We start from the raw sequence: 112150 nt of genomic DNA on the forward strand, positions 1-112150 counted from the left end.
ACGACGTCCATCCCTGCTCTCCTTCGGCTGGCCAACCCCGCAACCAGCTTGTCCCGGCATCATTACACTTCGGTACCGTCGGCAGTAACAATCACTCAGGCGCCCCCGTTCGCCTACAGGCGCAGCGTAACCGCGTTCCCAGATCCGGGGAGTCACACCCGCGTCGCCCGAACGGAGATTATGTTTCCAAGTAAGCAACGAAGCCGCCTCGGCAGGGGGTTCCCTGGCCGCCTAAGCGAATGTGCGCCGTCAGTAACCGTCCTCGATACCCGGGGGGAACCGTGAGCCAGAGCAGCGACGAGGCGCCTACCGGCCCCATCAGGGGCGTGCCGGCGCAGCAGACCGCTGCGGGGCCGCCCGTTGCCGGGGCGCCGGCCCGGCAACGCAACATCGTGGCCGACCTGACCGCCGCCGTCCTGCTGCTCGCCGCGCCGCTGCTGCCGTGGAACCTGTACTTCGGGATCGCGATCCCCGATAGCAGCACGACGGTGTTCGTGGTGCTGATCGCGGTGACGCTGCTTTCCCTGATCGCGATCGCTTTGCCGGGTTCGGGGCCGACGGTCAGCCGGACTCGGCTGGCGCTGAACGTTCCCTATTTGCTGCTGGTGCTCGCGTTCGTCGGGTTCGACGCGTTCGAAACGGTCCGCTTCGGCGGGACCGTGACGGTGCCCGGCGGTGTCGGACCCGGAGCCTGGCTGGGAGTCGCCGGCGCGTTGCTGAGCGCGCAGTCGGCCGGGCGCGTCGCCGCGGCCGACGACGACGCGTCGGACGGGCGGCGCCGGTCCGCCCAGATCATCGGATGCGTCGCGATGGTGGCCGCCACCCTGAGTTTCGGCTTCACCTTGTACTGGCGGGTGAAGTACGCGCTCGGCGACGCGGGTGACTTCGGCAAGCAGAACGTCGCGGTCATCGCGACGGCGACGGTGTACGGCCTGGTCGCGTTGATCGCCGTGCTCGTCGCCTCGAGGTGGCTAGTCAGTGGCACTAGGGCAGGTCGGCTGGCGACGATCGCGCTCGGCGCCTCAACGCTGGTCGCCGGGACCGCCATCTGGTTGCTACCGGTCGGCCGCGACATCGACGCGTTCCACGGGATCGCGCAGAACACGTCGACGGCCGGCGTCGGGTTCGAGGGTTATCTGGCATGGGCAGCGGCCGGGGCGATCTTCGTGCCGCGCACGCTGTTTGGCCGCGCCCGCACCGTGTCGTCGGAGGAGAGTGCCTGGCGCGCGGCGGCCCGAACCGGCCTGCTGCTCATCGTCGTGTGGTGCCTGGGATCGGTGGCGATGCGGATCACCGACCTGGCCGTCGCGGTCAGCCTGAACTACCCGTACTCGCGCTACGACAGCGTAGTGCTGGCCGCGTTCGACGTGGCGACCGCGGCGCTGGCGATCTGGCTGCGGATCAGCCTCGCCGACGCGTCCGCCTCTGCCCGGCTGATCACCTCGCTGTGCGGACTTGTTGCCACGCTGAGCATTTCGCGGGTCATCGTCGGCGTCGTGCTGGCGCCGCGCTTCCAGGAAGCGCCCAATGCGGTGCAAAACCCGGTCTACGGAAACAATCTCGCCCAGCAGATCACCAGCACCTTCGACGTGGCGCTGTCCGTGCTGGCCCTGTGCATCCTGGTGGCGGCGATCATCACCGGACACTTCAACCGGTTACGGCGCCGCCGCCGCGCCGCTCGCAGGCGTGCCGTCGCGCAGAACGCCGAGGCGCCGACGACCGTCATCCCGACCGGTGCTCCCCTGCCCTCGGCCGAGGCCACCGCGGTGATCCACACCGGCGAATCCCCCACCACCGCAATACCGCAACTGGCCGGCTCGCCGCGAATCTTCCGCGGCCCGCCGAACCAAGACTCGGCCACGCGCCAGATCCCGATCGCCAAGCCGCAGATCTACCGGCCGCCGTCGTAGCGCGGGTCAGCGCAGCGGCGCAAACGCGAACTCGCGCAAACCCTCCAGCGGATCGATTGCCGCGCGGAAACCCAGCGCCTGCGCCGCGCGCGAGGGGTCGGCGACGATGTGGCGCACGTCGCCACTGCGGTACTGCCCGGTGATCACCGGCGATACCGCCTCATTGCGCGCCGCGCAGATCGCGGTGGCCACCTGAAGGATCGAGATCGGCCGCCCCGAGCAGACGTTGACCGCGGTGAAGCCGTCGCGTTCGGCGGTGGCGGCCACGTTGGCGGCGGCCACGTCGTCGACATGGACGAAGTCACGCATCTGGCCGCCGTCTTCGAAAACCCTTGGCAGCTCGCCCTTTTCCAGCGCAGAACGAAAGATCGCCGCCACTCCCGAGTACGGGGTATCGCGCGGCATGCCGGGGCCATAGACGTTGTGATAGCGCAACGCCACCACCGCGCCTCCCGTCGACTCCGACCACGCCAGCGCGTAGTGCTCCTGGGCAGTCTTGCTGGCGGCGTACAGGCTGCGCGGCCGTAGCGCGGCATCCTCGTCGACCAGCCGCCAGGCCAGTTCCTCGCCGCCGAGCGGGCAGCGATGCTCGAAGGCCCCGGCGTCGAGGTCGGCGCGCCGGCGCGGCAGCGGGTCGACGGCCCCGTGTTGGGGGCAGTGATAGCGACCCTGTCCGTACACCACCATCGACGACGCCAGCACCAGGCGGCGCACCCCGGCGGCGAACATCTGGGCCAGCAGCACGGTGGTGCCGTAGTCGTTGTGGCCGCCGTAGGCCGGGGCGTCGGCCGCGTCGACGCCGGCACCGACCATCGCGGCCTGATGGCACACCAGATCCACCCCAGCCAACAGCGGGGCCAGCGCCTCGGCGTCCCGGATGTCGACCCGGTGACATCCGTTCGGCAGCAACGAGTTTGGGCCGTGCGCGGCAGGCAGCAGCATGTCGACGCCCACCACCTCGTGGCCGGCCGCGCGCAGCGCCGCGTCCACCCGCGTCCCGATGAAACCGGCGGCGCCGGTCAGCAACACTCTCACGGCAACTCGAACGGTAGGGTGACGCCGGTGTGCGACAGGCAGTGCGTGCAGTCGCGCTGGACAGCCACCCGGCCGATCGCGTCGCGCACCAGCGTCTTGAACGGCTCGATGTTCTTTTCGAATTCGACCATGACGTCCACCGTCTTCACGCCCTCACCATGGCTGATACCGGCGTCCAGATCAGTGACTAAAGCGATTGCCGCATAACATATTTCGAGCTCACGAGCGAGCACAGCCTCCGGGTATCCGGTCATGTTGACCAGCGTGAAGCCCGCCGAGGCGAACCACCGACTCTCGGCGCGGGTGGAAAACCGCGGACCTTGGATCACCACCATGGTGCCGCCGTCGACCACGTCGGGCAGGCCGGAGGCCGCCTCCCGCAGAGTTGGGCAATACGGGTCGGCGAAGTCGACGTGAATCGCGCCGGAGTCGAAGTAGGTGTCGGCGCGGCTGTTCGTGCGATCCACCAGCTGATCGGGCACCACGATCGAGCCCGGACCGTAGGCGGGGTTCAGGCTGCCCACCGCGCACGGCGCGAGCACCTGCCGCACCCCCAGCGCGCGCAGGGCCCACATGTTGGCGCGGTACGGCACGGTGTGCGCCGAATACTCGTGCCTGGCGCCGTGGCGGGGCAGGAAGGCGACCTCATGTTCGCCGACGGTGCCCACCGTCAGCGGCGCGCTGGGCCGGCCGTACGGCGTGTCGGGGTGGACGTGGCGAACATCGGAGTCGAAGAACGTGTAGAACCCGCTGCCGCCGATCACTCCGAGCATTCGCCCATTGTGGTGCATTAGGGCAGGATGCCCTGGTGGCCAGTTTTGCGCAGTGGATCTCGGGGGCTCGACCGCGGACGCTGCCCAACGCGATCGCGCCCGTCGTCGCGGGCACCGGCGCCGCGGCTTGGCTGCAGTCCGCGGTGTGGTGGAAAGCGCTGCTGGCGCTGGCCGTCGCGGTCGCGCTGACCATCGGCGTCAACTACGCCAACGACTACTCCGACGGCATCCGGGGCACCGACGACGTCCGGACCGGTCCGGCGCGGCTGGTGGGCTCGCGACTGGCGGCGCCGCGCGCGGTGCTGACCGCCGCACTGGCGTCGCTCGCGGTAGGCGCGGCGGCCGGCCTGGCGCTGGCGCTACTGTCCGCGCCGTGGCTGATCGCGGTCGGCGTCGTGTGCATCGCCGGAGCTTGGCTCTACACCGGCGGCTCGCGGCCCTACGGGTACGCGGGTTTCGGCGAGATCGCGGTGTTCGTGTTCTTCGGCCTGGTCGCCGTGCTGGGCACGCAGTACACCCAGGCGCTGCGGGTGGACTGGGTCGGACTGGTGCTGGCGGTGGCGACGGGCGCGCTGTCGTCGTCGGTACTGGTGGCCAACAACCTGCGGGATATCCCGACCGACGCGCAGGCGCAGAAGATCACCCTGGCGGTGCGCCTCGGCGATGCCCGCACCCGGGTGTTCTACCAGGGGCTGTTGGCGACCGCCGGGCTGCTGACCCTGGTGCTGATGCTGGCCACGCCGTGGTGCGCGGTGGGGCTGGTCGCCACCCCGCTGGCGCTGCGCGCCGCCGGCCCGGTGCGCTCCGGGCGCGGCGGCCCCGAGCTGATCCCGGTGCTGCGCGATACCGGGCTGACGATGCTGGTCTGGGCGGTCACGGTGGCCGCGGCGCTGGCGCTGGCCCACTGACGCGCCCAAGGCGTGTGCCCGGGTGTCGCCGCCCCGAGCGCACACCCGAAGCCCTCATCGCGCACCCGATGCCGGGATTCCTTTCCGAAGAGGTCTTCGGATTCCGCTAAGACCGGTTAGCGTCAACGTGACCGCTCTTACCCCGCCAGCCGGATGACACCCATCGAGGAGCGCAATGCAGCAGATCGCCGCGACCAGTGGGCCCAGGAACATCGGACTGCTCAGCGTCGGGTCCTACCGCCCCGAACGCGTGGTCACCAACGACGAGCTGTGTCAGAACATCGACTCGACCGACGAGTGGATCTACTCGCGCACCGGCATCAAGACACGCCGATTCGCCGCCGACGACGAATCCGTCACCTCCATGAGCGTCGAGGCCAGCCGGGAAGCCATCGCCAAAGCCGGACTACAGACGACCGACATCGACGGTGTCATCGTCGCCACCAGCAACCAGTTCTTGCAGACCCCGGCCAGCGCCCCGGCGGTCGCTTCGGCGTTGGGCGCAACGGGTGTGCCCGCATTCGACATCTCGGCCGGATGCGCCGGCTTCGGCTACGCGGTCGGTGTCGCGGCGGACATGATCCGCGGCGGCAGCGTCGCCAAGATGCTGGTCGTCGGTTCGGAGAAACTATCCCCCACCGTGGACATGCTCGACCGCAGCAACTGCTTCATCTTCGCCGACGGCGCCGCCGCCGTCGTGGTGGGCGAGACGCCCGATCAGGGCATCGGGCCGACCGTCTGGGGCAGCGACGGCGAGCAAGCCATGGCCATCCGTCAGGACATCGACTGGATCACCTACACCGAGAACCCGACCGGCCCGCGCCCGTTTCTTCGGCTGGAAGGCAGCGCGGTCTTCCGTTGGGCCGCATTCGAAATGGGCAAGGTCGGGCGGCAGGCGATGGACGCCGCGGGGGTGCGATCCGATCAGATCGACGTGTTCATCCCGCATCAGGCCAACGCCCGGATCAACGAGGTACTGGCCAAGAATCTGGACCTTCGGCCGGACGCGATCGTGGCCAATGACATCGAGCACACCGGCAACACGTCCGCCGCGTCGATTCCGCTGGCGATGGCAGAGCTGCTTGCTACCGGGGCTTCCAAGCCCGGCGATCTGGCGCTGCTGATCGGGTACGGCGCGGGCCTGAGCTACGCCGCCCAGGTCGTGCGGATGCCCAACTACTGACCGTCGGGTTCGTCGCTCGCCTCACCACGCAGCCGGGCCCGCAGCTGGTCGCGTTCGGCGCGTCGGCGTTCACCGGAAACGGCGAGCGCGGCCGTGGCGCGCCGGCGCAGCGGGGCGAACACCCAGATGCCCAACGGCATCGCGATGATCAACGCGAACAACGCCGCGACGACGACCGGGAACTGTTTGATACCGAGCGCGTGCGCCGCGAGATAGATCACTCCGGTGAGCACGACCGCCAGCAGCAGCCGCGCCACCGCGTAGAGCAAAACGTCGACAACCACGCGATCTCGAGTGCGCTGCTGCGCGCCGTCCGCCGGATTGTCCCCAGTGCTGTTGTCGCTCGGCCCTTCTGACACAGCTCGAGCCTACGGCGCGAGTATATTCGCGCACAGGAGGTGTGGAGTGCTCTACCTGGTGGTCGTCCTGCTTCTGGGGACGCTGATCTACATTGGCTGGCGCGCAGCGCGGTCGCAGGCGCACCGGCCGAAGTCGCGCGTCATCGGACCGGACGACGATCCAGACTTCATGCGGCGGTTGGGAAGAGGAGACGACGGCCCCCGCTGACCCATTCGTCCCACCTAGTTAACCCAGGCCCAGGTTGGGCTGATCTCCCGGAAACCCTTCGGCGACAACGGCAGCCAGGCTGGTGAGCGCTTCGCGCGTCTCGCGCCGCATCTGATCGAGATGGATCTCGGCGCCCTCGTCAAGGTGAGCGTCGTAAGGCACCAAACGCACCGCGCGGCAGCGCCGGGAGAAGTGCTCAATCACCTTGTTCATGTCGACCTTGCCGGTCCGCGGGCGCACCGCGTTGATGACCGCGATCGAATTGCGAACCAGCGCTTCGTGGCCGTGGGCGTCCAGCCAGTCCAGCGTCGCCGACGCGCTGCGCGCCCCGTCGATGGAACCAGAACTCACCACGATCAGAAGGTTGGCGTTCTCCAGCACCGACGACATCGCCGAGTGCAGCAGGCCGGGCCCGCAGTCGGTGATCACCAGGCCGTAGTAGCGCTCCAGGATTCCCAGGGTGCGGGTGTAGTCGTCGGCGTCGAATGCCTTCGACACCGCCGGATCGCTTTCCGACGCCAGCACTTCCAGCCCGCTCGGGCCCCGCGAGGTGTAACGGCGGACGTCGCTGTAGCGATCCACGGTCCCGGCATCCTGCAGCAGCTGACGCACCGTGCCCGCGGTCTCCAGCGGGACCTTTTGGCACAGCGTGCCGCGGTCGGGGTTGGCGTCGACGGCCACCACCCGGTCGCCGCGAATCTGGGCGAAGGTCGCACCCAGCGTGGCAGCGATCGTGGTTTTGCCGACGCCGCCCTTCAGCGAGATCACCGCGACCCGATAGGAGCCGCGCAACGGCCGGTTGACCTGCGCCACCAAGTTGTTCTGCCGGGCTGCCCGCCGACTCTCCCCCAGGTTGATCAGCTGGCCGGACAGCACGTAGACCAGGCGGCGCCAGCCCTCCGACGGCGGCGGCTTGATCGGGCGCAGCAGCATGCCGGTGGACAGTTCCGGATACGGCGTGTGCGGCAAGTGCTCGGGACGGTACGGCGCCGGAACTTCGGCGGGCGCCTCGGCCTGCCCGGTGTAATAGGCGCCGTAGGCGGTCGGGTCGACCCGCGGGATCCCGGTCACCGGGGTGGAATCGCAGCGCGGCATCCCGGGCGGCGGTGGGGCGGGCGGTGCTTCCCGGCGCTCGGTGGCGGGAGCCCGACGCTCGCGGAAGCCGGCGAAGGCCCGAGTCGGTGCCTCGGCGTTGGGATCCGCGGGCGTCTCGACAGCGGATTGCTGCTCCTGTTCGGCCAAGTCAGCCGTCGGATGTTCGGGCGCCCCCACGCCACTCGTTGACTGCTCAGTCACGTGCATTCCCCCTTGTTGCGGTGTGTTGCTTCCTAACTGTCAGCCCACGCCGGCATACGAATGCAGGCCTACGGTCACCAGGTTAACGAAGAACAAATTGAAGATCATGGCCACGAACCCGGCGACGTTGACCCAGGCGGCTTTCCTGTCCCGCCATCCCGCGGTTGACCTGGCATGCAGGTAGGCCGCGTAGATCACCCACGCGACGAACGACACCGTCTCCTTGGGATCCCAGCCCCAATACCGGCCCCAGGCTTCCTCGGCCCAGATCGCTCCGAAGATGACCCCGAAACCGAATACCGGGAACGCGAAGATCGTGGTTCGGTAGGCGATGCGGTCCAGGGTCTGCGCGTCGGGCAGCCGACGCACGATCCGTTGCAGCGCGCCCCCAGCGCGCTGCTCGGCGTCGGGACTCCCGTATCGCGAGGTGCGCAGCAAGAACAGGATGCTGGCGATGCCGGCGACCAGGAACACCCCCGAGCCCAGGCTGACCACGGACACGTGAATGGGCAGCCAGTAGGACTGCAAGGCCGGCATCACGGGGGCGGCATTGATGTAGAGCCAGCGGCCGGACACCGTGAGCAGGATCAGCACCGGCAGCAGCAGGAACACCCAGAGTGGGCGGAATTGCGGGCGGCGCAGCACGATCGCGCCGGCGATCAGCCCGCACAGGCAGGTGAGGTTGATGAACTCGTACATGTTGCCCCATGGCACCCGCATGGTGGCCAGGCCGCGCAGCACCAGGCAGGCCAGCAGCAGGGCGATGCCGAGGTAGACCACCGCGAGGCCGGCGCGCCCGGCGCGTTCGTCGAACGGCCGCCGGTCGGCATTCTCGACGATGCCGGGAGTGGAGCTATCGGCGGCCACGGCACCGGCCAACACCCGCTCGCGGCTGTCGGCGCGCCGGCTGCCGACGTAGGCGAGCTCGAGGGCCAGCAGCAGCAGCGCGACCACCAGGGCCAACACCGCCGAGGTGAACGCCCAGTCGGAATAGCGCGCCAGGCCGATATTGACGTGCAGGGTGTTCATGAGACGTCCACCTGCGAACTCCTTCTGGACGCTGAGGATTCGCCGAGGTCGGCGAGTAACCGCTCGGTGAGCCTTTCGAACTCGTCGCCCCAACCCGAGTTGTCGGTGCGAGCCAAGCCGCCCAGCTCGACGTTCACCGTACCGGGGGCCGAGTCGACCGGCATCAGACGAACCCAGACCCGGCGCCGGCGCACCAGCAGCGAGACGAGCAGCCCGGCCATCATCGTGATCGCGAAGACCAGCACCCAGACCTGGCCGGGGTCGTGGGAGACCTGCAGGTTGACGAACGGCACAGCGCCGTCGAAGCGGATCGTGGTGCCCGCCGCGGGCCCCTGGTCGATCCGGACGTCCTGGCCGGCGCGCAGGTTGACCCGTTTCTCCTTGGTCAGTCGGCCCTGCTCGATCAGCCGCGGATCCAGAGTGAACAACGACTGCGGGCGCCCGGTGTCAAGGCCGGTGTCGCCGCGGTAGATGTCGACGGCCACAGCCGGGGCGTCCAGGGCCGGGAACCGTGACGACAGCAGGGCGCCGTCGAGCTGTTCGGTGGGCGCCAAAAGGCCCTGGATCGCGATCTGGTGCTTGCGGCGCTCGGCGGCGCCGGCGTAGCTGCCGGCCGGCGGGTCGATGCGCATCACGCCCGACGAGAGCAGGGTCTGCGGGTTGTCGGGCCGCCACTGCACGGTCGAGGTCCGGGTCTGCCCGTCGGGGAAGGTCACCGTGAAGGTGGGCGCGTAGCCGTGACCCTGCAGGTACACCCGGTCGCCGCCGACGCGCAGCGGATGGTTGACCGCCAGCCGGTAGGGCCGCCAGCTGTTGGCCGCCAGGTCGCTGCCGTCCTGATAATCAATGTCGGCGGCGAACGACGTGGCCTGCCCGGACGGCAGGTAGTGCGCCTGAAAGTCGTTGACGCGCACACAGATTGGGTGCAGCGACGTGCCGTCGACAGTGTTGCCGGCCCGGAACGAGTCGAACGCGGCCGGTGAGGCCGAGCAGAAGCCGGGACCGCCGTCGGCGATCACGATGACGTTGCCCTCGTAGCCGAACAGCTTGCCGACGGCCACCGCGACCAGCAACCCCAGCAGCGAGAAGTGGAAGACGATATTGCCGAATTCGCGCAGGTAGCCCTTTTCGGCGGAGATCTCGACGGCGTCGTCTTCGTGGCGGATCGCGGTGCGCCAGCCGTGCAGCCGCCCGGCAATCGTGTTCGACACGGCGTTCAGGTCGGCCTCGTCGGCCAGCGTCAGCCGCGAGCTGGCGTACTTGGGCAGCCGGGCCAGGTTGCGCGGCGCGGCGACGGGTGTGGCGCGCAGGCTGCGGGCGTGCTCGATCATCCGCGGCGTCAGGCAGCCGACCAGCGAGACGAACAGCAGCACGTAGATGGCAGTGAACCAGAAGCTGGAGAACACGTCGAAGGCCTGCAGCCGATTCAGCCATGGGCCGATCGTCGGGTGGGCGGCCAGGTACTCGTCGACCTTGCCCGCATTCAGGCTGCGCTGCGGCAGCAGGGCTCCCGGTATCGCGCCGAGTGCGAGCAGACACAACAGCACCAGCGCGGTGCCCATCGACGTCAGCGCGCGCCAGGTGTTGCGTGTCTTGGAAACCAGCACTGCGAGAAGCTGTCTCAAATCGGCAGCCTCACGTCGCTGACGAAGGCGTCTCGCAGCCAGGAGATGAAGTCGTTCCACACACCGGTGACCAGCAGCACCCCGACCGCGATCAGCAGCGCACCGCCGAAGACCTGGATGGCTCGGCTGTGCCGGCGCAGCCAGCCCAGGCCCGCGACCGCCCGCGCGGAGCCAAATGCCAAGAGTACGAACGGGATTCCCAGGCCCAAGCAGTAGGCGATCACCAGCAGGATGCCGCGGGCAACGTTCGCGCCTTGGGTGGCCGACGCGACGGTGATCACGCCGGTCAGGGTCGGTCCCAGGCACGGCGTCCACCCGAGCGCGAACACCGCGCCCAGCACCGGCGCACCGGCGACCGTCGTCAGCTGTTGTGGGCTGAACCGGACCTGGCGCTGCAGAGCGGGAATGAGACCGACGAACACCAGCCCCATCACGATGGTCAGCACACCGCCGACCCGCTGCAGCACCAGCTGATTGGTGATCAGCGTCGTCGTCATCCCGAGCACAGCGACGGTGCCCAGGACGAACACCGTGGTGAATCCGGCGACGAACAGCGCCGCCGATCCCGCGACTCGCCACCGGGCCGCGGGCGGCGCCTTGACTATTCCCGAGCTCGAGCCCTGTGGCTCGTCCACTCCGACGACCGCGGCCAGATACGACAGATAGCCCGGCACCAGCGGCACCACGCAGGGCGAGGCGAACGACACCAGCCCGGCGAGCACGCAGGCACCCAGCGCCACCAGCAAGGGTCCGGCGGCGGCTGTTTGGGCGAAACCGGTCATCAAGACGAGCCCTGCTTGCCCGGTGTCTTCAGGTTCGGCGGCGCTTCCCGGGTCAGCTTCTGCACCACGGGCAGCAAGTCCGAAGCCAGCAGTTCACGCAGAAAAACCGCCGCGACCCGGTGCTGGCGATCCAGCACCAGCGTGGACGGGATCACGGTGGTCGGGTATTTGCCGCCGAATGCGATCAGGGTGCGCATCGCCGGGTCGTAGATCGACGGGTACGTCACGGCGCGATCGTTGACGAAGTCCAGGGCCGCCTGCCGGTTGTTGTCGCGCACATCGATACCGAGGAAGGACGCCCCGGATTCGCGGGTGGCGTCGTACGCCTGTTGCAGCTGGGTGACTTCGGCGCGGCACGGTCCACACCACTGGCCCCAGACGTTGATGACGACGACGTTGCCGGAGAAGATCGCGTCGTCCAGCGACAGTGTGTGCGCGGGGTCGGCCAGGTCCGGGCCGGAGAGCGGGCCGGGGCGGCTACGACTCGAGGGCGGGTCGTAGAAGATGTCGGTTTTGCCTCCGGGAGAGACGAATTCGAAGGTGCCGCCCTGCGCGACAGCGTCGTGACCGGCCGAGCAGCCGGTGAGCAATCCGGAGATTGCCACCACCGCCCCGGCGATCACCGTCCGACGCCAGATCATGGCGCCGCTCCTCCACATCGCTTCGTCCCCCTCGCCGCTGCGCGGCTTGGGGCACCCCCACTGCATCGTCGCCGCCGCATGGTCAAGCGCTGGCGGGTTGGGAATACTCGACGTCGACCAGCCGGTCGCCGTCGTAGACCAGGGTGGTCAGCGAGGCGAGGTCGCACTCGCGCCGCCGCGGGTCGTGCCAGAGGCGCTTGCCGGTCAGGTGCAGCCGCAGCGTCCACACCGGCAGCTGGTGGCTGACGCACACCACCTCGTGGCCCGCGCCGCGAACACGTGCCTTGTCCACCGCGGTCGACATGCGGTCGGCGATCTCGCGATACGGCTCACCCCACGACGGTGTGAACGGATTGCGCAGCTGCCACCAAAACCGTGGGTTCTGCCAGGCGCCGTCGCCCGGGCTCATGTTCTTGCCCTCGAAGAAGTTGGCCGATTCGATCAGGTCGGGGTCGGTGTCGATGGCCAGGTCGTGCTTGGCCGCGATGGGCGTGGCCGTCTCCTGTGCCCGCTGCAGCGGCGAGGCGATGACCGCGACGATGTCGCGGCCGGCCAGCGCCTCGGCGACCGCGGCCGCTTGCGCTTTCCCTCTGTCCGACAAGCGAAATCCTGGCAGCCGTCCGTACAGGATGCCGTCTGGGTTGTGCACCTCGCCGTGGCGCATCACATGCACCCGGGTTTGCTCGGCCATCAGGGCTTCCCCTCCCGGGTCGCGCTCGCGGCAGCGCGTGCGGCACTGGGTAGCGCGGCCGCGATTCTCTCGAACGCGGTGTCGTCGAGTGCCGCCGAAACGAACCATGCCTCGAAGGCGCTGCACGGCGGGTAAACACCCGCGTCCAGCAGGGCGTGAAAGAACGGCGGGTAGCGCCAGGTCTCGCTGTTGCGAGCGGACGCGAAGTCGGTGACCGGCGCGTCCGCGAAAAAAACGCTGAGCATGTTGCCGGCGCGCGGAATCCGATGTGGTACACCAGCGTTGGTGAGCGCCTCGCCGAACAGCCCGGCCAGCCGGTCGGCGTTGGCGTCCAGCGCGGCGTAGACGGTGTCGTCCGCGGCGCGTAGGGTGGCCAGCCCCGCGGCCATCGCCACCGGGTTACCCGACAGGGTGCCGGCCTGATACACCGGCCCCAGCGGCGCGAGGCGCTCCATCACCTCGGACCGCCCGCCGAACGCGGCGGCGGGCAGCCCGCCGCTCATCACCTTGCCGAAGGTGAACAGATCGGCGGCAACGGGATCGATTCCGTACCAACCACTTCGGCTGACACGGAAGCCGGTCATCACCTCGTCGACGATCAGCAGTGCGCCGTGCTCGGCGGTGATCGCGCGCAGCGCCGCGTTGTAACCGGCGGCCGGCGGCACGACGCCCATGTTGCCGGGGCTGGCCTCGGTGATCACCGCGGCGATCTGATCGCCGAACTGTGCGAACGTCTGCCGTACCGCACCAATGTCGTTGTATGGCAAAACAATTGTGTCGGCCGCGGCGGCGCCGGTGACTCCCGGCGAGGACGGCAGGCCCAGCGTCGCCACCCCGGACCCGGCGTCGGCGAGCAACGCATCGGCGTGGCCGTGATAGCAACCGGAGAGCTTGACGATCTTGGCCCGGCCGGTGAAGCCGCGGGCCAGCCGCACCGCGCTCATCGTAGCCTCGGTGCCGGAGTTCACCAGCCGGAGTCGCTCGACCGGCGCGACCCGGCCGACGATCTCCGTGGCCAGTTCGGTTTCGGCCGGAGTAGGCGCCCCGAACGACAGACCGTTGGCGGCGGCCTTGGCGACCGCGTCGACCACGGCGGGGTGCGCGTGGCCCAGAATCATCGGACCCCACGAGCAGACCAGGTCGACGTAGCGGTTGCCGTCGGCGTCGGTGAGCCAGCAGCCGTGTGCCTCGGTGATGAAGCGCGGCGTACCACCGACCGCCGTGAACGCGCGCACCGGCGAGTTCACCCCACCAGGGATGACGGCGCACGCGGCGTCGAACAGAGCCGCCGAGGAGGTCACCGCGGTAGCGGCCTGGTCAGTGCTGCTCATGACACCCAGTGTTCCAGCCTCGGCACCCTGATCAACTACAGGGTGTAAGACAACGCGGGTTGAGCGGGCCGCAACAGGAGCGTTGGATAAGACGCATGCGACTACCCCAAGGCTTGGCGCGTTTCAATCGGCACGTCACGAATCCCATTCAGCGGCTATGGGCCGGCTGGGCCCCGTCGTTTGCGATTATCGAGCACGTCGGGCGGAAGTCCGGCAAGCAATTCCGCACCCCGGTGAGCGCGTTCAACGCCACTGTCGATGGGAAGCCCGGCATCGCGGTCCTGCTGACTTACGGTCCGGACCGCGACTGGCTGAAGAACCTTAAAGCGGCCGGCGGTGGGCAGATGCGCCGCCACGGCAAAACGTTCGGTATCACCAACCCGCAGATCGTCACCCGCGACGAGGCGGCCGAGCATGTAACCGGTGGGACGCGGCGAGTTTTCGGCAGGCTCCCGTTCGAACAGGCGGTGCTGTTCAGTAAGACGGCCTAGCGTGCCCGGGCGTGGCGCATTCGGTTGGCGGCGTAGATCGCCAGCACCACCGCCCACGACAACAGGGACAGCCACAGCTGGCTGCGTGCCGCATGGTCGAACGCCATCTGCACCAGCACGGCGGTGATTCCGGCCAGCGTGAGGATCGACAGCACCGGGAAAAACCACATCTTCAGCGGCAGCTGATCGGTGGGGGTGCGGCGGCGCAGGACGATCTGCGAGAGCGCGATCAGCCAGTAGACGAACAGGATGATCGCGCCCGAGGAGTTGAGCAGGAAAAGAAAGACCGTGTGCGGCGCCAGCCAGGACATGATCACGCACAGGAAGCCGATCGCCGACGAGAACACGATCGCGACGTGCGGCACCCCGCGCCCGCTGAGTTTGACCAGCCGCAGCGGCGCGTGGTTGCGGGCCGCGAGCACGAACAGCATGCGCGACGACGTGTACAGCCCCGAGTTCAGCGACGACAGCACCGCGGCGATCACCACCGCGTTCATCGCCTGATCTGCCCCGGCCAGACCCATCTGCTTGAACGCCGCGACATATGGCGAAGTGCCGACATCCACCGAGTCCCAGGGCAGGATCACCACGAGCAGGAATACCGAGCCGACGAAGAAGATCGATATCCGCGCGACCACCGATCGCGTCGCCCGCTGGACCGCCACGGCCGGCTCGCGGCTCTCAGCCGCGGCGATCGTGACGATTTCGGCGCCCACCATCGAGAAGATCACCACCACGATCGCGGCGAAGACCGCCGCGATGCCCTTCGGGAAGAACCCGCCGTGCGCGGTCAGGTTGGCGAACCCGCCGTGGTGTCCCGGCCACAGGCCGATCACGAACACCGCACCGATGCCGAGGAAGACGACGATCGTCGCGACTTTGATTCCGGCGAACCAGAATTCGAACTCGCCGAACGACGACACCGAGAACAAGTTCGTCGCGGTCATCAACACCATCAGACACAGCGACAGGAGCCACAGCGGCGCGTGGAACCAGTAGGTGAGGACCTTGCCGCCGGCGACCGCCTCGAATCCGACGACGATCACCCAGAAGTACCAGTACAACCAGCCCACCGAAAACCCCGCCCAGCCGCCAAGCGCCTGGGCCGCGTAATCGGCGAACGAACCGGTGGACGGGTTGGCCGCGGCCATCTCACCCAGCATCCGCATCACCAGGACGATCAGCACACCGCAAAGCGCATACGTCAGGAACGCGGCGGGCCCGGTATCGCGGATCACCACGCCGGACCCGACGAACAACCCGGCGCCGATCACGCCGCCGAGCGCGATCATGCTCAGCTGCCGCTGCGAAAGCCCTTGGCGCAGTTAGGCATTGTTGCCATGTGCAGGCTCATTGGAGGCGCCGCACGCAGAGCCGGAGCCGTCCTGGCCTTGCGCGCGCCGCATGTCCGGACGCTAGCGGGCTTGACCGCTCTACAGCAACCGTTACGACTCCGCCACGGCCCCTGCCGGGGTGAGGTTGGTTTCACGTTCGCGGCCGACCGTGAAACTACGTTCACGCTCGATGAGTTCACGACCTACAGGTACAAGTCGCGCTCGCGGATCAGCGCCGTGGCGATCACGCTAATCACGGCCGTCGCAACGAGATACGCGCACGCCAGCCACGGCGTGCCCCCGGCGGCGGCGATCAGCGCGGTGAGGATCATCGGGGTCACCCCCGAGGCGTAGATGCCGGAGAACTGGTAGACGAACGACAATCCGGTGTAGCGGCTCTTGGTCGGATACAGCGACGAGAACAGCGTGCCCTGCGCGCCGTAGAACAGCGCGTGCACGACACCGAACACGATGACCATCGCCAGCCCGAACAACACCAGGCTTTTGGTGCCGAACAGGACGAAGACCGGGAAGGTCGCCAGGCCGTAACAGACCACGCCCGCCAGGTAGACGCGTCGCGCGCCGTAGCGGTCGGTCAGTACCCCCGAGACCGGCAGCAGCACCGCCATCACCAGGGCGGCGATGGTCACCACGATCAGCACCGGCACCTTGTGGAAGCCCAACGCGCCGGTCGCGTAGCTGATCGCGAACACACCCCAGGTGTTGAAGGCCGAACCCTCGGCCCAGCGCGCCAGCAGACCGAGGAACGTGTTGCGCCGCGCGCGAGCCCCGCGGAAGATGTCGCGGACCGGCACGGTGGACGACGCCTCGAGGTCGCGCAGCTCCTGAAACGCCGGCGTCTCGTCGACCCGCAACCGCACCAGGATGCCGACCGCGACCAGCACCAGGCTCAGCAGGAAGCCGATGCGCCAGCCGTAGGACAGGAACTGCGCCGAGCCCCAAAGCGACCTGCAGGTAAGCAAATATCCCGGTGCCGAGCGCCAGGCCCAACGCCAGGCCGATCTGGGGGATCGCTCCGTAGCGGCCGCGCCGGTCGCCGGGACTGTGTTCGACGGCCAGCAGCACCGCACCGCCCCACTCGCCGCCGAGCGCGAAACCCTGCAGTACGCGCAGCACCAGCAGCAGAATCGGCGCCCACACCCCGATCTCGGCGGCGCTCGGCAACACCCCGATCAGCGCCGTCGCGATGCCCATAATCAGCATCGTCAGCGCCAGGCTGCGTTTGCGGCCGATCCGGTCCCCGATGTGGCCGAAGACCAGGCCTCCGATGGGCCGCATGACGAACCCCACGGCGAACGTCGCGAACGCCAGCAGAGTGCCCACCAGTGAGCTGGCGTTGGGGAAGAACAGCTTGTTGAACACCAGCCCGGCGGCGGTGGCGTAGAGGAAGAAGTCGTACCACTCGACCGTCGTGCCGAGCAGGCTTGCGGCGACGACCGTGCGCAGCCGGCGACGCCGATCCGCGTCCGACTCGTCCAGGCCATCGGCCGCCGCGACCGGGGCCGGCAAGGTCGTCGCCATCGCTACTGCGCCGAGGCGGCCGCGAACGGCGTCGACGAGCGGGGCTGAGTCTTGCGGTTGGGGTGTTTCCACACGCCCTTGCGCTCGAGCAGCGGCAGCACGCCCTCGCCGAACCAGTACGCCTCTTCCAGATGCGGATAGCCCGACAAGATGAAGTGGTCGATGCCCAGGTCCGCGTATTCGGTCAGCCGTTGGGCGACCTCTTCGTGCGATCCGACCAGCGCGGTGCCGGCACCGCCGCGCACCAGGCCGACGCCGGCCCACAGGTTGGGCGCGATCAGCAGCTGATTGTCGTTGCCGCCGTGCAACTTCAGCATCCGGCGCTGTCCTTCGGATTCGCTGCGCGCCAGGCTGGCCTGCACGCGCTCGATGTCCGCCGGGTCGATCGCCTCCAGCAGCCGGTCGGCTTCGGCCCAGGCTTGCGCGGCGGTCGGGCGGCTGATCACGTGGATCCGCAACCCGAACTGCAGGGTCCGGCCGGCCTCGGCGGCGAGCCCGCGAATCCAGTCCAATTTCTCGGCGACGGCCGGCAGCGGTTCGCCCCAGGTGAGGTAGACGTCGGAGTACTTGGCGGCGACGGGTCCGGCCGACCCCGACGACCCACCGAAGAACACCGCGGGAATCGGGTCGGGCGGGTTGTTGAGTTGTGCACCCTCGATGCGGATGTGTTCCCCGGCGAACGTCACCGGTTCCTTCGAGGTCCACAGTTGGCGCACCACGTCCAGGAACTCGGCGGTGCGCGCATAGCGCGCCTGCTTGTCCAGGTAGTCACCGTAGGCCTGTTGTTCGTGCGGTTCGCCGCCGGTGACGACGTTGAGCAGCAGCCGTCCGTCGGAGTGCCGCTGGAAGGTGCCGGCCATTTGCGCGGCCAGCGTCGGGCTGAGCAGCCCCGGGCGGAAGGCGACCAGGAACTTCAGCGTCTCGGTGCGCTCGATCAACATCGCCGTCGTCAACCAGGCGTCCTCACACCACAATCCGGTCGGCGTCAGCACCGCCTCGAAACCGTTGTCTTCGGCGGCGGCGCAGATCTGGTGCAGATAGCGCAACGTCGCGGGCCGGTCGCCGTGCATCGACGTGCCATGCCCACCGGCGACGAGATTGCGGGAATCCCCGTACGTCGGCAGGAACCAGTGAAATGCCAGACTCATCCAATCCTCTTCCGCTCTTGATCAGCAGACTTTCGAAACCACGCACGAAAGCTCCAGCGTCGCGAAGCCCGCCGCCGCGCGCGAGGGTTGAAACCTGCCAGATTCCATCCGCCGGGACTGGGTGCGTCAGACGTCACTAGTCGATGACTGCGGCATCACAATGGCCTTGCAAAAGCCGCGACGGGGTCGGAAAACCCCCAGTGGGCGCGGCATTATGACGCTCGTGCCTGATCTGAACCGCCGCGCGGTGCTGCGAATGGGCGCCAGTGCCAGCGTTGCGGCGGCGGGCGCCTGGGCGTTGAGCGCCTGGCTGGATCCGCTCGAACCACAAGCGGCGCCAATGCCCGCCCCGTTCGAACCGTCGACTGCGAGCAGCACCCTGCCGAACCGCCTTACCGGTTCGTTCATCTCGAAGGCGCGCGGCGGGGTCAAGACCAATTGGGTGATCGCGCTACCGCCCGGCCAGAGCTCGCAGAGCGGGCCGCTACGCCCGGTGATCGCGCTGCACGGCAAGGACGGCGACGCCAACATGATGCTGGACTGCGGTGTCGAGGACGCGCTGGCCCGGCTGGTCAAGGAGGGCAAGCCGCCGTTCGCCGTGGTAGGGGTCGACGGTGGCAGCGACTCCTACTGGCACAAGCGGGCCGACGGCACTGACTCTGGTGCGATGGTCACCGACGAGCTGTTGCCGATGTTGGGCTCGATGGGGCTGGATACGTCGCGGGTGGGCTTCCTGGGCTGGTCGATGGGTGGATACGGGGCGCTGCACCTGGGCGCCAAACTGGGGCCGTCGCGGACCGCGGGGATCTGCGCAATCAGCCCGGCGCTCTACACGTCCTACGCCGACTGCGCACCCAAAGCGTTTGACAGCGAAGAGGACTGGATGACGAACAGCGTGATGGGCCTGCCGGCGCTATCACAGATTCCGCTGCGCGTCGACTGCGGGACATTCGACCGTTTCTATCCCGCGACACGCCAATTCGTGAGCCAGCTCAAAACGCCACCGGCGGTAAGCTTCACGGTCGGCGGCCATGATGTGACGTGGTGGCGTTTGCAATTACCCGGCGAGATTTCCTGGCTGGCAACCTAGCGAGGCATCCCGAAAAGGCATGGCAGTCCGGCAGGAAACCGCGACCAGCCCGCCCTCACCAGCGGGCGATAGCTCCACCCGACGAATAGCGCGACGAGGATTCCGCCCCGACATCGAAGGTCTGCGCGCGGTCGCGGCCGTCGCCGTCGTGCTCTACCACGCGGGCATCCCCGGTACCGCCGGCGGCTTCATCGGCGTCGACGTCTTCTTCGTCATCTCCGGCTTCCTGATCACCGGCCTGCTCTGGCGCGAGGTCAGCACGACGAAAACCGTTGCACTGGGTCCTTTTTACGGAGCGCGGGCCCGCCGATTGTTGCCGGCCGCGGCCACCGTCGCCGTCGTCACCGCGCTTGCGTCGGCCCTCGTGCTGCCGCCGTTGCAGGCCCGCAGCGTGTTCCTCGACGGCATCGCCAGCGCGCTGTACGTCGGCAACTACCGGTTCGCCCACCAGGGCACCGACTATCTGAACACGCAAGCGCCCTCGCCGTTTCAGCACTACTGGTCACTGGGCGTCGAGGAGCAGTTCTATCTGGTGTGGCCGCTGTTGATCATCGCAACCGCCTGGCTGGTCGGACGACTGCGGCGCGACGCCCAGCCCAATTCCAAGGCCGAGGCGGCGCCGTACGCGCTGGTGCTGTCCTTGGTCGCCGCGGCTTCGTTGACGGCCGCGGTGCTGTGGACCCGCAGCTCGCCGCCGTGGGCGTTCTTCTCGCTGCCCACCCGCGCCTGGGAGCTGGCCGTCGGCGGGCTGGTCGCACTGTCGATCGAGCAGTGGCGGCGGTTGCCGCCGCTGCCCGCGGCGATCGCCGGCTGGGGCGGCCTGGCGCTGATCTTGCTGACCTGCACGCAGCTGGGCCCCGCCACGCCCTACCCCGGCACCGCAGCGCTGCTGCCGGCGCTGGGCACCGCGCTGGTGATCGGGGGTGGCTGCGTCACCCGCAGCCTGGGAGTGGGCCGCCTGCTGTGCCGGCCGGCGATGCGCGCGATCGGGCGGGTGTCCTACTCCTGGTACCTCTGGCATTGGCCCGTGTTGCTGTTGCTGCCCCGACTGCTGGGCGACCCTTCGGGCCTGCCCGCCCGACTGGCCGCGACCGCGGTGTCCGCGGGGCTCGCCGTGATCACCTTCCATCTGGTGGAGAATCCCGGTCGGTTCGCCGCTGCCCTGCGCCGGTCGGCCAAGACCAGCCTGGCCGTCGCCGGGATCGCCACCGCCGTCACCGCATCCGCGTGCGTGCTGTTGCTGACGGTGATACCGGTTCCGGTCGGCCACGGACCGGCCGCGGCGAAGGCCAGCTTCATGGCGCTGCCCACCGCAGCCCGGGGCGCCGACCCGCAGCAGACGGCCGTCGAGCAGGCGCTGGCACAGGTGCGCGACGCCGTCGCGGTGGCCGCGGGCTTGCGGGCCGTCCCGTCGAATCTGAACCCGCCGCTCGCGCAGGCGCCGGCCGACAAAGCCGCGGTCTTCGTCAACGGCTGCGTGCGATCCTGGCGCGACATCGGGCAAAGCGAGTGCGCGGCAGGCGACATCGGCTCGCCGACGACCGTCGCGCTGATCGGTGACTCGCACGCGGCGATGTGGAGCCCGGCCTTCCAGCAGGTTGCCGAGCAGCGGCACTGGCGGCTGGAGACGATGGCCAAAGTGACCTGCCCGATCCAAGACCTACCGATCGACAGCCCGTATCTGGGCCGCGAGTACACCGAATGCGAGCAATGGCGCACCCAGGTCCTGGCCCGGGTGGCCACCGAGCATCCCCGCCTGGTCGTGCTGGATATGAGTCGGCGCTACGGCGGTGACTTCGGGTTTGTGTCCTACGACCCGGCGTGGATCGAAACGCTGGGTCGCACCGTCGCGCAGCTGCGTCGCACCGGTGCGACGGTCCTGGTTCTCGGCCCCGCCCCGGATCCGCAATCCCCGGTGCCCACCTGTCTATCCGGGCACCTGGACGACGCCACCGCCTGCGCGCCACGCCGTTCGGTCGCGGTCAACGACGCGGGTATTTCCGCGGAGCGAGCCGCGACCACCGGCAACGGAGGTCACTACGCCGATCTCACCGATCTGTTCTGCGCCCCGACCGTTGCCCGATGATCGTCGGTAACACCCTGGTGTTCCGCGACGACAACCACGTCACAACCGAATATGCGCAGTTGTTGGCACCAGTGATGGGCGCACTGGCAGACGGAGCCATAACGGACGGATGACGTTGCGATGACTTTCTTTGCGAATGAACCCCGGCACGAATCCGAACGTGTTAGGAATGAAGTGTTTTGGAGGTTTGAAATGTCCCCGCTGTTGTTGGTTTGCATCGCGGCTGCTACGCCGGTCGTCGGTATCGGCGTGATGCAGCTTCAAGCACGCCTGGAGCAGTGGGACTACGAGCGGCACGCAGAAGACTAAGCGCTTAATTGGCGTGTAAAGCCTTGCGCGGCTGGCATTTTGACGCAGTGCCAGTCGGCAGAAAATCTGAGTGCTTCGCTACCTGAACAGCTGCGTACGAATCAGCGGTGCAATCTTGTCCGCCATGTACCGATGCCCGGCATCGTTGGGGTGCACGCCATCTGGGCCGATCAGGTCGGGCCGGTCGACGAACCAATGCGCGCCGATCGGATCTACGAACGCCGCGCCCGCGGCGCGTGCCTCGGAATTGAGCACGTCGCGAATCTGCAGGATGTCCGCAGGCACATCGGCGGTCGGCCACGGCGGACCGATCACCAGAAACCGCGCCGACGGTGCCAGGATGCGTGCGACTTGGAAGGTGTCACGAGCCCGGCCGGCCAGTAGACCGGGGTCGGAGCCTTCGTCGTTGCGGGAGCCGAAGAACACCACCAGCACGTCGTCGGTCTTGACCGACCTGACGGTCAGGTCCTCGAAGATGCTGCCGTGATCGCCGGGCACCACGTAACCGGCCCTGCCCTCGGCGGCCACGTCGGCGTCGATCTGCAGCCCCCGCTTGGTGAGCGTCTGCCAGGTCAGGGCGGTCCACGCTTTCGGGCCCAGACCGCCCTCGTCGGTGCCGGTCGTGTACGAGTCGCCGACGACCGCGATGTGGGTCAGCCGACCATCGAGCGTCAACGGTTGGTAGGGCCGCTCGGGTGCCGGGTGTGTCACGACCTCACCGAACAAGCCGCCCAGCAGAGCGACGCTGACGACGAACGCGGCCAGACGACTCACTTGCAACCTCCCCTTGTGCATGGCGCTGCGGCGCACCCCGACCAATGGAATCGTACGAATTAACCGGCCCGAACGGGCCGTCAATGCGCTGCTGCGCATGTGTGATCCAGCACCGAGTCGATCAGCACGCCCCAAGCTACCAGTGTGGCGTGGCTACCGTTGGCCGAATTTGGGTCCGAGAGCTTTTGGGGCGCAGCATGATTCGCGGCTACTCAGGAAGCCGTGCGCTCGCTAGCCGGTTCAAGTCCGCCGTCGATCTGGCGGACCTTGGCGGGGGCCGACTCCCCGAGATCGGTGCGCTGCGCCGCGGGACGGATATCGACCATCCGACGCATCCAGCGACGCGCGGGCTCCTCCACGACGTGATACAGCAGGCTGGAAAGCGCCAGAGCGATCGCGAATAGGCCCAGCACGTTCCACTTCCAGGGGGAATCGGACTGCCACGGCGTCAGCTCGAATTGTTCGACCGCCCAGCCCCAGGTCGTGTGCACCAGCTCGTGCACCATGTACAGACAGAACGAGATCTGTCCGCCGTAGACCATGGCGCGGGTGGACAGCAGCCGGGGCAGGCTGCCCAGTCCGACCGCGAGCGTGATGACCAGGGGGACGAACAGCGCGTCGACCACCCCGCCGCTGTCGTTTTCCACGACTCCGCTGATCGGATGCGCGTTGAACCAATACAGGACGCCCACCACGGCGGCCAGCACTAGCAGCGAGAGGTATCCGGCGATGTGGCGGCCACGATCGGTCAGCCGCAACCGGCGCACGGCAGCGCAGGCCAGCGCCCCCGCGGTGAACTGTGTCACGATCCGCGGCAGCCAGCTCCACGGCGTGTAGAAGTGACCGCTGGCCAACAGCATCACCACCGGCGGCAGCGAGGCCGCTACGGCCAGCCACATCAGCGTCCGGGAGCGGGTGGCCAGCTTCATCCGGAAAACGACCAGGGCGAGCACGCCGAACAGCAGGTAAGCGAGCCATTCCGCGCTGATCGACCAGGCCGGTCCGTCCCAGCTGGTCCCGTCGAAGAACGGCTCGAACCACAACTGCACGAGCAAGACCTGCCGTATGTAGCTGATCGCGGTTAGGTCATTCGCCTCGGGCAGCGGCACGTGGCCGACGTGCAGTGACAGGATCACCAGCAGCGCGGCCAGATGCATCGTGACCAGGTAAACCGGCCATACCCGGGCCAGCCGCAGCCACAGGAAATGCAGGGTCTCGCGCGTCGACCAGGTACGGCCCATACGGTCGAGGTAGTTCCAGGTCAGCACGAACCCGCTGAGGATGAAGAACAGGTCGACGCCCTGCGCCCCGCAGTTGAGCACCGGCGCCAGGTTCTCGCGAAAATCGGGCGAGACATCGCTGAGCATCGGACGGAAATGAAACAGCACCACCCACACCGCGGCGACGATGCGCAGACCCGTCAGGGCTTTGATCTCACCCTTGATCTCTGCGGTGCGCACGACGCTCTTTCGCTCCGGACGTGTAGTTTCGTTGCCTTCTCACCCGGCTGACCGGGCATTTCGCCCTATCACAAGCCCCCGACTCGCAACCGGTAGCCAGAGCAGCCTAACAGCGCGACCGCCCGGATTTCGTGACGGCGACGGTGCGCCCGCCCGTATACCTCCGCTCGCCCCCAGGCGCATCAGCTTTTTAGCAAACAGTTAGACGCGACTGTCGGTCTCCTTAGGTTTGGCGGGCAACGTTGTAGCTAGCTTCGGTCGGCACCGCGTCGGCCTTCGCACCATCACCGAAATGAGGGCGTTCATGGCAATCGCGATGACCACAACGCGACAGGGCAGCCTCGACTGCGGTGGAGCCAAGGTTCGGGCGCAGTGCCGCCACCTCGCCACGGTGGTGACCGTCCGGGGAGAGATCGATGCCGTCAATGTCGATCGGGTCGGCGACTGCCTTCGCCGTTTCCTGCTCGGCGACCAACCCCTGGTGCTCGACATCACCGACGTGAGCCACTTCGCCGGTGCCGGCTTCGCGTTGCTGCAGACGTTCGATGAGGACTGCCGCCGGGCCGGGGTGGAGTGGACGCTGGTCGCCGGCGGCAACGTGATCGAGCAGCTGGTCGCCGGTGACGGTGACGCGGTGTTCCCGATGGCCGGCTCGGTGCCCGAGGCGTTCGGCGACCTCGCCGACGCGGTCGTCTACCGCCGCCGGCTGGCGCTGCCGCTGATCAAGAAGACGGCGTAACCGCGCTCCGAGCGCGCAGCAGCCTGGCGATCCCGAGGACGGCCAGCACTCCGGCGATCATCGCCAGCAGCATGGCGAGCAGCAGCACCTGAGGGTCGTAGACCAGTGACGTGGTCGACGGCTGGCCGTCGGTGATCGGTCCGACCGCCACGATGTGACGCCCGTGCAGCCAGCTCAGTCCGACGCCCACCAGCGCAGCGCAGGCCAGGACGATTTCGACCAGAGCCCGGAAGCGGGCCATCACTGCTCGGATCCGGAGTCGTCGTGACCGTCGATGTCGGTGGTGTCCGAATGAGCCGGCTCCACCCGTTCCTGAACCAGCGGAGTCAGCGCATCGCGAAGATGACGGTGGCGCTTCGCCCAGGCCTGCGCGGTACGGCCCTCGGTGAGTTTCAGACCGATGCCCGTCCGCCCGCGCGGCACGCCGAACAGTTCACCGAGCGCCCGCGCCGACTGCCACTTCGCCAGCTCCTTGTCGGAAATCGCCGCGTTGTCGGGCTCGGGATAGACCTTGACGATTTCGCGCACCAGGATGGTCTCGGTGCCCTGGCGCAACGCGTCCTCGGTCAGTTCGACGGAAACGTGGATCCGCGCCGCCTTCACCTGCAGCGAGATGAATGCCGACACCATCACCAGAAAGATCGCCGGAACCAACAGCGATATCGCTGCGCCACTCCACATTTCGATCAGAATCATCGACGCGGCCGCGGCCGGGCCGCTCAGCACCCATAGCCAGCTGGCACCGGATTCGTAGAACAACGGCCTGGGGTCGCCATTACTCGCTGTGGTCATTGGAGCCTCATCCCCTGTTTTCTACCGCCGATATGGCCGCTAGCAAAGCCAACCCGCCGCCTGCGCGGCCCAATAGGTCAGCACGATATCGGCGCCGGCACGGCGAATGCCGACCAGCGATTCCAGCGCCGCGGCGCGCCCGTCGATCCAATTGTTCGCTGCCGCAGCACAAATCATCGAGTATTCGCCGGACACCTGATAGGCGGCCACCGGCACCGGCGAGACGTCCGCCGCGGCGGCCAACACATCGAGGTAGCCCATCGCCGGCTTGACCATGATGATGTCGGCGCCCTCGTCGATGTCCAATTCGATCTCGCGCACCGCCTCTCGGACATTGCCGGGCTCCTGCTGGTAGGTTCGACGATCACCGGACAGGCTGGAACTCACCGCTTCGCGGAACGGGCCGTAGAACGCCGAGGCGAACTTCGCCGCATAGGCCAGGATCACCACGTCGGTGTGGCCTGCGGTGTCCAGGCCGTCGCGAATGGCACCCACCTGCCCGTCCATCATCCCGCTCGGACCCACCACGTGAGCCCCTGACTCTGCTTGCGCCACAGCCAATTTCACGTATTGACTCACGGTGGCGTCGTTGTCGACGCGGCCCCGCGCGTCGAGAACGCCGCAGTGACCATGATCGGTGAACTCGTCGAGACAGGTGTCGGCCATCAACGCGGTGGCGTCACCAAGATCCTTCGCCAGGTCGCGAAGCGCGACGTTGAGGATGCCGTCCGGGTCGGTGCCGGCCGAGCCGGTCGAGTCCTTGTCCTCGTCGCGCGGGACACCGAACAGCATCAGCCCGCCTACCCCGGCTGCCACCGCGTCGGCGGCTGCGCGGCGCAGTGATTCGCGGGTGTGCTGCACGACGTCAGGCATCGACGGGATCGGTCGCGGTTCGTCAATTCCGTCGGCGACGAACATCGGCAGCACCAAATGCCTTGGCTCCAAGGATGTTTGCGCCACCAAGCGACGCAACGCGGGAGTGGACCGGAGCCGGCGCGGGCGCTGCCGCGGATAGCCCACTATGCCCTCCTGTGGCGACCCGCGGCGCCCGGCTTCGCCGCGCTTGCGATCGCACGCGGGCCCCATGAGTGCCGACCCGCGGCGCCCGGCTTCGCCGCGCTTGCGATCGCCACTAGCGCCTGCGGCTCTTCTTGCGCGGCGGTGGCAGCGCACCCTCGGCGCGCAACCGCGCGGCGTGTTCGGCCAGCGCGTCGACCAGTGGACCGATCGCAGCGGTTTCGGGCTGCACATCCACCCGCAGGCCGAACTCGGCGGCGGTCTCGGCCGTCTTGGGGCCGATGCAGGCAATGATGGTGCGCGCGTGGGGTTTACCGGCGATGCCGACCAGGTTGCGCACCGTCGAGCTGGAGGTGAAGCACACCGCGTCGAAGCCGCCCGTCTTGATCATTTCGCGGGTGGTCGCCGGCGGCGGTGCTGCGCGCACCGTCCGGTACGCGGTGACATCCTCGATCTCCCAACCGCGTTCGCGCAGACCTTCGGCCAGCGTCTCGGTGGCAATGTCGGCACGCGGCAGCAGGACCCGGTTCACCGGATCAAAAATGCTGTCGTAGGGCGGAAAGTCGTCCAGCAGGCCCAGCGAGGACTGCTCCCCGGCCGGCACCAGCTCGGGGCTGATCCCGAATGCGCGGACCCGGTCGGCCGTCGACTCGCCGACGCAGGCGATCTTCACGCCGGAGAACGCTCGGGCGTCCAGCCCGAACTCGCCGAACTTCTCCCACACCGCACGGACCGCATTGGTGGAGGTAAACACCACCCACTGGAACCGCCCGTCGACCAATCCTTTGACGGCGCGCTCCATCTGGGCGGGGCTGCGCGGCGGCTCGACGGCGATGGTCGGCACCTCGACCGGCAACGCGCCGTACGACGTCAGCCGCTCACTCATCTCGCCGGCCTGGTCCTTGGTGCGCGGCACCAGGACGGTCCAGCCGTACAGGGCGCGGCTCTCCCACCAGTTCAGCTTCGACCGGCTGTTCACCGTCTTGCCGATGGTCACCACCAGCGGTCCGGTCAACGGACCCACGGGGTCGCCGGCGCCGGCCACGACGGCGGCGTCGGTCAGCCCGTGCAGCGTGGTTTCGATCGAACGCTGCTGACAGGTGGTGCCCTGCGCGGTCACCACACACGGAGTGGTCTCCGCCAGCTCGTGCTCGATCAACGTGCGCGCCGCGTCGGCCAGGTGTGTCGGGGTGGCCTGCAGGATCAGGGGTCCGGGAGCCGCCGCCAAAGCTTCCCAGTCCACATGTGGGTCGCGCACGTCGGCCACCGTGTGCGACGAGCCCAGCGGCAGTCCCGCATATGTGGGCACCGCGCTGGTCGCGGCCAGACCCGGCACGATCTCGACATGCAGGTGTGTGCGCGCGACGGCGTTCACCTCGCTGATCACCGCGTCGAGGGTCAGCGGGTCACCGGACACCAGCCGCACCACGTCGACACCCGTGCGGGCCTCGGCGGTCAGCGTCTTGGCGACCTCGGCGGGCTCACCCAGCGCCGGGCGGATGTCGGCGCCACCGGACAGCACCGTGGATGCCGCCGGAGGCGGATCCGCGTCGGCTGAGCCATCGTTCGTCGCGGGTGGTGGTTCGGCAGGTGCCGGGCCCGAAACGGGTGGCAGGTCCTTGCCGATCAGCGCCAGCACCGGTTCGGGTACGTCGGGGGCGGTGAACACCAGGGCCGCATTCGCCAGCACTGTGGCGGCCCGCGTGGTCAACAATCCTGGATCACCCGGGCCGGAACCCACGAACGTGATGCGGCCCGGTCTCGGCTTGCGCCCTCGCGTCGTCATTGTCGCTCCCAACACATCCCTTTTGACGTCATTTAGTTCTCGTGCGCGGGGTATTGCCGCGCTCCCCCAATCAGCTCTCCGGCGCCCAACTCCAGCAGCTCCGCGGCCACCGAGAGCCCCAACTCTCGTGCCCGCCCGGGAGCGCCGATGCCCGACGCGCGGATCACATCCGATCCATCGAGCGCCGCCACGCATCCGCGCAGCGACAGCTCGTCGAAGACCCGGCCGTCCTCATCAATGGACTCGACCACCTCTGCGATCGCTCCCACCGGTGCGGAGCAACCCGCCTCCAGTTCGGCCAACAGCGCTCGTTCAGCGGTGACCGCCGCACGCGTGTCGGAGTCGTCCAACTCCGCCAGCACCGCCGCCAGCCTGGTGTCCTCGGCACCGCATTCGACGGCGAGCGCACCCTGAGCCGGTGCTGGCAACATTTGCACCGGCTCTAGCGTCTCGGTGACATCAGCGAGCCGGCCCAGGCGGGCCAGTCCGGCCCGGGCCACCACGATGGCGTCTAGATCACCACTACTTACCCTGTTCAACCTGGTATCTAGGTTGCCTCGTAGGGGGCGGATTTCCAAACCGAGACCCAATGCCCTAAGCTGTGCGGCCCGCCGCGGGGACGACGTGCCGATCAGCGAACCCGCCGGCAACTCCCCGAGCACCAGCCCGTCGCGCGCAACCAGCGCGTCGCGCGGGTCATTTCGCGCCGGGATGGCGGCGATCGTGAACCTCGGGTCATCGGCAGTTGGCAAATCCTTGTGCGAGTGCACGGCGGCATCGACGCGGCCGTCCACCATCGCTTCGCGCAACGCGGTCGTGAAGACGCCCACCCCCGGGCTTTCGATCGGCGCCGACGACTGATCGCCTGCTGTGCTGATGATCACCAATTCCGCGGGGTGGCCGTTGGCGATCAGAGTGTCCCTGATGACAGAGGCCTGGGTAGTGGCCAGCAGACTGCCCCGCGTGCCTATCCGGATCACGTGCGCCAATCGGTTACTCGGCGGACGGTATCGGGCCGCCGGACGAGGGGTGGGTGTGCGTACCGGCATCGAATCCCGTTGACACTACTGGCAATTCACCCGCAGTGGCGACGGCGTCGACGGCGGTCTGGTCGAGTTCGAAAAGCTCGCGCAGGGCCTCGGCGTAGCTGTCGCCGCCGGGGGCGCTGGCGAGTTGTTTGATCCGCACCGTGGGCGCGTGCAGCAGCTTGTCGACCACCCGCCGGACAGTGCGCGCAACCTCCTCGCGCTGGGCGCTCTCGAGTCCCGGGAGCCGGTTCTCCAGCCGCAGCAGCTCCGCTTCGACGACGTCGGCGGCGCGCTGGCGCAACGCGGTGACGGTCGGTGTCACCTCGGCCATCCGCTGTCCCACCAGGTAGGCGGCAACCTCGGCGGCCACGATGTGCCGCGCGGCGTCGACGTCGCCCGCGGCGGCGTGAGCAGACGGTTCGTGTTGAATGCGGTCCACGTCGACGACCCAGACCCCGGGTAGGCCGGCCACCGCGGGATCGACGTCGCGCGGCATGCCCAGGTCGCAGATCAGCAGCGGGTGGCCCGCTTCGTCGCGCTGCGCGGCGGCCAGCGCGTTGTGGACGTCGGCCAGCGACACCACGGGACTCACCGCACCCGTGCAGCTGACCACCACATCGGCGTCGGCCAGTGCCGTGGCGAGGCGGTCGAGCGTCATCGCCTGGGCGCGCACACCCGACTCGCGGATCTTGCGGACCAACCGTTGCCCGTGGGACAGCGACCGATTGAGCACCAGGATGTGGCCGACGCCGGCCCGGATCAGGTGGGCCGCCGACAATGCGCCCATCGCGCCAGCGCCGACGACGACCGCGGTCTTGCCCGCCAGCCCGTCCACTTTGCGTTCGGCCATGCCCAGCGCGACCGACACCACCGAGGCGCCGGCGGCGTCGATGGCCGTCTCGGAGTGCACGCGTTTGCCGACCGACAGCGCGCGCTGGGCCAGCTCGTGCAGCAGCCGTCCGACCGTGCGATTCGACTCGGCGGCCGCGTAGGCCCGGCGCACCTGGCCGAGCACCTGCTGTTCGCCGATGACCGCGGAATCCAGACCGCTGGCAACGGCGAACAGGTGCTCGACGGCCGCCTCGCTGTAGCGCACGTAGGCGTATTTGGTGAGGTCGCCCATCGTCATTCCGGAGTATTCCGACAGCACCTGCCCGATTACGGCCAAACCGCCGTGGAACGCATCAACCACCGCGTAGACCTCGACCCGGTTGCAGGTCGACAGCACCATGGCCTCGGTGACCAGCGGCGATTGCAAGACCCGGTCGACGATCTTGTTGCGATCGGATTCGTCGATGCTGAGCTGTTCCAGAACGGAGACCGGCGCACTACGGTGCGAAACCCCGAAGAGCAAGATGCTCACGGCAGCATCACCTGGCCAGCTCCCTCGCTACTCCAGTAACTGAACTACTCGTCTACGGTAATCGTTTATTCGGTGGGCTACCAAATAATGAGCCAGCGCCCACCAAGCTCGGCGCCCGCCGCGTTATCGCGCGAGGTCGGCACGCAGCCGCGGCTCGTCGATCTCCCAGTAGCTGTACTCGCGGCCATCCAGCAAGATCACGGGCAGCCGGTCGCCGAACTCGGCCCGCAGCCCGGGGTTGCCGGCCGCCGCGGCGACGTCCACGTCGGTGCTGGCGAGGTCGAAATCCAGCTCGCCGGCCAGTTCCGCCAGCCGCGCGTAGGCCCGCGCGCAGATGGTGCATCCGTCGCGGGTGAGCAGCTCCACCTTCGGGCGGTCAGTCATGGCACCAGTCTGGCATCGTCGTCGGGCTTCGTGACTCAGGGTGAATTGTGGGCGGGCCGGGCGATTATTAGGTTGCGGCTATGGCCGCCGGCAACGAACTTCGCGTCGATCCTCAGCTGATGGACGGTTTCGCGCAGGCGCTGCTGGGTGGCGCCGAGAATCTACGCAGTCAGCTCGCCGAGCTGGACGGTCAGGTCGGCGAGATGCTGGACGGCTGGCATGGCGGATCGGGAAGTGCCTACGCCGCCGCGTGGGAACTGTGGCAGCGCGGGGCCCGCGAGGTCGAGACCGGGTTGTCGGTGCTGGCAAGGGCGGTCGCCCGCGCCGGCAAGGGTTTGCAGGACAACGAAGTTGTTTCCGCGCAAGCGATTCGGCGGGTGCACGATGGCTGAGGCATTTCGGGTGGATCCGGAGGCGTTGGCGGCTTGCGTGCAACGGATGGCCGAGTTTCGGCGCTATGCCGAAAGCATGCTCACCGAAATCGACTCGCTGGTAAGCAATCTGCACGCGACGTGGTCGGGTGAGGCGGCGGCGGCACATGCCGAGGCTCATCAACACTGGGCCCGCGGCGAGGCGATGATGCGCGACGCGCTGGGTCGGTTGCGAACGGCCGGCGCAACGGCGCACGGCAACTACACCGGCGCCATGTCGACGAACTTGGCGATGTGGTCGTGAGCTAGGGGCGACGCATTGGACGCATCTATACAAGCGCGTGTCGACGCACTCAATCGAGCGTTGGACAAGCTTCCCGTTTACGACGGCGTCGGCGTTCGAGCACGAACGTCCCGCCCGACGTATTCGACCGGTATCAACCCGGGTGGGTGGTTACGGAATCCGCGTTCGTGAGCACCTCGACAGATCCGGCCGTAGCAGGATCCCCGGCGTTTCCCGGCAACACTGAAATCCGTATTCTGTTCACCAACACCGGACGTGATATTTCCACTTACTCCGTACACCCCGGCGAGCGGGAAATGCTATTTCCGTCAGGCTCGAAGTTTTACATCTTGACTAGGACAACAAAACCTCAGACTGGTCGAAAGATCGTCGAAATGACGGACGTCGGCCCACCCCATGATCAGCACAGCGAAAGAGCAAAAGGCGCATCCACGACGAGCGAGAAAATCGCCGGCAAAACCTTCTCCACGCCCGAGCAAGCCGGGGTCACGCCACCGTCGGACACGCAGCTGGCCCACGCGAGAAGGGCGTTCGACGAGTTTCAGAACAAGGTGGACGCCGTCGCGCCGGAGAACATTGTCCAACAAGTCTCGCCAAAATTTTGGGACGACATTTCGGGCACGGAATACGACCCGAAAAATCGCTGACTCGATGCAAATCTCGCCCATCAGAATCCTGTCGCAACATGCTGGTCAGTGGCAGCTTTGCCCGCATAGATCGGGTTAGCAAACAGCCCTTTTGCATGCACCGCCGATCCGCACGGGAGCCTGTGCCGATGACGTGGGGCGAAAACCTAAGTCCGGCAGGCGATTCCGTGTTGACGACCAAGACTCTGCAAGCGAACAGGCGTCGTGACATCCACCGATGCCAGAGGCGTGAACCGGTCCACGACATCTGCCGGATAGGGTTGTTAGGCGGCCGCAACACCGGCCACCAGGCGGCACGGCGAACCAGGAGGTGTGGCGATGACTTCCTCTGAGTCGGACGTGTCGGATGAGTCGGAAAGCGCAGACCCCGCCGTTCGCGTCGACCTGGAGTCCGCCGCCGCCAACGCCAGCGCCGCGCGCGCGATCGAGGGCATGCAGGAGGCGACCGCCGCCGCGGGGGGCCCGCAACCGCCGATCGACCTGACCGCCGCCGCGTTCTTCGACGTGGACAACACGTTGGTGCAGGGCTCCTCCGCGGTGCACTTCGGACGCGGACTGGCCGCACGCAACTACTTCACCTATCGCGATGCCATCGGATTCATCTACGCACAGGCCAAGTTTCAGCTGCTCGGCAAGGAGAACAGCAACGACGTCGCCGCCGGTCGGCGCAAGGCGCTCACCTTCATCGAGGGCCGCTCGGTCGAGGAGCTGGTCGCTCTCGGCGAGGACATCTACGACGAGATCATCGCCGACAAGATCTGGGCCGGCACTCGCGAGCTCACCCAGATGCACCTGGACGCCGGCCAGCAGGTCTGGCTGATCACGGCAACGCCGTATGAGCTTGCCGCCACCATCGCGCGTCGGCTCGGCCTCACCGGTGCGCTTGGCACCGTCGCGGAGTCGGTGAACGGCGTCTTCACCGGCCGGCTCGTCGGCGACATCCTGCACGGCCCGGGTAAGGCGCACGCCGTACGGTCCCTGGCGATCCGCGAGGGCCTCAACCTCAAACGGTGCACCGCCTATTCCGACAGTTTCAACGACGTACCGATGCTTTCGCTGGTGGGCACGGCGGTCGCGATCAACCCCGACGCGCGGCTGCGCAGCCTGGCCCGCGAGCGGGGATGGGAAATCCGGGATTTCCGGACCGCACGCAAGGCGGCCCGAATCGGGGTGCCGTCGGCACTGGCGCTCGGAGCCGCTGGCGGTGCGCTGGCGGCGTTGGCATCTCGTCGGCAATCCCGCTGATAGGCTGCGCCGCTGACGACGATTCGAGTGGGGAGCGGTATTCCATGACAACTCCAGAAGGCGATCCGGGAGTCATTCCGGAGGGGACCAAGGGCATCATCGGCAGCCATTACCGGGCGCCGGACCACTTCGAGGTCGGACGCGAGAAGATCCGCGAGTTCGCCAACTCGGTGCAAGACGATCACCCGACTCACTTCAACGAGGCTGACGCCGCCGAGGCCGGGTATCCCGCCGTGGTGGCCCCGCTCACCTTCCTGGCGATCGCGGGACGGCGCGTGCAGCTGGACATCTTCACGAAGTTCAGCATTCCGATCAACATCTCCAGGGTGCTGCATCGCGACCAGAAGTTCCAGTTCCACCGCCCGATCCTGGCCCACGACAAGTTGTACTTCGACACCTACCTAGACTCGGTGATCGAGTCCCATGGCACCGTGATCGCGGAGATCCGCAGTGAGGTCACAGACGCCGAAGGGAAGCCGCTAGTCACCAGCGTCGTCACGATGCTGGGCGAGGCGGCTGGTCAAGAAGCGGCCGCCGAGGAAACCGTCGCCGCGATTGCGTCGATATCTGCACGAAAGTAGGGTCGATTTAATGACGTCCCAGGGGGAAAAGAGTGGCTCCCACCAGCTCAAGCCACCAGTCGAGGCGGTCCGCTCGCACTACGACAAATCGAACGAATTCTTCAAGCTCTGGCTTGACCCGTCGATGACCTACAGCTGCGGCTACTTCGACGAGAATCCGGACCCGCAGCATCATCTGATCAAGACGCTGGAAGAGGCGCAGTACGCCAAGCGCAAGCTCGCCCTGGACAAGCTCGGCCTGCAACCCGGCATGCGGCTGCTCGACATCGGCAGCGGGTGGGGCTCGACGATGCGGCACGCGGTCGACGAGTACGACGTCGACGTGATCGGCCTAACGCTCAGCGAGAACCAGTACGCACACTGCGTGGCCGAGTTCGACAAGATGGACAGCCCCCGCCACAAAGAGGTGCGGATCCAGGGCTGGGAGGAATTCGACGAGCCCGTCGACCGGATCGTGTCGCTGGGTGCGTTCGAGCATTTCGCCGACGGCGCCGGTGACGCCGGCTACGAGCGCTACGCCACCTTCTTCAAGAAGTACTACGACTTACTGCCCGACGACGGCCGCATGCTGCTGCACTCGATCGTGGTGCCCAGCCGTGAAGAGGGCAACGCGATGGGCTTGAAGGTGAACATGACCCTCCTGCGGTTCATCAGCTTCATCCTGAAGGAGATCTACCCGGGCGGAAAGTTGCCCCAGGTCGATCTGGTCGACAAATACTCGACGGGTGCGGGTTTCAAGATCGACCGCCACCACTTCATCGGTAAGAACTACGTCCCGACGCTGACCGCCTGGGGCGATGCCCTCGAGGCGCACAAGGACGAGGCGATCGCCCTCAAGGGCGAGGAGACCTACGAGATCTACTTGAAGTACCTGCGGGGCTGCTCGGACCTGTTCCGCGACGGCTACACCAACGTCTGCCAGTTCACCCTGGTCAAGTAACTCGCGAGCTAAACGCCCCGGCGCCATCGGCCCGGGGCGTTTAGCTTACGGCGGGCAAGTCGCGAAAAACCTCAGCCCAAGAAGACGTTGCGCCGCCCGGCCAGCAGCCGGTACAGCGTCTGCTGGATCGTCTCGCGCACCTGATCGGTCAACTCGAAGGTGACCATCGGATCCTCGGCGTCGGCAGCGGTGTAGTCGTTGGTGTAGATCGGTTCACCGAACGCGATGCGCCACTTCGACGGCAGCGGCACCAGGCCGGCCGGCCCGGCCAACGGGAACAGCGGGGTGAGCGGGAAGTAGGGCAGGCCGAAGAGCCGCGCCAGCAGCTTCACGTCGGTGAGCATCGGATAGATCTCTTCGGATCCGATGATCGAGCACGGGATGATCGGCGCCTTGGTGCGCAGCGCCGCCGTCACGAAGCCGCCGCGACCGAATCGCTGCAGCCGGTAGCGGTCCTCGAAACGCTTACCCAGACCCTTGTAGCCCTCCGGGAACACCGCGGTGAGCTCGCCCGCGGCCAGCAGCCGATGAGCGTCGGTGGTGCAGGCCATCGTGTGGCCCGCCTTGCGGGCCGTCTCGCCGATCAGGGGCATGTCGAACACCATGTCGGCGGCCAGCAGCCTCATGTCTCGCTGCGCGGGATGCTCGTCGTGCACCGCCACCGACAACATCAGTCCGTCGAACGGCAACACCCCGGCGTGGTTGGCCACCAACAGCGCGGCGCCCTCGGCCGGCAGGTTCTCGATTCCGCTGACCTCGACCCGGAACCAGGACCTGAAAAAGAATCGCAGCAAAGGCCGCACGATCGCATTGTTGAAGTGCGGGTCGAATCCGAACTCGTCGACGGTGTAGTCGCCCGTCAGCCGCTGCCGGAAAAATCCGGCGACCGAGGCGACCTGTTGAGCAAATTCGTTGAGCGGAGCGTCCGTTGGCGACGTGCCACCCGCGACGCGACGGTGCTCGTCGATTTCGCGGACCACCGCGGCGAGCTGTTCGGCCGACGCGTTGCCATGCGGGTCGGATAGCGATGAAGGATGCTGACGTGAAGCTTCGGCTCTCCGGCGAGCTGCGACGCGACCCCGATTGCTATGCAGGGGAATGACATTCGCTCTGGTTTCACCCGCCACGATATCTACCTGACCCCACCCCATGGAATTGGATTTCGGCTTCCCCACCGCTGCGCTAAGCCTATGGCGCGACCCTCCATGGAGCGTACCCGATGCGGGTCGATTATGGGAGTCAGGCCACGACCACGAACGTAGTCGTCAAAAGCCTCCGCGGTCGACCATTTCGGCTGGTAGCCGAGTTCGGAGCGCATCCTCGCGGTGTCCATGACTCGGCCGTAACTTAAGTAATTGAATTGTTCACGATTTATCTCGGTATAGCGATTAGCCCGTCTCAGCGAATCGAGCGCCCACACACCGAAACCGGGCACCGGCAACGGAATCCGGCCTGCACGGCGGATCGCCTGCGACAGCATGATGATGCCGTCCGCGCCGATGTTGAAGGTGCCGGCCTTGCCCGCCATCGCGGCCCGCTCCAGCGCACCCAACGCGTCCTGCTCGTGTAGCAACTGCAATCGCGCGTCGCGGCCGAACATCGTCGGGACCACCGGCCCCGCCAGATACCGCGACAGCGTGGTGTCCATCGCGGGGCCAATCATGTTGGCCAGCCTCAGAATTGTCACCGCGATGTCGGGACGACGCCGGCCCAATCCGCGCACGTAGCCTTCGATATCGAGGGAGTCCTTGGCGAAACCACCGCGCAGCGGACGACGGCTGCTGCTGTCTTCGGTGAACATCACCGGGTCGTGGGGGCTCGACCCGTACACCTCGGAGGTCGACTTCAGCACGACGCGTCGCACCGACGGCGCCTTCTGGCAGGCCGCGAAGAGTTGCATCGCGCCCATCACGTTGAGTTCCTTGAGCGCCGCCGTGCCGCCGGAGCGCGGCGCGTACGACGCCGCAGCAGCATGCACCACCGTGTCGACGTCACCGTTGCGAATCACCTTGGCTATGAAGGGATTACGGATGTCGGCGCGGACGAACTCGGCCCGCCCCATCCGGCGCAGCATGTCCTTGCTGGGGGCGATCGCGTCAACCGCGATGACACCCTGAATCAGCGGGTTCTGCGCCAGCCGGGCGATCAGGTAGCCGCCAAGGAATCGGCACGCACCGGTAACCAGCACCACCTTGGGGTAGTGCATCGTGTTATCCGCGTTGTCGCCGATCCCGGCGCCGCCCCCGCTCGACGAATCCACCCGAACAGCCTAACGGCCGAGAAGCGCTACGGCGCTATGGCCGCGCGACGGTCGGTCGGCGAGGTTCGGCAGTGCGGCGAGACGGGCTTACTTGCCAAGTTTTCTGCGCTGCACCCGCGTGCGGCGCAGCAGCTTGCGGTGCTTCTTCTTCGACATACGCTTGCGCCGCTTCTTGATTACTGAACCCATGAACTCCGCTATCTGACCTGTGACCGCTTCTTAAGGGCTGCTGAAGGACTTGAAAACTTCGGGGTCACTTTACCCGGCGGGCAGCACCGAACACCAAACTGCCAGTCGCGACCGCTGAGATGGTCGCGTCCCACGCGTCGGTTCCGATCCGTCTCGCCGGCATCTCGCGGCGGCGGGTGGCTCAGCCGGCGTCGAAGTAGGACGTCTCCAACATGTCGTGCACGGCCTTGGCGTGCACCCGGAAGGACCGGCCAACCCGCACCGCCGGCAGCTCACCGTTGTGAACCAAGCGGTAAACCGTCATCTTGGAGACCCGCATCAGGGCCGCCACCTCGGCGACGGTGAGAAATTGTGTCCTGGCCTGGCTATCGGTCGAAGCTGTGTCCCGCGGCTTACCTGCGGAATCTCGCGCCGATGGCCCGTTGGTAGACGTCATCGCAACCCAATCGTGTCAGGCCCGCGCAATGCCAGAGGCTTCCCCTCCGCTGGCACCCACACGGGCATACAGAAAGGAGAATAGCGGGACTAGTGGGGTTACTGGTACTGGTGGGGGACAATCATTTTGAAATCTTTAAATTATTCGGATGTAATTCTTAGCTGTTCAGAGCGCATTTTGGCGGCCTGAACGGCGGCGTCGACGGTCGTCCGAAGACCCCCGCGTTCGAGTTCGCGCAGCGCAGCGGCGGTCGTCCCGCCGGGCGAGGTCACCATGGCCCGCAGCTGCGCCGCGGTGGCGTCCGCCTGCTTGCCCATCGCCTCGCCGTCGGATGGCCCCTGCTCCTGATCCAGCCGCTCCAGCAGCAGGGCCGCCGAACCGGCCAACGTCTGTGCCGCCAGGTCGGTCGCCACCCCCCGGCTCAGGCCCGCGACGACACCGGCGTCCACCAGCGCCTCGACCATCAGGAAGAAATAGGCGGGCCCCGAGCCCGACAGCGCGGTCACCGCGTCCATCTGGGACTCGGGCACCGTCAGCACGCCGCCGACGGCGTCGAACAGCGATGTCACCTCGTCGAGCTGCGGCTCGGTGACGAAACGGCCCTTGGCCAGCGCGGTCACCCCCGCACCCACCACTGCCGCCGCGTTCGGCATCGCCCGGACCACCGGTGTCCCGGCCGGCAGTTTGGATTCGAAGAAGGCGAGCGTGATCCCCGCCGCTACGGTGACGAAAACCTGCTCGGCGCTGTCGCCCTCGGCTGCGGAAGCGGCCTTGGTCAGCTCCCCGATCACCGACTCGACATCGGCGGGCTTCACCGCGACGACGATGAACGTCGCGCCGCCCACGGCGTCGGCCAGCGACGAGGTGACCAGCACGGAGTACGTGTCGGCCAGGTACTTGGCGCGTTCGGGCACGCGTTCGGCCACCACCAGGTCCTTGACCTTCCGCCCCGCCCGAAGCAGACCCGACAACAGGGCCTCGCCGATGCTGCCGCCGCCGATGATCGCGATTCTTGCCACGGGACAAAGCATCGCAGACGGCGTGGCTTCTCCCGGTTACCGGGGCGCGGGCACCAGCGCCAATTGGCGGGACTGGACGACGAGCCGGCCCAGGCTGTCGACGACGATGTGGTCCTCGTCGAACCAGTCGTGCCCGATCTCCAGGCAGGTGCAGATCACCCGCAACCAGCCGTCGGCGGGCACGGCCCGCAGGAAGGCGGTGAGCTGAATCGTCGGCGCCCAGCCGGTGCGCTCGACGGCGAAGGTCACCGGAGCCGACAGATCCCCGCACATCAGCGCGAAGAGGGCGTCAGGAGCGACGTCACGCGGCCGTGCCCACATCTGCAGCACCGGGGGCCGCCCGTCGGTGCTGGGCCTCATCGTGGACAGCAAGGGCCGGACATCGCAGCCCTCACCCAGGTGCACCAGACCGGCCAGCGGGTGGCCGGGCCCGATCGGTTCGATGTCGTCGGGCGGTTCGGGCGCCATCAGGTCCAGGACCGGGTTCGCCGACAACAGCGGTGCGGTATCGCCGCCGGGCTCGAAGTGCTCCGGCTCGCCGAGGTTGACGACGGCGTGCACGGCGGTGCGATCGCCCTGGACCAGTTCGACGTCGACGACGCTGATCCGGCGACCGCGCTTGCGGATCGACGTCACCGCCCGCATGGTTCCCGGGTCGGGCGCCCACAGGAAGCTCGCCGACACCGCGACGGGCTCGTGCCCGGCTTCGGCGCAGGCGTAGCGCGCGGCGTTGGCACACAGCGCCAGCATGGCGCCACCGTGCACCTTGGTTCCGATGGTCCAGTGCTTGTTGAGTTCTCCCTCGAATACACCCGGATCGACCTCCCGCAGCATCATCGCGGTGGTGAATAGCGCGGTCATGGTCTCCTGAGGGTCGGCGGTCAGCGCAACAGATGCGTGCGGGCGAACTGCAGCGATTCGGCGAGCATGGCCTCGCGCTCGCTGGCTGAGCGTGCGCTCGAGGTCGACACCTCGAGGATCGCATGGCCGGCGAAATTGCCGGCGGCCAGCATCTGGCACACCTCCGCGGTGGGTTGGGTGCCGCGCCCGGGCACCAGGTGTTCGTCGGCGGGCAGGCCGCTGCCGTCGCACAGGTGCAGATGCACCAGCCCCGCGCCCATCCGCTCGGTCATCTCCAGGGCGTCGGTGCCGGCCGTCGAGGTGTGCGACAGGTCCAGCGTGTAGTGCGCGTGGTTGCCGTCCAGCGGGTCGTAGGACGGCGAGAACGCCGAAATCGCCGGTCCCGGGCCACCGCCGCGCCGACGCATCCGTTCCCGCGACTGGTCGGTCCCGAAGAACCGATCCGCCCGAAACGGGAACATGTTCTCCACCGCGACCAGCACGTCGCTGGACGCTTCCAACTTGATGACCTGCTCGCTGAATCCCTCGGCGTAACGCCGCTGCCAGCGGAACGGCGGATGCACGACGACGGTCTGCGCGCCGAGCTCCTCGGCGGCCCGCACGCTACGTTCCAGCTTGGGAATCGGGTTGGAACCCCACACCCGCTGCGAGATCAGCAGGCAGGGTGCGTGTACCGACAGCACCGGCACCTGGTACCGCTGCGACAGCTTCTTGACGGCGGCGACGTCCTGGCTGACCGACTCGCTCCACACCATCAGCTCGACCCCGTCGTAGCCGAGCCTGGACGCGTACTCGAACGCGGCCTCGGCCCTCAACGGGTAGACCGAGGCCGTGGAAAGGCCGACCTTGATTGCTGGGCGCACAGTTGCGGGCGGCGCCTAGGTGGACTGCATGGATAGTGCCAGCGGTCCCAGGGTGATCAGCGCACCGACGGCCACCGCGATCAGCGTGCTCGCGATGTCTTCGGTTTTGCGTACCACCCGCACCCCGGCCACCAGGCCGAGGATGACCAGCACCGACAACACCAGGGCCACCAGGCTGTTCCAGCGCCACAGTTGGTCGAACGCGATGAACAGCCCGGCGCCGAAGGCGACCGCCAGGATCGACTGCAACACGATCAGGCTGCCGCGCCACAGGGCAACGAGTTTGCCCGGCGCCGGGTGGGCGTCCTGGGGCTGCTCGGTACGGGGCGCCTCGACATCGACGTGGTCCTCGGTGGGCCCCGCGGCGACGGTCCGCGCGTCCGCGTCGGCGCGCTCGTCGCTGCGCCGTCGGGCCACCTCGTCGGCGAGAGTCTGCCCGCCGAACAGGGTGGAATCCGAAGTCTGCAGGTAGGAGCGTACGTAGGCGGAATCCTCGGTCGCGGGTTCGGCCTCGCGCACGTCGGAGTCCATGACGTCGACCGGCATGTCCGCGTATTGCTCCAGCGGATCCGGGCTCATGTCCTCGGCGCCGGACGATGCCGCGGGCTGGCCGGTGGGCTCGGCCGGCTGCTCGGCTTCCGGCGCGTCGGGGCGGCGCGTGGGACGCGGGTAGGCGCTGCGCTCGGGGCCGACCCGGGGCGGCTGCGGCGGCGACTTGGGCCAGCGCGGCTCGGGCCGGGGTGCGGGCTTGGACCGGTCCTCGGTGACCGGATCGGCCACGACGTGCTCCGAGGCCGGTTCGGGCGCCGCTTCGACCTCGGGTTCGGCGGTATCGACCGCGCCGTTGGCCTCGTGTGTTGTCTGGTCGCGTTCGTGGTGCTCGTCGTCGCGGATGACGGGAATCTCGCCGGTCAGCTCGGCGACGGTGACGGTGTCGCTATCGCCGCGGCGGCGCCGCCGCCGCCGGGTGCCCACCGGGGCGCCGATGGTTCCGTTCCTGGCCAGCAGCTCGGCTACCGAGATCGGCCGAGTGCCGGGGCTCTCGGTCTCGGAGTGTGGTCCGGTCATGGTTTGTCGCCTCTCGATCGGTTGGTGTTCCGATCAACCGCCTGACCTCCAGCATTGCGCACGGGAGTCTCGACGAGGGCGGTTCCGTCCGCTTCGCTGTCGAGCTTGCGCAAGATGAGACCTTCCCGTAACGCCCACGGGCAGATATCCACTGTTTCTATCGACAGCGCTCGCATACTCGCCTCCGCCACCAAAGCGCCCGCCACGATCTGTGGCGCCCGCTCGGCGCTGACTCCTTCCAACTCCGCCCTGTCAGCGGTCGTCATCCTAGAGATGAAAGATATGAGTTGCCTGAGGCCGTTGGCGGTCAGCGTGCGCTTCACCCGTGGTCCGGCGGCCGACGGCGCCGCACCGGTCAGCCGGGCCAGCGAGCGGAACGTCTTCGACGTTGCCACCGCGAGATCGGGGCTGCCCGCATCCAGCACCGCTTCGCTGGCCTCGGCCAGCTCGGTGTCCAGCCAATCGCGCAGCATCGCCACCCGGCGTCGCCCCGGCGGATCGTCGGGCAGCCACTCACGGGTCAACCGCCCCGCGCCCAGCGGCAGCGACAGGGCGACCTCGGGTTCCTCGTCGACACCGCTGGACAGCTCCAGCGACCCGCCGCCGATGTCGAGGTTGATGATGCGCCCGGCGCTCCACCCGTACCAGCGGCGCACCGCCAGGAAGGTCAGCCGCGACTCGTCGACCCCGGTCAGCACTTGCAACTCGACGCCGGTCTCTTTGCGCACCCGCGTCAGCACGTCGTCGGAATTCTCGGCGTCGCGGACCGCGGAGGTGGCAAAGGCCATCAGCTCCGCACAACCGGAGCTGCCGGCGATCTTCGCGAACTCGTCGATCGTGGAGGTCAGCTTTTCGGCGCCGCGCTTGGTGATCTTGCCCGAGCTGTCGGTGGCCTCGGCCAGGCGCAAGGTGGCCTTCGTCGAACTCATCGGGGTGGGGTGCCCGCCGCGGTGGGCATCGACCACCAGCAGATGCACCGTATTGCTACCCACGTCGAGCACGCCTAATCGCACGAAAACAAACTAGCGGGGACGATGATGTGGTCTGAGTTGCGCCCCGCTGAGGAGCACAACAATCCGATATCGGTTGCCGCGATCGCGGGGCAATTCAAGATCGGTCTATCCACGCCCCGGCGGGCTCGGGTGTCAGCGCAGCGAACAGCGGGAATATTGTCTAACCTTGCGAGCGTGGCGAATTCGCACCCCGAGCCCGGGCAAGAAGTTGAATTGGATTTTGCCCGTGAATGGGTGGAGTTCTTCGATCCGGACAATCCCGAGCACCTGATCGCCGCCGATCTCACGTGGTTGCTGTCGCGCTGGACGTGTGTGTTCGGAACGCCGGCCTGCCGCGGCACGGTCGAGGGCCGCCCGGACGACGGGTGTTGCTCGCACGGTGCGTTCCTATCCGACGACGACGACCGCGCCAGCCTGGACGACGCGGTTAAGCAACTCACCGATGCCGACTGGCAATACCGCGAAAAGGGTTTGGGCCGTAAAGGTTACCTCGAACTCGACGAGCACGAAGGCGAGCCCCAGCACCGCACCCGCAAATACAAGGGTGCGTGCATTTTCTTGAACCGGCCCGGTTTTGCGGGCGGGATTGGCTGCGCCCTGCACAGCAAGGCGCTCAAGCTGGGCGTGCCGCCGCTGACGATGAAACCCGAGGTCTGCTGGCAGTTGCCGATCCGGCGCAGCCAGGAATGGGTGACCCGGCCCGACGGCACGGAAATCCTGAAGACCTGGATCACCGAATACGATCGCCGCGGCTGGGGCTCCGGTGGCGCCGACTTGCACTGGTACTGCACCGGCGATCCGGCCGCCCATGTCGGCGCCAAGCAGGTGTGGGAAAGCCTGGCCGACGAGCTCGCCGAATTGCTCGGCGCCAAGGCCTACGCCGAATTGGCGGCAATGTGCAAGCGCCGCAGCCAATTAGGGCTCATCGCCATACACCCGGCGACTCGGATCGCCGAGTAGCCGGACTTCGGTTCAGCCGGACCGCGACCGGTAGGCCGCTACCATTCGCAGCGCGCTCGCTAGTAGGTATGCCTCGACGGCCGCGGCGGCCGCGGCGGCGTCGCGTGCCAGCACCGCTTCGGTGATCGCCCGGAGATCGGTCACCACCGGTTCCGGGTCGTCGTAGGCCCGGGTGAGCTCATGCTCGCGGCCACCGAAGGCGTGGTCGACCCAGCGATACAGCAATCCCAACGCACGGTTTCGGGTGCCGTGGATCAGCACCTGGAAGTACGCGAGGTCGGCGGCCTGGCGCTCCTCGGCGCTGCCGGCGTCCCGCACCGCGGCCAGCGCACCGCGCAATGCGTCGTCATCCTCGGGCTGGCTCCGTTGCGCAGCCAGGCGGCCGATCAACGGGCCCAGCGCCGCCCGAACCTCGAGGAGTTCGACCAAAAATTCGGGGCCCAATCGCCTTATCAGCGCCTCGACCACCGCGGGGTGCGTGAGTTCCTGCGGGTCCCGCACCACGTTGCCGCTGCCGTGCCGGGTCTCGATCAGGCCCATCTGCTGCAGCCGGGCCAGACCTTGTCGCAGCGACGTGCGGTTGACCCCGAGCTGCTCGGCCAGCTCCCGCTCGGGCGGCAGGGCCGTGCCCGGCGGAAACGCGCCGTCGAGGATGGCGTCGGCGATCGACGCGGTGATCTGTTCGTCCACCCGCTGACGGTCGGGCGGCTGCAGCGCATTTGACTGATTCATTGGCTCAACCAATATAGTGGACGGAACCGACAACGTGGGGAGGCGACGCAGTGGACGAGAAGCGACTGGCCGAGGCTCCGCGCTGGCAGGGCAAGGCGGGCCGGCTGGAGGTCTGGTACGCCACGCTGTCGGACCCGCTGACCCGCGCCGGGCTGTGGATTCACTGCGAGACCGTCGCGCCGACCGGCGACCGCGCCCCCTACGCGCACGGCTGGGTGACCTGGTTTCCGGCCGATGCCTCGCCGCACACCGAGCGTTTCGGACCCGAGCCGACCCGACCGGCGCCCGGCGCCTGGTTCGACGCGGCGGGTGTACGCGCGGCACCCGAAGAACTGTCCGGACGGGCCGGAACCCTGGCGTGGGAGCTGTCGTGGAAAGCCGCCGGCGCGCCGCTGTGGACATTTCCACGCGGCGTATGGGATCGCGAACTGCTGCCCGGCGCTCAGGTCGTTCTCGCGCCGACCGCCGACTTCACCGGCTCGCTGATCGTAAACGACGCCGCCGCGCGTATTGAGGGGTGGCGCGGCGGCGTCGCACACATCTACGGACACGGCAACGCCAAACGCTGGGGCTGGGTCCATGCCGACCTCGGCGACGGCGACGTGTGCGAGGTCGTCACCGCGGTGTCACACAAACCGGGCCTGCGAAGGCTTGCGCCGATGGCGTTCGTTCGCTTCCGTATCGACGGAAAAGATTGGCCCGCAAGCCCTTTGCCTTCGGTGCGGATGCGGACGACGTTGGGACTGCAGCACTGGCAGCTGGAAGGACGCATCGGCGGTCGCCGCGTGCTCATCCGCGTCGATCAGCCGCCGGAGCGCTGCGTGAGCCTGGGCTACACCGATCCCGACGGCGGCACGGCGGTGTGCACCAACACCGAACAGGCCGACATCTACATCGAGGTCGACGACCGCCGGTGGTCGGTGCTGGGCACCGGCCACGCCGAAGTCGGTCTGCGCGGCAGCGAGGCGCCGGCCATCAACGAAAGGATCCCGACGTGAGCTTTCTTCTCGACCCGCCCTTGCTGTTCGCCTCTGGAGTCCTCATCGAGCGGCAACTGCCGCCGGATCGTCGCGACGTCGCCGAGGCGGCCACCCTCGGCGTCTTCTTCGGCGGGTCGTTCGGGCTCTACAACAACGTGCCCGGCCTTGGGTTGCTGTGGCGGCCTTTCCGTGCCCGCGACGGCCGCGACTTCATGTGGAACAGCGGCGTTTTCGGCGTCGAAACCGAGGAACTCGGCTACCGAATGCACGCTGCCGCGGGCGTCATCTTCGCGACCTACCCGTTCTTCATCAAGCTGGGCCGCCGGCTCGGGCGTTTGATATGAGGCAGCGGGCCGAACGGCCTCGGGGTTCGTTGGTCTCGTTCGGCACCGCGCTGCTGCCTGAGGAGCACGGCGGGCCGCCGTCGGCTCAACTGGTCGACCGCGTCGAGCGCTACCTCACGCAACTGCCCGCGACGACACGGCTGGCGGTGCGGGCCGGATTGCTGTGCATGGGGGCGGCGAGCTACCTCACCACCGGCCGGCCGCTTTCGCGCCTTGATTCTGGCCAACGTGATCAGGTGCTGCGCCGGCTCGCCACGCTCGGCCCGGACGCCGGAGTGGCGGTGGAGGCCATGAAGGCGATCGTGCTGCTCGCCAATGGCGCGGATACCTTTGCACCGGAACTGCTTTCACGTGCCCAAGCACACGTCACGGCGCGCCCCGATGCACCGTTGAACCTCATCTCCTCGACCGAGAGCCGCTCGATGGTGACCGCCGATGCGGTGATCGTCGGCTCCGGTGCCGGCGGGGCCATGGTGGCGCGCACCCTGGCCCGCGCCGGCCTCGACACTGTGGTGCTCGAGGAGGGACGCCGCTGGACGGTCGGGGAATTCCGCACCACTCACCCGATCGACCGATATTCCGGCTTGTATCGCGGCGCTGGCGCCACCGTCGCACTGGGACGCCCGTCCATCGTCCTGCCCATCGGCCGGGCGGTCGGAGGCGCCACCGTCGTGAACTCCGGAACGTGTTACCGACCACCGCTTGCCGTGCAGCAACGTTGGCGCGACGAGTTCGGCCTCGACCTGGCCGACCCGGACCGGCTGACCCGCCACCTGGACGACGTCGAGCACACGCTGCGGGTCGCGCCGGTGCCCCTGCAGACCATGGGCCGCAACGGGCGCCTGCTGCTCGACGCCGCCGCGACGCTGGGATGGGACGCCGCACCGATCCCCCGCAATGCGCCGGGCTGCGAAGGGTGTTGCCAATGCGCGATCGGCTGCCCGCGCAACGCGAAGTTCGGCGTGCACCTCAACGCGCTGCCGCAAGCTTGCGCGGCGGGCGCACGGATCATCTCGCACGCGCGCGTCGAGCGGGTACTGCACCAGCATGGTCGGGCCCGAGGTGTGCGGGCCCGCCGGCCCGACGGCACGACGCTGGACATCCTCGCGGACACCGTCATCGTCGCCGCCGGCGCGACCGAGACACCGGTTCTGTTGCGGCGCAGCGGATTAGGTGCTCATCCGCGCCTCGGCCGAAACCTCGCACTACACCCGGCCACGATGCTTGCCGGGCGCTTCGACGATGACGTACTCGCATGGCACGGCGTGCTGCAGAGCGCCGCTGTCCACGAATTTCACGAGTCACACGGTGTGTTGATCGAAGCGACCTCGACGCCCCCAGGCATGGGCTCGATGGTCTTTCCCGGGTACGGCGCGGAGTTGCTCAGCTGGCTGGACCGGGCGCCCCAGGTCGCGACCTTTGGCGCCATGGTCGCCGACCGCGGCGTCGGCTCGGTTTTCTCGGTACGCGGCGAAACGGTGATGCGCTACAACATCTCTCGTGCCGACGTCGCCAAGCTGGTGACCGCGGTCGAGGCGATGGGCCGTCTGTTGTTCGCGGCCGGAGCGGTCGAGGTACTCACCGGCCTACCCGGCGCGATGACGGTGACGTCCCTGCCCGCTTTGCGTGATGCGTTGCGCCGGAACAACCCGAAAAGCCTGCACCTGGCCGCCTTTCACCCCACCGGCACCGCGGCGGCCGGCGCCGACGAACAAGTCTGCCCCGTCGACCCGAGGGGGCGGCTACGCGGCATCGACGGAGTGTGGGTTGCCGATGCGTCGATCCTGCCCAGCTGCCCAGAGGTAAACCCGCAGCTGTCGATCATGGCGCTGGCGCTGGGCGTGGCTGACGAGGTAGTCAGCGCCCGGTGATGGCGGGTGCGCTCAGGCGCGTACACGATGGGCGCCCTCAACACACACACGTCACCGCTGGACACCCTGGCGGTGTGCTACGAACGTTACGTGCCAGTTCCCGAATTCATCGTTGAGCTGCGTCGCGCGGTTGGCAATGCACCGCTTTGGTTGGCCGGCGTTACAGCTGTCACGATTCACGACCGAAAAGTGTTGCTGGTCAAACGGTCGGATAACGGCGCCTGGACAGCCGTGACCGGAATCGTCGAGCCTGGAGAGAATCCGGCGGATTGTGCCGCACGCGAAGTGAGCGAAGAAACTGGAGTTAGTGCTCGGGCAACCAGGCTCGCTTGGGTGCACGTGACGCCGCCGACCGTACACGCCAACGGCGATCACGCCCAATATCTGGATCACGTATTCCGGATGCAATGGCTGTCCGGCGAGCCGTTTGCAGCCGACGACGAGAGCACCGAGGCACGGTGGTTCGACCTCGACGAGCTCCCGCCGATGACAGAGAACATGCGCCGGCGCATTATGTTGAGCGCCAGAGACAATGCAGCGACCATTTTCGACACCACCGACGACGCGCCCGCTGATCGCTTGTGAATCCTGGGCTTTGACTGCGCGTCCCGGGCGGAAAATCGGCGGAATCTGCGCCCTCAACGCGCACTCAGCGGCGGGCTAGCCCTCCAGCTTGTAGCCCAGCCCGCGAACCGTGACCAGGTGCACCGGATTGGCCGGGTCGGCTTCGATCTTCGACCGCAGGCGCTTGACGTGGACGTCGAGCGTCTTGGTGTCACCCACGTAGTCCGCGCCCCAGACCCGATCGATCAACTGCCCGCGGGTCAACACCCGTCCGCTGTTGCGCATCAGGTATTCGAGCAAGTCAAACTCTTTGAGCGGCAACGTAATTGCGTCACCGTTGACCGACACGACGTGCCGCTCGACGTCCATCCGGACCGGGCCCGACTCCAGCACGCCGTCGCTGATCTCGGAGTCGTCATCACCGCCACGGCGCAGCACCGCCCGAATCCGGGCGATCAGCTCACGCGCCGAATAGGGTTTGGTCACATAGTCGTCGGCGCCGAGCTCCAGGCCGACCACCTTGTCGATCTCGCTGTCGCGGGCCGTCACCATGATCACGGGCACGCTGGAGCGAGCGCGCAGCTGCTTGCACACGTCGGTGCCCGACATTCCCGGCAGCATCAGATCGAGCAGCACGATGTCCGCGCCGGCACGATCGAACTCGGACAGCGCCGCTGACCCATCGGTCACCACGGTGGCTTCGAAGCCTTCCTTGCGAAGCAGGAAGGCCAGTGGATCGGCAAGCGACTCCTCGTCCTCCACGATCAGCACACTGGTCATCGACTTAGTTCTTCCTCTCGTTGGGACCTGTTGGGCCGCACTTCGCGAGCCCGGGGTTGCTCGGTTTCTTCGTCGCTATCGGGGTCCTGATAGGCCGGGATGGACAACGTGAACGTCGAACCCGTTCCCGGCTTGCTCCACACGCCGATTCTGCCATCGTGATTGGCCGCGACATGTTTGACGATCGCCAGCCCCAGCCCACTGCCGCCGGTGGCTCGCGAACGCGCCTTGTCCCCCCGGAAAAACCGCTCGAAGACCCGCTCCTGGTCTTCTAGCGCAATCCCGATCCCACGGTCGGTAACCGCGATCTCGATGTTGTCGCCGCGACGGCGACGGCTGATCGACACCGGTGAACCCGGCGGCGAATAGGCGATCGCATTGGAGACCAGATTGGCCAATGCGGTCACGAGCAGCGTTTGATCCCCCAGTACCCGCAGACCGGTGGGTGCGTCGGTGCGAACCTCGATCTTGGCATTGTCGGCGGCCACCTTGTGCCGCGAAATCGCCTCGGACACAACGGCATCAACCTCGACGGCGGTCACGTTCGGCAACCGTTCGGCGCCCTGCAACCGGGACAGCTCGATCAGCTCGGCGACCATGTCCCCCAGCCGGTTGGCCTCGATCAAGACCTTTTCGGCAAAGCGGCGCACGGTTTCGGGATCATCCGCCGATGCCAGCAGGGCCTCCGCGAGCAGCGCCATGGCACCGACCGGGGTCTTGAGCTCGTGGCTGACGTTGGCCACGAAGTCGCGCCGGGTCGCCTCCATGCGCGCGTGGTCGGACTGATCGTGGACGAAGACAACGGCGAACCGGCGGTCCTCCTCACTCAACAGGGTTGCCTGCCCGTGCACCGATATCCCGGACCGCCCGGCCGCCCCGCGTTTGCCGGGCTGCAGGTCGAATTCGACGACGTCGCCGCTCAGCGCCTGCTGCGCCGCCTGCCAGGCTTGGTCGTCGAGCTGGCGATCGCGCACCAGGCCCAGTTCCTTGGCCCGCTCGTTGAGGTAGACGACGTCGCGATGCGAATCCACGACCGCCGCGCCCAGCGGCATCAGGGTGACGATTTGTTGCAGCATCTGCGCGACGGTGATTCCGGTCGACTCGGTGGCCACGCGCTGGCGGTGTCGCACCACACGTGCGGACAACCGAGTGCCGGCCGCCACTCCGACGGCCAGCGCCAGCAAGGACAAGACCCCGGCCAGCAACAGCGCCGAGAACACAGTCACGAACAAAATCCTACAAATCTGGTGAACGCAGCCCTAGCGGAACGAGGCCAAAATCGGACAAGTCACAACTTCCGCTACAGCTGTTCGGCTGTCGTTCATGCGGAATTTGGCGAACGGGCTTTTCGCGCTTGAAAGCGGCGAATTTCGCGCCACGCGGTAATCCTACCGGGCGCCCTGGCTGGCTACCGCCGCTGCGCCGGCGGCCGCCGCCTCCGGATCGAGGTAGGTACCGCCGGGAACCACCGGGCGCAAATCGGCGTCGAGGTCGTAGCGCAGCGGAATACCGGTCGGAATGTTCAGCTCGGAGATCTCGTCGTCGGAGATCTGGTCGAGGTGCTTGACCAGGGCGCGCAGCGAGTTGCCGTGGGCGACGATCAGCACGGTCTTGCCGAAGCGCAAATCCGGCACGATCACGTCGGTGAAGTACGGCAGAAAACGCACCACCACGTCCGCCAGGCATTCGGTGAGCGGGCCACCGCCGATGTCGGCGTAGCGCGGGTCGGTGTCCTGGCTGAATTCGCTGCCCTTCTCGATCGGCGGCGGCGGGGTGTCGTAGCTGCGCCGCCAGGCCATGAACTGCTCGTCGCCGTAGCGGGCCTTGGTTTCGGCCTTGTCCAGGCCCTGCAGTGCCCCGTAGTGGCGCTCGTTGAGCCGCCAGCTGCGCCGCACCGGGATCCACAGCCGGTCGGCGGCGTCCAGCGCCAGGTGCGCCGTGGTGATCGCGCGCCGCAACAGCGAGGTGTAGAGCACGTCGGGCAACAGGTTGTGCTCGGTCAGCAGCTCGCCGCTGCGAACCGCTTCGGCCCGGCCCTTTTCGGTGAGGCCGACGTCGACCCATCCCGTGAACAGGTTCAGCGAGTTCCATTCGCTTTCGCCGTGGCGCAGCAGCACCAGCGTCGCAGTGTCACCCATGCGGTCAGTCTCTCACGCACTCACTCAGGCTCGCCGAGCGTAACGCCACTGCGAAATTTGGGGGGCCGAGATCATCGGCCCCGCGTTACGCTCGCGGAAGGCGTCCCCGGCGCGCGGAGGGTGCCCCCTAGCGCACGGAACTAATCCGCGTCGTCATCGTCGTCGATCAGGTGGGCGAATGCCTCCAGATTCTTCAGCGATTCGCCACGCGATACCCGCCAATCCCATTCCTTCTGGATCGACGAGCGAAAACCCAACTCCAGCAACGTATTAAAGTCTGAATCCACCGCTTCGAGCACCTGCCCCAGCACCCGGTCGATTTCGTCGGCGTCGACCGATGCCAGCGACATCCGACCCACCAGATAGATGTCGCCGACGTTGTCCAGTGTGTAGGACACCCCGTAGAGCCGGCGGTTGCGCTTGAGCAGGAACCGGTAGACGCCCTCGTGGTTCTCGTCGGGCTTGCGGCACACGAACGCCTCGACGCGAACCGAGTGCTCGCCGATGCTCAGGATGGTGTTGGTCTTGAGCTTGCGCTCACCGGGCAACTCGACAATGAGCCCCGGCAATCCGCCATGCGCGCCTTCGTGTTTCGAGTACGTCAGCTCGCTGGCATCCAGCGCTCGCTCGATCACCCGCTGCACGGCTTCGGTCACGAGCGCCGTTCTCCCCCGCAAGCGGGCGGTGCCCCCACCTCGCCGCTGCGCACTGCATCGTCGACGGCGCGAGTCACGCGCCCACCCCGCGGCGCGGCGTCCAGCGGCGCGGTTTGCGCGCCGCCACCCGGTCGCGAACCCGCCGCTGCCGCGCGGCGGTGAAGTCGCCGATCGCGCGCCGATAGCTGGTCAGCAGCGCGTCGGTGGTGTTTTCCCACGAGAACGTCGCCGCGTGCGCGGCGGCGGCTCGGCTCATCGCCGCGCCCAGCGCCGTGTTGTCCAGCCGCAACAGCTCGCCGAGCGCGTGGGCCCAGTCGTCGACGTCGTGCCCCGACACCAGCGAGCCGGTGACCCCGTCGCGCACCGCCACCGGCAGGCCGCCCACGGCGGCCGCTACCACCGGTGTGCCGCATGCCTGCGCCTCGACGGCGACCAAGCCGAACGACTCCGAATAGCTGGGCACCGCAACAAGATTCGCGGCCTGGAACAGGGTGGCCAAATTCTCGCGCGACTGCGGCGGCAGGAACGCCACCCGCTCGGTGATCCCGAGCTCGTCGGCCAGGCGAACCAGTCCGTCCGGGGTGGCCAGGCCGCTGCCCGACGGACCACCGGCCACCACGATGCGCACCCCCGGCAGTTTCGCCGCGGCCCGCAGCACGATGTCGGGCGCCTTCAGCGGCTGGATTCGTCCAACGAACGCCACGATCTGCTCGTCGAGCGCGAGCCCCAACGCTGTGCGGGCAGCACCGCGATCACCCGGATGGAACACGTCGAGATCGACGCCGGGATGGACCACGTCGATTCGCCCCGGATCGGCATTATGGATCGAAATCAATTGTCGCGCTTCATCATCGGTGTTGACGATCAGCCGGTCCGCCTCGTCGACGACCTGCTGCTCCCCCACCGTGCGCAGCGGCGGCTCGGGCGCGTCGCCCGCGGCCAGCGCCGCGTTCTTGACCGCGGCAAGCGTGTGCGCGGTGTGCACCAGCGGTACCGCCCAACGGTCGCGGGCCAGCCAGCCGACCTGCCCGGACAGCCAGTAGTGCGAGTGCACGATGTCGTAGTAGCCGGGTTCATGCGACGCTTCGGCGCGCAGCACCCCGGCCGCGAACGCGCACAGCTGGGTGGGCAGGTCGTATTTGTCCAGGCCCTCGAACGGCCCCGCCACCACATTGCGCACCAGCACGCCGGGTTCGACCTCGACCACCGGCGGATCGACCGACGCGGTAGCCCGGGTGAAGATCTCCACCTCGATCCCCCGCCGTGCCAGATGCAACGCGATTTGCAGCACATACACGTTCATCCCGCCGGCGTCGCCGGTACCGGGTTGGGCCAGCGGTGAGGTGTGCACTGCCAACAGCGCAACCCGGCGCGGATCGTTCAGCAGGAGGACGTCGTTGTGCCGCACAACTTCATCTTTACAGCACGACCTGGCCGCCGGCCCAGGCCGTTCACGTCAGGCAGAAGACTCGTCGACGATTTCCGGGATCCGCGAGCCGATCACCCCGGCGCGGCGCATCGCACCCAGCGGGTCGGCGTACAGCCCGCCCAGCGACACAATGCCCGCTCCGGCCTCCTGGACCCGGTTGCCGAAGGCGGTGACGCGGATGTCGCGTGGTGTCAGCACCGAACGCTCGGCGAACGCCGCCTCTACCTCCTCCATCGTTTCCGGATACTCGGTGAAGGCCTGGCCGCCGACCACCAATTCGTCGGGATTGAGCAGGTCCCGCAGCAGCGCGACCGCTTCACCCAGCACCCGAGCCCGCTCCGAGAGCAGATCTTTGGCCTGCTGGTTACCGGCCCGGGCTATCCGCAGCAGATCGGTGATGCCCGTTGCCGAGCCGTTGGCCCGCCCCGGGGGCACCGTCGGCAGGATGCGCAGCCGGCGCGCCGCGGCCAGCACGGCCTCGTCGCTGACCGTGGACGCCAGCGCTCCGGTGCCGCCGAGCAGCTCGGAGCGAGCCGGCAGGCCCGCGATGGTGCCGGGACCGCTGGACGGGCAGTGCACCCGTCCGCCGATCACCAGCGCGTAGCCGACGGTCTCGCGGGCGTAGACGTAAAGGCTGGTCGGCGAGGTCGGCGCGAACCGACGCATGCCGAGCAGCAGTTCGGCCCCGGCCATCGCGTCGACGTGCGAAGCCACCGACACCGGCAGGCTCAGGGCGTCGGCCAGCACCGGGCCGACCGGCGCCTGCCGCCAGCCCAACCGCGGGTGGTCGACGTGGCCGGTGGCGCCGTCGACGGTGCCACCGATGGCCACCCCAACCCACAGCGGCCGCCGGCGATGCCAGCGCCGCAGGTAGCGGGTCGCGCTCTCGGCCAGCGACGTCAGCGCGGCCGCCGGGGGGCTCAGCGGCGTCGGTGTTTCCACCGTGTCCAGCGTGCGGCCGAACAAGTCGGTGGCCACGATGCTGGTGGTCCGCGCGCCGATGTGGATGCCCAGCGTCACGAACGGCTCGTGGTTGAGCTCCACCGGCACGCGAGGGCGGCCGATGGCTCCGGAGACCGCCAAGTCGGCGCGCTCTCGCAGCAGTCCCGCGTCGAGCAGCGCGATGACCTGCCGGTTCACCGTCGCGATGCTCAGCGAGGTGACACCGGCGATGACGTCGCGGCCGACCGGGCCGCGTAATCGGACCGCCCGGAATACCGAAGCCGCGGCCGAGTCTGCGATGTGCAGCGACGGTGGCACAATTTGGCGGTGCAGCCGCAGATGACCCTTACGGCTGGGCGAATGAAGAGGGTGGGTGAGAGAAGTCGAGCGCACGAGCGTCCTTTGTCCGAGTTCCAATGGCCGGTCTTGGCCACAACCTGTTTTGGGTTCAGGCGCGGCAAAGTGCGCGGCAACAACACGCACATGCCGCGCAAAGACACGCGGCAGTGTTGTTGAACAGGGCGCTGTGGTGCACCTCAGGAATTTAGCACGTTTATTAGGATCGGCTCAGTGAGTTCGAATAACGCGCATCGACGGGTAGCGGTGGTGACCGGTGCCAGTTCCGGGATCGGCGAAGCAACTGCCAAAGCGCTTGCCGCTCTTGGGTTTCACGTCGTCGCGGTGGCGCGGCGCGCGGACCGGATAACCGCCCTCGCGAAAGAGATCGACGGCACCGCGATTGTGGCTGACGTCACAGACGACGCGGCTGTCGAGGCACTCGCCGGCACATTGAGCCGGGTCGATGTGCTGGTCAATAACGCCGGGGGTGCGCGCGGTTTGGCGCCCGTCGCCGACTCCGATCTCGAGCACTGGCGCTGGATGTGGGAGACCAACGTGCTTGGCACGCTGCGGGTCACCCGCGCGCTGCTGCCCAAGCTGATCGACTCGGGCGACGGTCTGATCGTCACCGTCACCTCGGTGGCCGCGCTCGAGGTGTACGACGGCGGTGCCGGCTACACCGCGGCCAAGCACGCCCAGGGTGCACTGCACCGCACGCTGCGCGGGGAACTGCTAGGAAAGCCGGTGCGGCTCACCGAAATCGCCCCGGGCGCAGTGGAAACCGAGTTTTCGCTGGTGCGTTTCGACGGCGATCGGCAGCGCGCGGATTCGGTCTATGCGGGCATCACGCCGCTGACGGCGGGCGACGTGGCCGAGGTGATCGGGTTCGTGGCGTCGCGGCCATCCCACGTCGACTTGGACCTGATCGTCCTCAAGCCGCGCGACCAGGCCAACACGATGCGGTTTAACCGCCGGGGCTAGGCGACCCAGAACTGGAGGGAGTCGTCGAAGTCGTGGTCGTCGGGGTACCCGACAAACTCGGCGCGGTCGACGGGGTGACCGGCGCGGTGACGGGGATCTGACCGGCCGGCGGGTGCGCGTTGGGCGGCGGCAACGCCGACATCGCCACCCAGGTGTCCCAATCGACGGCCCAGTCCCAGATGTCGCCGTCGGAGTAGGACAGCTGGATCGAGCTGCCGGTCACCTCGACCGGGTCGCCGTACATCGCTGTGGGGTAGTACTCCGCGGCATCCTCGGTCGACAGGTTGATGCAGCCGTTGGTGACATTGGTATTGCCCTGCGCGCCGGCGCTCATCGGGTTGGCGTGGATGAACTCGCCGTTGTTGGAGATCCGCACCGCCCAGCGTTCGTGCACATGGCTGTAGCCGGCCGCGGGATTGGACATGTAGAAGTCGGCGTACTTCTCCGTGACGACGTGAATGCCGTTGCGGGTCACGTTGCGGGCCTTGTCGGCCTCTCCGTAGCTGCACGGGAAGTCCATGATCACGCCGGCGTCGGTGACGACCTGGATCCGGTGCGACGACACCTCGGCCTTGACCACCTGCTTGCGGCCGATCTGAATCTTCAACGACATGTCCTGTTGGCCGTAGGCGCCGTCGCCGAACGGCAGGCCGTAGAGCTTGGCGTCGACGTTGACGGTGGTGCCGACCGGGTAGTACTCGCGCGGGCGGTAGTGGACGCGGGCACCCTGCTGCTCGTCGGGCAGCCAGGCCCAGCTGCCCTCAACGGGCGGGTTGGTGGTGACGGTCAGCGCCTTCTCGACGGCGGCCTTGTCGCTGATCGGCGCGTCGAACTGGATGATGATCGGCGCGGCGACGCCCACGGTCTGACCGTCGGCCAGCTGGAAGCCGCCGTCGATCTTCTTGCTGGGCGCGACTGTGGTGAATTTGCCGGTGACCGGAACCGTCTTGCCGTCGTGGCCCACGACCGACCCGCTCCAGCTATAGCTGGCGTCGTAGCCCAACGGCTCTGTCGTCGTATACACGGTGCGGTCCTGATTGAACGCCCCGGCGACGACCTTGCCGGACGAATTTGTAAGCGCCACCTTCTGGAACCAGCCGTCGCTGACCATTACGCTGACCGGCGCGATCGGAACCACATCGGTCGCCGCATCGGAGGGCTGGTATTTCAGATTCGGCGCCGACTGCTCTTTGTTCTTCTGCGTTTGCTTGGCCGCGGGACTGCTACAGGCGGCCAGCACGCTCGGCGCGAATACCCCCAGCCCGAGGGCTGCCAAGGCCAGTCGCCGGTTGATCGGCGGCTGATCAGGGGATGGGCTCACGACTATAAAAGATACCGGCAGTACCGCCACCGCTGGTGCCACGACGAGTCGCGAGGGCTTACCGTGACCGCCAAATCCACAGCTACAGGCGGCAGCCGAGCAGGACCGGCTCGGGCTCCAATGTGATGCCAAACACGTCGCGGACCCCGTCGCGGATCGTGCGAGCCAGGGTTATCACGTCAGCGGAAGTCGCATTGCCGCGGTTGGTCAGAGCAAGCGCATGCTTTGTCGACAACCGGCAGGGCGCGGCCGGAACGTCGGGATAACCCTTGCCGAATCCCGCCTGCTCCACCAGCCAGCCGGCGGCCAGCTTGACGCCGTCGGGTGCCGGGTAGTTCGGCACCGGCCCGTCGGTGCGACCGGCCAGCGACTCGTAGACCTCCGGCGCGACGACCGGGTTGGTGAAGAACGAACCCACGCTCCAGGTGTCGTGGTCGCCCGCGTCGAGCACCATGCCTTTGCCGGCCCGCAGGGCCAGCACCGCCTCGCGGACCGCGCGCGGATCGGCACGCTCACCGCTCGCCGCGTTGAGGGCCGCCGCGAGCTCGCCGTAGCGAAGGGGCGCACTGCGGCCCGAATCGTCCAGTGCGAACTCGACTTCCAGCACGACGCCGCGAGCCTGCCGATCGCGCTTGAACGTGCTGGTGCGATAGCCGAAGCCCAGCTCACCGCCGGGGATCCAGCGCACCTCGCCGCTGCCGCGATCGAGCACCCGCACCCGAGTGATGGTGTCGGCCACCTCCGCGCCGTAGGCGCCGACATTCTGCACCGGGGTGGCGCCGGCCGATCCCGGGATGCCGGACAGGCACTCCAATCCGCCCAGACCGTGTTCGATCGCCGCGACGACCACGTCGTCCCACACGGCGCCGGCCTCGGCGCGCAGCAAGTTGCCGTCGACGGTGATCCCGCGGGTGGCCAACTGCACCGCGGTCAGGTCGGTCAGGTCGTCGGCGATCACCAGGTTGGACCCGCCGGCGAACACCAAGACCGGACCGCGGATTGCCGAGTCCAGCTCGGCCAGCACGGCGACGATCTGCTCGCTGCTGGTGCAGGTAATCAGGCGTCGCACGATCGGTCCGACGCGCAAAGTGGTCAGCGGCGCCAGCGGCACCGCCTCGGCGACGCGCGCACCGGCGAGGGCCGATCCGGTGTCGCTGGCTTTCATGGCCCGTAACGGTAGCCTGACCTGCTATGCCCCGCTCATTCGACTTGTCCGCGGACTACCAGGACAGCGTCGAAGAACTTCACCGGGCGTTCGGTGAGGCCGACTACTGGCGGGCCCGGCTGGCCGACATTCCGGTCGACCATGCGCGCCTGGAATCGATCCGCGTCGGCGGTGAATCCGGTTCCGACGGCACCATCGAGGTGGTGACGCTGCAGGAAGTGCACAGTCACAACCTGCCCGCGATGGTCACCCAGCTGCACCACGGCGATCTCTTCTTCAGACGCGAGGAGACGTGGGGTCCGGTCACCGACGGCATCGCCACGGCGTCCATCAAGGGCTCGATCGTGGACACCCCGGTGAACGTGTCGGGCACCGCCGAGCTGTCGCCCATCGGTCGCGGCGGCGCCCGCCTCACGTTCCGGGTCAGCATCCACGTCCGGATTCCCCTGATCGGCGGCAAGGTGGAGAGCATCATCGGCACCCATCTGGCCGATCTGGTCAGCCGGGAACAACGGTTCACCACCGAGTGGATCACCAACAACGCCTGATCCACCGAGCTCGAGCTGGATCGCCCGCCTCCTCAACGCTTCGCAAGCGAAGCGCATCGTCACCGAGCCTAAGCTGGCGGCCATGCGAATCGCGTTGGCGCAAATGCTCAGTGGCAGCGATCCGGCGGCGAATCTGCAGCAGGTGCGCGACTACACCGCCCGGGCCGCCGACGCCGGCGCGACGCTGGTGGTGTTTCCCGAAGCGACCATGTGCAGGTTCGGCGTTCCGCTGGCCCCGATCGCCGAGCCCGTCGACGGGCCGTGGGCCGAGGGCGTCCGGCGGATCGCGGCCGACTCCGGCGTCACGGTCATCGCCGGGATGTTCACCCCTGCCGGCGACGGGCGCGTGACGAACACGTTGATCGCGGCCGGCCCGGGCGCCCCCAACCAGCCCTCGGAGCAGCTCTGGGCTCACTATGACAAGATCCACCTCTACGACGCGTTCGGTTTCACCGAATCGCGCACCGTCGCGCCCGGCCGGGAACCGGTGGTGATCACCGTCGACGGGGTGGGGGTGGGACTGACCGTTTGCTACGACATCCGCTTTCCGGAGCTCTACACCGAGCTGGCCCGGCGCGGCGCGCAGCTGATCGCCGTCTGCGCCTCCTGGGGTTCGGGTCCCGGAAAACTCGAGCAATGGACGCTACTGGCCCGGGCCCGCGCGCTGGACTCGATGAGCTACGTGGCCGCGGCCGGTCAGGCCGATCCCGGTGACACACTGGCCGGCTCGGGATCGGCCTCGGGCGCGCCGACCGGGGTCGGCGGCAGCCTGGTGGCATCGCCGCTGGGCGAGGTGATCGCCTCGGCCGGTGCCGACCCGCAATTGGTGATCGCCGACATCGACGTCGCCTCGGTCGCCAAAGCCCGGGACAGCATCGCGGTGCTCCGCAACCAGTCTGACTTTGCTCGTAGCCATAGGGCAGAATCGGTTGGGTGACGAACCCACCAGGACCACCGAACCAGGGCCCGTCATCGTGGCCTCATGGCGGGGACCAAGGCCCGTTCGGCCCGCCCCCCACTGAGCGCCCAACCGAGCGGCTGCAGTACCCGGCCGGCGCGGACACACAGCAGGCCGGCTACGCGCCGCCGCCCACCCCGCCGGCACCGCCGACGCCCCCCACCGAGCGGATCGCCAAGCCCAGCCCAGAGCCGGAACCGGCAAAGAAAAAGAAGAGATTTCGCGATCCGCTGTCCATCGTTCTGATCTGCATCATCGTCGTTTCGCTGCTGATCGCGGGGCTGATCGGTGGCGAGCTGTATGCCCGCCACGTGGCCGACGCCAAGGTCGCCGAGGCGGTGGCGTGCGAGGTTCAGGATCAGGCAACGGCGTCGTTCGGGGTTGCGCCGCTGCTGCTCTGGCAGCTCGCCACACAGCATTTCACCAACATTTCGGTGTCGACGGCGGGCAACCAAATCCGCGATGCCAAGGGCATGAAGATCGACATCAGCATCAAAGACGTGAAGCTGGACAAGACCTCCACGTCGAAGGGCACCATCGGATCGCTCGACGCGACCATCACCTGGACGTCGGACGGCATCAAGGACTCGGTGCAGAACGCGATACCGGTGTTGGGCCCGTTTGTCACCAACAGCGTGACCACGCATCCCGCCGACGGCACCATCGAGCTGAAGGGAATGCTGGACAACATCACGACCAAGCCCGTGGTGTCCGGCAAGGGAATTCAGCTGCAGATTCAGAGCTTCAACGCGCTGGGCTTCACGATGCCGCGCGAAAGCGTGCAGTCGACGCTGGACGCGTATACCGCCAAGCTGACCGCCGACTACCCGCTGGGTATTCACGCGGACAGCGTGCAGGTGACGTCGACCGGCGTGACGAGCCACTTCTCCATCCAGAACGCCACGATCCCCACCGGCGAGAACAACGACACCTGTTTCGCCAATATCTAAGCGCCGGGTTTTAACCGAGCCCGTCGAGGACCGCCCGGGTGCCTGATAGGCCGAGCCGGGTCGCCCCCGCGTCCACCATCGCGATCGCGTCGGCGGCGGTGCGAATCCCGCCGCTGGCCTTGACCCCGAGGCAACCGCCGACGGTCTCGGCCATCAGTGCGACGGCCCGCACCGACGCCCCGCCCGCGGGGTGAAATCCCGTCGAGGTTTTGACGAAGTCCGCGCCGGCATCCTCGGCGGCCCGGCACACGTCGGTCAGCGTGCGCCCGTCCGAATCATTTAGCAGCACAGCCGATTCCACGATCACCTTGAGCACGACCCCGGGTACCGCGGTGCGCACCGCCGCAATGTCGGAGCGCACCGCGTCCAGCTCGCCGGCCAGCGCTGCACCGACGTCGATCACCATGTCGACTTCGCTCGCACCGGATTCCACCGCGTCGGCGGCCTCTTGCGCCTTGATCGCGGACACGTGCTTGCCGGATGGAAAACCGGCGACCGTCGCTACCCGCACCCCGCCGGTCGCCGCGGCGACCGGGACCATCGACGGCGATACGCACACCGCGTAGACACCCAGGTCCGCGGCTTCGGCCAGCAGCGCGATCACGTCGGCGTCGGTGGCCTCGGGTTTGAGCAAGGTGTGGTCGACGAGCGCGGCCAGTTGTCCTCGGCTAAGGGTCACGAGAACGATTCTTCCGGGCCACCGGGATTGCAGCCGGACGCGACCATCTCGGCGTCGTCGACGACGGGCCGCCACGGCTCGAGGTTCCAGCTGGTCTTGCCGGGTTGCGCCATTTCGGCGAATTGCCAGTGGCAGAGGAATTGCGCACGCATGCCGGGCGTGTCGGCGTCCGGTGCCGTCGCCAGCACCTCAGCCCAGGCCTCGTCGGCCGCGCCGGGTTGCCTGGAGGCCAGCCGCCCGGCCGGCGTCGGAAAGACCCGCAGGCTGGACAGCCGTCCCCACTGCGCCCACGCGGTGTGATCGACGAACGGCGGGCCTGCGGGGTTGACCCCGCCGGTGCCGGGTTCGGCCGACGCGGTGCCTGAAGCCGTGCCCAGCAGCGCGGCCACCGCGGCCGCCGACACGGCCAGCAGAGCTTTCATCGCCTCAGCGCGACTTGCCCTGAATTTCAAGAAGTTTGGGCCGCACGTCGACCAGGTACACGCCGGCCGCGCAGGCGGAGATCGCCATTCCGAGCACACCGAACACGAAGCTCAGGATCGATGTCAGTGCAACCGCCAGGCCCAGGATCACCAGCCACACCGGCTTGGTCAGCTTCTCCGCCGCGGTGTAGGCGTCGGCCCGCTGCAGCGCCGCATGGATGAATGCGTACACCGCCATCACCAGGACGCCGATCTGCAAGACCAACATGACGGTACCCACGGCTTGACTCACGCCTTAAGGGTATGTGGGCGCCGTCGTAAACGTCGAATCCGAGTTGCCCCGAAGGGCAACCCGGAATCCGAACTACTTCTGGGTGACCTTCTTTGCCGGAGCCTTCTTGGCCGGAGCCTTCTTGGCGGGAGCCTTCTTGGCGGGCGCCTTCTTGGCCGGTGCCTTCTTGGCCACTGCCTTGGCGGCGGACTCGGCCTTCTTCGGCAGTTCGATGCCGACCAGCTTGGCCGCACGCTCGCCGACCGCGCGGGTCTGCGTCGCCACGGTGCCCAGGGCCTCCTGGGTCAGCTCGACGGCCTGGTCGACGTAGCCCTCGGCACGCGCCGTGGTCTCCTCGAACGGTCGCTGGCTGCGCAGCCGCTGCAGCGCTGCCTCGCCCCGCTCGACCAGCTCGTTGTAGCGGTTGGTCGCGGCGTCCAGGTAGCCCTCGGCGGCCTTACGCAGCTCTTCGGCGGTGAAACGCTCGCGCAGCTCGGTGAACTGCTCGGGCAGGTCCTCCTGCAGCTTGGCGATGCGAGCGCGGCTCTCCTCGACACGGCTCTTGGTGTCGCTGCGGGTGTCCTCGGCCCGGTCACGCAGACCGGCGATGAGCTCGTTCACGGTGGCCAGGGCCAGGTCCGCTGCGCCCAGGGCCGCCAGCAGCGGTGCCCGCAATTCTTCGATGTTGGTGTTTTCAGCCATGGTGTTTCCTTTCATGGTTGGTTGTCGTTCTCAGCTTTGGTGATGTGTTTGGTTTGGAAGTCGAGGCAAGCGTCGGCTCCTCGGGCGAGGAGTAGTCAAGACCCGCGTATTGACATGGCACGCGACTTGCCGGGAAACCTCCTGGTTGGTCGGGTCGTTTGACGATCGAGGGGTATCGGCGCAGCGCCGCGCCTGGGAATCGGGGCATCCTTCCCTTCCGGGTAACCCAGCGGCCGTCGGGATATACGTCACCAACGTGAGCTCAGGCGAATCCGCAGCTGAGCCGGCCGGGCCGGGCTACCTCACTCGTGGTTGTCGGGTTCGGTCGAACACTCCTCATGGATCGGTTCGCTTTGCTGGGCAAATGAGGCGTAGATGTCGAGCAGAATCTGCTTCTGACGCTCGGTGATCGCCGTGTCGGTGATGATCGCGTCACGCACTTGGCTCTTATCGCTCGGCTCGAGAATCCCGGCCCGCACGTAGAGGACCTCGGCGGAAACCCGCAGCGCTTTCGCGATCTGACTGAGAACGTCGGCAGAAGGTTTGCGCAGTCCGCGCTCAACCTGGCTCAGATAGGGATTGCTGACACCGGCCAGCTCGGCGAGTTGCCGCACCGAAACCTGCGCGAGTTCACGCTGGCTCCGGATGAAGCTGCCGATGTCGGAAGCCGCAGTCGACACCTTGGCGGAGAGTGTCTCCTCCGGTGGCATTGCGTGCTCCTTGGGTCCGATGGCCGATCTTGACAGGACCAGCGTACGGATGTGCGCTTGCATTTGCAAGCAGTAGTTAGCACCCCTAGAAAAACAGCTGTGCGATCGTGTAGATCACCAGACCCGCCAGCGATCCGACCACCGTGCCGTTGATCCGGATGAATTGCAGGTCACGGCCCACGTGCAGCTCGATCCGGCGACTCGCCTCCTCGGCATCCCAACGTTCGATCGTGTCGGTGATGATCGCTGTGATCTCGACCCCATACTGCGAGACCAGGTGCTGGGCGGCCCGCACGATCCAGCTGTCGACCTTGTCGCGCAGCTCGGCGTCGTCGCGCAAGGACTCCCCGATGCGGACGACGGCGTCCGCGATGCGGGTGCGCAGCGTGCTGGACGGATCGTCGACGCCCTCGAGAACCAACCGCTTCAACGTCTTCCAGGCCGTCGCGGCCGCATTGGCGATTTCGTCGCGTGCCATCAGCTGCTCTTTGATCGCGTCGGCACGCGCGATGGTGTCCGGGTCGTGTTGGAGATCGTCGGCGAATTCGAACAGGAACCGGGTCGCCGAACGCCGCAACTCGTGATCCGGATTGCGGCGCACCTTGTCGGTGAAGTCCATCAGCTCACGGTGGATGCGATCGCCGACGAGATGGTCGACGAACCGCGGCGACCAGGTCGGCGAATCGCGCTCGACCACGCGCTGGATGATCTCGCCCGCATTCAGCGACCACTGAAAGGCCCGGTCGGCGAGCAACTGGATCAGCGCTTCCTGCCGGTTCTCGGCCAGCAACGTGGCCAGCACCCGGCCCACCGGCGGCCCCCATTGCGGCTCGGCGATACGACGCACGATCATCCGGTCGATCACCTGCTGGACGTCCTCGTCGCGGAGCAGCTCGACGAGCACGCGCAGCACCGTCGCGGCCTCGCTCGCCACCCGCTCGGCATGCGACCGCTCCGCGAGCCACTTACCGAGCCGACCCGGCACCTGCGCGTCGAGCAGCTTGGTCTCGACCACTTCCGCCGACAGGAAGTTCTCCCGGACGAACGTTCCCAGGCCCTCGCCGAGCTGGTCCTTCTTGCGTTTGATGATCGCGGTGTGCGGGATCGGGATGCCCAACGGATGCTTGAACAACGCGGTCACCGCAAACCAGTCGGCGAGGGCACCCACCATGCCGGCCTCGGCGGCCGCGCCGACGTAGCCAACCCAGGCGCCGACGCTGCCGTGCGCCTGCGCCCATCGGCAGGCCAGGAAAACCACGGTGGCGCCGACCAGGAAGCTCAGCGCCACCAACTTCATCCGGCGAAGCGCCGCCCGCCGCTGCGCGTCTGCCTCGGGATCGGCTCCAGCGAACGATTCCGCGAACGACGTACGAATCCCGCCCGCCGCGGCCGTCGGCGTCGTCGGCTCCGGCCGCGAGGTGCCCGAACCCGTTGCCTCGGCTCTGTGTACCACCACACCATCATGTATTGCCCGGGCCAGTTAGTGTTACTACACGGTTGGTGGAGCCCCTCCCAGATGCGTTCCATCCGCCAAATCGACCCCCCGACGTCGTACTATCGGGGACGTCTAGTGAATGGGAATCGTCGACAGTGGCAGAACAAACCCAAGCCGCGATCGTGAAGACGGACGGTCGCAAACGGCGCTGGCATCAACACAAGGTGGAGCGCCGTAACGAGCTGGTCGACGGCACGATCGACGCAATCCGACGACACGGCCGCTACCTCAGCATGGACGAGATCGCCGCGGAGATCGGGGTCTCCAAGACCGTGCTGTATCGCTACTTCGTCGACAAAAACGACCTGACGACCGCGGTGATGATGCGCTTCGCGCAGACCACGCTGATTCCGAACATGGCCGCCGCGCTGGCCTCCAATCTCGACGGCTTCGACCTGACCCGCGAGGTCATCCGCGTCTACGTCGACACCGTGGCGAACGAACCCGAGCCGTACCGATTCGTGATGTCGAACAGCTCGGCCAGCAAGAGCAAAGTGATCGCCGACTCCGAGCGGATCATCGCCCGCATGATCGCGGTGATGATGCGCCGGCGCATGACGCAGGCCGGGATCGACACCGGTGGCGCGGAACCGTGGTCCTACTTGATCGTCGGTGGTGTGCAGTTGGCAACCCACTCGTGGATGTCGAATCCGCGGATGACCAGGGACGAACTGATCGACTACCTGACCATGCTGAGCTGGAACGCGCTACGCGGAATTGTCGAAGTCGGCGGGTCCCTGGAGAAGTTCCGCGAGGAGCCACATCCTTCTCCGATCGCGCCGCCACGGGAGCCGTAAACCCGCTCTGCGTGCGTCTCGTTTGGGTATTTCGCCCGTCTCGTGTGACCCTATGTGACGACCGCGCGCACGACCTGCGCCGGTTCAACCCGATAGCATGCAATGGGCATGCACCGAGGCCGGTGGGCATCTCTCCCACTTCGCCCCGCCTTCGGGATACAGAAAGGCTCTTTTCGTTATGGCCGTGCAGCTCACGCCACATTTCGGGAATGTGCAGGCGCACTACGACCTGTCCGACGACTTCTTCCGGCTCTTTCTGGACGCCTCCCAGACCTACAGCTGTGCGTTCTTCGAGCGCGACGACATGACCCTGGAAGAGGCGCAGCTCGCGAAGATCGACCTGTCGCTGTCCAAGCTGGACCTCGAGCCCGGGATGACGCTGCTGGACATCGGCTGCGGCTGGGGCGCCACGCTGCGGCGGGCCATCGAGAAATACGACGTCAACGTCGTGGGTCTGACGTTGTCGGAGAACCAGGCCGAGCACGTGCAGAAGTCGTTCGACCAGCTGGACACCCAGCGCACCCGGCGCGTGTTGCTGGAGGGCTGGGAGAAGTTCGACGAGCCGGTCGACCGGATCGTATCGATCGGCGCGTTCGAGCACTTCGGCCGTGCCCGCTGGGCCCGCTTTTTCGAGATGGCCTACTCGGTGCTGCCGTCCGACGGCGTGATGATGCTGCACACCATCGTGCGCCCCGCGTTCAAGGAAGCCAGGGCCAAGGGCCTGCCGCTGACCCACGAGGTCGTGCACTTCACGCAGTTCATCCTGGCCGAGATCTTCCCCGGCGGCTGGCTGCCCACCCCCCAGCTGGTGGAGGAGCACGCGTGCGACGCCGGCTTCAAGCTCACCCGGATCCAGTCGCTCCAGCTGCACTACGCGCGCACCCTGGACATGTGGGCCGCTGCGCTGGACGCCAACAAGGACAAGGCGATCGAGATCCAGTCGCAGAAGGTCTACGACCGGTACATGAAGTACCTGACCGGCTGCGCCAAGCTGTTCCGTCAGGGCTACACCGACGTCGACCAGTTCACGCTGGAGAAGTAAACGAAAGCGGGCCGGACATCACCGTCCGGCCCGCCGCTTCTGCGTCGGTCTACTTCACACAGGTGAACTGCCCCACGTCGGTGATGCCCTTGCGGAAGAAGTCCTCGCACCCCGTCAGGTAGTGCATGTAGCGGTCGTAGATCTCTTCGGATTGGATCTCGATCGCCTTGTCTTTGTTGGCCTCGAGGTTGGCGGCCCACAAGTTCAGCGTTCGGGCGTAATGCGGCTGCAGCAATTGCACCTGTTCCACCGAGAATCCGGCGTCGGGCGCGAGCTTCAGCAGGTCCTCCACCGACGGCAACTGTCCGCCCGGGAAAATCACGTCGCCGATGAACTTGGCGAAACGAATGTCTTTCATCGTCAATTTGATGCCCTTTTCGAACATCGACTTCTGGGTCTGCGCCAGAATTGTGTGCAGCAACATCCGGCCGTCTTCGGGAAGAACGTCGTAGGCCCGGTCGAAGAACGCGGGGTAACGCTCCGATTTGAAGGCTTCGAACGCGCCGATCGTGACGATCCGGTCGACCCGGTCCTCGAATTCTTCCCAACCCTGCAGCCGGATCTCGACCGTGCGGTCGGTGGGGATCTTGGCCATCCTGGCCTTGCTGTATTCGAACTGGTTGCGGCTGAGCGTGATTCCGATGACGTTGATGTCGAACTTCTCGACCGCGCGTTGCAGTGCCCCACCCCAGCCGCAGCCGATGTCGAGCAGCGTCATGCCGGGCTCGAGGTTCAGCTTGCCCAGCGCCAGGTCGAACTTGGCATTCTGCGCTTCTTCCAGCGTCATGTCGTCGCGCTCGAAGTAGGCGCAGGTGTAGCCCATCGTCGGGTCCAGGAATAATGCGAAAAACTCGTCGGAGACGTCGTAGATGGACTGCGACTCTTCGTAATACGGCCTGAGCTGCGTCATGGGAAAATAGATACCTCTCGCTTTGGTGACCGCCAAAATGATACCCGACGTGCGTACATGACTCCGCCGGCGTCAATGCGCAGGTCGGGTAAAAATTCCGCGATCTGTGTCAGTACATGTAGAAGCCCCGACCCGATTTCTTTCCCAGCATCCCCGCCTCGACCATCCGGAGCAGCAGGGGCGGCGGGCCGTAGTGGGGCTCCTTGAATTCCTCGAACATCTTGTCGGCGATCAGCTTGAGTGTGTCCAACCCCACAAGATCGGACAGCCGCAGGGGGCCCATCGGATGGGACAGGCCGGCCACGACCGCCTTGTCGACATCCTCGACGGTGGCAAAGCCCGCCTCGACCATCCGGATGGCCGACAGCAGGTAGGGCACCAGGAGAGCGTTCACCACGAATCCCGACCGGTCAGAGCACCGCACCACCTGTTTGCCCAGCACCGCGCTGGCGAACTCCTCGGTGCGCGCGGCGGCGCCTTCGTCGGTGACCAGCGTGCTGACCAATTCGACCAGCGGCAGCACCGGCGCCGGATTGAAGAAGTGCAGGCCCAGCACCCGTTGCGGGTTCTTGATGGCCGCCGCGATCTTCATGATCGGAATGCTCGAGGTGTTCGACGCCAGCACCGCATCGGGATCGGTGATCACCTCGTCGAGCTTCGCGAAGACCTCCGCCTTGACGGCGTCGTCCTCGACGATCGCCTCGATCACCAGTTGGCGGTCGGCGAGGTCGTTGAGGTCGGTGGTGAAGCTGAGCTGACCGAGGGCGCGGTCACGCTCACGCTCGGTCACCTTTCCCGCGCTGACGCCGCGCTCCAGCGATTTGACGATGCGGTTGCGGCCCGCCGTGATGAGCGCCTCGGTGGTCTCGTACACCGTGACGGCGACGCCGGCGCGGACCGAGACTTCGGCGATTCCGGACCCCATCTGGCCGGCCCCGACTACCCCCACCCGCTGAATCCCTTTGTCGCTCACTGCGTTTCTCTCCAGTCGTATTGTCTTGGACCGCAATAGGCCCCGCCCAGGATCGCCGGGCGGGGCCTATGCTACTTCAGCTGCGGGTTACGCAGCCGGGCTCAGTGGCTGGTGGGCTACACGCGCCAGCCGCGCGAGCAGACACAAAATCACATCGTCCGGGCTGTAGACGTGCGATTCTGCGACTGCTCGGCGCCTGAGTCAGCTCAGTGACTCACGCGAATGGTTCCACTTCCTCTTCGCTGCCTACGCCCGCTCATCGTCAGTGAAACTGACCCTCTTCGGTGGAACCGGCCAGGGCGGTGGTCGACGAACTCGGGTCCACCGTGGTGGCGATCCGGTCGAAGTAACCGGCACCGACCTCGCGCTGGTGCTTGGTCGCGGTGTAGCCGCGCTCCTCGGCCGCGAACTCGCGCTCCTGCAGTTCGACGTAGGCGCTCATCTGGTTGCGGACGTAGCCGTAGGCCAGATCGAACATCGAGTAGTTCAGCGCGTGGAAGCCGGCCAGCGTGATGAACTGGAACTTGAATCCCATTGCGCCAAGCTCTTTTTGGAACTTCGCAATGGTCGAGTCGTCCAGGTGCTTGCGCCAGTTGAAGGACGGCGAGCAGTTGTAGGCCAGCATCTGGTCGGGGAACTCGGACTTGACGCCCTCGGCGAACTTGGCCGCGAGCTCGAGGTCCGGGGTCCCGGTCTCCATCCAGATCAGGTCGGAGTACGGCGCGTAGGCCTTGGCCCGCGCGATGCAGGGCTCGAGGCCGTTGCGGACGCGGTAGAAGCCTTCCTTGGTCCGCTCACCGGTGATGAACGGCTGGTCGCGCTCGTCGACGTCCGAAGTGATCAACGTGGCCGCCTCGGCGTCGGTCCGGGCGATCACGACCGTCGGCACACCGGCGACGTCGGCGGCCAGACGCGCCGAGGTCAGGGTGCGGATGTGCTGCTGGGTCGGGATCAGCACCTTGCCACCGAGGTGGCCGCACTTCTTCTCCGAGGCAAGCTGATCTTCCCAGTGCGACCCCGCGACGCCTGCGGCGATCATCGCCTTCTGAAGTTCGTAGACGTTGAGAGCGCCACCGAAGCCCGCCTCGCCGTCGGCGACGATCGGGGCCAGCCAGTTCTCCACCGACCGGTCACCCTCGACCTTGGCGATCTCGTCGGCGCGCAGCAGCGCGTTGTTGATGCGACGGATGACCTGCGGCACCGAGTTGGCCGGGTACAGGCTCTGGTCCGGATAGGTGTGGCCGGACAGGTTCGCGTCACCGGCGACCTGCCAACCGGACAGGTAGATGGCCTTCAGGCCGGCGCGCACCTGCTGCACGGCCATGTTGCCGGTCAGGGCACCCAGGGCGTTGATGTACTCCAGGTCGTGCAGCTGCTCCCACAGCACCTCGGCGCCGCGGCGGGCCAGGGTGTGCTCCTCGACAACGCTGCCCTGCAGGGCCACGACGTCGGAAGCGGTGTAGGTGCGGCTGGTGTCCTTCCAACGCGGGTTGGTGTCCCAGTCGTGCTGGATCTGCTCGGCGCTCTTCGGGGTGCCAACGACAGACATTGGGCTTACTCCTTTGGTCAAAATCTGTTAAGCCGTACCGCTGTCCGGTATCAGCTTCACTCCTGTGCTAACACGACGATGACACAGCCTGTTGATGCTGGTCCACCCATTTTGATTGTAAATTTGGGCCACGACTCCGCACCGATTTTGCTAACTTTGCAAAGGTGTACAGCATCTGAACCGGTTCAGAAGCTACCGGCCGGTAACCAAAATCCGAGGTCAACCACGATTTACCGGGACGCTTGTCCGGTTAGAGATTAAAGAGCGACGCGACCGCTTTCGCCTCGTCACCGACCGCATATGTGAGCGTTGTAACAGGACGATCCGTCAGCCCGGGGCCGAATTTGTCGGTCGATCCGGCGGGGTGTACGTGCGAGAGGATCTCCAGCTTGTCGCCGAGCGCCACCGGCGCCTCGTGCTCGATAGTGACGCGCAGCGGCCCCTGCATAAATTCCGGGTGCGACGCCAGGTAGTCCTCGATGACGCTCCAATACACCGAGTTGTTCATGTGGTCGAACAGGTCGATGTCGGTGACCCGGACCGGGAACTCGTGGATCTCGCTGGCGTCGTCGCGGCTACCCGGCTTCAGGTAACCCTTCCAGCGCAGCCGGTCGACGGACGTGGTCTTGTGCAGGCCCTCGAGGAAGTCGTCGGAGATGCGCGACGGCATCTCGGTCTCCCGGCTGACGTGGATCCAGAAGGCCTCGGATTCGATCAGGCCGCCGTTGCGCCCGTCGATGCGAACCCGCATCTCACACCACCGGTTGGAGGTGCCCGAACACCATCTGCGACACCGCAGCATGTCGCGGAACTCGATCGGGCGCAGCACGTCGAGCATCGTGCGCCGGACGATCCACAGCGGGTGAGTCTCCTCGAAGCCCATCTCGCGCAGCTGGTCTGACCCGATGTCCTGGATGTGCCGGCACGCTGCGTCCAGGCGAAGCCGGCCGGTGCTGTCGATGTCGCCGATGCGCAGCGGCCATTCGCGATCGAAAACGTCGGGGTGACCGTCGGGCACCGGCATCATTGATTTGTCCAGGCTCACGACTAACTCCCCAATTGCCTTACGTGCGTTACCCCGAGGTTTACCCTGAGACCTCGCTGCGAATCATGCCAACGACAGCGGACAAACGCCAAACCTGACGAAGTCGCGTCGAGGTTGCCAAGTCTGCGAACCCTTCCTTTGCAATGCAGGTAGACTGCCATAAATGTCCAAAACGTTCGTCGGCTCACGCGTTCGCCAACTGCGTAACGAGCGTGGTTTCTCCCAAGCCGCTCTGGCCCAGATGCTCGAGATCTCGCCGAGCTACCTGAACCAGATCGAGCACGACGTACGTCCCCTGACGGTCGCGGTGCTACTGCGGATCACCGAGGTGTTCGGAGTGGACGCGACCTTCTTCGCCTCCCAGGACGACACCCGCCTGGTCGCCGAGCTGCGCGAGGTCACGATGGATCGCGATCTGGACATCAACGTCGACCCACCCGAGGTCGCCGAGATGGTCAACGCCCATCCCGCCCTGGCCCGCGCGGTGGTCAACCTGCACCGGCGCTACCAGCTCACCACCGCGCAGCTGGCCGCCGCCACCGAGGAGCGCTACTCCGACGGCAGCGGCAGCGGATCGATCACGATGCCGCACGAAGAGGTGCGCGACTACTTCTATCAGCGGCAGAACTATCTGCACGAGCTGGACACCGCGGCCGAGGACCTCACGGTCCACACCCGGCTGAACCACGGCGACCTGGCCCGCGAGCTGACGCGGCGGCTCACCGAGGTGCACGGCGTCCACATCAACAGGCGCATCGACCTCGGTGACACCGTGCTGCACCGCTACGACCCCGAGACCAAGACGCTGGAGATGAGCAATCACCTCGCGCTGGGCCAGCAGGTCTTCAAGATGGCCGCCGAATTGGCCTATCTCGAGTTCGGCGACTTGATCGACAGCATGGTCGCCGAGGGCAAATTCACCAGCGATGAGTCCCACACGCTGGCCCGGCTGGGACTGGCCAATTACTTCGCCGCCGCCGCGGTGCTGCCCTATCGTCAATTCCACGACGTCACCGAGAATTTTCGCTACGACGTCGAACGGCTGTCGGCGTTCTACTCGGTGAGCTACGAAACGATCGCGCACCGGCTGTCGACGATGCAGCGGCCGTCGATGCGTGGGGTGCCGTTCTCGTTCGTCCGGGTGGATCGTGCCGGCAATATGTCGAAACGCCAGTCCGCCACCGGTTTTCACTTCTCCTCCAGCGGAGGCACCTGCCCGCTGTGGAACGTCTACGAGACGTTCGCCAACCCGGGCAAGATCCTGGTGCAGATCGCCCAGATGCCCGACGGCCGCAACTACATGTGGGTGGCCCGCACCGTGGAACGCCGTGCTGCCCGGTATGGTCAGCCGGGTAAAACCTTCGCGATCGGGCTGGGCTGCGAGCTGCGGCACGCGCACCGGCTCGTCTACTCGGAAGGACTGGACTTGTCGGGAGACGTTGCTACACCCATCGGCGCGGGTTGCCGTGTCTGCGAACGCGATAACTGTCCACAGCGCGCGTTCCCGGCGCTGGGACGCGCCCTCGATCTCGACGAGCACCGCAGCACGGTGTCGCCGTACTTGGTGAAGCAGCCATGAGCGGTGCGCAGAACGGGCACGTGGCGCGCATCCCGTCGTCCACCAAGTTTCGCCGGTTGGGCCCGATCAACTGGCTGCTGGCCAAAGGGGCCGCCCGCAAATTGCAGACGCCCGAGATGCATCTGTTCACCACGCTCGGTCAGCGCCAAGGGCTGTTCTGGGCATGGTCGCTGTACGGCGGCCGCCTGCTGCGGGGCCGGCTGCCTCGGGTGGACACCGAACTGGTAATCCTGCGTGTCGCGCATCTGCGCTCGAGCGAGTATGAGCTGCAGCATCATCGGAAGATGGGGCGCAAATTCGGTCTGGACGCTCACATGCAGGCGACAATATTCGCCTGGCCCGACGTTCCGGACGGCGACGGTCCCCGGGTGATACTGAGCGCCCGGCAACAGGCGCTGCTGACCGCGACGGATGAGCTGATCAAGGACCGGTCTATCAGCGAGGACACCTGGCGGCAACTCGCAGAGCACCTCGACCGGCACCGACTCATCGAATTCTGTTTACTCGCAACACAATACGACGGCTTGGCGGCGACGATATCCGCTCTCAACATCGAGTTGGACAACCCGAGGTAACACGCCTCAGGCGTAGACGTCGGCCAGCACCGCCAGCGTCAAAATCACCGGCAATATTAATAAGTCGAAAGCGAACGCCGCCCACAGATACTTGCGGCGGCGGCGTAGCACGACGCCCCAAATGATGGCGAAAACGCCCAGCAGCACCGATCCCAGCAACACCAGCGGACCCCAGTGGCCCGCCGTCGCGTTGTCACCGGCGAGCGAAATGGCAAGCAACCACAACACATAACCCGTGGCCGCACCGCCGAGGGCACCCAGAATGGTCTCGCCGCGAACCATCGGCTAGAAGTTGATCGTGTGGCCGGTCAGGCCGTGGAAGCACTCTTGCAGCGCCTCGGACATGGTCGGGTGGGTGTGCACATTGCGGGCCAGCTCGGTGGCGGTCAGGTCCCACTTCTGCGCCAGGGTCAGCTCGGGCAGCAGCTCGGACACGTCGTGACCGACCAGGTGTCCGCCCAGCAGTTCGCCGTATTTGGCGTCGGCAATCAACTTCACAAAACCGCTGGGGTCACCCACGCCATGCGCTTTGGCGTTGGCGGTGAATGGGAACTTCGCCACCACCACGTCGTAGCCTTCCTCCCGGGCCTGTTCCTCGGTGAGCCCGAAGCTGGCGACGTTCGGCTGGCAGAACGTCGCGCGCGGCAGCATCCGGTAGTCGCCGAGCGCCAAAGTCTCTGCGCCGGCGATGGTTTCGGCCGCGACCACACCTTGCGCCTCGGCGACGTGGGCCAGCTGGAGCTTGCCGGTGACGTCGCCGATCGCGTAAATGTGGTCGACGTTGGTGCGCATGTAGTCGGTGATCCCGATGGCCTTGCGATCGCTCAGCGCGACGCCGGCCTTGTCCAAGCCGTAGCCCTCGATGTTGGGCGCAAAACCGATGGCCTGCAACACCTTTTCGGCCTTGAGCTCCTCGGACTTGCCGTCCTTGCTGACCGCCACCCGGACCACGGAGCCTTCGTCGGTGATGGACTCGACCTTGGTTCCGAGCAGGATCTTGACGCCCAACTTCTTGAACTGCTTCTCGATCTCCTTGGACACCTCGGCGTCCTCGTTGGGCAGCGCGCGCGGCAAGAACTCGACGACGGTGACGTCGACGCCGTAGTTGCGCAGCACATAGCCGAACTCCATGCCGATCGCGCCACAACCGGCGATGATGATCGACTCCGGCAGCTCGCGGGACAGGATCAGTTCCTCGTAGGTGACCACGTTCTCCGACAGCGACGTACCGGGAACCAGGCGCGTGCTGCTGCCGGTGGCGATGATGACGTTGTCGAACGTGACCGTTTCGGCGCCACCGCCTTCGTTCAATTCGACCGACAGCGTGTGCGGGTCCGTGAAGCGTCCGTAACCGTGGATCTCGGTGATCTTGTTCTTCTTCATCAGGAAGTGCACGCCGGCGACGCGGCCCTCGGCCACTTTGCGGCTGCGATCCCAGGCGACCCCGTAATCGAATGACGCCTCACCGCTGATGCCGAACGTCTTGGCCTCTTTGGTGAAGATGTGCACGAGTTCGGCATTGCGCAGCAGCGCCTTGGACGGAATGCAGCCGACGTTGAGGCAGACTCCGCCCCAGTACTTCGGTTCGACGACCGCGGTGTTGAGGCCGAGCTGCGCGGCGCGAATCGCCGCGACATACCCGCCGGGACCAGCTCCAAGGACAACGACGTCATAGTGAGAAGTCACGAGCCCACACTAGTGGGCGATGACTTCTCACCGCACTGCAGCGTGGATCAATACGGGATGACGCCGACCAGACAACGGTGGGTGTGTGCGCAGTAGTAATAGCCGTACAGGGGTGCCGCGGCGGCCAGCGAGGCAAACGGTCCCGACATCACCGCGATCGACAGCGCCGCGATCAGCGGCCGGCCCTGGACCATGGCCAGCATCACGCCGGCGACGGTGCATGCCACGACGTAGACCAGCGCCATGTACACCGCCGGGGTCTTGTCGATCGTGTGGTACCACCAGTAGAAGAGGCTCAGCCCGACCTCGGCCGTCGCGGCCCACACGCCGAGGATCACCAGGACCAATTTCCACCACTTCAGGTACTGGTAGCGGCCGGGCACGGTGACCGACTGCACCGGCAGACCGCCCGAGTCGGTCTCCGAATCGGACGGCTCGGCGGCGGGCGTCTTGGTGGCGTCCTTGTCTTCGGCATTGGCTGCCGATTTGCCTTCGGCTTTGTCGGGCTTGAGGGCGGCGAACGATATCGGGTGCGAGCCGGTGTCGTCGAAGTTCGGCACGAACGGCACCGAGTGCTCACCGGTGTCGGTGAAATCCGGGACGAATCCCCGCGTGCCGGTGTCCTCGAAGTCAGGGACGAACGGCTGGGTCCCGGGGTTCGTCGCGTGGTCGTGTTCGACCCTCTTGTCAGCCATGGGAGGTCACCTCGATGGCGGCCAACACCCCGAACCAGCCGGGCCCCAGGGCCAGGATGAACGCGCCGAGCATCGTGACCCACCGACGCCCGGAGAACAGGATCGTCAGCAGGCCGACCACGCCGGGCAGCCCGACGACCAAGGCGATCACCAGGTCGGGGCGGACCGGGGTATGGACCAGCACGGTCAACGCCACGCCCGCCAGCAGCCCGACCGCGGCGCCGACCAGCATTGCGCTGGCCAGCATCCAGGGCCGGGGTAACGGGATCACCTCATCGAGCGTACTGAGTCACGGACTACGAGTCGGGCACGTTTCCGGCACGGCTTTGTCAATTACCGGGCCCCTCGTCGACGGCCGTTCGCCCCCCTCGTACCCGGCACCGGTGATCACCGGCGCGGCTTCTAGCTGGACTTTCTCCTCGTCGGTGAAGACGCGGCCCCGGCTGAGAAACCGCACGCGCTCGGGTGCTTCGAGGCTGAATCCGCCGCCGCGCCCGGGCACCACGTCGATGACCAGCCGGGTGTGTTTCCAGGCCTGGTACTGCGGGCCCGAGATCCACACCGCGACGCCGTCGGCTCCCACGTCCAGCACGCCGAGCAAGACGTCGCGGTCACCGACGAGAAAGTCGCCGCACGGGTAACACATCGGCGACGAGCCGTCGCAGCATCCGCCGGACTGGTGAAACATCACCGGACCGTGGCGGTCCTGCAGACGAGCCAGCAATTCGGCGGCGGCAACCGTCATGACGACACCTGCTGGGGCCGCCGTGGCGCTCATCAGAAGAAGCCCTGCGCCTTGTCCGCGTAGGACACCAACAGGTTCTTGGTCTGCTGGTAGTGGTCGAGCGCCATCTGGTGGGTCTCGCGACCGAACCCGGACTGCTTGTAGCCGCCGAAGGCCGCGTGCGGCGGGTAGACGTGATAGCAGTTCACCCACACCCGGCCGGCCTTGATCGCGCGACCGGCGCGATAGGCGACATTGCCGTCGCGGCTCCACGCGCCGGCGCCCAGGCCGTAGAGGGTGTCGTTGGCGATGGCCATCGCGTCGTCGAAGTCGCTGAACGACGTCACCGTCACCACCGGCCCGAAAATCTCCTCCTGGAAGACACGCATCTTGTTGTTCCCGGAGAAGATCGTCGGCTGCATGTAGTAGCCGCCGGACAAGTCACCGCCGAGCTCGGCACGCTCACCGCCGGTGATCAGCTTGGCGCCCTCGCCCTTACCGATCTCGACGTAGGCCAAGATCTTTTCCAGCTGATCGTTGGAGGCCTGCGAACCGACCATGGTCTCGGTGTCCAGCGGGTCGCCTTGCCGGACCGCCTTGGTCCGGATCGCGACCAGCTCCAGGAACTCGTCGTGAATCTCGGATTGGATCAGGCTGCGCGACGGGCAGGTGCACACCTCGCCCTGGTTGAAGGCGAACATCGTGAAGCCTTCGAGCGCCTTGTCCTGGAAATTGTCGTTGGCGGCCATCACGTCGGAGAAGAAGATGTTGGGGCTCTTGCCGCCGAGCTCGAGCGTGACCGGGATCAGGTTCTGCGACGCGTACTGCATGATCAGCCGGCCCGTCGTGGTCTCCCCGGTGAACGAGACCTTGGCGATCCGGTCGCTAGACGCCAGCGGCTTGCCGGCCTCGACGCCGAAGCCGCTGACGATGTTGACCACACCCGGCGGGATCACGTCACCGATCAACGACATCAGGTAGAGGATCGACGCCGGCGTCTGTTCAGCGGGCTTGAGCACCACGGTATTGCCGGCGGCCAGCGCCGGCGCCAGCTTCCAGGCGCCCATCAGAATCGGGAAGTTCCACGGGATGATCTGCCCGACGACACCGAGCGGCTCGTGGAAGTGGTAGGCGACGGTGTCGTCGTCGATCTGCGACAGCGAACCCTCCTGGGCGCGGATCGCCGCGGCGAAATACCGGAAATGATCGGCGGCCAGCGGGATGTCGGCCGCCAGCGTCTCGCGGATCGGCTTGCCGTTGTCCCAAACCTCGGCAAGGGCCAGCGAATCCCGGTTCGCCTCAATGCGATCGGCGATCTTGTTCAACACCGCGGCCCGCTCCGCCGGCGACGATTTACCCCACGCCGGAGCGGCCGCGTGCGCGGCGTCGAGCGCCTTGGTGACGTCGTTCTGGTCGGAGCGCGCCACCTCGCAAAACGTTTGGCCGGTCACCGGCGTCGGGTTCTCGAAGTAGAGGCCCTTGGCGGGCGCGACCCACTCACCCCCGATGAAGTTGTCGTACCGCGACTCGTACGACATCAGAGCCCCGGCCGAACCGGGGCGTGCGAAGACGGTCATTTGCTCGACTCCCGTTCTGCTTCACCTGTTATACAGCTCACACTACCGCTGGGGCCACAATGGCTGCCATGACAGCAGAGGTTGGCTGACCCATGACAGCAGACGGTGCTGCGGACGACAACGACCCGTACCTGTGGCTCGAGGAGGTCACCGCCGAGGAGGCGCTGGATTGGGTGCGCGCGCAACGAACCGACGATCGCGCAGTTCTGCGGGGCGGACTTCGAGCGGATGCGCGCCGAGGCGCTGGAAGTGCTCGACACCGATGCCCGCATCCCGTACGTCCGTCGCCGCGGCGAGTACCTGTACAACTTCTGGCGCGACGCGGCCAACCCCCGCGGGTTATGGCGGCGCACCACGCTGGACAGCTATCGCAGCGACTCCCCCGAATGGGACGTGCTGATCGACGTCGACGAACTCGGCCGTGCCGACGACGAGAAGTGGGTGTGGGCCGGCGCCTCGGTGATCGAACCGGAGTTCACCCGCGCGCTGGTCAACCTGTCCCGCGGCGGCTCGGACGCGGTGATCGTGCGCGAATTCGACATGCTCACACGCGAATTCATCCCCGACGGGTTCACACTCGGCGAAGCCAAGTCGCAGATCGGCTGGGAGGATCCGGATACGGTGCTGGTCGGTACGGATTTCGGTGCCGATTCGCTCACCGAATCCGGATACCCGCGCATCGTCAAGCGCTGGCGGCGCGGCACCCCGTTGAGCCAAGCGGAAACGATATTCGAGGGGACCCGCGCGGACGTCAGCGTGTCAGGGAGCGCCGATCGGACGCCGGGCTTCGAACGCACCTTCGTCGGTCGCTCGGTCGACTTCTGGAACGAAGAGACCTACGAGGTACGCGGGTCGGAACTGATCCACATCGACGTACCCAGTGACGCGAGCGTATCGGTACATCGCGAATGGCTGCTGATCGAGCTGCGCACCGATTGGTCCGTCGGCAACGCGACTTATCGCGCCGGGTCGCTGCTGGCGGCCCACTACGATGAATTTCTTTCCGGGACAGGCGATTTACGTGTGGTCTTCGAGCCCGACGAGCACACCTTTCTGCACCAAAGCGCGTGGACCCGCGACCGGCTGCTGCTCGTCACGTTGGTCGACGTCGCCAGCCGGGTCGAAATCGTCACACCCGGCACCTGGCAGCGCGAGCCCATCGCCGGGATCCCGCCGGCGACCCACACGGTGATCGTGGCCGCCGACGATACGGGTGATGAATTCTTCTTGGCTTCAAGCGGATTCGATATGCCCTCGCAGTTGGTGCGCAGCACGGATGCCGAACACCTGGAAGCCATCAAGTCCGCGCCGGCGTTCTTCGATGCCGAAAACCTGGGCGTGCAGCAGTATTTCGTGCCGTCGAAGGACGGCACCGAGATTCCGTACTTCGTGGTGCGATCACGAGACGCCAAAGCACCCGGACCCACCCTGTTGGGCGGTTACGGCGGATTCGAGTCCTCGAAGACACCCGGGTACGGCGGGGTGCTGGGCCGGCTGTGGCTAGCCCGCGGCGGCACTTACGCGATGGCCAACATCCGCGGCGGCGGCGAGTACGGGCCGGGCTGGCACACCCAGGCGATCCGCGAGGGCCGGCACAAGGTCGACGAGGATTTCGCGGCGGTGGCAGACGATCTGGTGCGCCGGGGCATCACGACCGTCGAGCAGCTGGGCGCGCAGGGCGGCAGCAACGGCGGGCTGCTGATGGGCATCATGCTGACCAAGTACCCGGAGAAATTCGGCGCCTTGGTCTGCGACGTCCCGCTGCTGGACATGAGGCGCTACCACCTGCTGCTGGCCGGCGCGTCGTGGGTCGCGGAGTACGGCGACCCCGACAACCCGAACGACTGGGAGTTCATCTCCAAATATTCTCCCTACCAAAACATTTCGTCGACGCGCGACTATCCGCAGGTGCTGTTCACCACCTCCACCCGCGACGACCGGGTGCACCCGGGCCACGCCCGCAAGATGGTGGCGGCGCTGCAGGCCGCGGGCCATCGGGTCTGGTTGTACGAGAACATCGAGGGCGGGCACGCCGGCGCCGCCGACAACGAGCAAGCCGCGTTCAAGGCGGCCCTGAGTTTTTCGTTCCTATGGCGGACGCTGGGAGGCCACGCATGAAAATCCTCGACATGATCGAACTCGCCATGGTGATCGCGGGCCTGATCCTGATCGGTGCCGGGTGGGCACAGGCGCGTTTCGCTTCATCGCCCAGCGCCGCAAGGCCCGGTACTTCTACTGGGGGACGTCGGCGCTCGGCATCGTCTTGTTCGGCTTCGGAACGGGGCAACTGTGGCCGAACGCCGTGATCACGACGCTGATCTTCAGCACGCTCGTGCTGGGATCGGCCTACTTCACGACGCCGTATCTGAAGATCGGCGACCAGATCCACGCCTCCACTCCGGAAAACCGGGAGCCCGACCCGCCGGTCGAGTAGCGCACACTGGGGCCATGTCCGTATCCAAGACCGACTTCGAGACGCTGCTGTACAAGACCGCCGGTCCGGTCGCGACCATCACACTGAACCGCCCCGAGCACCTCAACACGATCGTGCCGCCGATGCCCGACGAGATCGAGGCCGCCATCGGCCGGGCCGAGCGGGATCCGGGAGTCAAGGTCATCGTGCTGCGTGGTGCCGGCCGGGCCTTCTCCGGCGGCTACGACTTCGGCGGCGGCTTCCAGCATTGGGGCGAGACCATGATGACCGACGGCCAGTGGGATCCGGGCAAGGACTTCGCGATGGTCAGCGCTCGCGAGACCGGGCCCACGCAGAAGTTCATGGCCATCTGGCGGGCGTCCAAGCCGGTGATCGCGCAGGTGCACGGCTGGTGTGTCGGTGGCGCCAGCGACTACGCGCTGTGTGCCGACATCATCGTGGCCAGCGAAGACGCCGTGATCGGCACCCCGTACAGCCGGATGTGGGGGGCCTACCTGACCGGCATGTGGTTGTACCGGCTCAGCCTGGCCAAGGCCAAGTGGCACTCGCTGACCGGCCGGCCGCTGACCGGGATCCAGGCCGCCGAGATCGAGCTGATCAACGAGGCGGTGCCGTTCGAGCGCCTCGAGGCGCGGGTCGCCGAGATCGCGGCCGAGCTGGCGCAGATCCCGTTGTCGCAGCTGCGGGCGCAAAAACTGATCGTCAACCAGGCCTACGAGAACATGGGCCTGGCCTCCACCCAAACACTGGGCGGCATCCTGGACGGCCTGATGCGCAATACTCCCGACGCTCTCGACTTCATCCACACGGCCGAAACCCAGGGGGTACGGGCCGCGGTGGAGCGCCGCGACGGCCCGTTCGGCGACTACAGCCAGGCCCCGGCTGACCTGCGGCCCGATCCGTCACACGTTATCGTCCCTGATGGCGAAGCCTAGTAAGCCGGACTAAAAGGTGACCAAGGCTCCCCGCGGGCTTTCCGAAGTGCTACCGTTATCTTCATGTCTCGGCTGAGTTCGTGGGCGCGCGCAGGCGCCGTTTTCCTTGCAATGGGTATGGCCGCTGTGACCTTCCCGACGACCGCATCCGCGGACTCCACGGAGGACTTCCCAATCCCCCGCCGGATGATCAACACCACTTGCGACGCCGAGCAGATACTCGCGGCCACCCGGGACACCAGCCCGGTGTACTACCAGCGGTACATGATCGACTTCAACAACCACCCGAACGTCCAGCAGGCGACGATCGACAAGGCGCACTGGTTCTTCTCGCTGTCGCCGCAGGACCGCCGCGGCTATTCGGAGAACTTCTACGCTCCAGTCTCGGACCCGCTGTGGGTGGCCTGGCCCAACCACATGAAGGTTTTCTTCAACAACAAGGGTGTTGTCGCCAAGGCGACCGACGCCTGCGCGCAGTACCCGGCCGGCGACATGTCGGTGTGGAACTGGGCGTAGTTTTCCGCACTCATCAATTGACCCCGGGCCCGGCCCGGGGTCAATTGCGTTTCGTCCCCCGTTGGGAGGACAACCGATTCATCCGTTGTCAGGCCACTCGGTGGGCGTTTGGTGGGCGGTGATGAGAGTCGTCAGCGTTGAACCAATCCGTCACCCCGGTCGTCTCGAATAACACGTATGAACACCATTGCGCTCATCGGCTTGCTTGGCGGCCTGATCACCGGCATCTCGCCGTGCATCCTGCCGGTGCTCCCGGTGATTTTTCTGTCCAGCATGGACGGCGGGACCAAGGCAAGCAGCCGTGGCTTGAACCCGGCGATGCGCCCGTACTTGGTGATCGCGGGGTTGGTGTGCAGCTTCAGCCTGGCCACCCTGATCGGGTCGGCGCTGCTCTCGGCTCTGCATCTGCCGCAGGACGCCATCCGCTGGACCGCCCTGGTGGTGCTGACCCTGATCGGTCTGGGATTGATCTTCCCGCCGCTGCAACACCTGATCGAGCGGCCGTTCGCCGCTCTCCCGCAACGCCAAAAAGGCAGCAGCACAGACGGTTTCGGTTTGGGTCTGACATTGGGCGCATTGTACGTACCGTGCGCGGGGCCGGTACTGGCCGCGATCGTGGTCGCGGGAGGCACGACGTCGCTGGGGCCCGCGACCTTCGTGTTGACCGCGACGTTCGCGCTCGGCAACGCGATACCCCTGTTGGCTTTCGCGCTGGCCGGACGCCAGGTCTCGCAACGCGTTACGGCGTTCCGTCGCCGACAGCGCCTCATTCAGATCGTCGGCGGGGTCATGATGATCGTGCTCGCGGTGGCGCTGGTCTTCAACCTGCCGGCGATGCTGCAGCGCGCCGTGCCCGATTACACGACGGCGATGCAGAATCGGCTCGGCGCCAACGATATTCAACGTTCGCTGATCACGAGCCGCCCAGCGGGCCCGACCACCGGTAGCGTGCTGGAGCTGAATCAGGGTAACTCGAGCAGCAGCGGGCTACCGACCAACTGCACCGACGGCGCCACCGAACTGCAGGAGTGCGGGCAGGCACCCGCCATCACCGGCATCACCGAATGGCTCAACACCCCGGACGGCAAACCGCTCGACCCCGCCGCGCTGCGCGGCAAGGTGGTGCTGATCGACTTCTGGGCCTACTCCTGCATCAACTGCCAACGCGCCATCCCACATGTCGTCGATTGGTACAACCGATATCGCGACAGCGGCTTGGTGGTCGTCGGGGTGCACACCCCCGAGTACGCCTTCGAGCGGGTCGCCGGCAACGTGGCCAGCGGTGCTGCCGGGCTGCACATCGACTACCCCATCGCGCTGGACAACGACTACGCGACCTGGAACGCGTTCAATAACATGTACTGGCCGGCCGAGTACCTGATCGACGCCAAAGGAACGCTGCGGCACACCAAGTTCGGCGAAGGCGACTACAACGACACCGAGAAACTGATCCGCCAACTGCTGGTCGACGCCAATCCGAACGCCGCGCTGGCGGCGCCGGTCAACGGGGCCGACACCACCCCGAAGACCAACCTCACCCCCGAGACCTACCTGGCGCCCGACAAGGCCACCACCTACGGGGGAGACGGCAGCTACCAGGCGGGCAGCACCGGGTTCAACTTCCCGGCGCAGCTGGCAAACGACAAATTCGCCCTGCGTGGCCGGTGGACCCTGGACGACCAGGGCATCACTGCCGAGAGCGACGACGACGCGATCCGGCTGAACTACACGGCCAAGAACGTCTTCGTCGTCGTCGGCGGCACCGGAACCATCACGACGACCCGCGACGGCAAGACCACCACCACACCGATCGGCGGCGTTCCCACGCTGCACGAAATCGTGTCCGATGGCGGCGCGCACCGCGATCAGCTCGACCTGCAAGTGAGCAAGGGCCTGCAGGTGTTCTCGTTCACTTTCGGTTAGAGATCTGTAAGCGCGCAGCACCCCATCCGCCAGCTCCGTGGCTACGAATAAGGACCGTGGACTCGTCACACACACGGTCGGTTGCCGTCATTGGCAGCGGCGTGGCCGGCCTCACCGCCGCCTACGTCCTGTCCGGCCGCGACCGCGTCACCCTGTACGAAGCCGACGCGCGGCTCGGCGGTCACGCGCACACCCATTTCGTGGACGACGGCGGCCGGGTGATTGGCGTCGACTCGGCGTTCCTGGTGCACAACGACCGGACGTATCCGACGCTGTGCCGCCTGTTCAGCGAACTCGGGGTGACCACTCAGGAGTCCGAGATGTCGATGTCGGTGCGCGCCGACGAGATCGGGCTCGAATACGCCGGCGCGCTGGGCGCCAGTGGGTTGTTCGCGTGTAAACAGTCGCTGCGCCCACGCTACTTGCGGATGCTTGCCGAGATCACCCGCTTCCACCGCGCCGCGGCGCGGCTACTGCGCGAGGAGAGCTCCGAGCCGGAAGACGCCGAGACGCTGGACTCCTTCCTGCGCCGGCACCGCTTCTCGCCGTATTTCATCGACTATTTCATCACCCCGCTGGTGGCAGCCGTATGGTCGTGTGCCGGCGACGACGCCCTGCGCTACCCGGCTCGCTACCTGTTCGTCTTCCTCGACCACCACGGCATGCTGTCGGTGTTCGGCTCCCCCACCTGGCGCACCGTGACCGGGGGCTCGGCGCACTACGTTCAGGCCGTTGCGGCCCGGCTCGCCGAGGTGTCGACCGGAACGCCGGTGAACTCGCTACGGCGGGTACGCGACGGCGTGTGGGTGCAGGCGGGCAGCAACGCGCCGCGGCTGTTCGACGCGGCGGTCGTCGCCGTGCATCCCGACCAGGCGCTGCTGCTGCTCGACGATCCGAATCCGTGGGAGCGCGCGGTGCTGGGCGCGATCCCGTACTCGACCAACCAGGCGCAGCTGCACACCGACGAATCGGTGCTCCCCCGGCGTCGCCGGGCGCGCGCATCGTGGAATTACCTGGTTACCCCCGGGAAGGACCATGTCGTAGTCAGCTATGACGTCAGCAGACTCATGCGGCTGGATGGGAACCGCCGGTACCTGGTGACCCTGGGCGGCCACGACATCGTCGATCCGGCCTCGGTGATCGCCGAAATGACTTACGACCATCCGCTATACACGCCCGAATCCGTTGCGGCACAGGCATTATTGCCGACCCTCGACAGCGACCGGGTGGCCTTCGCGGGCGCCTATCACGGCTGGGGTTTCCACGAAGACGGCGCCGCCTCCGGCCTGGCCGCGGCACGGCACCTCGGTGCGGATTGGCCGACGGCGACCCGCTGCGAGGCGGTGGCGCGATGCTGACGGCGACGAAGACGCCCGCGATCTACCGCACCACGATCAGTCATTCACGGCAGGCCCCGGTGCGACACGCGTTCGAATACCGAAGCTACAGCTGGTATGTCGACGTCGACGAGCTGCCGCGGCTGCCCTGGTGGCTACGACCGTTCGCCCGGTTCCGCGCCTCGGATCACTTCGACAATCAGCAGCAGGGCTCGCTGCGGGACCGGCTGGGCGCGTTCTTCGCCGATCGGGGTCTGCCTGCCCCCGAGGGCCGCATCACCGCGCTGCTGCAAGCACGGGTGTTCGGCTACGTCTTCAACCCGCTCAGCGTCTTTTGGTGCCACGACCGCGAGGGCCGGCTGCGTCACGTGATCGCCGAGGTGCACAACACCTACGGCGGGCGTCACGCCTACCTGTTACCCCCGGCCGACCTGCCGGTGGTCACCGAGAAGAAGTTCTACGTCTCGCCGTTCAACGCGGTCGACGGCTACTACCTGGTGCGAGCACCACGGCCGGACAACGAAGTCGACATCACCATCGAGCTGCGCCGCGACCGCCAGCCCGCGTTCGTGGCCAACATGCGCGGACAGCGGCGACCGGCGACCGCCGGGCAAGTCGCGATCATGCAAATCGTTTCGCCACTGGCACCGCTGGTGGTGGCCGTACGCATCCGAATTCAGGGGATCAAACTGTGGCTACGTCGAGTTCCGTTGGTACCGAGATGACTGTATCGACCATCCGAAATCTTTCGGCGGCAATCGATTTCAATCGCTGGCCGGCGATCGCGGAGGTCCCGTCCGGGCCCGTGAGTGCGGTCGCGGCCGTCGCCGCCGATCGGCTGCTGCGGCGCGCGGCCGCACGCCTGCCGATGCGGGTGGCCTACCCCGACGGCACCGTCGTCGGTGCGGCCGACCGGACGGCACCGACCCTGGTTGTCCACCAGCCCGAGGCGATGGCACGCCGCATCGGGCGCCACGGCCTGATCGGGTTCGGCGAGTCCTACATGGCCGGCGAGTGGTCCTCGGATGACCTGCCCGCGGTGTTGACGGTATTCGCCAGCTCGGTGGGCGATCTGGTGCCGCGCCCGTTGCAATGGCTGCGCCCGGCCGCACCGGCCTTCCGCCCGCGATGGTGGGGCGCTAGCCGAGATCGGGCCCGGCGCAACATCTCCGAGCATTACGACCTGTCCAACGACATGTTCGCCGAATTCCTCGACGAGACGATGACATACTCCTGCGCGCTGTTCGACCGGCTGCCCGCCTCGGCGGCGGATCTGGCCACCGCGCAGGAACGCAAGATCGACCGGCTGCTCGACATCGCCGGCGTCCACCAGGGCAGCCGGGTGCTCGAAATCGGCACCGGGTGGGGAGAGCTGTGCATCCGCGCGGCCACGCGCGGAGCAGAGGTCCGCTCGGTCACCCTGTCGGTCGAGCAGCAACAGCTCGCGCAGCTTCGGGTTGCCGCGGCAGGGCTATCCGACAAGGTGGTGATCGACCTCTGCGACTACCGCGACGTCGACGGCGTCTACGATGCGGTGGTGTCGGTCGAGATGATCGAGGCGGTGGGATTCCATGCGTGGCAACGGTATTTCGCCACGCTCGAACGGCTGGTGCGACCGGGCGGGCGAGTGGCGATCCAGGCGATCACGATGCCGCACACCCGAATGATGGCCAGCCGCAACACGCACACCTGGATTCAGAAGTACATCTTCCCGGGTGGCCTGCTGCCGTCCACCCGGGCCATCTCCGCGATCACCGAGCGCCGCACCGGCTTACGCACGGTCGACATGACCTCGCTGCGCCCGCACTACGCCGAGACGCTGCGGATCTGGCGTGAACAGTTCCTCAAGCAGCGAGACCGGTTGGCGCAGTTGGGCTTCGACGAGGTGTTCCAGCGGATGTGGGAGCTGTACCTGGCGTATTCGGAGGCGGGCTTCCGGTCGGGGTACTTGAATGTCTACCAGTGGACGTTTGCGCGCGAGGGGTACCGATGAGCAACGTGAGCTGGGTGCAGAATCTGGCCGAGGTGTCCGGCGCCTCGGTTTTGGTTCTAGCCGTGGTGCATTCGGTCGCGTTCACCATCGGCAGGCGCATCGGCCGCTACAACGTCGTCGACGTGGCGTGGGGCATCGGCTTCGTCGCGATCGCCGCCGTCGCCGCGGCACTCGGCCAAGGCGCGGAGATCCGGCGCTGGCTGCTGCTGGCGCTGGTGACGATCTGGGGCGCGCGGCTGAGCTGGCACATCCACCGCAAGACGGCCGGCAAGGGCGAGGATCCGCGCTATGCCGCGATGTTGCGCCACGCCACGACCGCAACGGTGGTGCGCAAAGTCTTTGTGCTGCAGGCGTTGATCACCTGGTTCGTCTCCTTCCCCCTGCAACTCTCGGCGGTGACCGGACCCACCCCGACACCCCTCACCGCGGCGCTGGGTGTCACGGTGTGGTTGGTGGGGATCACCTTCGAAGCGGTGGGCGACCGGCAGCTGGCGGTGTTCAAGTCCGACCCGGCCAATCGGGGCGTGGTGATGGACCGTGGCCTGTGGGCGTGGACGCGTCACCCCAACTACTTCGGCGACGCCACCGTGTGGTGGGGGCTGTGGCTGATCACCCTCAACAGTTGGTGGTCGTTGGCGACCGTAGGCTCGCCCCTGCTGATGACGTACTTCCTGGTTTACGTGACCGGTGCCCGGCTGACCGAGAAATTGATGGCCGGCCGGCCCGGCTTCGCGGAATATCAGCAAAGAACCGCGTGTTTTGTCCCACGACCACCGCGGCCGGCACGGCGGTAACCGCCGACCGATGCGGCCAGGTCGGGAGGAATAGGCTACTCGACAATGACCGGATTGCCGCAGCTGAGCAGCGACCTGGATCAGTTGCTGCGCGAGGTCGCGCGTGGCGACACCCAGGCTTTCGCCGCCGTCTACGACCTGACCAAGAGCCGGGTGTTCGGGCTGGTGATCCGGGTGCTGCGCGACGCCGGCTACAGCGAGGAAACCACCCAGGAGATCTATCTCGAGGTGTGGCGCTCGGCGTCCGAATACGACTCGGCTCGAGGCTCGGCCCTGTCCTGGCTGCTGACCATGGCGCATCGGCGCGCCATCGACCGGGTGCGCTCCGAGGAAGCCGGCAGCCGCCGCGAGTCGCGCTACGGTGCGGCCAATGTGGACACCGACCACGATGTGGTCGCCGACTCGGCGATCGCCGGTGACGAGCAGCGCCGGGTGGCCGACTGTCTGGGATCGCTGACCGACGCCCAGCGGCAGTGCATCGAGCTCGCCTACTACGGCGGACTGACCTATACCGAGGTGTCGCAGCGGCTGGCCGCCAACCTGTCGACGATCAAATCCCGCATTCGCGACGCGCTGCGCGGGCTGCGTAACTGCCTGGACGTGCCATGACCGAACCCACCGACTTCGAGCTGCTCGAGCTGGCCACGCCGTATGCCCTGCACGCGGTGTCCGACGAGGAGCGCGCCGACATCGACCGGCGGATCGCGACCGCGCCGGCGTCGATCGGGACGGCCTTCGCCGAGGAAGTCCGCGCCGTGCGCGAAACGATGGCCGTCGTCTCGGCCTCGACCATCACCGAACCGCCGGCGCATCTGCGGGCCACCGTGCTGGCCCTGGCCACTCCGCGTCGTCAGAAGAGCCAAAATCGTTGGCGCACAACAGCATTGATATCCGTCGCGGCGGCGATCGTGGCGGGGCTGACGGCGTTCGGCGTGCAGACGCTGTTGCGCCCGGCGCCGACGCAGTCGGTGGCCGCGCGGGTGATGGCGGCCCCGGACGTGCGGACGGTGTCGCGCCCGCTGGCCAACGGGACGGCCACGGTGGTGTTCTCCCGCGACCGCGGCGCCGGAGTGCTGGTGATGAACAATGTGCCGCCACCGACTCCCGGCACCGTCTATCAGATGTGGTTGATCGACGCCAACGGCCCGACGTCCGCCGGCACGATGAACACCGCGGCCGTCTCGCCCTCGACGACGGCGACGCTGAGCAACCTCGGAAAGTCGACCGCCCTGGCGTTCACCGTCGAACCCGGCACGGGCTCCCCACAGCCGACCAGCCCGATCTTGGCGACCCTGCCGCTGAGCTAAGCCTTCTTCCTGAACAGGCTGCCCAGCACCGCGACGATCACGCCGAAGACCACCAGGCCCGCGCCGGCGGCCAAGGTCAGGATCAGCCAGTCCCGCATTCCGAGTTCGGCGGTGCGCACCATGGCGTCGGCGATCTGGCGGATGTCGCCCGTGGTGCGATTCAGCGCGTCGTTGACGTAGCGGGCACCGACCTGCAAGCCGGCCCAGCCGGCAGCCCCGACCAGCAGCGCCGAGACACCGAGGGCGGTCAGCGCCCTGCCGCGGCGCCGCGCGGCGAGCAGCGTCAGCAGCGCGCACGCCCCGCACGCCGCGACCGCACCGAGGCTCGCCCACCTGCCCCAGGCGGGAACCCGGCTGAGTTCTCCCTGCTGCAGCGAATGCGGCACCGACGCAGTCAGCGGAACGGTCAGGGTGGCGGGCGCCTGCACGTTGTGTTCGGCCAGGATCTGCTGAAACGCAGGGTCGTTGAGCATCGGGGCGATGTCGATCGCCCAGGAATCTCCGGATTCCGCATCGGCGAACAGCCAGCGGTGCGCGGCCCGGTTCGCCGTGGCGAACATCGGCGGGAAGGCCGGGCCGGCCGTGTATGCGGCGGCCGCGTCATGCACTTGCGCGCTGTCGACCGGATAGCGTCCGCCGCCGTGCTGGGCGATCAGCGTCATCGTCCGGGTGGTGAGCTCGCCGGCCATCGCGGACTGCAGGACGGGCTCGCCCGCCGCCTTCTGCGCCAACGCCGCGTAGCCGTTCTCGTCGACGAGGTTGAGCTGCACCCATGCCACGGGGGCCGCCACGGCTAGCGCGACCGTGGTGGCGAGCCACAGCGTCAGCGTCGCAAGGAATCGCACGCCGTCAATCTACGACGCGATGCCCCGAACGTAGGCGGCTTGGCCGAGGTGCTGGGCGCAGTCGTCGATGATGCTCACCAACCGCGCGCTGGCCGTCACCGGCGGCTCCCAATTGGTGTCGACGACGCGGGACAACTCGTCGGCGGTGACGCCGGCGATGTACTCACACGAAAGCTTGTGCACCGCGTGGTAGTAGCCGGACAGCAGGTCGGCGGGGGCGCGCACCTTCGCGACGTCCGCGGCGCTGTGGCCGTAGCCGGTGTCGCGGCGCGGCAGGTCCAGCGCGAAGCGGTCGACCCAGCCGTCTCGGGTCCAGACCTCCTCGACGCCGGCCACGTGGGCCAGCTGGATGTCCTGCACCCGGGCGCTGTGCCAGATCAGCCAGGCGATGGTGTTGGCGTCCGGCGCCGGTCGATAGTTGGACAGCTCGTCAGTCAGTCCCTCGGTGAGCTCGTCGACGTGTTCGATCAACCGGGTGAACGCATCACGGAGTAACTCGCGGGCGGCAGCATCGGTATCCGACATACCAACGACACTACGAGCCCGAAGAAGCGCCGTGGTAGACCGCTTCGACGTTGTTGCCGTCCGGATCGCGCACGAACGCACCGAAGTAGCCGGGGTGATATTCCGGCCACAACCTGGGCTCGTGGAGCGACTCGGCACCCAGTCCCAGCGCCGCCTCGTGGAACGCCCGCACGGCATTTTCGTCGGCGGCCGCAAAAGCGATGTGGTTCTCCCGATTGGATCCCATTTCGGCCCCCTGGGCGATCCAAAATGCCGGCTTGCCGTCACGGCCGTATCCGATGGCCTCACCGAAATCCAGCTGCCGGGAGTAACCCAGGACCGCCAGCACGGTGTCGTAGAAAGTCTGGGATTTCGGGTAGTCAGCGCAGTTGATACCGATGTGGTCGATCACGAATTGATCGTGGCACGACTTCCGGCACGGTCGTAGATTGAGTAGGTGATCTATGACCTTCTGCTTCGCAATGGCACGATCGTCGACGGGCTGGGGGGTGAGCCGTACGTCGGCGACGTCGGGGTAACCGGCGGGGTCATTACCGCGGTCGGTTCCGACGGCATTCTCAGCGGCGAGACCGCAGAGCGCGAGATCGACGCGACCGGCCTGCTGATCACGCCGGGCTTCGTCGACCTGCACACGCACTACGACGGCCAGTCCATCTGGTCGGAGCGCCTGACCCCCTCCTCGGCGCGCGGGGTGACCACCGTGGTGATGGGTAACTGCGGCGTCGGGTTCGCGCCATGCCGTCAGGAAGACCACGACGTGCTCGTCGACGTGATGGCTGGGGTCGAAGACATCCCGGGCGTCGTGATGACCGACGGCCTGCCGTGGAGCTGGGAGACCTTCCCCGAGTACCTCGACGCGCTGGAATCGGGCCGGCGTGACATCGACGTGGCCGCCTATCTTCCGCATTCGCCGCTGCGGGTCTACGTGATGGGCCAGCGCGGCGCCAACCGCGAAGCGGCCACCGCCGACGACCTGGCGAAGATGCGGGCGCTGGCCAAGGAGGCCATGGAGGTCGGGGCGCTGGGCTTCGCGTCGTCGCGGCTGACCATCCACAAGACCGAAAGCGGTTCGCCCATCCCGAGTTACGACGCCGCCCGCGAGGAGATCGATGAAATCGCCAAGGGCGTCGTCGACGGCGGCGGCGGGCTGCTGCAGTTCGTGCCCGACATTCCGGCCGGTGGCTACCAGCCGGTGCTGCAGACGGTGTTCGACGTTGCCGAGGAGGTCGGACTGCCGGTCACCTTCACTCTGGTCGTCGCCAACGCCGGCGACCCGACGTGGCCCGACGCGATCAACATGGTCGAGAAGGCCAACGCCGCCGGCGGCGACATCACTGCCCAGCTGCTGCCGCGCCCGATCGGGTTGATCATCGGGCTGCAGCTCACCGCCAACCCGTTCGTGCTGTACCCCAGCTACCAGGAGATCGCGCATCTGCCGCTGGCCGAGCGGGTCGCCGAGATGCGCAAGCCCGAGGTCCGCGCCCGCATCCTGGCCGACAAGCCCGGCGAGGGGCACCCGATCCTCTACGTCGCGCAGATGTGGGACTGGATCTTCCCGCTCGGCGAGAACCCCAACTACGAGCCGGACCCGGCGGACAGCATCGGCGCCCGGGCCAGGGCCCGCGGGGTGAACCCGATGGAGGAGGCCTACGACCGGCTACTCGACGACGACGGCCGCGCCATGCTCCTGGTCGCGACTAGCAACATGGAGCGCAACACGCTGAACACCGTCGGCGAGCTGCTGCACCGCGACCACGTAGTGCTCGGCCTCGGCGATGGCGGCGCCCACTACGGGATGATCTGCGACGCCAGCTACTCGACGTTCTTCCTGACGCACTGGGCGCGGGACCGGGCATCCGGGCGCTTCTCGGTTCCCGAGGCCGTCCGCGAGCTGACGTCGGTTCCGGCCCGGGTCGCCGGGCTGGCCGATCGCGGCCGAATCGCGGTCGGATACAAGGCCGATCTCAACGTGATCGACCACGCCGCGCTGCGCCTGCACAAGCCGGTGATCACCTACGACCTGCCCGCCGGTGGGCGCCGCCTGGACCAGACCGCGGACGGCTATGTCGCTACGATTGTGTCCGGTGAGGTGATCGCCGAAAACGGCAAACCCACCGATGCACGCCCCGGAAAGCTGGTCCGCGGACGCCAAACCGCGCCTGCACCCGCGCCATAACGCCACGAAGAAGGGCCCGTCCCGGTTAAGTTATTGCAGTGACGAGCCCGCATTTTGCGTGGTTGCCGCCAGAGATCAATTCGGCCCTCCTTTACGCCGGTCCTGGATCGGCGCCGCTGCATGCTGCTGCGGAAGCCTGGGATGGGCTAGCCGAGAACCTGACCTCGTCCGCATCTTCGTTCTTCTCCGTCGCATCGGATCTGGCCAACGGGTCATGGCAGGGCCCGTCAGCCACCGCGATGCTGGCCGTCGCGACCCAATACGTGAGCTGGCTCAAGGCGGCGGCGGCCCAGGCCGAAGCGACCTCCAGCCAGGCCTCGGCCATCGCGGGCGCGTTCGAGACGGCACTGTCGGCCACGGTGCAGCCGGCGGTGGTCAACGCCAATCGCGCCTTGGTGCGGGCATTGGCGTCGCAGAACCATCTGGGGCAGAACGCCCCCACGATCATGGACATCGAGTCCGCCTACGAGCAGATGTGGGCCACCGACGTGGCGGCGATGTCCGGGTATCACGCCGACGCGTCCGCGGCCGCCGAGCAGATGGCGCCGTGGCAGAACGTGATGCAAAACCTCGGCATGCAGTTCAACAACGGCGACCTGATCTTCGGGCCGCACTCGGGCACCGGGAACTTGGCGCACCACATCAACACGCTGGCCAACCTCGATCACACCGGCAGCCATGTCGGGTCCTGGCTGACCGACGCTCCGGGTACCGGATTCGCCCATGCCGTCACGAGCGGCCCGAGTTCGGCCGACCTCAGTGCGAGCCTGCTCAACTCGCCGACCGCGGGCACGGGTTTCAACCCGGGCACTGCGAACCTGGGCCTGCTCAACAACCTGGGCTCGGGCACCATCCCGACGGGTTTGACGGCGGACTGACGATTCGCCGGCGGCGCCTATCCTCGAGAGCATGCGCACGAAGAAGAGGGTGGACCTGGAGAAGCTGGCCGCCGCCCTGCCCGACTACCCGTTCGCGTACCTGATCACCGTCGACGACGGATACCGCGTGCATACCGTGACGGTCGAACCGCGGCTGCGCGACGGGTCCGTCCTCGACGTCGGTCCGATCGGCGGGCGCACCCGCGAAAACCTCACCCAGCGCGGCGATGTCACGCTGCTGTGGCCGCCGCGCGAGCCGGGCGGCTATTCGCTGATCGTCGACGGTCGTGCCGATGTCGACGAATCCGGCTCCGAGACGGTCCGGTTGGATGTGGTGCCTACCCGCGCCCTGCTGCACCGCGACGCCGACTCCGCCACCGCGGCCAAAGGCGAGCTGCACGACTGCGTGGTGTTCTCGCTGCCGGCCTGACCTCGTACGGTCGTTCGCGGTAGCCGCGTCGCGACCGTCTGCTGCGCAAGCTTGGTGAGAGCCGCGCGGATAACCTGCCGGTCCCGCCTAGCCGGACAGCGCGTTGAACAAGGCCGCCAATTGATCGGGCGACACCGAGTTGTTGCATTGGCTGCGCAGGTCGAGCAAGGGCTGCGCGATACCCTTCAGCTCCAACGCCTCGCCGGGATGACTGAGGAAGTAGCCACGCACGGACGACTTCGCGTCGGCGGGCGATTGGTTGACCGCTGCGGTCAGCACATTGTTGGCATCGGGATGGCCGTCGAGGTATCCGCTCGCCGCGTTGAGAACCCCGCTGGCGGTGGCGGCGACCCCGCTCGCCGAGCACGGATCGGGTGCGGCACCCGCGGTCGGCGCGATCATGAGGCACGCAACGCTACCGGGGATCACTCCAAGAACTGTGCGCCATAACAATTTGCTCACTGCGTGGTCCCTTCGTCCCGAACTGCTCGAATGTTCAGTACACCAATTACCCACATCGCTCGTCGCCGTATCCTCGCGTCATGAGCGTGAAAGTGGATCTCGATCAACTGGCCGGCGCGCTGGCCGACTTCACGTTCGCCTACCTGATCACCTTCGGCGACGGCCGTCACGCGCACGCCGTGGCGGTGGATCCGATGCTCATCGACGGCGTGTTCGAAGCCGGCTCCATCGGGAACAGCACGCGCAACAACATCGCCCGGCACGACGCGATCACGCTGGTCTGGCCGCCGCGCGAACCGGGCGGCTACTCGCTGATCGTCGACGGCACGGGTCTGATCGGTGACGACGCGCTGCGAGTGGTGCCGAGTCGCGCGGTCCTCCACCGCAAGGCGGGGCCGGGGGCGGTGACCAAACCCGGCTGCAAGGACGACTGCCTGCGCCTAGAGCAGTCCTGACACACGAAAAAGCCCGGACCACTGGGGTTTCCAGGGGCCGGGCTTCTTCAGTGAGTCGGGCGTTTCCGCTCTGGACTTAGAAGTCCATACCGCCCATGCCACCGGTCGGGTCGCCCACAGGAGCGGCGGCCTTCTCCGGCTTGTCGGCCACGACGGCCTCGGTGGTCAAGAACAGCCCCGCGATGGACGCCGCGTTCTGCAGCGCCGAACGGGTCACCTTGACCGGGTCGGCAACGCCCGCCTTCAGCAGGTCCTCGTACTCACCGGTGGCGGCGTTCAGGCCGGTGCCGGCCTTCGAGTTGCGCACCTTCTCGGCGACAACACCGGGCTCCAGCCCAGAGTTGAAGGCGATCTGCTTCAGCGGAGCCTCGAGCGCCACGCGGACGATGTTGGCACCAGTGGCCTCGTCACCCTTGAGCTTGAGCTCCTCGAGGGCCGGGGCCGCCTGCAGCAGGGCCACGCCACCACCGGCGACGATGCCCTCCTCGACGGCGGCCTTGGCGTTGCGGACCGCGTCCTCGATACGGTGCTTGCGCTCCTTGAGCTCCACCTCGGTGGCAGCTCCGGCCTTGATCACCGCAACACCGCCGGCCAGCTTGGCCAGGCGCTCCTGCAGCTTCTCGCGGTCGTAGTCGGAGTCGCTGTTCTCGATCTCGGCACGGATCTGGGCCACCCGGCCGGCGATGGCGTCCGGGTCACCGGCGCCCTCGACGATGGTGGTCTCGTCCTTGGTGATGACCACCTTGCGGGCCTTGCCGAGCAGCGAGATGTCGGCGGTCTCCAGGGAGAGGCCGACCTCTTCGCTGACGACCTGACCACCAGTGAGGATGGCCATGTCCTGCAGCATCGCCTTGCGGCGGTCGCCGAAGCCGGGGGCCTTGACCGCCACCGACTTGAAGGTGCCGCGGATCTTGTTCACGACCAGGGTGCTCAACGCCTCGCCCTCGACGTCCTCGGCGATGATCAGCAGCGGCTTGCCGCCCTGGATGACCTTCTCCAGCAGCGGCAGCAGGTCCTTGACGGTCGACACCTTGGAGCTGACCAGCAGGATGTAGGGGTCCTCCAGGACGGCTTCCTGACGCTCGGCGTCGGTGACGAAGTAGCCCGAGATGTAGCCCTTGTCGAACCGCATGCCCTCGGTGAGCTCGAGCTGCAGGCCGAAGGTGTTGGACTCCTCGACGGTGATGACGCCCTCGTTGCCGACCTTGTCCATCGCCTCGGCGATCAGGTCACCGATCGACTGGTCGCCCGCCGAGATGCCCGCGGTAGCAGCGATCTGCTCCTTGGTCTCGACGTCCTTGGCCGACTTCAGCAGGGTCTCGGTGATCTTCTCGACGGCCTTCTCGATGCCGCGCTTGAGGCCCAGCGGGTTGGCGCCGGCCGCGACGTTACGCAGACCCTCTTTGACGAGCGCCTGGGCGAGCACCGTGGCCGTCGTCGTGCCGTCACCGGCGACGTCGTCGGTCTTCTTGGCGACTTCCTTGACCAGCTCGGCGCCGATCTTCTCGTATGGGTCCTCCAGCTCGATCTCCTTGGCGATGGACACACCATCGTTGGTGATCGTGGGAGCGCCCCACTTCTTCTCCAGGACGACGTTGCGGCCCTTGGGGCCCAACGTCACCTTTACCGCGTCGGCGAGGCTGTTCAGACCCCGCTCGAGGCCGCGACGGGCCTCTTCGTCGTACGCAATTGTCTTGACCATTGCGAAGTGATTCCTCCGGATTGGGGATGACACGTTCTGGCCGGGCGCAGTGCCCGCGACGGACGACCACAGCTGTCTAAGGGCTTGGCCTCACCGTCCCGACCTAGCACTCGCGAGTCGCGAGTGCCAACGTCATTCTTAGCACTCGCCTATGCCGAGTGCAAGAAGACCCCGGCCGCTATCGCCCAGCGCGTAAACCGTCGACGACGACGTCGGTGACCCGTTCGGCCAACTCGGCGTTGTAGGCCTCCATCGCTTGGCAGCCGACCAGGATCGTCTTCAGCTCGCGCACGCCGATGTCGGGCCGCGCGGTGCCCGCCTGCTGCGCGGCGCGCAGCAGCTCGTCGAGCAGCACCAGGAAGGCGTCCTCGGCGTTGGGCGCGACCGCCGCGACGTCGATGCCGAAGCCGGCCAGGGCGTCGACCAAGCCGCGGTCCGCCGCGCCCCACTGCAGCACCAGCGAGCGCAGGTAGGCGAAGAGCGCATCGCCAGGACCGGCGGATTCCAGTAGGGCGTGTCCGTCGTCGACCAGGTGCTGCATGCGGTCCTCGATCACCGCCTGGAACAGCGCCTCCTTGGTCGGAAAGTGTCGATAGACGGTGCCTGCCCCGACGCCCGCGCGTCGGGCGATCTCGTCGATCGGCACCGACAGGCCCTCGGCGGCGAAGGTGTCATAGGCGACTTCCAGCACGCGCGCCCGGTTTCGCGCCGCGTCGGCACGCATCCGACGTTCGGGCTGCGCCATCTATGTCACCAGCCAATCCCAATTGACATTGCAAAACGGGGCGCACGTTCCGTATAGCGAAGTCAACCGGAGCGATCGCCCCGTTTATTTTACTAGTAAGGAGTTTGGCATGGTCAAGTGGACAGCAGCGGACATTCCCGACCAAAGGGGCCGCGTTGCCGTCATCACCGGAGCCAACACCGGTTTGGGCTACGAGACCGCGGCCGCGCTCGCCGAGCACGGCGCCCACGTGGTGCTGGCGGTGCGCAATCTCGACAAGGGCAAGCAAGCCGCCGCCCGCATCATCGACCGGAGTCCGCACGCCGACGTCGCGCTGCAGGAACTCGACCTGACGTCGCTGGCGTCGGTCCGGGCTGCCGCGGAGGAGCTGCGGTCCGCACACGACCGCATCGACATGCTGATCAACAACGCGGGCGTGATGTGGACGCCGAAGCGGACCACCAAAGACGGCTTCGAGCTGCAGTTCGGCACCAACCACCTCGGCCACTTCGCCTTCACCGGCCTGCTGCTGGACCGGCTGCTGCCGGTCGCCGGGTCGCGCGTTGTGACCGTCAGCAGCATGGGCCACCGTATCCTCGTCGACATTCACTTCGACGATCTGCAATGGGAGCGCGGCTACAACCGGGTCGCGGCCTACGGGCAGGCCAAGCTGGCCAATCTGCTCTTCACCTACGAGCTGCAGCGACACCTGGCGCCGCTGGGCACAACGATCGCCGTGGCGGCTCACCCCGGCGGTTCGCGCACCGAGCTCACCCGCAACCTGCCGCCACTGCTCGAGCGCGTCGCGACTCCGACGTTCGGCCTGATCTCGCAGGATGCGGCCGCCGGCGCGCTGCCACAACTGCGCGCCGCCACCGACCCGGGCGTGCTGGGCGGGCAGTACTACGGACCCGACGGCTTCGGTGAACTGCGGGGCGCCCCGAAAGTGGTTGCATCCAGCGACAAGTCGCATGATCTCGAGCGGCAGCGCCGGTTGTGGACGGTCTCCGAGGAGCGCACCGGCGTGGTGTATCCGTTCGACTGAGGCAGATGGTGCCAACCCGCTGCGCCCGGCACACGCGCCGCGCTTGCGATCGGCACTACGGCAGATGGTGCCAACCCGCTGCGCCCGGCACACGCGCCGCGCTTGCGATCGGCACTACGGCAGATCGAGCAGCTGCTCGTAGAAGCCGCCAAAACCGCGCGGGCGGTCGACAAGATGGATCTCCAGGATCCAGTGGCAAGGCCGCCCGCCGGCGTCTGGGCGCCGTAGGGGCTTGTGCGAGCCGGGCGTGATGTACCACTGGGCGCCGTCGCCGGAGATTTTCTTGTGCGGGAACTCGCCCACCAGATGGCCGGCGATCGCGCTGCCCCACCCGAAACCCTCGGCGCCGGCGACGCCGACGACGTAGTCGAACAACTCGGCGCCGCTGACCTCGGGGTTATTGTCGAAGTAGTCACGCCCGGCCTGCCACACCCGCGGAAGCGCTTCGCGGACAGCACTTTTGGCCGGGTCGTCGCCGAGCACAAAGGTGCGCCCGAAGTCGGCCTCCCACTCCTCGAAGATGGGCCCCAGATCCAGGAACGCGATGTCGTCCGCGGCGATCACCCGGTCCGGCGGGTGTTCCTTGAAGGGCAGCAAGGTGTTCTCGCCGGCTCGCACTATCCGCCGGTGCCAATGCCGCGTCACGCCGAACATCTCGGCGGCCAAGTCGCGGATCTCGTCGGATAACGTCTTCTCTCCCTCGCCGGGGCGAATCATCGCACGTCGTTCGATCTCGTCGAACAGCTGAGCGGCCTTCGCTTGGGCGTCGAGGAGGCGCTCGACGCGCTCCTCTTCTCGCAACTCTTCGGGGGCCTCCACCCTCGCGATGCTAACTGGCAGTCTGGAAAGCATGTCCCTTGTCGTTCCGCCGTATCCGCCACCCCGCTACACCGCCGACGAGCCACAGGTCAGCGCCTGGCTCAAACGGGCCGACTCCCCGCCGGACTACGAGAACGCCGGCGTCAAATATCACTACCTCGCCAACCAGCGGGCCACCGCCGGCGACTACGGCCTGTACCGGGTCGACATCGCCCCGGCCGGCGGCGGTCCCCCGGCCCACTTCCACCGGGCCATGTCGGAGGCTTTCTTCGTGCTGTCGGGGACGATGAAGCTCTACGACGGCACCGACTGGACCGACGGCGGTCCGGGTGACTTCCTCTACGTCCCGCCCGGCGGAATCCACGGCTTCCACAACGAGGCCGACGAACCCGCGTCGATCCTGATGCTGTTCGCACCCGGCGCGCCGCGCGAGGCCTACTTCGAGGGCTTCGCCGCGCTGGCCGACATGACCGACGACGAACGCAGCGAGTGGTACATCCGGCACGACAACTACTGGATCTGACGCGGCGGGTCCGCGAGCAGACGCAGAATCGCGCTCACACCAACAAAATTGCGCGACTCTGCGTCTGCTCGCCGTTCAAGCGGTGAGGTCGCCGTCGACGTATCGCTGCAAGTTGGGCGCGAGCGCCGCGATCGCCTCGTCGTCCGTCATCGATGCGAGGGGCTCGATCTTCCACACGTAGCGCATCAGCGCGAAGCCCATCATCTGTGACGAGATCAGCCCGCTGCGAACGAGGCGGTCGCGTTCATCGCCGCCAAGCTCCGCGACGCCCATCAGGCTGCCCTCCACGACGCGGCGCAGCTTCTCGCGAGTGGCCGGTTCGTGCGCGGCGGCCTGCAGGATCGCACGCAGCGTCGGGCCGACCTCGTCGTCCGCCCAGCTGGCCAGCAGCAGCGTGACCAGCGCGGCGCCGAGCTGATCGATCGGCGTGGTCCACGCCTTGGCGACGTTTTCCAGCCACTTCTGCGGCGGGTTCGTCGCGGCATCCAGCAGGCCTTCCTTCGAGCCGAAGTAGTGGTAGACCAGCGCGGGGTCGACATCGGCCGCCCGCGCCACCGCCCGGATGGTGGTGCCGGCCCAGCCGTGGTCGGCGAACTCGTCCCGGGCAGCGGCCACGATCCGCGCGGCCAGCACCCCGCGTTCATCACGCGGGCCCGGAGTTACCGACTTCTTCGGCACGAATTTCATCATAGCGGGAATTTCCTCTTGCGTTGAAACTTATCTCAACGTAGCGTGAATTTCAACAGCCCGTGAAAGTCAGGAGCAGGTCATGAGCACCATTTCGAAACGCGTCGCCGGAATCGAACCCGGGCAGCGTCGGCTGAACGGACCGCAGACATCGGGCCGCGAGTACCGCAACCTAAGCGAACCGCAGTACCGCACGCGTCGGCACCTCAACGTCAAAATTCCGATGCGTGACGGAACCGAGTTGATGGCCGACATCTATCGTCCGGACGCCGACGGACCGTTTCCGGCACTGGTGGCCGCATCGCCCTATGCCCGGCAGATACAAGACCTCGGCGCGCCGGCCGGCTTCATCGAGGCGGGTGCAACCGACTTCTGGGTGCCCCGGGGCTATGTCCACGTCATCGTGAACCTGCGTGGAACCGGCGGATCCGGTGGGACTTTCGCTTTCTTCGACGCTCAAGAGCGCCGGGATATGCACGATCTGATCGAGTGGGCCGCCGCTCAACCATGGTGTGACGGCAATGTCGGTATGCTGGGCATCAGCTACTTCGCGATGACCCAACTCGAGGCCGCCGTCGAGCGACCTCCACACCTCAGGGCCATCTTTCCGTTCGCCGTCACCAGCGATCTCTACGATGCCGCGACGCACCATGGCCTGCCCAGTACGAAATTCGTCAGTTCGTTTCTGTCGATGCTCGGGCTGACCGCAACGAAGGGCGACCGCTTCTACCGCAGCACGCCTTTTGCCGTTGCCCGCCGGCTGCTGAACCTGTCCCCAATACACAAGAAGTTCGCCACGATGAACGGTGAATCGGCCAACGGCATGCTCAACCTGATGATGAGACTGCCCCACCCTCCGCGACCGTGGGACGAGCTCTGGCAGAACGCCGTTGTCAAACACCCGATACGCGACGAATGGTGGGATAAACGCGACTTGACCACGCTACTCGAAAACATCGATATACCAGTCTATTTGGGCTGCGATTGGGAGAACGTGCCGCTTCACCTGCCGTCAACCTTTTCCACGCTGCGCAACCTGACCAGGAGTCCCTGCGTCCGGGTCGCGATGCTCGGCAAATACGGCCTGACCTGGCCATGGGAGAGCATGCACATCGAAGCCCTTGCGTGGTACGACCATTGGCTCAAAGGACACGACACCGGGATCCTCGAGGCTCCCGCGTTCCGCTATTTCCTGCCCGAAGCCGACGAATGGAAGGCGGAGGATTCGTGGCCTCCGCTCGACAGCTCACATGTGGAGTTCGCCCTGCGCGCCGACGCAACCCTCGCCAGCGACGAGGGCGAACCCGGCAGCCGTGAATACTGGTCCCTGGGAGCAGGACTCAACCGTGCCAGGGCCAGCGAGATCGATCCGCCGTCGGTGTTGACCTGGACCACCGCGCCGCTGGACGACGAGCTCGATGTGGCCGGGGACATCGAACTGCGATTGGTCGCGTCGGCGACCGCGTTGGACACCGGCTGGATCGTTCTCGTGTCCGAGATTGCCGAAGACGGCACGCTGGTCGAGCATCTCACCAGTGGTTGGCTTCGGGCCAGCCTGCGCGAGGTCGACGAAGACGCCAGCCGCCCCGGCGCCCCGGCGCTACCGTGCCGAACAGCGGTCGGCGTCCCGATCGGTGAAGACGTCGAGTACCGAATCCCCTTGCTGCCCAACGCCCGTCGGTTCCGCCGCGGGCACCGCATCCGGTTGACACTCACCAGCGACGACCAGAATCCGGACGTTCCGGCCATCATGGACTTCCGTCATGCGCCGGTCGGCACCAGCACGATCAACACCGTCCGATCGTCGTCGCGACTGTTGCTGCCGGTGCTTGGCTAGCTCACGGACGCAGCTCGTAGTCGTCGTCGACCAGCGTGCGGGTGCGCTCGAAGAATGTCCGCCCGCTGTAAGGCAATTGGGTGACGACCTTGCCGCTGGGATGGCGAAAGTAGTTGGTGCAGGCCAGCCACACCTTGCCTTCCATCGCGGTCTGGATCTCGTCGTTGTAGCGCCGCTGCGCGTCCCCGGTGACCTCGATCGTGCGGACCCCGCGAGTCCCCATCACGTCGAGCAGGTGGCGGACGAAGGTCGTCTGCGCCTCGTGGATATAGATGATCGAGTTGACGCCATTGGTGTTGGGACCGTAAAGCGTAAAGAAGTTCGGATACCCGGCGATCAGCGTGCCCAGATAGGCTTCGGCGCCGTCGGCCCAGTCGTCGCGCAGCTGCCGGCCGCCGCTTCCGTACACGTCGATGCTGGCCAGGTAGTCGGCGGCTTTGAAGCCGGTGCCGTAGATGATGGTGTCGACGCGATGTTCGACGCCGTCGGCGGTGCGCACGCCGCGCTCGATGATCTCGGTGATCGCGTTGGTTTCCAGGCTGACGTTCGGCAACCCGAACGTCGGGTACCACTCGCGCGACATCAGCGGCCGTTTGCAGCCGGCCGGGTAGTCCGGTGTCAGCTTGGCGCGCAGTGCGGGGTCGGCGATCTTGCGGTGCAGGTAGCTTCGGGCGAGCTCGGTCGCCTCGCGGATCTGGTCGGCGCCGACGTCGAAACTCGATGCCTCGTAGGCGTCGAAGGCCTCGTCGCGCAACTTTTGTGCGCCTGCCGGATCGCGTTCGAACTCGGCGTGCTGTTCCGGGGTGAACGGAAAATCGAATCGGGGCGCGATCCAGATCGGGGTGCGCTGAAACACGGTGAGATGGGCGGTTTTTGGGGCGATCGCCGGGACGTACTGGATCGCGCTGGCGCCGGTGCCGATCGACGCAACCCGCTCACCCGCCGTCGACTTGCCGTGGTCCCACCGCGCGGAATGGAATCGCCGCCCCCGAAACCGTCGCGCACCAGGGATATCCGGGGCGTGAGGCACATCGAGCATCCCGACGGCGCTGACCACGACGTCGAACTCGTGATCCTCGCCGTCGCCGGTGACCAGTGTCCATCGTCGCTCGCGATCAGACCAGCGCACCGTTGCGATGGACGTGTGGGGGCGCAGGTACGCGCCCAGCCCGTGCCCGGCCGCGACTCGTTCGAGGTAGGCCAGGATCTCGGGTTGGTTGGCGTAGGTCTTGCTCCATCGCGGGTTCAGCGCGAACGAATACGAGTACAAATGCGACGGCACATCGCAGGCCGCGCCGGGAAAAGTGTTGTGCCGCCAGGTGCCTCCGAATCCGTCGACGCGGTCGAAGATGGTGAAGTCGTAGCCACCCTCGGCGAGCTGGATTCCCATCGCGATGCCGCCGGCGCCGGCGCCGATGATCCCGACCCGCGGCTTCACTCCCATTGCGCGAAGTAGGGTCGCTCGGGCCGGCTCTTCTCGACCAGGATGAACACCACGCCCCACGGATCGACGAACCAGGTGGTGCGCACGCGCGCGACCTTGGCGATGCCGCTGACGAGGAAGCGGACGCCCTTGCTCTCGAGTTCGGCGCGGGTGGCGTCGAGGTCCTCGCAGACCAGCCCGACGTGGGAGAGCCCGTGATCGGTCAGGGCCGCGGCGGCTCGCTGCTCGCGGCCGTCGACGTTGAGGTACTCGATCACCTCCAGGACGCGATCGCTGCCGTCCCCGAAGCCGACGATGGCGGCTTTCATCGTCGGATCGACCACCAGCTCGCCCATGTCGTCGCGAATGGTGTTACCCGCCATCACATACGGCGGCGACAGCACACGCAGGCCCAACACGTCTCGGTAGAAGGCCACCGCGGCCTCACAATCCGGGACGCACACCCCTGTGTGGGCCAACCCGGTAATCACGTTCTCGACTGTACGTCGGGCACGGCAACACCGGCATCGGCTTCGGAATCTGGCAGGAAGATAATGGCCGGGTGCGGTCAGTCGAGGAACACCAGCGCGTCGTCGCTGCCATGATCAGCGCCCGCCCCGCCGCGGCGGCGCCACTGGACCAGTCGCAAGGCCTGGTCCTGGCCGAGGACGTGGTGGCCGAGCTGGCGCTGCCGGTCTTCGACAACTCCGCGATGGACGGCTACGCGGTGCGCGCCGAGGACACCGATGGCGCCACACCCGAACGGCCGGTGATCTTGCCGGTCGCCGAGGACATCCCCGCCGGGCGCACCGACCAGTTGACGCTGCAACCCGGAACCGCGCACCGCATCATGACCGGCGCGCCGATGCCGACGGGTGCGACGGGCGTTGTGCCGGTGGAGAACACCGACGGCGGCGTGGACAACGTCGCGATCTACGCACGCTCGGAGCCGGGCAAGCACATCCGCCGCGCCGGCGAAGACGTCGCGCCGGGCACCACCGTGCTGCGCAGGGGCCAGGTCGTCACGCCGGCGGTGCTGGGCCTGGCCGCGGCGCTGGGATTGCCAGGGCTGCCGGTGATTCCGCGGCAGCGGGTGCTGGTGATCTCGACCGGAACCGAGCTGGTGACGCCGGGCACCCCGCTGCAGCCCGGACAGATCTACGAGTCCAACTCGATCATGCTGGCCGGGGCCGTGCGGGAGGCGGGCGCGGACGTGATCGCCGTCGCGACGGCCGAAGACGATGTCGCGCAGTTCAGCTCGATCCTGGACAAGCACGCGACCCCCGAAAACGAGGTCGACCTGATCATCACCAGCGGCGGAGTCAGCGCGGGCGCCTACGAGGTCGTCAAGGACGCCTTTGGCCGCGACGGAGACCAGGGCGTCGAGTTCGTCAAGGTGGCCATGCAACCGGGGATGCCGCAGGGCATCGGCCGCGTCGCCGGCACGACGATCGTCACGCTGCCCGGCAACCCGGTCAGCGCGCTGGTGTCCTTCGAGGTGTTCATCCGTCCCGCGCTGCGCGCGGCGATGGGCCTGCCGGATCCGCACCGCCCGCACCGGCCCGCGGTGCTCGCCGAGGCACTGACCTCGCCGCGCGGCAAGCGCCAGTTCCGGCGCGCGATCCTCGACACAGACGCCGGCAGCGTGCTCAGCTACGGCCCGCCGGCCTCACACCACCTGCGGTGGCTGGCCTCCGCCAACGCACTGCTGGACATCCCCGAAGGCGTCGTGGAGGTGTCGGCTGGAACCGAACTGCAGGTCTGGGATCTGACCTAGGAGTACGACACTCCCAGTTGCTGGCCCGGACGAAGCAGCACGCCACCGAGGCTCCGTAAGATGACGCGGGTGGCACGACGCCCCCGCCATTCCGCTGACGAAGGCCTGACCTCTCAGGGCCCGACAGTCAGCCCACGGCACATGCTCGAGTTGGTGCGCGAGACCGTTCCGCCGGTGCATCCCGCGGGGCTACCGTTCATTTCCGCCGGCTTGGCCCTGGCCCTGGTCGGACGCAAGCACCGCTGGTCGCGCCGGACCGGACTGCTGGCCGCCGGCGCCTGCGCGGCGTTTTTCCGGCACCCGCCGCGGGTGCCGCCCACCCGCCCCGGCGTTGCCGTCGCCCCCGCCGACGGCGTGGTCTGTCTCGTCGACTCCGCGGCCCCACCAGCGGAACTGAGCATGGGTGACGCACCCCTGCCGCGGGTCAGCATCTTCCTGTCGATCCTGGACGCGCACGTGCAGCGCGCCCCGGTCGGTGGCGAGGTGATCGCCGTGCAGCATCGGCCCGGCCGCTTCGGGTCGGCCGACCTGCCCTCGGCGAGCGACGAGAACGAGCGCACCAGCGTCCGAATCCGGACCGAACTCGGCGCGGAGGTGGTCGCGGTGCAGATCGCCGGGCTGGTCGCGCGCCGCATCGTCTGCAACGCGCATGTCGGGGACAACCTGTCGATCGGTGACACCTACGGCCTGATCCGGTTCGGCTCCCGGCTGGACACCTACTTGCCGCCCGGCATCCAACCGATCGTGGCGGTCGGGCAGCGCGCGGTGGCAGGCGAGACGGTATTGGCCGAGTTGCGATGACCAACAGGATTCGGGGCCGGGCGGTCAATCTGCAGATCCTGCCCAGTGCGATGACGGTGCTGTCCATCTGTGCGGGACTGACCTCGATCAAGTTCGCCCTCGAGCACCAACCCAAGGCGGCGATGGCGCTGATCGCGGCGGCGGCGATTCTCGACGGGCTCGACGGCCGGGTGGCCCGCATCCTGGACGCGCAGTCGCGGATGGGTGAGGAGATCGACTCGCTGGCCGATGCGGTGAACTTCGGCGTGACCCCGGCCATCGTGCTCTACGTGACGCTGCTCTCGACGTCGCCGGCCGGCTGGATCGCGGTGCTGCTGTACGCGGTCTGCGTCGTGCTGCGGCTCGCGCGGTTCAACGCGCTGCAGGACGACGGATCCCGGCCCGCCTACGCGCACGAGTTCTTCGTCGGCATGCCCGCGCCGGCGGGCGCGATCTCGATGATCGGCCTGGTCGGGCTCAAGCTGCAGTTCGGGGACGGCTGGTGGTCGTCGACGGTGTTCCTGTGCCTCTGGATCGCCGGGACATCGATATTGATGATTAGCAAGATCCCGATGCGCAAGATGCACGCGGCGGCGGTGCCCCCGAACTGGGCGGCGCCGCTGCTTGCCATCCTCGCGATCTGCGCTGCGGCGGCGGTGTTGGCCCCCTACGTCTTAATCTGGGTCATCATCGTCGCTTACCTCTGCCACGTCCCCTTCGCGGTGCGGAACCAGCGCTGGCTGGCCGCACACCCTGAGGTGTGGGACGAAAATCGCGAGCAACGGCGCGCGGTGCGGCGTGCCAACCGTCGCGCCCAGCCCCACCGCCGGCCGATTGTCCGGCTGGGGCGCACCGGCGGACGCTCGGTGGCACGGCTGGGGCTGCGTAAGCCGGGTGGGCGATTGCCATGACGGATCCCGGCGCGGGGTCCGGACAGCTGACACTGACCGCCCGGCTGAATACCTCAGCCGTCGACTCGCGCCGCGGCGTCATCAGGATGCACCCCAATGCCGTTGCCGCCCTTGGCATCCGGGAGTGGGACGCCGTCTCGCTGACGGGATCGCGAACCACCGCGGCGGTGGCGGGACTCGCGGAGTCAACCATCCCGGTGACCACGGTGCTGCTCGACGACGTCACGCTGTCCAACGCCGGGCTGCGCGAGGGCACCGCGGTGATCGTCAGCGCGGTCACGGTGTACGGCGCACGGTCGGTGACACTGAACGGCTCTTCGCTGGCGATCCAATCGATTACCTCGGCCACCCTGCGTCAGGCCCTGCTCGGCAAGGTGATGACCGTGGGCGACGCGGTGTCGCTGCTGCCCCGCGACCTCGGTCCGGGCACCTCGACGTCGGCGGCCAGCCGGGCGTTGGCGTCGGCGGTCGGGATCAGCTGGACCTCGGAGCTGCTCACGGTCACGGGCGTGGATCCCGACGGACCGGTCAGCGTGCAGCCGAACTCGTTGGTCTCCTGGGGCGACGGGATTCCGATGAGCACGAGAGCGCCCCGCCCGGAGCCGGTCGCCGTCGCGGATCCCGCCATCGGAGTCGATGATCTCAAGGGTTCCCAGGTGCAGGCCGGCAAGCTCAGCGAATGGCTGAAGCTGGCCCTCGACGAACCGCACCTACTGAAAACCCTGGGTGCCACCACGAATTTGGGTGTGCTGGTCTCGGGTCCGGCCGGTGTCGGCAAGACGACGATGGTGCGCGCGGTGTGTGCGGGCCGCCGGCTGGTTCAACTCGACGGCCCCGAGGTCGGCGCTCTGGCGGCCGAAGACCGGCTCAAGACGGTGGCCGCCGCGGTCAGCGCAATCCGCGACGGCGGTGGCGTGCTGCTGATCACCGACGCCGACGCGCTGTTGCCGGCGACCGCGGAGCCGGTGGCCGCCCTGATCCTCGCCGAGCTGCGCACCGCGGTGGCCACCGACGGCGTGGCGCTGGTAGCCACGTCCGCGCTACCGGACCAGCTCGACCTGCGGCTGCGCTCCCCCGAACTCTGCGACCGCGAGCTCGGCGTGCCGCTGCCCGACGGCGCGACCCGCAAGGCGCTGCTGGAGACGCTATTGAAGTCCGTACCCGCCGGCGAGCTGAACCTCGATGAAATCGCCAGTCGTACACCGGGTTTCGTCGCCGCCGACCTGGCCGCACTGGTACGCGAGGCGGCACTGCGCGCGGCGTCGCGAGCCAGCACCGACGGCCAGCCACCGACGCTGAACCAGGACGATCTGGTCGGCGCCCTCTCCGTGATCCGGCCGCTGTCCCGCTCGGCCAGCGAGGAGCTGACGGTCGGCAACGTCACGCTCGACGACGTCGGCGACATGGTCGAAGCCAAGCAGGGGCTCACCGAAGCGGTGCTGTGGCCGCTGCAGCATCCCGACACCTTCGCGCGTCTCGGCGTCGATCCGCCGCGCGGCGTGCTGCTGTACGGGCCGCCCGGCTGCGGCAAGACCTTCGTGGTCCGGGCGCTGGCCAGCACCGGGCAGCTGAGTGTGCACGCGGTCAAGGGCTCTGAGCTGATGGACAAATGGGTGGGCGCGCTGGCGCCGCGGCGGGGCCAGAGCTTCGACTCGGGGGTGACCGATCGGGTGGTGGCGTCGTTGCTGACCGAGCTCGACGGCATCGACCCGCTGCGCGACGTCGTGGTGCTGGGCGCCACCAACCGGCCGGATCTCATCGACCCCGCGCTGCTGCGCCCGGGCCGGCTGGAACGGCTGGTGTTCGTCGAACCGCCGGATGCGGCCGCGCGCCGCGAAATCCTGCGGACCGCAGCGAAATCCATTCCGCTGAGCCCGGACCTCAATCTCGACGACATCGCCGCCGAACTCGACGGGTTCAGCGCCGCCGACTGCGTGGCCCTACTGCGCGAGGCCGCGCTCACCGCCATGCGGCGGTCGATCGACGCCGCCGACGTGACCGCCGCCGACCTCGAGGCGGCCCGCACAACCATACGACCCTCACTGGACCCCGTTCAGGTGGAGTCGCTACGCGCGTTCGCCAAAGCCGTCTAGCACCGCGCGCACCGACACCGCGACGTCGGCCTCCAGCCAGGACGGCATCGGCTCGTCACGGGCATGGCGCCGCACGACGGCGTAGGGCAGGTCGACGATCGCGCGAGCAACGGCATCGACGGACCGGGAATCCCTGCGGCCATACAGTTTTCGAGCCAACACGCCGACCCGCTCGGTCAGCGGCGCGTTCATCGCGACCACGGTCTCCTGAAATTTCGCGTCAGGCTCCTCGTCGAGCAGGTCTGTCGGCCGGATGGTCAACAGCAACCGGGCATCTTCGGGAAGTTCGCGCGCGAAGCTGATCGCGGCGACGGCCATCGCGACCGCGGTATCGGCAGGGGTATCCAAGTCGGCGGCCATCGCCCGGGACTGGAAGCGCTCCAGCGCGCGCAGCCAGGCGGCCGCCAAGATGCCGTCGCGGTTGCCGAAGCGGTGATAGAGCGTGCCGGCCGGCGCACCGCTGGATTTCGCGATCGCCGCGACACTGGCCGCGCGCGGCCCACCCTCGAGCACCAGCGCCCGGGCTGCGTCGAGGATCACATCGGTCTCATGCTTTCGCGGAGGTGCCATGATCTAGTACATTCCTTCTATATGGAACGATTGCCCTATATTGATGAGCATGCCATAACCATCGACGCGAATCGCGCAGAAACGTGGTCGGCGCTGCTGCGGGTGATGTGTCGCGACCCGCACGACCCGTCCACCGTGCCAATCGGTTTCGTGCTCGACGAAGCGCGAGAGCCCGAATGGTTCGCGCTGAAGGGCCGCCACCTGTTCGCGATCTACCGGTGGGTGTTCGCGCTCGACGCCGACACCGCTGGCCGCACCCGGGTACGCGCGACCACCTGGGCGGCCTTCCCGGGTGTGCACGGGACGATCTATCGCGCCCTGGTCGTCGGCAGCGGCGGACACCGGGTGGTCACCCGCGCGACGCTGAAACGCATCGCGGCCGCGGCACGGTCCGAGCAGACCGAGACCGGCCAGACCGCGTCCGACTACACCGACGTCTTCGAAGTCCCGCTCCCGCCCGGCGACGCCCGCACTGCCGAGCAGACGTTTCGCGACTCGCTCGGCGGTTACCGGGGCGGGGGCGCGGTCCTGTGGATCCACCGCCACATACTGAGATTTCACCTCGGGCCGCATTCCTCGCCCGATCACCTGATCGGTTGGAAGATCATGCATTCGTGCTCAGCGGAACCGACGCCGCGGGCCTGGCCGACGCGAACCGGCTCGGCGAGTTGATCTACCACGAACTCATCTCGTTGCCCGAGATCGTCAGCACCGCACCCCGCTATCCCAACCGCGAGCTACTCGACCATCTCGAGGCATCCCGCATGACCGACGACTTCTATCGCGTGATCGGCGGCGAGCGGCACGAGGGCGCGATCGTCGTCTCCCAGTTCGACGAGCCGGTCGACTATTCCCCGATGTTGTCGGGGCGCGTGGCCAACATCGTGCCGGTCGATAGCATCGACCGGGTGACCGCCGCAGTCAACGCCTACACTCAGACCATCGGCATCTATCCTGAGTCGCTCAAGCGGCAGCTGCGAAACACGCTGCCGCTGTTCGGCGCCCAGCGGCTGACCAGCCTTGGCTACGCGTGCAGTGTCGCGGTCGCGATGCCCCAGGATGCCATCGAGCCGATCCGGCGGATGTGCAAGTGGATCGTCGACGAAGAATGCGATCCCGCGACGGTCGTCCCGCTCTGGGAGCTGGCCCGCCCATGAGCGAACGTCGGACCGCGTTGGAGATCGTCGAGGGAATCGTCCTGTCCGGCAAGGTGTGTGTGATCACCGGCGCGTCGGCCGGTCTGGGCCGCGAGTCGGCGCGCGCACTGGCCGCCGCGGGCGCCCACGTGGTCCTGGCCGCCCGTAATCGGGAGGCGCTGGACGAGGCCGCACGGTGGGTGCGCGACGAGGTGCCGGGCGCTCAGACGTCGACGGTCGAACTCGACCTGACCGCGCTGTCCAGCGTTCGCGCGGCGGCGGCGACGATCCGCGAGATCACGCCCGCGGTACATGTGTTGATGAACAATGCCGGGGTGATGTTCACCCCGTTCGGCCGGACCCGGGATGGCTTCGAATTACAAATCGGGACAAATCATTTCGGGCGCTTCGAGCTGACCCGGCTACTGATCCCGCAGCTGGCCGCGGCCGGGGGCGCCCGGGTGGTGATCCTGTCCTCGGCGGGCCACGTGATGGGCGATGTGGACTTCGACGATCCGAACTGGGAGCGTCGCGACTACGACAAGTTCGCGGCATACGGCGCCGCCAAAACGGCGAACATCCTGCACGCGATAGAAGCCGATCGCCGGTTGCGCGAGTTGGGAATTCGCGCCTACGCCGTTCATCCCGGCACCGTTGCCACCTCACTGGCCCGGTACATGTCGCGCGAAGACTTCTCCGACCTTCGCAAACTCGTCGTGGACAACAGCACCCTGCGCGGCGAAACGACCAACGGCCGGCTCGACTTTTCCACTCCCGAACAAGGTGCGGCCACGCAAGTGTGGGCCGCGGTAAGCCCCGAGCTGGCCGACCGGGGCGCGCTCTACCTGGAAGACTGCGGGGTCAGTGAAACGGGCGCACCCTACGCGCGTGACGAGCATCGGGCCGCCGAGTGGTGGGCGCTGTCCGAAAAGCTCTGTGCCAGCGCATGAGCAGGCTGGAGCGTCGCAAACAGGAGATGCGGGAGAGGATCCTCGTCGCAGCGTTCGACCTGTTTCTGGCGCAGGGAGTCGCGGCCACCACGATCGAGGAGATCTGCGAACGCGCCGACGTGGCGAACCGGACGTTCTTCAACCACTTCCCCACCCGTCAGGA

117 protein-coding genes and 4 pseudogenes (2 of these 121 running past the window's edge) are annotated in these 112150 nt (G+C 67.2%); 53 read left to right on the forward strand and 68 right to left on the reverse strand.

The annotated features are described in order from the left end of the window. Positions 1–11, reverse strand: partial view of a hypothetical protein gene (locus G6N54_RS29900; protein ID WP_163790778.1) — the 5' portion only. 1711 nt of this gene lie to the left of the window's left edge; only the first 11 of its 1722 coding nucleotides appear in the window; the start codon lies at positions 9–11; its stop codon lies off the left edge, out of view. Positions 12–239: 228 nt separating this feature from the next. Here G6N54_RS29900 and G6N54_RS14790 point away from each other — a divergent pair, with 228 nt between their 5' ends. After that, positions 240–1910: a DUF7937 domain-containing protein gene (locus G6N54_RS14790; RefSeq protein WP_163790779.1), complete on the forward strand. Its 1671-nt coding sequence runs from the start codon at positions 240–242 to the stop codon at positions 1908–1910. Between the two features lie 6 nt (positions 1911–1916). On the opposite strand, the gene G6N54_RS14795 is transcribed toward G6N54_RS14790, so the two are convergent. Further along, positions 1917–2945: an NAD-dependent epimerase/dehydratase family protein gene (locus tag G6N54_RS14795; RefSeq protein ID WP_163790780.1), complete on the reverse strand. Its 1029-nt coding sequence runs from the start codon at positions 2943–2945 to the stop codon at positions 1917–1919. Then, complete coding sequence (locus tag G6N54_RS14800; protein WP_232072837.1) at positions 2942–3718, reverse strand: S-methyl-5'-thioadenosine phosphorylase; 777 nt, start codon at positions 3716–3718, stop codon at positions 2942–2944. The genes G6N54_RS14795 and G6N54_RS14800 overlap by 4 nt, the downstream gene beginning before the upstream one ends. 35 nt (positions 3719–3753) lie before the next feature. On the opposite strand from G6N54_RS14800, the gene G6N54_RS14805 reads away from it, so the two are divergent. Both G6N54_RS14805 and fabH read left to right on the forward strand, forming a co-directional pair. Then, complete coding sequence (locus G6N54_RS14805; RefSeq protein ID WP_163790782.1) at positions 3754–4626, forward strand: 1,4-dihydroxy-2-naphthoate polyprenyltransferase; 873 nt, start codon at positions 3754–3756, stop codon at positions 4624–4626. Positions 4627–4801: 175 nt separating this feature from the next. Continuing rightward, complete coding sequence (gene fabH / locus G6N54_RS14810; RefSeq protein ID WP_163790783.1) at positions 4802–5809, forward strand: beta-ketoacyl-ACP synthase III; 1008 nt, start codon at positions 4802–4804, stop codon at positions 5807–5809. Here fabH and G6N54_RS14815 read toward each other — a convergent pair. Further along, the gene (locus tag G6N54_RS14815) at positions 5803–6168 is read right to left on the reverse strand and encodes a DUF4229 domain-containing protein (protein ID WP_163790784.1); all 366 of its coding nucleotides are present in this window, start codon (positions 6166–6168) and stop codon (positions 5803–5805) included. The genes fabH and G6N54_RS14815 overlap by 7 nt on opposite strands. 46 nt (positions 6169–6214) lie before the next feature. Here G6N54_RS14815 and G6N54_RS29530 point away from each other — a divergent pair, with 46 nt between their 5' ends. After that, entirely contained in the window at positions 6215–6376 is a 162-nt protein-coding gene (locus tag G6N54_RS29530; RefSeq protein ID WP_170313052.1) for a hypothetical protein, read from the forward strand. A gap of 18 nt (positions 6377–6394) precedes the next feature. Here G6N54_RS29530 and G6N54_RS14820 read toward each other — a convergent pair whose 3' ends face one another. From G6N54_RS14820 to hemL, 7 genes are all read right to left on the reverse strand, one after another. Continuing rightward, complete coding sequence (locus G6N54_RS14820) at positions 6395–7678, reverse strand: MinD/ParA family ATP-binding protein (protein ID WP_163790785.1); 1284 nt, start codon at positions 7676–7678, stop codon at positions 6395–6397. Between the two features lie 33 nt (positions 7679–7711). Next, positions 7712–8701: a c-type cytochrome biogenesis protein CcsB gene (gene ccsB / locus G6N54_RS14825; RefSeq protein ID WP_163790786.1), complete on the reverse strand. Its 990-nt coding sequence runs from the start codon at positions 8699–8701 to the stop codon at positions 7712–7714. Beyond that, the gene (locus tag G6N54_RS14830; protein ID WP_163794740.1) at positions 8698–10263 is read right to left on the reverse strand and encodes a cytochrome c biogenesis protein ResB; all 1566 of its coding nucleotides are present in this window, start codon (positions 10261–10263) and stop codon (positions 8698–8700) included. The genes ccsB and G6N54_RS14830 overlap by 4 nt, the downstream gene beginning before the upstream one ends. Before the next feature lie 59 nt (positions 10264–10322). Beyond that, positions 10323–11108 (reverse strand): cytochrome c biogenesis CcdA family protein, encoded by a 786-nt coding sequence (locus tag G6N54_RS14835; protein WP_163790787.1) that lies wholly within the window; start codon positions 11106–11108, stop codon positions 10323–10325. Next, complete coding sequence (locus G6N54_RS14840) at positions 11108–11749, reverse strand: TlpA disulfide reductase family protein (RefSeq protein ID WP_163790788.1); 642 nt, start codon at positions 11747–11749, stop codon at positions 11108–11110. The genes G6N54_RS14835 and G6N54_RS14840 overlap by 1 nt, the downstream gene beginning before the upstream one ends. A gap of 82 nt (positions 11750–11831) precedes the next feature. Then, positions 11832–12440 (reverse strand): histidine phosphatase family protein, encoded by a 609-nt coding sequence (locus G6N54_RS14845; protein WP_163790789.1) that lies wholly within the window; start codon positions 12438–12440, stop codon positions 11832–11834. After that, complete coding sequence (hemL, locus tag G6N54_RS14850) at positions 12440–13771, reverse strand: glutamate-1-semialdehyde 2,1-aminomutase (RefSeq protein ID WP_163790790.1); 1332 nt, start codon at positions 13769–13771, stop codon at positions 12440–12442. Before hemL ends, G6N54_RS14845 begins: the two co-directional genes overlap by 1 nt. Positions 13772–13866: 95 nt before the next feature. Between hemL and G6N54_RS14855 the strand changes: the two genes are divergently transcribed. Further along, complete coding sequence (locus tag G6N54_RS14855) at positions 13867–14262, forward strand: nitroreductase family deazaflavin-dependent oxidoreductase (RefSeq protein WP_163790791.1); 396 nt, start codon at positions 13867–13869, stop codon at positions 14260–14262. On the opposite strand, the gene G6N54_RS14860 is transcribed toward G6N54_RS14855, so the two are convergent. The 3 genes and pseudogenes from G6N54_RS14860 to G6N54_RS14870 form a co-directional block, all read right to left on the reverse strand. Next, a complete protein-coding gene (locus tag G6N54_RS14860; RefSeq protein ID WP_264078221.1) occupies positions 14259–15587 on the reverse strand; it encodes an amino acid permease in 1329 nt (442 codons plus the stop codon). The two genes, G6N54_RS14855 and G6N54_RS14860, sit on opposite strands and share 4 nt — an antisense overlap. A gap of 212 nt (positions 15588–15799) precedes the next feature. After that, a pseudogene (locus G6N54_RS14865) lies at positions 15800–17138 on the reverse strand (MFS transporter). A gap of 2 nt (positions 17139–17140) precedes the next feature. Continuing rightward, the gene (locus G6N54_RS14870; protein WP_163790793.1) at positions 17141–18286 is read right to left on the reverse strand and encodes an LLM class flavin-dependent oxidoreductase; all 1146 of its coding nucleotides are present in this window, start codon (positions 18284–18286) and stop codon (positions 17141–17143) included. 214 nt (positions 18287–18500) lie between these two features. On the opposite strand from G6N54_RS14870, the gene G6N54_RS14875 reads away from it, so the two are divergent. Next, positions 18501–19376, forward strand: coding sequence for an alpha/beta hydrolase (locus G6N54_RS14875; protein ID WP_163790794.1), 876 nt, complete (start codon positions 18501–18503; stop codon positions 19374–19376). Positions 19377–19395: 19 nt separating this feature from the next. After that, positions 19396–21575, forward strand: a pseudogene (locus tag G6N54_RS14880) (acyltransferase family protein). Between the two features lie 274 nt (positions 21576–21849). On the opposite strand, the gene G6N54_RS14885 reads toward G6N54_RS14880, so the two are convergent. Beyond that, on the reverse strand, positions 21850–22545 hold the full coding sequence (locus tag G6N54_RS14885; RefSeq protein ID WP_232072839.1) for an Rv0518 family GDSL lipase: 696 nt from the start codon (positions 22543–22545) through the stop codon (positions 21850–21852). Between the two features lie 212 nt (positions 22546–22757). After that, complete coding sequence (locus G6N54_RS14890) at positions 22758–24005, reverse strand: acyltransferase family protein (protein WP_163790795.1); 1248 nt, start codon at positions 24003–24005, stop codon at positions 22758–22760. 304 nt (positions 24006–24309) lie between these two features. Between G6N54_RS14890 and G6N54_RS14895 the strand changes: the two genes are divergently transcribed. Further along, positions 24310–24744 (forward strand): STAS domain-containing protein, encoded by a 435-nt coding sequence (locus tag G6N54_RS14895; RefSeq protein WP_163794742.1) that lies wholly within the window; start codon positions 24310–24312, stop codon positions 24742–24744. On the opposite strand, the gene G6N54_RS14900 is transcribed toward G6N54_RS14895, so the two are convergent. The 7 genes from G6N54_RS14900 to G6N54_RS14930 all read right to left on the reverse strand — a co-directional run bounded on the left by G6N54_RS14900 (position 24728) and on the right by G6N54_RS14930 (position 31114). Further along, the gene (locus G6N54_RS14900; RefSeq protein ID WP_163790796.1) at positions 24728–24988 is read right to left on the reverse strand and encodes a hypothetical protein; all 261 of its coding nucleotides are present in this window, start codon (positions 24986–24988) and stop codon (positions 24728–24730) included. The genes G6N54_RS14895 and G6N54_RS14900 overlap by 17 nt on opposite strands. Beyond that, on the reverse strand, positions 24985–25536 hold the full coding sequence (locus G6N54_RS14905; RefSeq protein ID WP_179969063.1) for a DUF3093 domain-containing protein: 552 nt from the start codon (positions 25534–25536) through the stop codon (positions 24985–24987). The genes G6N54_RS14900 and G6N54_RS14905 overlap by 4 nt, the downstream gene beginning before the upstream one ends. A 39-nt stretch (positions 25537–25575) precedes the next feature. After that, positions 25576–26559: a porphobilinogen synthase gene (hemB, locus tag G6N54_RS14910; RefSeq protein WP_179969238.1), complete on the reverse strand. Its 984-nt coding sequence runs from the start codon at positions 26557–26559 to the stop codon at positions 25576–25578. A gap of 109 nt (positions 26560–26668) precedes the next feature. Next, positions 26669–28339 (reverse strand): bifunctional uroporphyrinogen-III C-methyltransferase/uroporphyrinogen-III synthase, encoded by a 1671-nt coding sequence (locus tag G6N54_RS14915; RefSeq protein ID WP_163790798.1) that lies wholly within the window; start codon positions 28337–28339, stop codon positions 26669–26671. 32 nt (positions 28340–28371) lie between these two features. After that, entirely contained in the window at positions 28372–29319 is a 948-nt protein-coding gene (gene hemC, locus G6N54_RS14920) for a hydroxymethylbilane synthase (protein ID WP_163790799.1), read from the reverse strand. Positions 29320–29332: 13 nt separating this feature from the next. Then, positions 29333–30730, reverse strand: coding sequence for a glutamyl-tRNA reductase (locus G6N54_RS14925; RefSeq protein ID WP_163790800.1), 1398 nt, complete (start codon positions 30728–30730; stop codon positions 29333–29335). 123 nt (positions 30731–30853) lie between these two features. Beyond that, the gene (locus tag G6N54_RS14930; protein WP_163790801.1) at positions 30854–31114 is read right to left on the reverse strand and encodes a glutaredoxin family protein; all 261 of its coding nucleotides are present in this window, start codon (positions 31112–31114) and stop codon (positions 30854–30856) included. Between the two features lie 80 nt (positions 31115–31194). Here G6N54_RS14930 and G6N54_RS14935 point away from each other — a divergent pair, with 80 nt between their 5' ends. The 6 genes from G6N54_RS14935 (at position 31195) to G6N54_RS14965 (ending at position 35202) form a co-directional block, all read left to right on the forward strand. Then, positions 31195–31506, forward strand: coding sequence for a WXG100 family type VII secretion target (locus G6N54_RS14935; protein WP_163790802.1), 312 nt, complete (start codon positions 31195–31197; stop codon positions 31504–31506). Then, positions 31499–31789 (forward strand): WXG100 family type VII secretion target, encoded by a 291-nt coding sequence (locus G6N54_RS14940; RefSeq protein WP_163790803.1) that lies wholly within the window; start codon positions 31499–31501, stop codon positions 31787–31789. Before G6N54_RS14935 ends, G6N54_RS14940 begins: the two co-directional genes overlap by 8 nt. A 167-nt stretch (positions 31790–31956) precedes the next feature. Continuing rightward, the gene (locus G6N54_RS30565; RefSeq protein WP_232072840.1) at positions 31957–32436 is read left to right on the forward strand and encodes an ADP-ribosyltransferase; all 480 of its coding nucleotides are present in this window, start codon (positions 31957–31959) and stop codon (positions 32434–32436) included. 318 nt (positions 32437–32754) lie between these two features. Continuing rightward, the gene (locus G6N54_RS14955; protein ID WP_163790804.1) at positions 32755–33681 is read left to right on the forward strand and encodes an HAD family hydrolase; all 927 of its coding nucleotides are present in this window, start codon (positions 32755–32757) and stop codon (positions 33679–33681) included. A gap of 44 nt (positions 33682–33725) precedes the next feature. Then, positions 33726–34262 (forward strand): FAS1-like dehydratase domain-containing protein, encoded by a 537-nt coding sequence (locus G6N54_RS14960; RefSeq protein ID WP_163790805.1) that lies wholly within the window; start codon positions 33726–33728, stop codon positions 34260–34262. Between the two features lie 10 nt (positions 34263–34272). Beyond that, entirely contained in the window at positions 34273–35202 is a 930-nt protein-coding gene (locus G6N54_RS14965; RefSeq protein WP_163790806.1) for a cyclopropane mycolic acid synthase family methyltransferase, read from the forward strand. Positions 35203–35273: 71 nt separating this feature from the next. Here the strand turns inward: G6N54_RS14965 and G6N54_RS14970 are convergent, their stop codons facing one another. From G6N54_RS14970 to G6N54_RS15010, 9 genes are all read right to left on the reverse strand, one after another. Beyond that, positions 35274–36353: a lysophospholipid acyltransferase family protein gene (locus G6N54_RS14970; RefSeq protein ID WP_163790807.1), complete on the reverse strand. Its 1080-nt coding sequence runs from the start codon at positions 36351–36353 to the stop codon at positions 35274–35276. Then, positions 36335–37462 (reverse strand): SDR family oxidoreductase, encoded by a 1128-nt coding sequence (locus G6N54_RS14975; protein WP_372513209.1) that lies wholly within the window; start codon positions 37460–37462, stop codon positions 36335–36337. The genes G6N54_RS14970 and G6N54_RS14975 overlap by 19 nt, the downstream gene beginning before the upstream one ends. A gap of 87 nt (positions 37463–37549) precedes the next feature. After that, complete coding sequence (locus G6N54_RS14980; RefSeq protein WP_003402602.1) at positions 37550–37651, reverse strand: 30S ribosomal protein bS22; 102 nt, start codon at positions 37649–37651, stop codon at positions 37550–37552. Positions 37652–37832: 181 nt separating this feature from the next. After that, the gene (locus tag G6N54_RS14985; RefSeq protein WP_163790808.1) at positions 37833–38087 is read right to left on the reverse strand and encodes a cell division/environmental response transcriptional regulator; all 255 of its coding nucleotides are present in this window, start codon (positions 38085–38087) and stop codon (positions 37833–37835) included. A 140-nt stretch (positions 38088–38227) separates the two neighbouring features. Then, entirely contained in the window at positions 38228–39106 is an 879-nt protein-coding gene (gene proC, locus G6N54_RS14990) for a pyrroline-5-carboxylate reductase (protein WP_179969064.1), read from the reverse strand. Positions 39107–39142: 36 nt separating this feature from the next. Beyond that, a complete protein-coding gene (locus G6N54_RS14995; RefSeq protein ID WP_163790810.1) occupies positions 39143–39967 on the reverse strand; it encodes a thioesterase family protein in 825 nt (274 codons plus the stop codon). Positions 39968–39987: 20 nt separating this feature from the next. Then, positions 39988–40830: a sugar phosphate isomerase/epimerase family protein gene (locus tag G6N54_RS15000; protein ID WP_163790811.1), complete on the reverse strand. Its 843-nt coding sequence runs from the start codon at positions 40828–40830 to the stop codon at positions 39988–39990. Positions 40831–40845: 15 nt separating this feature from the next. Beyond that, positions 40846–41898, reverse strand: coding sequence for a hypothetical protein (locus tag G6N54_RS15005; protein WP_163790812.1), 1053 nt, complete (start codon positions 41896–41898; stop codon positions 40846–40848). Further along, positions 41895–42911, reverse strand: coding sequence for a Ppx/GppA phosphatase family protein (locus tag G6N54_RS15010; RefSeq protein WP_179969065.1), 1017 nt, complete (start codon positions 42909–42911; stop codon positions 41895–41897). Before G6N54_RS15010 ends, G6N54_RS15005 begins: the two co-directional genes overlap by 4 nt. A 174-nt stretch (positions 42912–43085) precedes the next feature. Here G6N54_RS15010 and G6N54_RS15015 point away from each other — a divergent pair, with 174 nt between their 5' ends. Next, positions 43086–43871, forward strand: coding sequence for a hypothetical protein (locus G6N54_RS15015; RefSeq protein WP_232072841.1), 786 nt, complete (start codon positions 43086–43088; stop codon positions 43869–43871). Between the two features lie 12 nt (positions 43872–43883). Here the strand turns inward: G6N54_RS15015 and G6N54_RS15020 are convergent, their stop codons facing one another. Then, a complete protein-coding gene (locus G6N54_RS15020) occupies positions 43884–44603 on the reverse strand; it encodes a FadR/GntR family transcriptional regulator (RefSeq protein ID WP_179969066.1) in 720 nt (239 codons plus the stop codon). A gap of 50 nt (positions 44604–44653) precedes the next feature. On the opposite strand from G6N54_RS15020, the gene G6N54_RS15025 reads away from it, so the two are divergent. The 4 genes from G6N54_RS15025 to G6N54_RS15040 all read left to right on the forward strand — a co-directional run bounded on the left by G6N54_RS15025 (position 44654) and on the right by G6N54_RS15040 (position 48383). Next, positions 44654–45601 (forward strand): hypothetical protein, encoded by a 948-nt coding sequence (locus G6N54_RS15025; protein WP_163790815.1) that lies wholly within the window; start codon positions 44654–44656, stop codon positions 45599–45601. Beyond that, positions 45598–45927: a hypothetical protein gene (locus tag G6N54_RS15030; RefSeq protein ID WP_163790816.1), complete on the forward strand. Its 330-nt coding sequence runs from the start codon at positions 45598–45600 to the stop codon at positions 45925–45927. Before G6N54_RS15025 ends, G6N54_RS15030 begins: the two co-directional genes overlap by 4 nt. Continuing rightward, positions 45924–47798 carry a GMC family oxidoreductase gene (locus G6N54_RS15035; RefSeq protein ID WP_163790817.1) on the forward strand — a complete coding sequence of 625 codons (1875 nt, stop codon included), beginning with the start codon at positions 45924–45926 and terminating at the stop codon, positions 47796–47798. Before G6N54_RS15030 ends, G6N54_RS15035 begins: the two co-directional genes overlap by 4 nt. Positions 47799–47888: 90 nt before the next feature. After that, positions 47889–48383, forward strand: coding sequence for an NUDIX hydrolase (locus G6N54_RS15040; RefSeq protein ID WP_179969239.1), 495 nt, complete (start codon positions 47889–47891; stop codon positions 48381–48383). A 75-nt stretch (positions 48384–48458) separates the two neighbouring features. Here the strand turns inward: G6N54_RS15040 and regX are convergent, their stop codons facing one another. From regX to G6N54_RS15070, 6 genes are all read right to left on the reverse strand, one after another. Then, on the reverse strand, positions 48459–49142 hold the full coding sequence (gene regX / locus G6N54_RS15045) for a two-component sensory transduction protein RegX (protein WP_085222780.1): 684 nt from the start codon (positions 49140–49142) through the stop codon (positions 48459–48461). Continuing rightward, positions 49139–50368: a sensor histidine kinase gene (locus tag G6N54_RS15050; protein WP_163790819.1), complete on the reverse strand. Its 1230-nt coding sequence runs from the start codon at positions 50366–50368 to the stop codon at positions 49139–49141. The genes regX and G6N54_RS15050 overlap by 4 nt, the downstream gene beginning before the upstream one ends. Positions 50369–50530: 162 nt before the next feature. Beyond that, entirely contained in the window at positions 50531–51280 is a 750-nt protein-coding gene (locus G6N54_RS15055; protein WP_163790820.1) for a phosphoglyceromutase, read from the reverse strand. 140 nt (positions 51281–51420) lie between these two features. Continuing rightward, positions 51421–51936 carry a type III secretion system chaperone family protein gene (locus G6N54_RS15060; protein ID WP_163790821.1) on the reverse strand — a complete coding sequence of 172 codons (516 nt, stop codon included), beginning with the start codon at positions 51934–51936 and terminating at the stop codon, positions 51421–51423. Between the two features lie 73 nt (positions 51937–52009). After that, positions 52010–53344 carry a D-inositol-3-phosphate glycosyltransferase gene (gene mshA, locus G6N54_RS15065; RefSeq protein WP_163790822.1) on the reverse strand — a complete coding sequence of 445 codons (1335 nt, stop codon included), beginning with the start codon at positions 53342–53344 and terminating at the stop codon, positions 52010–52012. Between the two features lie 48 nt (positions 53345–53392). Next, positions 53393–54700, reverse strand: a complete 1308-nt coding sequence (locus G6N54_RS15070; protein ID WP_163790823.1) for an ROK family transcriptional regulator — start codon at positions 54698–54700, stop codon at positions 53393–53395. A 177-nt stretch (positions 54701–54877) separates the two neighbouring features. Between G6N54_RS15070 and G6N54_RS15075 the strand changes: the two genes are divergently transcribed. Then, a complete protein-coding gene (locus tag G6N54_RS15075) occupies positions 54878–55627 on the forward strand; it encodes an SDR family oxidoreductase (protein ID WP_163790824.1) in 750 nt (249 codons plus the stop codon). Here the strand turns inward: G6N54_RS15075 and G6N54_RS15080 are convergent. Both G6N54_RS15080 and G6N54_RS15085 read right to left on the reverse strand, forming a co-directional pair. Continuing rightward, positions 55611–56948 carry a L,D-transpeptidase gene (locus G6N54_RS15080; RefSeq protein ID WP_163790825.1) on the reverse strand — a complete coding sequence of 446 codons (1338 nt, stop codon included), beginning with the start codon at positions 56946–56948 and terminating at the stop codon, positions 55611–55613. The two genes, G6N54_RS15075 and G6N54_RS15080, sit on opposite strands and share 17 nt — an antisense overlap. An 82-nt stretch (positions 56949–57030) precedes the next feature. Further along, positions 57031–58113 (reverse strand): UDP-N-acetylmuramate dehydrogenase, encoded by a 1083-nt coding sequence (locus G6N54_RS15085; RefSeq protein ID WP_163790826.1) that lies wholly within the window; start codon positions 58111–58113, stop codon positions 57031–57033. 26 nt (positions 58114–58139) lie between these two features. On the opposite strand from G6N54_RS15085, the gene G6N54_RS15090 reads away from it, so the two are divergent. The 3 genes from G6N54_RS15090 to G6N54_RS15100 all read left to right on the forward strand — a co-directional run bounded on the left by G6N54_RS15090 (position 58140) and on the right by G6N54_RS15100 (position 60569). Continuing rightward, positions 58140–58661 (forward strand): DUF2505 domain-containing protein, encoded by a 522-nt coding sequence (locus G6N54_RS15090; protein ID WP_163790827.1) that lies wholly within the window; start codon positions 58140–58142, stop codon positions 58659–58661. 82 nt (positions 58662–58743) lie between these two features. Beyond that, positions 58744–59598: a carbon-nitrogen hydrolase family protein gene (locus G6N54_RS15095; protein WP_163790828.1), complete on the forward strand. Its 855-nt coding sequence runs from the start codon at positions 58744–58746 to the stop codon at positions 59596–59598. After that, the gene (locus G6N54_RS15100; RefSeq protein ID WP_163790829.1) at positions 59595–60569 is read left to right on the forward strand and encodes an LmeA family phospholipid-binding protein; all 975 of its coding nucleotides are present in this window, start codon (positions 59595–59597) and stop codon (positions 60567–60569) included. The genes G6N54_RS15095 and G6N54_RS15100 overlap by 4 nt, the downstream gene beginning before the upstream one ends. A gap of 10 nt (positions 60570–60579) precedes the next feature. Here G6N54_RS15100 and deoC read toward each other — a convergent pair whose 3' ends face one another. The 6 genes from deoC to G6N54_RS15130 all read right to left on the reverse strand — a co-directional run bounded on the left by deoC (position 60580) and on the right by G6N54_RS15130 (position 64809). Further along, positions 60580–61248 carry a deoxyribose-phosphate aldolase gene (deoC, locus tag G6N54_RS15105; RefSeq protein ID WP_163790830.1) on the reverse strand — a complete coding sequence of 223 codons (669 nt, stop codon included), beginning with the start codon at positions 61246–61248 and terminating at the stop codon, positions 60580–60582. Continuing rightward, complete coding sequence (locus G6N54_RS15110; RefSeq protein ID WP_163790831.1) at positions 61245–61670, reverse strand: DUF2599 domain-containing protein; 426 nt, start codon at positions 61668–61670, stop codon at positions 61245–61247. The genes deoC and G6N54_RS15110 overlap by 4 nt, the downstream gene beginning before the upstream one ends. A gap of 4 nt (positions 61671–61674) precedes the next feature. Continuing rightward, entirely contained in the window at positions 61675–61962 is a 288-nt protein-coding gene (locus G6N54_RS15115; protein WP_179969068.1) for a DUF2516 family protein, read from the reverse strand. A 72-nt stretch (positions 61963–62034) separates the two neighbouring features. Continuing rightward, positions 62035–62643, reverse strand: coding sequence for a heparin-binding hemagglutinin (locus G6N54_RS15120; RefSeq protein ID WP_163790832.1), 609 nt, complete (start codon positions 62641–62643; stop codon positions 62035–62037). A gap of 302 nt (positions 62644–62945) precedes the next feature. Further along, positions 62946–63353, reverse strand: a complete 408-nt coding sequence (locus G6N54_RS15125; protein ID WP_163790833.1) for a helix-turn-helix domain-containing protein — start codon at positions 63351–63353, stop codon at positions 62946–62948. Between the two features lie 85 nt (positions 63354–63438). Further along, the gene (locus G6N54_RS15130) at positions 63439–64809 is read right to left on the reverse strand and encodes a DUF445 domain-containing protein (RefSeq protein ID WP_372513207.1); all 1371 of its coding nucleotides are present in this window, start codon (positions 64807–64809) and stop codon (positions 63439–63441) included. Between the two features lie 134 nt (positions 64810–64943). On the opposite strand from G6N54_RS15130, the gene G6N54_RS15135 reads away from it, so the two are divergent. Both G6N54_RS15135 and pcaA read left to right on the forward strand, forming a co-directional pair. Then, positions 64944–65645: a TetR/AcrR family transcriptional regulator gene (locus tag G6N54_RS15135; RefSeq protein ID WP_163790834.1), complete on the forward strand. Its 702-nt coding sequence runs from the start codon at positions 64944–64946 to the stop codon at positions 65643–65645. A gap of 178 nt (positions 65646–65823) precedes the next feature. Beyond that, the gene (gene pcaA / locus G6N54_RS15140; protein ID WP_163790835.1) at positions 65824–66687 is read left to right on the forward strand and encodes a cyclopropane mycolic acid synthase PcaA; all 864 of its coding nucleotides are present in this window, start codon (positions 65824–65826) and stop codon (positions 66685–66687) included. Between the two features lie 49 nt (positions 66688–66736). Here the strand turns inward: pcaA and G6N54_RS15145 are convergent, their stop codons facing one another. The 4 genes from G6N54_RS15145 to G6N54_RS15160 all read right to left on the reverse strand — a co-directional run bounded on the left by G6N54_RS15145 (position 66737) and on the right by G6N54_RS15160 (position 71164). Further along, on the reverse strand, positions 66737–67597 hold the full coding sequence (locus tag G6N54_RS15145; RefSeq protein WP_163790836.1) for a cyclopropane mycolic acid synthase family methyltransferase: 861 nt from the start codon (positions 67595–67597) through the stop codon (positions 66737–66739). A 109-nt stretch (positions 67598–67706) separates the two neighbouring features. Further along, a complete protein-coding gene (locus G6N54_RS15150) occupies positions 67707–68570 on the reverse strand; it encodes a 3-hydroxybutyryl-CoA dehydrogenase (RefSeq protein WP_163790837.1) in 864 nt (287 codons plus the stop codon). A gap of 262 nt (positions 68571–68832) precedes the next feature. After that, entirely contained in the window at positions 68833–70119 is a 1287-nt protein-coding gene (gene aceA / locus G6N54_RS15155) for an isocitrate lyase (RefSeq protein ID WP_163790838.1), read from the reverse strand. Positions 70120–70369: 250 nt separating this feature from the next. Continuing rightward, positions 70370–71164, reverse strand: coding sequence for an acyl-[acyl-carrier-protein] thioesterase (locus G6N54_RS15160; protein WP_163790839.1), 795 nt, complete (start codon positions 71162–71164; stop codon positions 70370–70372). Between the two features lie 163 nt (positions 71165–71327). On the opposite strand from G6N54_RS15160, the gene ramB reads away from it, so the two are divergent. Both ramB and G6N54_RS15170 read left to right on the forward strand, forming a co-directional pair. Further along, a complete protein-coding gene (gene ramB, locus G6N54_RS15165) occupies positions 71328–72743 on the forward strand; it encodes an acetate metabolism transcriptional regulator RamB (RefSeq protein ID WP_163790840.1) in 1416 nt (471 codons plus the stop codon). Further along, positions 72740–73318, forward strand: a complete 579-nt coding sequence (locus G6N54_RS15170) for a carboxymuconolactone decarboxylase family protein (protein ID WP_163790841.1) — start codon at positions 72740–72742, stop codon at positions 73316–73318. The genes ramB and G6N54_RS15170 overlap by 4 nt, the downstream gene beginning before the upstream one ends. Positions 73319–73324: 6 nt before the next feature. Here the strand turns inward: G6N54_RS15170 and G6N54_RS15175 are convergent, their stop codons facing one another. The 6 genes from G6N54_RS15175 to exaC are packed head-to-tail and all read right to left on the reverse strand — an operon-like array spanning position 73325 to position 78000. Continuing rightward, positions 73325–73600 carry a hypothetical protein gene (locus G6N54_RS15175; protein WP_163790842.1) on the reverse strand — a complete coding sequence of 92 codons (276 nt, stop codon included), beginning with the start codon at positions 73598–73600 and terminating at the stop codon, positions 73325–73327. Positions 73601–73603: 3 nt separating this feature from the next. Then, the gene (gene lpdA / locus G6N54_RS15180) at positions 73604–75004 is read right to left on the reverse strand and encodes a dihydrolipoyl dehydrogenase (protein WP_163790843.1); all 1401 of its coding nucleotides are present in this window, start codon (positions 75002–75004) and stop codon (positions 73604–73606) included. A gap of 47 nt (positions 75005–75051) precedes the next feature. Beyond that, positions 75052–75699, reverse strand: coding sequence for a hypothetical protein (locus G6N54_RS15185; RefSeq protein WP_163790844.1), 648 nt, complete (start codon positions 75697–75699; stop codon positions 75052–75054). Continuing rightward, entirely contained in the window at positions 75692–75970 is a 279-nt protein-coding gene (locus tag G6N54_RS15190; protein ID WP_179969069.1) for a putative holin, read from the reverse strand. Before G6N54_RS15190 ends, G6N54_RS15185 begins: the two co-directional genes overlap by 8 nt. 18 nt (positions 75971–75988) lie before the next feature. Beyond that, entirely contained in the window at positions 75989–76477 is a 489-nt protein-coding gene (locus tag G6N54_RS15195; RefSeq protein ID WP_163790845.1) for a DUF779 domain-containing protein, read from the reverse strand. Next, positions 76477–78000 carry an acetaldehyde dehydrogenase ExaC gene (gene exaC / locus G6N54_RS15200; RefSeq protein WP_163790846.1) on the reverse strand — a complete coding sequence of 508 codons (1524 nt, stop codon included), beginning with the start codon at positions 77998–78000 and terminating at the stop codon, positions 76477–76479. Before exaC ends, G6N54_RS15195 begins: the two co-directional genes overlap by 1 nt. A gap of 92 nt (positions 78001–78092) precedes the next feature. Here exaC and G6N54_RS15205 point away from each other — a divergent pair. From G6N54_RS15205 to G6N54_RS15255, 11 genes and pseudogenes are all read left to right on the forward strand, one after another. Continuing rightward, positions 78093–80118: pseudogene (locus G6N54_RS15205) on the forward strand (prolyl oligopeptidase family serine peptidase). Between the two features lie 61 nt (positions 80119–80179). Then, positions 80180–80434: a hypothetical protein gene (locus tag G6N54_RS15210; RefSeq protein WP_232072842.1), complete on the forward strand. Its 255-nt coding sequence runs from the start codon at positions 80180–80182 to the stop codon at positions 80432–80434. A gap of 14 nt (positions 80435–80448) precedes the next feature. Further along, positions 80449–81369, forward strand: coding sequence for a crotonase/enoyl-CoA hydratase family protein (locus G6N54_RS15215; protein WP_163790847.1), 921 nt, complete (start codon positions 80449–80451; stop codon positions 81367–81369). Between the two features lie 63 nt (positions 81370–81432). Further along, entirely contained in the window at positions 81433–81885 is a 453-nt protein-coding gene (locus tag G6N54_RS15220; RefSeq protein ID WP_163790848.1) for a DUF5078 domain-containing protein, read from the forward strand. 177 nt (positions 81886–82062) lie between these two features. After that, entirely contained in the window at positions 82063–83808 is a 1746-nt protein-coding gene (locus G6N54_RS15225) for a cytochrome c biogenesis protein DipZ (RefSeq protein WP_163790849.1), read from the forward strand. 56 nt (positions 83809–83864) lie between these two features. Then, a complete protein-coding gene (locus G6N54_RS15230) occupies positions 83865–85166 on the forward strand; it encodes an NAD(P)/FAD-dependent oxidoreductase (protein ID WP_163790850.1) in 1302 nt (433 codons plus the stop codon). After that, positions 85160–85870 carry a DUF1365 domain-containing protein gene (locus G6N54_RS15235; RefSeq protein ID WP_163790851.1) on the forward strand — a complete coding sequence of 237 codons (711 nt, stop codon included), beginning with the start codon at positions 85160–85162 and terminating at the stop codon, positions 85868–85870. Before G6N54_RS15230 ends, G6N54_RS15235 begins: the two co-directional genes overlap by 7 nt. Further along, positions 85867–87138 carry a class I SAM-dependent methyltransferase gene (locus G6N54_RS15240; RefSeq protein WP_163790852.1) on the forward strand — a complete coding sequence of 424 codons (1272 nt, stop codon included), beginning with the start codon at positions 85867–85869 and terminating at the stop codon, positions 87136–87138. The genes G6N54_RS15235 and G6N54_RS15240 overlap by 4 nt, the downstream gene beginning before the upstream one ends. Continuing rightward, positions 87135–87932 (forward strand): DUF1295 domain-containing protein, encoded by a 798-nt coding sequence (locus G6N54_RS15245; RefSeq protein ID WP_163790853.1) that lies wholly within the window; start codon positions 87135–87137, stop codon positions 87930–87932. Before G6N54_RS15240 ends, G6N54_RS15245 begins: the two co-directional genes overlap by 4 nt. A 45-nt stretch (positions 87933–87977) precedes the next feature. After that, positions 87978–88541 carry a sigma-70 family RNA polymerase sigma factor gene (locus G6N54_RS15250; RefSeq protein WP_163790854.1) on the forward strand — a complete coding sequence of 188 codons (564 nt, stop codon included), beginning with the start codon at positions 87978–87980 and terminating at the stop codon, positions 88539–88541. Then, the gene (locus tag G6N54_RS15255) at positions 88538–89239 is read left to right on the forward strand and encodes an anti-sigma factor (protein WP_163790855.1); all 702 of its coding nucleotides are present in this window, start codon (positions 88538–88540) and stop codon (positions 89237–89239) included. The genes G6N54_RS15250 and G6N54_RS15255 overlap by 4 nt, the downstream gene beginning before the upstream one ends. Here G6N54_RS15255 and G6N54_RS15260 read toward each other — a convergent pair. From G6N54_RS15260 to G6N54_RS15270, 3 genes are read right to left on the reverse strand one after another with little or no spacing between them, the layout of a single operon-like run. Continuing rightward, positions 89236–90084, reverse strand: a complete 849-nt coding sequence (locus tag G6N54_RS15260; RefSeq protein WP_163790856.1) for a hypothetical protein — start codon at positions 90082–90084, stop codon at positions 89236–89238. The two genes, G6N54_RS15255 and G6N54_RS15260, sit on opposite strands and share 4 nt — an antisense overlap. Before the next feature lie 9 nt (positions 90085–90093). Beyond that, on the reverse strand, positions 90094–90609 hold the full coding sequence (locus G6N54_RS15265; RefSeq protein WP_163790857.1) for a mycothiol transferase: 516 nt from the start codon (positions 90607–90609) through the stop codon (positions 90094–90096). Positions 90610–90619: 10 nt separating this feature from the next. Continuing rightward, complete coding sequence (locus G6N54_RS15270) at positions 90620–91000, reverse strand: VOC family protein (protein ID WP_163790858.1); 381 nt, start codon at positions 90998–91000, stop codon at positions 90620–90622. A gap of 45 nt (positions 91001–91045) precedes the next feature. Here G6N54_RS15270 and G6N54_RS15275 point away from each other — a divergent pair, with 45 nt between their 5' ends. The 3 genes from G6N54_RS15275 to G6N54_RS15285 are packed head-to-tail and all read left to right on the forward strand — an operon-like array spanning position 91046 to position 94093. Continuing rightward, complete coding sequence (locus G6N54_RS15275) at positions 91046–92785, forward strand: N-acyl-D-amino-acid deacylase family protein (protein WP_163790859.1); 1740 nt, start codon at positions 91046–91048, stop codon at positions 92783–92785. A 38-nt stretch (positions 92786–92823) separates the two neighbouring features. Next, complete coding sequence (locus tag G6N54_RS15280) at positions 92824–93663, forward strand: PPE family protein (protein ID WP_163790860.1); 840 nt, start codon at positions 92824–92826, stop codon at positions 93661–93663. 31 nt (positions 93664–93694) lie between these two features. Further along, positions 93695–94093 (forward strand): pyridoxamine 5'-phosphate oxidase family protein, encoded by a 399-nt coding sequence (locus G6N54_RS15285; protein ID WP_163790861.1) that lies wholly within the window; start codon positions 93695–93697, stop codon positions 94091–94093. An 87-nt stretch (positions 94094–94180) separates the two neighbouring features. Here G6N54_RS15285 and G6N54_RS15290 read toward each other — a convergent pair whose 3' ends face one another. Next, positions 94181–94495, reverse strand: coding sequence for a heme-binding protein (locus G6N54_RS15290; RefSeq protein WP_163790862.1), 315 nt, complete (start codon positions 94493–94495; stop codon positions 94181–94183). 140 nt (positions 94496–94635) lie between these two features. On the opposite strand from G6N54_RS15290, the gene G6N54_RS15295 reads away from it, so the two are divergent. Further along, complete coding sequence (locus G6N54_RS15295; RefSeq protein ID WP_163790863.1) at positions 94636–95010, forward strand: pyridoxamine 5'-phosphate oxidase family protein; 375 nt, start codon at positions 94636–94638, stop codon at positions 95008–95010. A gap of 76 nt (positions 95011–95086) precedes the next feature. Here the strand turns inward: G6N54_RS15295 and groL are convergent, their stop codons facing one another. Together groL and G6N54_RS15305 are read right to left on the reverse strand one after the other, a co-directional pair. Then, entirely contained in the window at positions 95087–96712 is a 1626-nt protein-coding gene (groL, locus tag G6N54_RS15300) for a chaperonin GroEL (RefSeq protein WP_163790864.1), read from the reverse strand. Between the two features lie 178 nt (positions 96713–96890). Next, positions 96891–97457 carry a TetR/AcrR family transcriptional regulator gene (locus tag G6N54_RS15305; RefSeq protein ID WP_163790865.1) on the reverse strand — a complete coding sequence of 189 codons (567 nt, stop codon included), beginning with the start codon at positions 97455–97457 and terminating at the stop codon, positions 96891–96893. Positions 97458–97566: 109 nt separating this feature from the next. Between G6N54_RS15305 and G6N54_RS15310 the strand changes: the two genes are divergently transcribed. Next, positions 97567–98481: an SDR family NAD(P)-dependent oxidoreductase gene (locus G6N54_RS15310; protein WP_163790866.1), complete on the forward strand. Its 915-nt coding sequence runs from the start codon at positions 97567–97569 to the stop codon at positions 98479–98481. Between the two features lie 114 nt (positions 98482–98595). Here G6N54_RS15310 and G6N54_RS15315 read toward each other — a convergent pair whose 3' ends face one another. Next, positions 98596–99333: a M24 family metallopeptidase gene (locus G6N54_RS15315; RefSeq protein ID WP_163790867.1), complete on the reverse strand. Its 738-nt coding sequence runs from the start codon at positions 99331–99333 to the stop codon at positions 98596–98598. On the opposite strand from G6N54_RS15315, the gene G6N54_RS15320 reads away from it, so the two are divergent. Beyond that, positions 99332–99823, forward strand: a complete 492-nt coding sequence (locus G6N54_RS15320; protein WP_163790868.1) for a cupin domain-containing protein — start codon at positions 99332–99334, stop codon at positions 99821–99823. The genes G6N54_RS15315 and G6N54_RS15320 overlap by 2 nt on opposite strands. A 75-nt stretch (positions 99824–99898) precedes the next feature. Here G6N54_RS15320 and G6N54_RS15325 read toward each other — a convergent pair whose 3' ends face one another. Next, positions 99899–100510 carry a TetR/AcrR family transcriptional regulator gene (locus G6N54_RS15325; RefSeq protein WP_232073787.1) on the reverse strand — a complete coding sequence of 204 codons (612 nt, stop codon included), beginning with the start codon at positions 100508–100510 and terminating at the stop codon, positions 99899–99901. 82 nt (positions 100511–100592) lie between these two features. Here G6N54_RS15325 and G6N54_RS15330 point away from each other — a divergent pair, with 82 nt between their 5' ends. Beyond that, positions 100593–102347, forward strand: a complete 1755-nt coding sequence (locus G6N54_RS15330; protein WP_163790869.1) for a CocE/NonD family hydrolase — start codon at positions 100593–100595, stop codon at positions 102345–102347. Between the two features lies 1 nt (position 102348). On the opposite strand, the gene G6N54_RS15335 is transcribed toward G6N54_RS15330, so the two are convergent. After that, positions 102349–103791 (reverse strand): flavin-containing monooxygenase, encoded by a 1443-nt coding sequence (locus G6N54_RS15335; protein ID WP_163790870.1) that lies wholly within the window; start codon positions 103789–103791, stop codon positions 102349–102351. Next, on the reverse strand, positions 103782–104261 hold the full coding sequence (locus G6N54_RS15340; RefSeq protein WP_163790871.1) for a VOC family protein: 480 nt from the start codon (positions 104259–104261) through the stop codon (positions 103782–103784). The genes G6N54_RS15335 and G6N54_RS15340 overlap by 10 nt, the downstream gene beginning before the upstream one ends. A gap of 71 nt (positions 104262–104332) precedes the next feature. On the opposite strand from G6N54_RS15340, the gene moeA reads away from it, so the two are divergent. The 4 genes from moeA to G6N54_RS15360 all read left to right on the forward strand — a co-directional run bounded on the left by moeA (position 104333) and on the right by G6N54_RS15360 (position 109331). Continuing rightward, entirely contained in the window at positions 104333–105547 is a 1215-nt protein-coding gene (gene moeA / locus G6N54_RS15345) for a molybdopterin molybdotransferase MoeA (protein WP_163790872.1), read from the forward strand. Positions 105548–105616: 69 nt separating this feature from the next. Continuing rightward, positions 105617–106348 carry a phosphatidylserine decarboxylase gene (locus tag G6N54_RS15350; protein ID WP_372513205.1) on the forward strand — a complete coding sequence of 244 codons (732 nt, stop codon included), beginning with the start codon at positions 105617–105619 and terminating at the stop codon, positions 106346–106348. Next, the gene (pssA, locus tag G6N54_RS15355) at positions 106345–107238 is read left to right on the forward strand and encodes a CDP-diacylglycerol--serine O-phosphatidyltransferase (RefSeq protein WP_163790874.1); all 894 of its coding nucleotides are present in this window, start codon (positions 106345–106347) and stop codon (positions 107236–107238) included. Before G6N54_RS15350 ends, pssA begins: the two co-directional genes overlap by 4 nt. Next, positions 107235–109331 carry an AAA family ATPase gene (locus G6N54_RS15360; RefSeq protein ID WP_163790875.1) on the forward strand — a complete coding sequence of 699 codons (2097 nt, stop codon included), beginning with the start codon at positions 107235–107237 and terminating at the stop codon, positions 109329–109331. Before pssA ends, G6N54_RS15360 begins: the two co-directional genes overlap by 4 nt. On the opposite strand, the gene G6N54_RS15365 is transcribed toward G6N54_RS15360, so the two are convergent. Beyond that, the gene (locus tag G6N54_RS15365) at positions 109305–109901 is read right to left on the reverse strand and encodes a TetR/AcrR family transcriptional regulator (protein ID WP_163790876.1); all 597 of its coding nucleotides are present in this window, start codon (positions 109899–109901) and stop codon (positions 109305–109307) included. The genes G6N54_RS15360 and G6N54_RS15365 overlap by 27 nt on opposite strands. Before the next feature lie 21 nt (positions 109902–109922). Here G6N54_RS15365 and G6N54_RS31380 point away from each other — a divergent pair. The 4 genes and pseudogenes from G6N54_RS31380 to G6N54_RS15385 form a co-directional block, all read left to right on the forward strand. Then, positions 109923–110303 (forward strand): annotated as a pseudogene (locus tag G6N54_RS31380) (hypothetical protein); the annotation flags it as partial. A gap of 212 nt (positions 110304–110515) precedes the next feature. Next, the gene (locus tag G6N54_RS15375) at positions 110516–111058 is read left to right on the forward strand and encodes an acyl-CoA reductase (protein ID WP_232072844.1); all 543 of its coding nucleotides are present in this window, start codon (positions 110516–110518) and stop codon (positions 111056–111058) included. Next, entirely contained in the window at positions 111055–111987 is a 933-nt protein-coding gene (locus G6N54_RS15380; protein ID WP_163790877.1) for an SDR family NAD(P)-dependent oxidoreductase, read from the forward strand. The genes G6N54_RS15375 and G6N54_RS15380 overlap by 4 nt, the downstream gene beginning before the upstream one ends. After that, a protein-coding gene (locus G6N54_RS15385) for a TetR/AcrR family transcriptional regulator (protein ID WP_163790878.1) crosses the window boundary here: on the forward strand, positions 111984–112150 show its 5' end (the start). It continues 343 nt past the right edge of the window; the window shows 167 of its 510 coding nt (coding positions 1–167); it begins with the start codon at positions 111984–111986; its stop codon lies off the right edge, out of view. The genes G6N54_RS15380 and G6N54_RS15385 overlap by 4 nt, the downstream gene beginning before the upstream one ends.

Source organism: Mycobacterium stomatepiae, assembly GCF_010731715.1.
In the GTDB taxonomy this organism is placed as follows: domain Bacteria; phylum Actinomycetota; class Actinomycetes; order Mycobacteriales; family Mycobacteriaceae; genus Mycobacterium; species Mycobacterium stomatepiae.

What these genes read in the sequence shown, in the direction of transcription:
- G6N54_RS14790 (WP_163790779.1), top strand. Translation starts at nt 240, where the DNA reads ATGTGCGCCGTCAGTAACCGTCCTCGATACCCGGGGGGAACCGTGAGC.
- G6N54_RS14800 (WP_232072837.1), bottom strand. Translation starts at nt 3,718, where the DNA reads ATGCTCGGAGTGATCGGCGGCAGCGGGTTCTACACGTTCTTCGACTCC.
- fabH (WP_163790783.1), top strand. Translation starts at nt 4,802, where the DNA reads ATGCAGCAGATCGCCGCGACCAGTGGGCCCAGGAACATCGGACTGCTC.
- G6N54_RS14820 (WP_163790785.1), bottom strand. Translation starts at nt 7,678, where the DNA reads ATGCACGTGACTGAGCAGTCAACGAGTGGCGTGGGGGCGCCCGAACAT.
- ccsB (WP_163790786.1), bottom strand. Translation starts at nt 8,701, where the DNA reads ATGAACACCCTGCACGTCAATATCGGCCTGGCGCGCTATTCCGACTGG.
- G6N54_RS14830 (WP_163794740.1), bottom strand. Translation starts at nt 10,263, where the DNA reads ATGGGCACCGCGCTGGTGCTGTTGTGTCTGCTCGCACTCGGCGCGATA.
- G6N54_RS14835 (WP_163790787.1), bottom strand. Translation starts at nt 11,108, where the DNA reads ATGACCGGTTTCGCCCAAACAGCCGCCGCCGGACCCTTGCTGGTGGCG.
- G6N54_RS14840 (WP_163790788.1), bottom strand. Translation starts at nt 11,749, where the DNA reads ATGATCTGGCGTCGGACGGTGATCGCCGGGGCGGTGGTGGCAATCTCC.
- G6N54_RS14845 (WP_163790789.1), bottom strand. Translation starts at nt 12,440, where the DNA reads ATGGCCGAGCAAACCCGGGTGCATGTGATGCGCCACGGCGAGGTGCAC.
- hemL (WP_163790790.1), bottom strand. Translation starts at nt 13,771, where the DNA reads ATGAGCAGCACTGACCAGGCCGCTACCGCGGTGACCTCCTCGGCGGCT.
- G6N54_RS14855 (WP_163790791.1), top strand. Translation starts at nt 13,867, where the DNA reads ATGCGACTACCCCAAGGCTTGGCGCGTTTCAATCGGCACGTCACGAAT.
- G6N54_RS14870 (WP_163790793.1), bottom strand. Translation starts at nt 18,286, where the DNA reads ATGAGTCTGGCATTTCACTGGTTCCTGCCGACGTACGGGGATTCCCGC.
- G6N54_RS14875 (WP_163790794.1), top strand. Translation starts at nt 18,501, where the DNA reads ATGACGCTCGTGCCTGATCTGAACCGCCGCGCGGTGCTGCGAATGGGC.
- G6N54_RS14895 (WP_163794742.1), top strand. Translation starts at nt 24,310, where the DNA reads ATGGCAATCGCGATGACCACAACGCGACAGGGCAGCCTCGACTGCGGT.
- G6N54_RS14905 (WP_179969063.1), bottom strand. Translation starts at nt 25,536, where the DNA reads ATGACCACAGCGAGTAATGGCGACCCCAGGCCGTTGTTCTACGAATCC.
- G6N54_RS14915 (WP_163790798.1), bottom strand. Translation starts at nt 28,339, where the DNA reads ATGACGACGCGAGGGCGCAAGCCGAGACCGGGCCGCATCACGTTCGTG.
- G6N54_RS14930 (WP_163790801.1), bottom strand. Translation starts at nt 31,114, where the DNA reads ATGACTGACCGCCCGAAGGTGGAGCTGCTCACCCGCGACGGATGCACC.
- G6N54_RS14935 (WP_163790802.1), top strand. Translation starts at nt 31,195, where the DNA reads ATGGCCGCCGGCAACGAACTTCGCGTCGATCCTCAGCTGATGGACGGT.
- G6N54_RS14940 (WP_163790803.1), top strand. Translation starts at nt 31,499, where the DNA reads ATGGCTGAGGCATTTCGGGTGGATCCGGAGGCGTTGGCGGCTTGCGTG.
- G6N54_RS14955 (WP_163790804.1), top strand. Translation starts at nt 32,755, where the DNA reads ATGACTTCCTCTGAGTCGGACGTGTCGGATGAGTCGGAAAGCGCAGAC.
- G6N54_RS14960 (WP_163790805.1), top strand. Translation starts at nt 33,726, where the DNA reads ATGACAACTCCAGAAGGCGATCCGGGAGTCATTCCGGAGGGGACCAAG.
- G6N54_RS14965 (WP_163790806.1), top strand. Translation starts at nt 34,273, where the DNA reads ATGACGTCCCAGGGGGAAAAGAGTGGCTCCCACCAGCTCAAGCCACCA.
- G6N54_RS14970 (WP_163790807.1), bottom strand. Translation starts at nt 36,353, where the DNA reads ATGGGGTGGGGTCAGGTAGATATCGTGGCGGGTGAAACCAGAGCGAAT.
- G6N54_RS14980 (WP_003402602.1), bottom strand. Translation starts at nt 37,651, where the DNA reads ATGGGTTCAGTAATCAAGAAGCGGCGCAAGCGTATGTCGAAGAAGAAG.
- G6N54_RS14985 (WP_163790808.1), bottom strand. Translation starts at nt 38,087, where the DNA reads ATGACGTCTACCAACGGGCCATCGGCGCGAGATTCCGCAGGTAAGCCG.
- G6N54_RS14995 (WP_163790810.1), bottom strand. Translation starts at nt 39,967, where the DNA reads ATGACCGCGCTATTCACCACCGCGATGATGCTGCGGGAGGTCGATCCG.
- G6N54_RS15005 (WP_163790812.1), bottom strand. Translation starts at nt 41,898, where the DNA reads ATGACCGGACCACACTCCGAGACCGAGAGCCCCGGCACTCGGCCGATC.
- G6N54_RS15020 (WP_179969066.1), bottom strand. Translation starts at nt 44,603, where the DNA reads ATGAATCAGTCAAATGCGCTGCAGCCGCCCGACCGTCAGCGGGTGGAC.
- G6N54_RS15035 (WP_163790817.1), top strand. Translation starts at nt 45,924, where the DNA reads ATGAGGCAGCGGGCCGAACGGCCTCGGGGTTCGTTGGTCTCGTTCGGC.
- regX (WP_085222780.1), bottom strand. Translation starts at nt 49,142, where the DNA reads ATGACCAGTGTGCTGATCGTGGAGGACGAGGAGTCGCTTGCCGATCCA.
- G6N54_RS15055 (WP_163790820.1), bottom strand. Translation starts at nt 51,280, where the DNA reads ATGGGTGACACTGCGACGCTGGTGCTGCTGCGCCACGGCGAAAGCGAA.
- G6N54_RS15085 (WP_163790826.1), bottom strand. Translation starts at nt 58,113, where the DNA reads ATGAAAGCCAGCGACACCGGATCGGCCCTCGCCGGTGCGCGCGTCGCC.
- G6N54_RS15090 (WP_163790827.1), top strand. Translation starts at nt 58,140, where the DNA reads ATGCCCCGCTCATTCGACTTGTCCGCGGACTACCAGGACAGCGTCGAA.
- G6N54_RS15095 (WP_163790828.1), top strand. Translation starts at nt 58,744, where the DNA reads ATGCGAATCGCGTTGGCGCAAATGCTCAGTGGCAGCGATCCGGCGGCG.
- G6N54_RS15110 (WP_163790831.1), bottom strand. Translation starts at nt 61,670, where the DNA reads ATGAAAGCTCTGCTGGCCGTGTCGGCGGCCGCGGTGGCCGCGCTGCTG.
- G6N54_RS15120 (WP_163790832.1), bottom strand. Translation starts at nt 62,643, where the DNA reads ATGGCTGAAAACACCAACATCGAAGAATTGCGGGCACCGCTGCTGGCG.
- G6N54_RS15125 (WP_163790833.1), bottom strand. Translation starts at nt 63,353, where the DNA reads ATGCCACCGGAGGAGACACTCTCCGCCAAGGTGTCGACTGCGGCTTCC.
- pcaA (WP_163790835.1), top strand. Translation starts at nt 65,824, where the DNA reads ATGGCCGTGCAGCTCACGCCACATTTCGGGAATGTGCAGGCGCACTAC.
- G6N54_RS15145 (WP_163790836.1), bottom strand. Translation starts at nt 67,597, where the DNA reads ATGACGCAGCTCAGGCCGTATTACGAAGAGTCGCAGTCCATCTACGAC.
- aceA (WP_163790838.1), bottom strand. Translation starts at nt 70,119, where the DNA reads ATGTCTGTCGTTGGCACCCCGAAGAGCGCCGAGCAGATCCAGCACGAC.
- ramB (WP_163790840.1), top strand. Translation starts at nt 71,328, where the DNA reads ATGTCCAAAACGTTCGTCGGCTCACGCGTTCGCCAACTGCGTAACGAG.
- G6N54_RS15170 (WP_163790841.1), top strand. Translation starts at nt 72,740, where the DNA reads ATGAGCGGTGCGCAGAACGGGCACGTGGCGCGCATCCCGTCGTCCACC.
- G6N54_RS15175 (WP_163790842.1), bottom strand. Translation starts at nt 73,600, where the DNA reads ATGGTTCGCGGCGAGACCATTCTGGGTGCCCTCGGCGGTGCGGCCACG.
- G6N54_RS15185 (WP_163790844.1), bottom strand. Translation starts at nt 75,699, where the DNA reads ATGGCTGACAAGAGGGTCGAACACGACCACGCGACGAACCCCGGGACC.
- G6N54_RS15195 (WP_163790845.1), bottom strand. Translation starts at nt 76,477, where the DNA reads ATGAGCGCCACGGCGGCCCCAGCAGGTGTCGTCATGACGGTTGCCGCC.
- exaC (WP_163790846.1), bottom strand. Translation starts at nt 78,000, where the DNA reads ATGACCGTCTTCGCACGCCCCGGTTCGGCCGGGGCTCTGATGTCGTAC.
- G6N54_RS15215 (WP_163790847.1), top strand. Translation starts at nt 80,449, where the DNA reads ATGTCCGTATCCAAGACCGACTTCGAGACGCTGCTGTACAAGACCGCC.
- G6N54_RS15220 (WP_163790848.1), top strand. Translation starts at nt 81,433, where the DNA reads ATGTCTCGGCTGAGTTCGTGGGCGCGCGCAGGCGCCGTTTTCCTTGCA.
- G6N54_RS15225 (WP_163790849.1), top strand. Translation starts at nt 82,063, where the DNA reads ATGAACACCATTGCGCTCATCGGCTTGCTTGGCGGCCTGATCACCGGC.
- G6N54_RS15235 (WP_163790851.1), top strand. Translation starts at nt 85,160, where the DNA reads ATGCTGACGGCGACGAAGACGCCCGCGATCTACCGCACCACGATCAGT.
- G6N54_RS15240 (WP_163790852.1), top strand. Translation starts at nt 85,867, where the DNA reads ATGACTGTATCGACCATCCGAAATCTTTCGGCGGCAATCGATTTCAAT.
- G6N54_RS15245 (WP_163790853.1), top strand. Translation starts at nt 87,135, where the DNA reads ATGAGCAACGTGAGCTGGGTGCAGAATCTGGCCGAGGTGTCCGGCGCC.
- G6N54_RS15250 (WP_163790854.1), top strand. Translation starts at nt 87,978, where the DNA reads ATGACCGGATTGCCGCAGCTGAGCAGCGACCTGGATCAGTTGCTGCGC.
- G6N54_RS15255 (WP_163790855.1), top strand. Translation starts at nt 88,538, where the DNA reads ATGACCGAACCCACCGACTTCGAGCTGCTCGAGCTGGCCACGCCGTAT.
- G6N54_RS15265 (WP_163790857.1), bottom strand. Translation starts at nt 90,609, where the DNA reads ATGTCGGATACCGATGCTGCCGCCCGCGAGTTACTCCGTGATGCGTTC.
- G6N54_RS15285 (WP_163790861.1), top strand. Translation starts at nt 93,695, where the DNA reads ATGCGCACGAAGAAGAGGGTGGACCTGGAGAAGCTGGCCGCCGCCCTG.
- G6N54_RS15290 (WP_163790862.1), bottom strand. Translation starts at nt 94,495, where the DNA reads ATGATCGCGCCGACCGCGGGTGCCGCACCCGATCCGTGCTCGGCGAGC.
- G6N54_RS15295 (WP_163790863.1), top strand. Translation starts at nt 94,636, where the DNA reads ATGAGCGTGAAAGTGGATCTCGATCAACTGGCCGGCGCGCTGGCCGAC.
- groL (WP_163790864.1), bottom strand. Translation starts at nt 96,712, where the DNA reads ATGGTCAAGACAATTGCGTACGACGAAGAGGCCCGTCGCGGCCTCGAG.
- G6N54_RS15305 (WP_163790865.1), bottom strand. Translation starts at nt 97,457, where the DNA reads ATGGCGCAGCCCGAACGTCGGATGCGTGCCGACGCGGCGCGAAACCGG.
- G6N54_RS15310 (WP_163790866.1), top strand. Translation starts at nt 97,567, where the DNA reads ATGGTCAAGTGGACAGCAGCGGACATTCCCGACCAAAGGGGCCGCGTT.
- G6N54_RS15320 (WP_163790868.1), top strand. Translation starts at nt 99,332, where the DNA reads ATGTCCCTTGTCGTTCCGCCGTATCCGCCACCCCGCTACACCGCCGAC.
- G6N54_RS15315 (WP_163790867.1), bottom strand. Translation starts at nt 99,333, where the DNA reads ATGCTTTCCAGACTGCCAGTTAGCATCGCGAGGGTGGAGGCCCCCGAA.
- G6N54_RS15325 (WP_232073787.1), bottom strand. Translation starts at nt 100,510, where the DNA reads ATGAAATTCGTGCCGAAGAAGTCGGTAACTCCGGGCCCGCGTGATGAA.
- G6N54_RS15330 (WP_163790869.1), top strand. Translation starts at nt 100,593, where the DNA reads ATGAGCACCATTTCGAAACGCGTCGCCGGAATCGAACCCGGGCAGCGT.
- G6N54_RS15335 (WP_163790870.1), bottom strand. Translation starts at nt 103,791, where the DNA reads ATGGGAGTGAAGCCGCGGGTCGGGATCATCGGCGCCGGCGCCGGCGGC.
- pssA (WP_163790874.1), top strand. Translation starts at nt 106,345, where the DNA reads ATGACCAACAGGATTCGGGGCCGGGCGGTCAATCTGCAGATCCTGCCC.
- G6N54_RS15360 (WP_163790875.1), top strand. Translation starts at nt 107,235, where the DNA reads ATGACGGATCCCGGCGCGGGGTCCGGACAGCTGACACTGACCGCCCGG.
- G6N54_RS15365 (WP_163790876.1), bottom strand. Translation starts at nt 109,901, where the DNA reads ATGGCACCTCCGCGAAAGCATGAGACCGATGTGATCCTCGACGCAGCC.
- G6N54_RS15380 (WP_163790877.1), top strand. Translation starts at nt 111,055, where the DNA reads ATGAGCGAACGTCGGACCGCGTTGGAGATCGTCGAGGGAATCGTCCTG.